The organism is Burkholderia sp. Ac-20365 (genome assembly GCF_017104715.1).
Lineage (GTDB): Bacteria > Pseudomonadota > Gammaproteobacteria > Burkholderiales > Burkholderiaceae > Paraburkholderia.
This window is the reverse complement of record NZ_JAAGPI010000008.1, coordinates 228,422-343,389: the sequence shown is the minus strand read 5'-3', so window position 1 is coordinate 343,389 and position 114,968 is coordinate 228,422. Positions and strand designations below refer to the sequence as shown.

Sequence of the window (114,968 nt, the reverse complement as noted above, 5' to 3'; positions counted from 1 at the left end):
GGCCGGCAACGGCGGCAACGCAACGGGTGGCGCAGGCGGTGCAGGTGGCGCAGGTGCAGCAGCAGCGGCGACGGCGGCAGCGGGCGGCGCAGGCACGGGTGGCGCAGGCGGTGCTGGCGGTGCTGGCGGAACGGTCACGATGACGACGGGCTCATTCGACATGTCGAACAACATGGCGAGCGCAGCTCAATCGGCAGCTGGCGTGATGGTTCTGAACCAGAACAGCGGCATGGCGTCGCTCGTGCAGCAGGCAGTCACTGTGCAGGCGAACCTGACTGTCGGTCACTAACCGTCCACCAGGACAGTTAGCGTCGACAAGTCGTTGTGTGATGTGCCGTGGGGCGTTCGCGCTCCACGGCTTCTGTTCCATCGTCATGGCGCACGGGGTTGCCGCGCCGGGCGAAGGTCGCACAAATCGTACTTCGCCGCACGCCGCTCTACGCGCTGCAAGGCGTCGTCGCGCGGTCAGGCGAAGCACCAGGAGACAACCATGCAGGCGTTCAAACGCATTGCGAAGGTGGTACTGCCTGTCGTCATCGGACTGCCGGGCTTCGCAGCCCATGTTTATGCCGGCGAACTGCGTTCTCCCGTGCAAGCGGATACGTCGGTCGCACCCATTGTTGCCACTGTTCCCGGCACCGCATCGCCCGCACCGGTGGTCCCGGCCGACGCGACCTTCGGTGTCGCGATGACGGCCGAGCAGCTCGATGCGCATCGCGGCGGCGAAGCGGTCTTCAACGACATGAACCTGCAAGGCACGGTCGCGAACAATACCGCGCGCGGCGTGGACACCGGCTCGAATGTGATTGCGGGCGGCTCGTTCTCGAATGCGAGCGGCTTGCCCACCGTGATACAGAACACGGGGGCGAACGTGCTGATCCAGAACGCGACGATCGTCAACGTGCGCTTTGGGGAATGAGCGATGAAACGCCAGGGAGCCATGTGGTTGCTAGCGTGCGCGCTGACGGCGGCAACGGCGGCGCGCGCCGATCCGATCACGATCTACGAGCCGTCGGGCGCGGGTTACGCGATGCACGTGACGAGCCTGAAAGAGGCCCGCTTCAAGCGCACCATCAAGCAGCAGTTCGACTTCAGTTGCGGGTCGGCAGCCGTGGCGACGCTGCTCACGTTTCAGTACAACTATCCGGTGAGCGAGCAGACCGCATTTCAGGAGATGTTCGAGAACGGCGATCAGGCGAAGATCCGCACGGAGGGGTTTTCGCTGCTCGACATCAAGCACTTTCTCGAACGGCGCGGCTTTATCGCGGATGGCTATGAGCTGCCGCTCGAAAAGCTCGTCGAAACGAATACGCCCGCGATCGTGCTGATCAGCGAAAGCGGCTATCACCACTTTGTCGTGGTGAAAGGGTTGAAGAACGACCGCGTGCTGATCGGCGATCCCGCGACGGGGACGCGGCCCGTGCCGCTGAAGAGTTTCAGGACGAAATGGGAAGACCAGGTCCTGTTCGTCATCCATAACAAACCTGGCGTCGGGATCTTCAACGATCCCGTCGACTGGCGAGTCGCACCGCCCGCGCCGCTCTATACGGGCGTCAATCGCGACGGCCTGTTCTTCACCGTGATGCCGAAGCACGGCGCGAGTGACTTCTGAGGGCCATCATGAGAACGGAGACCCGAAAACTCGCCAGTATTGCCACGATGTTATGTGGCTCGATGGTGACGTTCGGCGCGCATGCGTTCGAACAGGGTGCGCCGGCCGCGGCTTCGGCGGCGGCGCCGGATGTCATGGGTGGATCGATCGAACCGCTCGTGCTGCGCGATGCCGCGCCTTCGGCGGCGACGGATGCCATCACGCAAGCCGTCGTCGATGCGTTCCCGGCGCAAACGCCGCGCGCATTTTCCGCAGACAGCGAAGGCATTCGCGAGGCGCCCGTGTCGTATGCGGCGCCCATTGCTGTTGTCTTGCCACGCAGGGAGGCCGCTGAAGAAGCGGAGAACGAAGCGCAACAGGTTGCTGCCAGTAACGAAGCCAATAACGAAGCCATTCACGCGACGAACGAAGCCGTCGTCAACGAAGCGCAATACGCCGTCGATGCATCTGCGACGCCGTCTGTGTCTTCGTCCCCGTCTTCAAGCGAAAGCGATGTGCTCGCGCAGCGCGATGCAGTCGAACACCAGGACGCGCCTGACGCAACAGCAGCAGTGCCCGTTGACGCACAAGAGGCTCAAGCGCACGTAGAACCGCTTCCGGTGTCCTATGCGGCACCGATCGCGGTTCCCGCGCGTAAAGCCCAGCAAGTCGAAGCGCCACGCGAAAAAAACATGGAAGAACACGCGCAACCGCGCTCGATGCAACATGAGCAACTGACTCTCGATGCCACGCCGACACCGCCCCCCGTGTCGCCCGCGCATCCCGATCCGCTTGCGAATGTGCGCGAGAGCGTGAAGCCGCCCGTCTCTTATGCGCGGCCGGTTGCCGTGCCGGCGGCGCGTGCGGCAACGAGCGTGCAAAACGATGCGCGTGCTTCGACACATGCATTTGCACAAACGCCAGAACAGCCGCCAGCACAACAGATCAAGGCGCCCGTGTCGTATGCGGTGCCCATTGCCGTGCCGCAGGCTGCGCGCAACGACACGCCCCCCGCGCGCGTGCGCGAAGTCGATGCGCGAGTGGACACGGAAGATCCGAACTGGTCGTCGAAAACGATCGTCGCCATCAGCGAAGAAAAACTCGACTCGATGCGCGGCGGTTTCGATGTGGCAAACGGCCTGAAGGTCTCGTTCGGCCTGTCGAGGGTGGCTTACGTGAACGGCAATCTCGTCACGCAGACCAGCTTCAATATTCCGGACCTGAGCAACATGACGACGCAGCAGGCGCAGGCGCTCGCGGCGGCGAACATGGGATCGATCTTGCAGAATGGCGGCGGCAATATCGCGCAGCAAGGCTCCGTGCAGGGGCTGTCGGGCGCGGTTATCCAGAACACACTCAATAACCAGAATATTCAGGCACTGACGACAATCAACGCAACCGTCAATTCATTGGGCTTCTTCAAGAACATGAATCTGGGCGATACATTGAACAATGCATTGCTGAATTCGATCAGGCCACGATAAGCAATTCAATAAGTAAAAAGCTCGCGGCGCTTTTAAAGGCGTCGCGAGCTTTTGTTTCAATTAAAGTGAAAAGCGGAACTCAGAACTGGATCGGCATGCGGAACGTCAGTGTGAGATCCGGCGTGTCGCGCGTGAGGCCGGCACCGAGCGAGAAGTTGAGTGTCGTCTTCGGCGTGAGGCGATACGAATAACCGACCAGCAGCGTGCCGAGTATCACGCGCACCGAACCCGGAACGGTCGAGCCGTTCTGCTTGGTCGGCAGCACGATGCTCTGGTCGTAGCCGATACTGAACGAAGCCTTTTCGTTCAGCGCGAGACCCATGCCGATATTGAAACCCCAGATATCGCCCGGCTGGATATGGCCGACGGATTCGGTCTCGCCATCGAGAATGTGCAGGCTCAGATCGCTGCGGCCAAAACTGTGCAGGTAGCTGAAGTTGCCGAAGAACACCACCGGGTCGCTCGGGAACAGCCATGTGAGCCCCGGCTGGATCGCATAGAAACCGGTGCCTGTCGGCTGTTCGAGCGGCAGGCCCGTGCCCGTCGTGTTGCCGATGCAGCGCGTCACGCAATCGGTGACGACGTCGAACGGACTTTTACCCGTGGCCGTCTTGAAGCGCAGCCAGCCGATGTAATAGAACTTGTCCGGGCCGCCTTCATTCAACTGGTAGCGCATCGTCATTTCGACGTCGCCGATACCGTGGCCGTTGCTATTGAAGACGTTGTCCTGCGCAGTGCCCGTGAAGATTTCGCGGCTCACGGTGTCGTTAGTTGAATAGACATACGGCACGCGCACTTCGAATTCCATCCGGTTCGTAATGCCGTAGCGCGCGGCAATGCCTGCTGTCAGTACGTTCGACTTGATCTCGCGCACGTCGATCAGGCCGATCAGCAGCGCGGGGATGATCGTGTAGCCGACCAGCGCCACGCGGTCCGACGACGAATAGCCGAACTGGAACGATGGCTCGATCACGAACTTGTTGCGCGGCGTGAGCACGCCTGGTTGATCGAAGATCGGCGCGACAGCCGGCGGCGCGGTGTCGGGAATAGGCGCCTGGCCGACGGGTTGCGTCGGCTGTCCCTGATCGCCGCCTGAGTTTTGCGCCATGTTGATGACGGGTGCAGGTGCTGCGCCCGTTGCGGCGCCTGCCGTCGCACCGGCGGTTGCCGCTGCGCCACCCGTGGCATTGGGCGCGGCGCCTGCGTCGCTCTGCGCAATGCCCGCGGCGGTGCCCGAGCCGGAACCCGGCTGGCCCGTGCCGCGCGTCGCGTCGAGCATGCGTGAATCGAGTGCCTTGCTTAACTGCTGGAATTGCGCTTCTTCTTCGGCGAGTTTGCGCTTGAGTGCTTCTAGCTCCTTGATACGGTTATTCAGTTCCTGGCGAAGGGTTGCGATATTTTCCTGTGCGGTTTGATCTTGTAGCGATTGCGCATGGGCTTCAACATAGAAAAGAAGCATTGTCGCGTAACTGATCGTCCGCACATGTCGAAATGGCTCGCGCTTCATGGGTCTGTTCTCCATGTCAGGCTTGCAGGTTCTACCCCGGTACACCTCGACAACAGGCCAGCGGCATCGACACGTCCAGTCGTTGTGCTGGGCATGAAGCAACCCCTTCGTATAACCGCATTGCGCGACTCAAGAGTGTCTCCATGCTGGCGAATGGAATCGGTATTGAAACCGTAATTCGCTTTTGGTATCTATTTCGTACCTGTCTTCATGCATCCGCAATAAAGCCTTTAAAGATGATCGTCTGCGGCTTGATTGCGGACCTTAAAAGCCTAACGCATCAATGGTTCGTATGCTAATAAGAAGAACCCTGGCCTATGATGGTTAGCCAACAGAACGAAGCGTTTTCATGTTTTTTAAAAGGCCTTGTCATCGCTGTCGGTGGCTTCGCTGGACACGTTACTGTCACAGGCGCGCGCAAGCATCGTCGATGTGCGCGTGCACAATCCGTTTCTGCGCAACGGGTGCATAATGCGCTTCAGCCGATGCAGAAGATTGTCGCCCGCCGTGGAGGACGTCATGCAAGCGAAGAACGAAGAAGCCGTTGCCCATCTGCTCAACGATGTCGTCGAATTCGCACGAGGACGATTGCCCGAGCCCGCATTCGCAGCCGTCGAGCCATTCCTGCGTCACTACTACGACTTCGCCGATGCAGATGATCTGCATAGCCGGGGCATTGCCGATCTCTACGGCGCGGCCATGGCGCACTGGCAAACCGCACAGCGCTTCGTGCCTGGCAGCGAACGCTTGCGGGTCTACAACCCGATCCTCGAACAGCACGGCTGGCATTCCGATCACACCGTGATCGAGATCGTCAACGACGACATGCCGTTTCTGGTGGATTCGGTTTCAATGGCCGTCAACCGGCTCGGTCTTTCGCTGCACTCCGTGCTGCACCCGGTATTTCGCATCTGGCGCGGCAAGGACGGCGGCATCGAGCGCATCGCGCCGGGCGGCGCAGCAAGCGACGATGGCCAGTCGCAACTCGCGTCGTTCATTCATTTCGAAGTGGACCGCTGCGGCGATGCGGCGAAGCTCGATGCATTGCGCAACGAGATCGCGAAGGTGCTCGGCGACGTGCGCGCTGCGGTCGAAGACTGGCCGAAGATCGTCGAGATAGCACGCACGACGATCCGCGACATGGCCGCGCGCGAAACCAGCCCGGAAGGCGTGGAGGCGCGCGCGTTCCTCGAATGGATGGTCGCGGACCACTTTACGTTTCTCGGTCAGCGCGACTACGAACTCGTCGCGCATGACGGTCAGTATGGCCTGCGCGGCGTGGCGAGATCCGGCTTCGGCATCCTGCGCGAAACGTTGCGGCCGCAGGGCACGTCCGAAGTGACGCCATTGCCGGCCGCTGCCGCCGACATCATCGCGGGCGCGACGCCCATCTTTCTGACCAAGGCCAATTCGCGCGCGACCGTGCATCGCCCTGGTTATCTCGACTATGTCGGCGTGAAGCTGGTCGGGCCGGACGGCAAGATCAACGGGGAGCGGCGATTTATCGGGCTGTATACATCGACGGCTTATACGTCGTCGGCTACGGAGATTCCGATCGTGCGCCGCAAATGCGCGAACATCGTGCGGCGCGCGGGCTTTCTGCCCAAAGGGCATCTCGGCAAATCGCTGGTGACGGTACTGGAAACGTATCCACGCGACGAACTGTTCCAGGCGGACGAAAACGAACTCTACGATACGGCGCTCGGCGTGCTGCGTTTGCAGGAACATCAGCGCACGCGGATGTTCGTGCGGCGCGACCGTTTTGGCCGCTTCGTATCGTGCCTCGTGTTCGTGCCGCGCGAAAAGTACAACACCGATCTGCGCCGCCGCATCGCAAGGCTGCTGATGAGCGCGTTCAACGGTACGAACGTCGAGTTCACGCCGCTGCTTTCCGAGTCGACGCTCGCGCGCATTCATTTCGTCGTGCATGCCGAGCCGGGCGCGATGCCCGAGGTCGATACGCGCGAACTGGAAGCGCGGCTCATTCAGGTGTCGCGCCGCTGGCAGGACGATCTCGCGGATGCCTTGCTCGACGCGTTCGGCGAAGAGCAGGGCAACCGTCTGTTGCAGCACTACGCCGATTCGTTCCCGGCGGGCTATCGCGACGACTATCCGGCACGCACGGCGGTGCGCGATATCGAACTGATCGAACGCGTGCAGGGCACCGAGCACATTGCGATGAACCTGTACCGGCCGATCGAAGCGGGTCCGCGCGCGTTCCGCTTCAAGGTGTATCGCGCGGGCGACCCGATCGCGCTGTCGCGCAGCCTGCCGATGCTCGAGCATCTGGGCGTGCGCGTCGATGAAGAGCGGCCCTATCTGATCGAAGCACCGGGCGCCGCACCTGCATGGATTCACGATTTCGGGCTCGAACTGGCCGACGACGCCGAGTTCGACATCGAGCGCGTAAAAGGCCTGTTCGAAGATGCGTTCGAGCGCGTCTGGACGGGCGATATCGAAGACGACAATTTCAACCGGCTCGTGCTGCGTGCGCAACTGAGCGCGCGTGAAGTGATCATCTTGCGGGCTTACGCGAAGTATTTACGGCAGGTCGGCTCGACGTTCAGCGACGCGTATATCGAGCGCGCATTGACGGGCAATCCCGCTATCGCGCGCATGCTGGTCGAACTGTTCATCGCGCGATCCGATCCCGCGCCCGCCACGACGCGCGAAACGCGTGTCGAGCGGCTGCTGAAGACTATAGAAGGCGCGCTCGACGAAGTACCGAATCTCGACGAAGACCGCATCTTGCGGCAGTTCCTCGGCGTGATCAACGCGACGCAGCGCACCAATTACTATCGGCGCGATGAGAGCGGCAAGCCGAAACCGTATCTGTCGTTCAAGTTCGATCCGGCGAAAGTGCCGGGTCTGCCTGAACCGAAGCCGATGTTCGAAATCTGGGTATATTCGCCGCGCGTGGAAGGCGTGCATCTGCGTGGCGGGCGCGTTGCGCGCGGCGGCTTGCGCTGGTCCGATCGCCGCGAGGATTTCCGAACGGAAGTGCTCGGCCTCATGAAAGCGCAGATGGTGAAGAACGTCGTGATCGTGCCGGTGGGATCGAAGGGCGGCTTCGTCGTGAAGAATCCACCGCCGCCAACCGATCGCGAAACGTGGATGCGCGAGGGCATTGCGTGTTATCAGACCTTCCTGCGCGGTCTGCTCGACCTGACCGATAACCGGGTGGGTGGCGACATCGTGCCGCCACCCGATGTCGTGCGGCATGATCCTGACGATCCCTATCTCGTCGTCGCCGCCGATAAAGGCACGGCCACGTTCTCCGATTACGCGAACGCGATCTCGCAGGAATATGGTTTCTGGCTCGACGATGCATTCGCGTCGGGCGGATCGGTCGGCTACGACCACAAGAAAATGGGCATCACCGCGCGCGGCGCGTGGGAATCGGTGAAACGCCACTTCCGCGAAATGGGCGTCGATACGCAGACGATGGATTTCACCGTGGTCGGTGTCGGCGACATGTCTGGCGATGTGTTCGGCAACGGCATGCTGTTGTCGCAGCATATTCGCCTTTTCGCGGCGTTCGATCATCGGCATGTGTTTCTCGACCCGAACCCCGATCCCGCGACGAGTTTCGCCGAGCGTCAGCGGCTCTTCGGTCTCGATCGATCGAGCTGGGCCGACTACGATCCCGCGCTGATCTCGGCGGGCGGCGGCGTGTTCGCGCGCAGCGCGAAGACAATTCCACTTTCACAAGCTGTGCAGTCGATGCTAGGCATCACAGCCGCCGCGCTTGCGCCGAATGAACTGGTACGCGCGATTCTGCAGGCGCCTGTCGATCTGCTCTACAACGGCGGCATCGGCACGTACGTGAAAGCGAGTCACGAAACGCATGTGCAGGTCGGCGACAAGGCCAACGACGCCGTGCGCGTGAATGGCTGCGATCTGCGCTGCAAGGTCGTCGCGGAAGGCGGCAATCTCGGCCTCACGCAGCATGGGCGCATCGAGTTCGCGCAACGCGGTGGCCGCGTGAATACGGATGCCATCGACAATTCCGCGGGCGTCGATTGCTCGGACCATGAAGTGAACATCAAGATTCTGCTCGGCCTCGTGGTAGCCGATGGCGAGATGACGGAGAAGCAGCGCAATGCGTTGCTCGCAGAGATGACTGAGGAAGTCGGTCTGCTCGTGTTGCAGGACAACTACTACCAGACACAGGCATTGTCGATTGCAGGCCGCTATGCCGCCGAATTGTTCGACGCCGAAATGCGCCTGATGCGCTATCTCGAACGCGCGGGACGGTTGAATCGCGTGATCGAGTTTCTGCCGTCTGAAGACGAGATCAACGAACGCCTGGCCGCGAAGCAGGGTTTGACTTCACCGGAGCGCGCAGTGTTGCTCGCGTACAGCAAGATGTGGCTCTACGATGCATTGCTCGAAACCGACGTGCCGGAAGACTCGTTGGTGGCGGGCATGTTGACCGAGTACTTCCCGAAACCGTTGCGTCAGCGCTTCAGCGAGCCGATGCATCGTCATCCGCTGCGCCGTGAGATTCTTGCGACGCATTTGACGAATGCGCTGATCAATCGCGTCGGTTGTGCGTTCGTGCACCGGATGATGGAGGAGACCGACGGGAAGCCGGGAGACATCGTGCGCGCATGCATGATCGCGCGCGACGTGTTCGATCTGAACGACGTGTGGCGCAATATCGACGCGCTAGATAATCGTGTTGCCGACGATGTGCAGGCGCGCATGTTCGTCGAGATCACGAAGCTGCTGGAGCGCGCGGCGTTGTGGTTCCTGCGGCATCTGCAATCGGGCGAAGTGAAGGACGGCGGCGTGACGGAACTGATCGCGCGTTGCCGCGACGCGGCGCAACGGCTCGCGCCGCAATTGCCGATGCTGTTGCCTTCCGCGGAACTCGAAGCGTTGTCCGAGCGGCAGCGTGTGCTGGTCGATGCGGGCGTCGATAGCGAACTCGCGGTGCGAGTTGCGAGCGGCGACATTCCGGCTGCGCTGCTCGATATCGCGGAAGTGTCGGCGACCACGGAGCGTGGGCTCGAACTCGTGGCAGGCGTGTATTTCGCACTGGGCACACAGTTGAACTACGGCTGGATCGGGGAGCGCGCCGAGGCGTTGCCCACCGCGACGCATTGGGACGTGATGGCGCGCGCGGCCGCACTAGCCGAACTCGCGCGGCTCAAGCGCGTACTCACGACGAGTGCGTTGACGGAAGCGCCCGAGGCAACTACGGCAGAAGGTGTCGTCGAAGCATGGCGTGCAAAACGCGAGAGCGCACTCGCGCGTTATGCGCAACTGCTGACGGACTTGCGTGCGGCAGGTGGCGCGAGCCTGTCGATGCTGCTCGTGATCGTGCGGGAAATGGCGACGCTCGAGCGGCGCTAGTTGCCGGTCGACTGCTTTCTTCAAAACGCGTCATCGTCTCGAGGACGATGGCGCGTTTTTCTTTACGCGACCCGGCCCGACCCGACAGCGCGGCGGCGGATTGCCGGATAATAGTCGTTATCGATCATTTGACACTTCACCATCATGAGCGAACCCGCTGTCAGTTCAAACGTGCCGCGCCTCACGAGCCTTTCGCACGGCGGCGGCTGTGGCTGCAAGATCGCGCCCGGCGTGCTGTCCGATCTGCTGAAGCGCAACATGCCGATGCCGTCGTTTCCGGACCTGCTGGTCGGCACGGAAACCTCGGATGACGCCGCCGTGTATCGCCTGAACGACGAGCAGGCGATCATCGCGACCACTGACTTCTTCATGCCGATCGTCGACGATCCCTACGACTTCGGCCGCATCGCTGCGACCAACGCGCTTTCCGATGTGTACGCAATGGGCGGCAAGCCGATCCTCGCGCTTGCCCTGGTCGGCATGCCGATCAATGTGCTGCCGCACGACGTGATCGCGGCTGTGCTGCGCGGCGGAGAAGACGTGTGCATGCAGGCGGGCATTCCGGTCGCGGGCGGTCATTCGATCGATTCCGTCGAGCCGATCTATGGTCTCGCAGCGCTCGGTGTCGTGCATCCGAAACGCGTGAAGCGCAATGCGTCGGCGCAGGCAGGCGATGTGCTTGTGCTTGGCAAACCGCTTGGTGTCGGCGTGTTGTCGGCGGCGCTAAAAAAGAATCAGCTCGACGAAGCCGGCTATGCCGCAATGATCGCGGCGACGACGAAGCTCAATCGTCCGGGCGCCGACCTCGCTGCGCTCGATGGCGTGCACGCGATGACGGACGTCACGGGCTTTGGCCTGCTCGGCCACACGCTCGAACTCGCGCGCGGCGCGCAACTGACTGCACGCGTGCGCTACGCGGATTTGCCGTGGATTGCGGGCGTCGATGCGTTTGTTGCCGCGGGTGTGTTCACCGGCGCATCGGGCCGCAACTGGGCGTCGTACGGCGAGGACGTGCGCCTTGCGGATGCGTTGCCCGACACGGCACGCACATTGCTGACCGACCCGCAGACCTCAGGCGGCTTGCTCGTATCGTGCGCGCCCGAGGCCGTCGACGATGTACTGGCGATTTTCCGCGCGGACGGCTTCGATCATGCGGCGGTGATTGGCGAGTTGTACTCAGGCGCGTCGCGCGTCGAAGTGGTTTGACTTCCCTTTACTTCTCCGCATCAAGACAAATCAAATCGAAGAGCCTATGACAGAAGAATCACCGAAGGCCATTTTTTATGCGCTGGCAGCGAACCTCGGCATTGCAGTGTGCAAATTCGCTGCTGCGGCCTTTACGGGTTCCGGCGCGATGTTCGCCGAAGCCATTCACTCGACCGCCGATTGCGGCAATCAGGTTTTGCTGCTGTTCGGCCTGAAACAGGCGCGCCGTCCCGCTAGCGTCCTGCATCCACTCGGCGCGGGCAGGGCGATCTATTTCTATTCGTTGCTGGTTGCGCTTTTGTTGTTCTTCGTTGGCGGCGCGTTTTCGGTGTATGAAGGCGTGCATCGGTTGATGGCGCATGAGCCGTTGTCGCATGCTTATATTGCGCTTGCTGTGCTCGGGGTGTCGGTGGTGCTCGAGGCGTTTTCGCTGATGGGCGCAATCCGCGAGATCCGCAAGACGAACACGAATAAATCGATGTGGCGCTGGTTCCGCGAAACGCGCGAATCGGAGTTGCTTGTCGTCACGGGTGAAGACGTAGCGGCGTTGCTCGGTCTCGCGATTGCCTTCGTTGCCGTGCTGCTGACGATGATCACGGGCAATACGGCATTCGATGCGTGGGGTTCGATCGGTGTCGGTGTGTTGCTGATGGTGATTGCGTTTCTGGTGGCGCGCGAAGTGAAGTCGATGATGATCGGCGAATCCGCGAGCCCGGAAGTGCGGCGAGCGATTGAGGCGCATCTGCGTGCGCGTAGTGAGATTCGCAGCATTATCAATCTGATTACCTTGCAGTGGGGGCGGCATGTGGTTGTTGCCGTGCAGGCGGAGATGATCGATTACGATAGCGGTCGCGCTATGGTCGATGCGATTAATATCGTTGAAGCCGATTTGCAGGATGCGTTTCCGCAAGTGCGGTGGGTGTTTTTTGAGCCCGATGTTCCTCGGGTTCGGGATCGTGATTCGCGGGATTAGGGGTTGTTTGTTGTTGTTTGCTGTTGCTGCTGTTGTTGTTATTGCTGGCATCCGCGATTTGTTTTGCCTGCTTCACACGTTGCCCCTGTGCGGGGCGGCACCTACTTTTCTTTGCCGCGGCAAAGAAAAGTAGGCAAAAGAAAGCCGCTGAACACCGCCCGTTCTTGACGTTTGCCCACGGGCCCGCACCGGCCCCGTCCTGTCCCCGCCAGCGCTCTTCTTGATGCCCGCTGCCAACGCTTCGAATTGGCTCATCACCCGCTTCACACTCCCGCGTCTCGGCGAGCGCGATCAAATTGCCCACGTTCTATAGCGGCAAACTGTGTGTAGGCTATCGCGGCGTATGCGCTCCACTCCAGACTGGGAAACATGATCGGTGTCGTAGGTTCGCTGAGGTGTGGAGCACTACGACCTACACACAGTTTGCCACCTGGGCGGCCGTAATCGTTCGCTGCCGCTTGCTGCGCTAGGGGTGATTGAAGCGGGTGAGGCGTGTATTCGAGGCGCTGGCAACGGGCAGTGAAAGGCAGAGCGCCGTGTGAAGCGGAGGACCCGTCGGGGGCCCTCAGGCGGTGGTCAAGCACTTGCGGTGTTAGCCCGCTTTCTTTGCTTACTTTCTTTGCGGCGGCAAAGAAAGTAAGTGCCGCCCCGCACAGGGGCAACGCTTGAGGCACCAGTAACAAAACGCGGATGCCAGCAAAAACGAGAGCAAACCACACAAAGCGTCGCGAGACAATCAAAAGCAAACGCCACCAAAAAGCAAAGCAACAGCAAAAACCACAACCGCTTGCGCAGCAAAAAACAAACCCTTTTTATGCAATTCGACTATCCAAACACACAATCCAAATTCCTTAATGGAAAACAATTCAACCCCACCTATACTTAGCTCCGCCCTGTTCCGCGAGGGCACGCATTCCATTTCCAATCTTTTAACGAGCTCAAAGAAAGGACTTGTCATGGTAACTCGCACGGTAGGCGCATTGACCGCTTTGGCACTGGCCGCATGCACGGCAATATCGCCGCTGGCGAATGCGCAGGACGATAACTTCGCGCAAGGCAATGGCGAATCGCATGGACGCCAGGTCAAGGTGATGATCATTTCGATGTTCGGGCCGGAAGGGCAGGTGTGGCTCGACAAACTCGGACCGTGGCAAGACATTCCCGTCGCCGGTCTCTCCCCCGACTATCCAGACATTCATTGCAATAAACAGGACGTCTGCGTGATGACAACCGGCATGGGCCATACCAATGCCGCTGCGTCCACGATGGCGCTCGCGTTCTCTCCTCGATTCGATTTGCGGCACACGTACTTCATGGTCGCAGGCATTGCAGGCATCGATCCGATTCAGGGTACGGTCGGTTCAGCCGCGTGGGCCAAATACCTCGTCGACTTCGGTATTCAGTGGGAAATAGACGGGCGCGAAATTCCGCCGGGCTGGACAACCGGCTATCTCGGCATCAATACGAAAAGCCCGACGGAAAAGCCGCCGCTCGATTACCGCACGGAAGTGTTCCAGCTAAATACACGCCTCGCCAATACAGCTTTTGCACTGTCGCGTAACGTGGTCTTGTCTGACAACGCCGAGGCGCAAGCGGCGCGCGCCAAATACACCTATGCGCCCGCCAATCGGCCGCCTACCGTCATTCAGTGCGACACGCTAGCCGGCGATACGTGGTGGTCCGGCACCAAGCTCGGCGAACGCGCGCGCGACTGGACGAAGATTCTCACCGACGGCAAAGGCGTCTATTGCACGACGCAGCAGGAAGACAACTCGACGTATGAAGCGCTGAAACGCGCGGCGAGTGTGCATCGTGTGGATTTGAGTCGCGTGGCTGTATTGCGTGCGGGTTCGGATTTCGATCGTCCTTATGATGGACAGACGAGCGCCGATAATCTGCTCAATTACGCTGCGCAAGGCGGCTTTACCATCGCCCTTGAAAACCTGTATCGCGCGGGCAATCCGCTGGTTCAGGATATCGTTTCGCATTGGGGTGAATGGCGTAACGGCGTGCCGCAGCGCTAATCACTTGATCTGCACCCATGCGAAAGCGCTCAATCGCTTTCACGCGATTGAGCGCAGCACTACAACTTCACTATGTTTCCTCGCGCGCTCAGTGCGCACGATAGGGCGTCCAGACGGGAATGTCTGCTGCCCAGTCATCGAGTTCCGATGGGCTCATGTTCAGCTCCTTCGACTAATAACAGATTGGCACTTACTGGCCGCGAGCGACGCGCACGCTGCCATCGCTCTGCGCTTCGAGGCGCTCGGCTTGCGTGCGGCCAATCAGGCCCTGTTCCGGATACGAGGTCTTGTTCAGCGAAGGCAGCGTGCCGTCGCGATACGAATCGGCGACTTCAGCGCGAACTTCTGCGCGCGTTTTCGGCGCCGATGCGCTAGTCGAGTGTTGCCACCATTGATCGTTGTACGACCCCGCGCGGCCAATGCCACCGCCGCCGCCGGCAAATGCCGGTGCGCTGACTAGCAGCGAGAGAGCAAGACCTGCCAGCAGATTGCGTTTCATGATTCACTCCTGTCCATTCGATTCGATTGCTACGCCGTGGTAGTCCGGCGTTGCGACAGGGTGAAATGTAGGCTTTGACGCGCGGGCGATAAACCCGGCTTTCGTGAAATGAATTGTCGCAATTTCAGAACAATCGCGGCGCGATGCCGCGATCGTCCCTTGAATAAAGGCTCAGAAGCCTACGCGACCCATTCCGTCATTACCGGCGTCCTGAAGTCCGGTGCCGATTCTTTTTCCTCGAACGTGCGTTGCGTGCAGGTCTTGTCGAGGCTCGCGCGGCCGCTCAGCAACGGGCAGCGGTCGAAAATCTCCGCAATCCAGTCGACGAACACGCGCACTTTCGACGACAGATGCCGGCTATGCGGATACACCGCGGAGATTGGCATGGGCAGCGGTTTCAGGTCGGGCAGCACTTCGACGAGCTGGCCCGAACGCAGATGCGGCAGCACCATGAAGAGCGGCGGCTGGATCAGGCCGAAGCCTTCCAGGCCGCACGTCACGTAAGCGTCCGCATCATTGACGGACACCACGCTCTTCATTTTCACTTCGACTTCCTTGCCGTCTACGAGGAACGACCAGTCCATAACGCGGCCGGTGCGGCTCGAAAAGTAATTGACGGCCTTGTGCTGCTCGAGATCGTCGAGTGTCTGAGGAATACCCGCGCGCTCGACATACGCGGGCGCGCCGCACGTCACACCCTCGAATAACCCTATTCTGCGTGCGACCAATGACGAATCCTGCAGCGCGCCGACCCGCACCACGCAATCCACGCCTTCCTGCAGCAGATCGACCGGGCGGTCAGACAAGCCGAGTTGCAGATCGATATCCGGGTACTTGGTGTGGAATTCGCACAGCTGGGGAATCACGAGCAGACGTCCGATCGATCCCGGCATATCGATGCGCAGCTTGCCGCTCGGTTTCTTGTTGCCGCTCTGGAAACTCGCTTCCGTTTCTTCGACGTCCGCGAGAATGCGCACGCAACGCTCGTAATACGCGGCGCCATCGGGCGTCAGCGAAAGACGGCGTGTCGTGCGATGCAGGAGGCGTGTGCCGAGAAACGCTTCGAGATTCTGGATGATCGTCGTGACGGAAGCGCGGGGCAGATCGAGCGTTTCCGCAGCCCGGGTGAAGCTGTTGGTGTCGACGACCCGGGTGAACACTTGCATGGCCTGGAGCCGGTCCATTGCAAACCTCCGAAAGAGCCGGAGCACTGGTGAAGCAGTCGCATCAGCCATTTAACGTTTGGCTAACGCGCCGAATAAAGGCATTCGATTGTTCAGGTGCACCGAATTGTGTTGCCGGATTATAGGCATTTATTTGGAACTCTGCTGGTCCCACAATTCGCACCATTCGATAGTTTCGCGCATTGCGCTGTTCGACATGGATGCATTCAACCCGCGCCACACCTTTGTTCCGCCCGGCACCAGCCTCGGCGAAAACGCGTCATTGCTCGACGTCACCGACGTACGGGTAGAAGGGTACGCGCAGGACATCACATTGCGCCTTTACCGGCGAGCGGCCGCGAAAAGCGGTCTGCCGATCCTGCTCTATTTTCACGGCGGAGGTTTCGTGCGTGGCTCGATCGAGGAAGCCGATTACGCCGCGCGTTATTTCGCGCAGCACACGCCGGCACTCGTCGTGTCGGTTGGCTACTCGCTCGCGCCGCAGTTTCCGTTTCCGGCCGCGCCTGAAGACGCGCACCGCGCCGCGCTCTGGGTGCAGACGCGCGCACGGGCGTTCGGCGGCAACACGAAAAAGATTGGCGTAGCGGGCCACGATGCCGGTGGCTCGCTCGCGAATTGCCTGGCGTTCATCGGCCGCGATCGCGGGGATGTGCGGATCGATGCGCAGGCATTGTTCGGACCGATGCTCGATCCGAGTCTCACGCGCCTCGGCGACGAGAAGCGTTTGAGCTCGGACATTACGGCAAGCGAATGCGCGGCGTGCTACCGCGCGTATCTGCCGCAGGCATCGCAGCGCATGCACCCGTATGCGGCACCGCTCGAATCGGTGCGGCTCGCGGGCTTGCCCGCCACGCTGATTGCGACCGCGCAAAACGACGTGCTGCACGTCGAAGCGGAGAAGTACGCGAGCAATCTGATCGACGCGGGCGTGCAGACGCAGGTGGTCCGATATCCGAGCGTATCGCACGCGGCGCTGGCCAATCATCCGGCCGCGTTGCTCGAGGCGGTTCGATTCTTCCAGTGGCGCTTCGACGAGCGCGCACTCCGATAAACAAATCTCTCAACTAAATTCCGGAGTCTGTCATGTCTGTTTTTCCTCTCTCGCGTTCGAAGCTGGCGGTAGCAACGCTGGCGGTACTTGTTATTGCGGGGCTTGGCACGTTCGGCGCGATTCGCGTCGATGCACGCGCGCCTGCGCAAGCCGCGCCGACCATCGTGCCGGAAGTCGACGTCGCCACTGTCGTGCAGAAAACCATCACTGACTGGCAAACCTATTCGGGCCGTTTGCAGGCCGTCGAAAAGGTCGATGTTCGTCCGCTCGTGTCGGGCACTATCGTCTCCGTGAACTTCCAGGACGGCGCGTTGGTGAAGAAGGGCGACGTGCTGTTCGTCATCGATCCGCGTCCGTATCAGGCCGAAGTCGATCGCGCTGCCGCACAGCTTGCTGCTGCGCAATCGCGCGCGGGTTACGCGCAAAGCGACTGGGAGCGCGCGCAACGCCTGATCGGCGATAGCGCAATCGCGAAACGCGATTACGACGAGAAGCAGAACAATGCGCGCGAAGCGAGTGCCAACGTGAAGGCCGCGCAAGCCGCACTGGAAGCCGCGCAGATCAATCTCGGCTACACGAAGATCGTCGCGCCAGTAGCGGGCCGCGTGTCGCGTGCGGAAATCACGCTTGGGAACGTCGTGAACGCGGGTGCGAGCGCTGCGCCGCTGACCACGCTCGTGTCCGTCTCGCCGATCTACGCAGAGTTCGACGCCGACGAACAGACGTACCTGCAATACATCAGCCAGGTGAAGAACGACAGCAAGGTGCCCGTCGAACTCGGCCTCGCGAATGAAACGGGTTATTCGCGCAAGGGCACGATCCAGTCGGTCGATAACCGCCTCGATACGTCGTCGGGCACGATCCGCGTGCGCGCGCGTTTCGACAACGCTGACGGCTCGCTCGTCCCCGGTCTCTATGCACGCGTGAAAGTGGGCGGCAGCGAGCCGCATTCGGCGCTGCTGATCGACGACGCCGCAATCGGCACGGACCAGGACAAGAAGTTTGTGTTCGTCGTCGACAAGGACGACAAGATTGCCTATCGCGAGATCCAGCAGGGCGACCTGCAAGGCAATCTGCGCGTCGTGAAGGGCGGCTTGCACGCGGGCGACCGCATTGTCGTGAACGGCACGCAGCGCGTGCGGCCGGGCGCGCAGATTCGCGCGCATATGGTGCCGATGGGTGACGGCAATGCAAGCGGCGATGCGAACAGCGCGCCCGTTGCCGACGATGCACAGGCAGACAAGCAGGCACAGCTCGACGGCGCGAAGCAGAAGCACAGCGAACCGCAAACGCAGGCACAGGCGCAGCCGCGCACGAAGGCGCGCAAGGATTCGTAACCGCTTCACGCCCACACGCAATCCTTCGATGCATGCGCACAAGACGTAAGCGCTCCAACATCAAGAGCTTTACATGAACATATCCAAATTCTTTATCGATCGGCCGATCTTTGCTGGCGTGCTATCGGTCCTGATTCTGCTCGCAGGTCTGATCGCCGTATTCCAGCTGCCGATCTCCGAATATCCGGAAGTGGTGCCGCCTTCCGTGGTGGTGCACGCGCAGTATCCTGGCGCGAACCCGAAAGTGATCGCCGAGGCGGTTGCATCGCCGCTCGAAGAGCAGATCAACGGCGTCGAGAACATGCTGTACATGCAGTCGCAAGCGAATAGCGACGGCAATCTCACGCTCACCGTCACGTTCAAGCTCGGCACGAATCCCGACCTTGCGACGCAGCTCGTGCAGAACCGCGTGAATCAGGCGCTGCCGCGTCTGCCGGAAGACGTGCAACGTCTCGGCGTGACGACGATCAAGAGCTCGCCGACGCTGACGATGGTCGTGCATTTGATCTCGCCGAACGACCGCTACGACATGACGTATCTGCGCAACTACGCGCTGCTCAACGTGAAGGACCGCCTCGAGCGGATCAAGGGCGTCGGGCAGGTGCAGTTGTGGGGCGCGGGCGATTACGCGATGCGTGTGTGGCTCGACCCCGCCAAGGTCGCGCAACGCAATCTGACGGCGATGGAAGTCGTCAACGCGATTCGCGAGCAGAACATTCAGGTGGCGGCGGGTGTGATCGGTGCATCGCCTTCTGTGCCGGGCACGCCGCTGCAACTGTCGGTGAATGCGCGCGGCCGTCTGAAGACGGAAGCCGAGTTCGGCGACATCGTCGTGAAGACGGCGCCCGACGGTGCCGTGACATACCTGAAGGACATTGCGCGCGTCGAACTCGCGGCGTCGGAATATGGGCTGCGTTCGCTGCTCGACAACAAGCCTGCGGTCGCAATGGCGATCAACCAGTCGCCGGGTGCGAATTCGCTGGAGATTTCCAACGAAGTGCGCGCGACGATGAAGGAACTCGCCGCTGATTTCCCGGCTGGCGTCGAGTACAAGATCGTCTATGACCCGACGCAGTTCGTGCGTTCGAGTATCGAAGCCGTTGTGCACACGCTGCTCGAAGCGATTGCGCTCGTCGTGATCGTGGTGATCGTGTTCCTGCAAACGTGGCGTGCGTCGATCATTCCGTTGATTGCAGTGCCGGTGTCGATTGTCGGTACGTTCTCGCTGCTGCTGGCGTTTGGATTTTCGATCAACGCGCTGTCGCTGTTCGGGATGGTGCTGGCCATTGGTATCGTGGTCGACGATGCGATCGTGGTGGTGGAAAACGTCGAGCGGAACATCGAAAGCGGATTGAGCGCGAGAGATGCGACCTACAAGGCCATGCAGGAAGTGAGCGGGCCGATTATCGCTATCGCGCTGACGCTGGTTGCCGTGTTCGTGCCGCTCGCGTTCATGACGGGTCTGACGGGCCAGTTCTACAAGCAGTTCGCGATGACCATCGCGATCTCGACGGTGATCTCGGCATTCAACTCGCTGACGCTGTCGCCCGCGCTGTCTGCTCTGCTGCTGCGTGGTCACGGCGCGAAGGAAGACTGGCTGACGCGCGGCATGAACCGCGTGCTGGGACCGTTCTTCCGCGGCTTCAACAAGGTGTTCCATCGCGGCTCGGAAAGCTATGGCCGTGGTGTGAACGGCGTGCTCAAGCGCAAGGGCGCGATGCTTGTGGTGTATGCGGTGCTGCTGGGCCTGACGGTTCTCGTGTCGCGTATCGTGCCGGGCGGCTTCGTACCGGCGCAGGACAAGGAGTATCTGATCGCGTTCGCGCAGTTGCCGAATGGTGCTTCGCTCGACCGCACCGAGAAGGTGATCCGCGACATGGGCGCGATTGCGCTGAAGCAGCCGGGCGTGGAAAGCGCGGTGGCGTTCCCGGGTCTGTCGGTGAATGGCTTCACGAACAGTTCTAGTGCAGGCATCGTGTTCGTCACGCTCAAGCCGTTCCATGACCGCAAGGGCAAGGCGTTGTCGGCGGGTGCGATTGCGGGTGCGCTGAACCAGCAATATGGTGCGATCAAGGACTCGTTCGTCGCCGTGTTCCCGCCGCCGCCCGTGCTCGGTCTCGGTACGCTCGGCGGCTTCAAGATGCAGCTGGAAGATCACGGCGCGGTTGGTTACGCGGAACTGAACAAGGCAACGGAAGCGTTCATCAAGAAGGCTGCGACGACGCCTGAACTCGGCCCGACGTTCTCGAGCTATCAGATCAACGTGCCGCAGTTGAACGTCGATCTGGACCGTGTGAAGGCGAAGCAGTTGGGCGTGCCTGTCACAGACGTGTTCAACACGATGCAGGTGTATCTCGGCTCGCTGTATGTGAACGACTTCAACCGCTTCGGTCGCGTGTACCAGGTGCGTGTGCAGGCGGATGCGCCGTTCCGTCAACAGGCTGACGACATCCTGCAACTGAAGACGCGCAACGTGAATGGCGACATGGTGCCGTTGTCGTCGCTGGTGACGGTGACGCCGACTTACGGTCCGGAAATGGTCGTGCGCTACAACGGCTATACGGCAGCGGACATCAACGGTGGACCGGCGCCTGGCTATTCGTCGGGTGAGGCGCAGAGTGCAGCGGAACGCATCGCGGCGGAAGTGTTGCCGAAGGGTGTGAAGCTCGAATGGACCGACCTGACGTATCAGCAGATTCTCGCTGGCAATGCAGGGCTGTGGGTGTTCCCGATCAGCGTGCTGCTCGTGTTCCTCGTGCTCGCTGCGCTGTACGAGAGCCTGACGCTGCCCCTCGCGGTGATCCTGATCGTGCCGATGAGCGTGCTGTCCGCGCTGACGGGCGTGTGGCTCACGCAGGGCGACAACAACATCTTCACGCAGATCGGCTTGATGGTGCTGGTGGGGCTGGCGTCGAAGAACGCGATTCTGATCGTCGAGTTTGCGCGTGAACTGGAACACGATGGACGCACGCCGTTGCAGGCCGCAATCGAAGCGAGCCGCATGCGTCTGCGCCCGATTCTGATGACGTCGATCGCATTCATCATGGGTGTGGTGCCGCTGGTACTGTCGAGCGGCGCGGGTTCCGAAATGCGCCACGCGATGGGCATAGCTGTGTTCTTCGGGATGCTGGGTGTGACGCTGTTCGGCTTGATGCTGACCCCCGTGTTCTACGTGGTGCTGCGTACGCTGGCGGGCGGCAAGATTCACGTCGCGCAGAAAGACTCGCCGCATCTCGTTGCGCATACAACGGACGCCTGATGGAGAAAATGACAATGAAAAGCTTTGCACAGATGGGCGGCCTCGGGCGCGCGGCGGCGAGCACGCTGTTGATGTTGCTGCTCGCGGCGTGCTCGGTCGAGCCGACGTACAAGCGACCCGACGCGCCGACGCCCTCGGCATTCAAGGAAGCGCCCGTAACGGCTTCGACGACGGACGCGGCCAACGCGCCGCTTCCCGCCAGCGAGGCAGGTACGTGGAAGACGGCCGAGCCCGCGGAAGAAGCGCATCGTGGTGAATGGTGGACGGTGTTCGGCGATTCGACGTTGAACGACCTTGAAAAACAGGCCGCCGATGCAAACCAGAACCTGAAAGCCGCTGCTGCGCGCGTGCAGGAATCGCGCGCGTTGACGCAACAGGCCCGCGCCTCCTGGTTCCCGTCGTTCGACGCGGGCTTCGGCCCGACGCGCGAGCGTCTGTCACCGGCATCGCAATTCCTGCCGAACGACACGCACGTGCCGACGCAAACGCTGTGGCGTGCACAGGTGACCGCTTCGTATGAAGTCGATCTCTTCGGCCGCGTCAGCTCGAACGTGAATGCGGCGCGTGCGGACCAGGCGCAGAGCGAAGCGCTGTTCCGCTCGGTGCAGCTTGCGTTGCAGGCGGACGTCGCGCAGAACTACTTCCAGTTGCGTGAGTTCGATACACAGTTGAGCTTGTATCGTCAGACGGTGACCTTGCGTGAAGACGCGTTAAAGCTCGTCGAGCGCCGCTTCAAGGAAGGCGACATCAACGAACTGGATGTATCGCGTGCCCGCAATGAACTGGCGACGGCACGCGCCGATGCGGTTGGCGTGGCGCGTCAGCGTGCGGCGTCCGAGCATGGCCTTGCGATTCTGCTCGGCAAGGCGCCCGCGGACTTCTCGTTCCCCGAGACGCCGCTCGCGCCCGTGACGGTGCGCGTGCCTGCAGGATTGCCGTCTGCGCTGCTGGAGCGTCGCCCGGATATTTCGGCGGCAGAGCGCGCGATGGCGGGGGCGAATGCGCGGGTCGGTCTCGCCAAATCGGCGTTCTTCCCGAAGCTCGATATCACGGGTGCGTTTGGCTACGAGTCGACGACGCTTGGCGATCTGTTCCAGTGGTCGAGCCGTGCGTTCCTGCTCGGACCGTTTGCGGGCACGGCGCTGACGGTGCCGCTCTTCGACGGCGGACGACGCAAGGCGAATCTTGCCAATGCGCGCGCGAAGTATGACGAGGATGTGGCGCAGTATCGTCAGCAGGTGCTTGTGGCGTTTCGTGAGGTCGAGGACAACCTGTCGGATCTGCGTTTGTTGACCGATCAGACGCGTGAGCAGAATGATGCCGTCAATGCGTCGAAGCGCGCGGAGCATTTGTCGCAGACACAGTATCAGGAAGGGCAGGTTGCTTATCTTGATGTGATTGATGCGCAGCGGCAGACGTTGCAGTCGCAGTTGCAGTTGAGTCATCTTGCGGGGACGCAGGCTGTGGCGACGGTGAATCTGATTCGCGCGCTCGGCGGGGGGTGGGGTGAGGTGAAGACTGACGTTGGTAATGCTGATGGGGTGGCGCAGCAGGTCGCAAAGCAGTAAGGTTTTTTTGTCTGCGACGCTTGGGGTGGGTTGTTTTCGCTTTCGCGTTTTTGCTCTTGCTCTTGCTTTCGCTGGCATCCGCGATTTGTCTTGCCTGCTTCAAGCGTTGCCCCTGTGCGGGGCGGCACCTACTTTTCTTTGCCGCGGCAAAGAAAAGTAGGCAAAAGAAAGCCGCTGAACACCGCCAGCTCTTCTCTCTGCCCACGGGCCCCCAACGGCCCCGTCCTGTTCGCGGCATCGTTCTTCTTGATGCCCGCTGCCAACACTCTTATTGAGCGCCTCATCCGCTTCACACTCCCGCGTCGCCGCCTACGCGATCAATTTGCCCACGTTCTATAGCGGCAAACTGTGTGTCGGCTTTCGCGCCATATGCGCACCACTCCAGACTGGGAAACATGATCGGTGTCGTAGGTTCGCTGACGTGTGAAGCACTACGACCTACACACAGTTTGCCACCTGGGCGGCCGTAACCATTCGCTGCCGCTGGCTGCGCTACGGGTGATTGAAGCGGGTGAGGCGCCTGGCCGAAGCGCTGGCAGCGGGCGGTGACTGAGAAGTTACCGTGTGAAGTGTAAGAACTGTTGGGGGCCCTCAGGCGGTGGTCAAGAGCGGGCGGTGTTAGCCCGCTTTCTTTGCTTACTTTCTTTGCGGCGGCAAAGAAAGTAAGTGCCGCCCCGCACAGGGGCAACGCTTGCGCCGCGTAGGCGCTAACGCGGATGCCAGCGAAAGCACAAGCAAACCAAACCAGACCAAACCAGACCACGTCCCCAAATTTCTTTGTACACTTGACCCCATTCCGCGGCGCCAGCCATCGCCAACCAAAGCGCACTGCGAGTTAAATCACCTCGAGGGTTCCTGGCTTTGCCGTTCAAACTTCCCACCACAGCAACCGCGCCGTTCTGCCCATCCGAGGTGCAGGGCTCTGTCACCGTCACACAGTCCGCGCCTTTCTGGAAAAAGATCCTTCAGTTCGCAGGTCCGGGTCTCCTTGTGTCCATCGGTTACATGGACCCCGGCAACTGGGCCACCGATATCGAAGCGGGCTCGCGCTACGGCTATAGCCTGCTGTTCGTGGTCGTGCTGTCGAGTCTCGCGGCCATGGTGCTGCAATGCCTGAGCATGCGTCTTGGCATCGCGACGGGCCGCAACCTCGCCGAACTGTCGCGCACGCGTTACTCGCCAGGCGTCGCCCGCATTCAATGGCTGCTCGCCGAACTGTCGATCATCGCCTGCGATCTCGCGGAAGTGCTCGGCGGCGCGCTCGCGTTTCACCTGCTGTTCAAATGCTCGCTGACAGTGGGCGTGATTCTCACTGCGTTCGATACCCTCATCGTGCTCGGCCTGAAGGGCAAGAACTTCCGCGATCTCGAAGCCATCATGCTCGGGCTGATCGCGACCATCGGCGTCGGTTACATCATCGAACTCGCGCTCGTGCATCCACACTGGCCGTCCGTTGCCGCGGGGCTCGTGCCTTCGTGGCAAGCCGTCAGCGAACGCGAGCCGCTCTATCTCGCCATCGGTATTCTCGGCGCGACCGTGATGCCGCATAACCTGTATCTGCATTCGTCCGTCGTGCAGACGCGCGCCGTGACGCGCGACCACAAGGGCATCGCGGAAGCCATCTCGCTGTCGCGTATCGATACGATCGTCGCGCTGTTTCTCGCGCTGCTGATCAACGCGGCAATCCTGATTCTCGCGGGCGCCGCGTTTCATTCGACGGGACACACCGCAGTGACCGAAATCGAGGATGCGTACCGCCTGCTCGCGCCCATCGTCGGTACGGGCTTCGCGGCGGTGCTGTTCGCGATCACGCTGCTGGCGTCGGGGCAAAGCTCGACATTCACAGGCACCGTGGCCGGGCAGGTCATCATGGAAGGCTTTCTGCAACTGAAGATTCCCTGCTACCAGCGGCGCTTCATCACGCGCGCGCTCGCGCTCATTCCCGCGCTGGTCGGCGTGCAGATGCTCGGCAATGGTGCGGTCGGCCAGTTGCTCGTCGCGAGCCAGGTGGTGCTGAGCCTGCAATTGCCGTTCGCGCTGTATCCGCTGATCCGCATGACCGACGACCGCAAATTGATGGGCGAGTTCGCCAACCGGCTGCCGACACGGATCATCGCGTGGTCGTTGTTCGTCGTGATCAGCGCGGCGAATCTCTGGCTCGTGGTGCAGACCTTCGGCTTCGCAGGCTGATACCCGAAGCGCTCAAGATATACGCGCAAAAATCGCAGGCGAAAAAAAGCCGGTCTGAAAAGACCGGCTTCAAAATACTGCGTAGCTTCGGATGGACAGAGCGATGCGCGGCGCTAGGCCGCCAGCGCAGTTTCCTCGAGCATCTGTTCTTCGAGTACTTCGACTTCTTCCGCAACCTGCGGCACGGAAACGATTTCCTTCTCGGCATCGCGCTTCGCGGCGGCGGCCTTCTTCGTCTTGCCTGCGCGCGACGGCGGCTGGCACGCGCCGCACACGACGTTGTGCTGCAGGTCGTGCTTGTGCGCGACGAACTTGCCGCTGCAACGGCAGCAGGGCGTCAGTTGCAGGATGTCGGCGTCGAAGAAGCGCACCAGCGTCCATGCACGCGTCAGATCGAGCACCGGCTCGGTCTCGCTATGACGGCAATGTTCGAGATACAGACGATAACCCTTGGTCAGCGCGTCCAGATGCGAGCAGCGCGCTTCGTTCTTCAGGAACAGATACGTGTTGTAGAACAGCGAAGCGTGAATGTTCGCGAGCCACGTCATGTACCAGTCCGCCGAGAACGGCAGCATGCCCTTGGGCGGCGATACGCCCTTGACCTCGCGGTACAGGCGGATCATGCGGTCGCGCGACAGCGTCAGCTCGCTTTCGAGCACCTGCATGCGCGCGCCCAGTTCAATCAGCGCGATCGCGCGGAACACTTCCTGCGCGTCTTCGGTAAGGCTCTTTTTCAGCATGGCAGTCCTCTCCGGTTTTAAGCGAACTGCTCTGCGGGCTGTCCGGCCAGCAGGATCGCGGCATGCGTCGATGCCACTTCCGCGTGACGGGACGTGTGCGTCAACGCCGACAACATCGCGTGGTCGTTGAAGCGGAAAAAGCACAAAAGCTGATCGGAGCTGGCCAGCTTGACGATCTGCGCGAGCGACAGCCCGGCAAGAATATCAGCCAGCTCCGACGACAAGCCGAGACGGAACATGCCGATCGCCTTGTCCTCGCGCAACATACGTTGTGCGAGCATGATGTAAGACAAATTAATTTCGCGGATAGAATCCAGCGTCTCGCTGCTACGGTCCATTTTCTCTGTTTCCGAAGCCCCGAATTACTTATGTCGGCATTTTTTGCCGTTTTGGTCTTATGCCCCGCCGGACACTGTTGATTTCCGGCGTCAAGTTGGTGCACAGATACAACCAGCCAACCTTTGATACAAGCCGTTACATTTCGTAACAGCTTGGGCGGAATTGTATGAACACGATTTCCAGAAATCAATACCTTTCTCAAAAAAAAGATACGATAAAACAACACTGATTTCGGTAACTCTTTCATGGCGTCGTCATAATCGCCAGGCAGACGGAAAACGTTTGCAACGGGGTACCGGGAAACCCTTATAAAATAAGGGTTGACGCAATAGTTTCCGGTTTCCGCATGCGTGTTGGCTTATGCGAAAATCATATGAGTTCAGAAAGCCGGGAGAAAGAAAACAAAAAGCCGGCAGGTAAAAAATACGCCGCCGGTCAGGGAATCCGGGATAACCCGAGATGTAACGAAAAGGAGTTACAAACCGGTAGGGATTTGTAACTACTTCGGGCGAGGCTGTTACAGACCTGCCCGGAAGTTTGTAACGGGTCAGCGAACGATCTGGCGGATCGGTTCTACTTTCAGGCCGAAAAGGCGGCCGGCCGGGTGCCGGTTACATTTGCCGGCAAGCGCGGCCGCAAGCCACGTCCGGGCGTGCAGGCTGCCTGACACCATTCCGCTGAAATCCGCGCGGATGTTACAACCATAGGCCAGCCGGGCTCTGTAGCCGGGCGGCAGGCCGCCCACGACGGCGGTGACGAGCGGTCGCATGAGCATGCGTCGCGCGGGCGCGTAGCGGCCCGCAAGCGCGGCAGCAGCCATTGCGCCGCGGACGATGCCGGCCCCCATTACGCTCGTTACACCGCGTGTAACGGACGACGCGGGAGCGGCGGCGTTCGTGTGAGAACTCCAGTAAGGCCAACACGCGACGTCGATTCGACATGTCGGGCGGGCCCCGAAGGCGACTCACAAAATTGCGCAGGCTCACGGCTACGGAGGCTTGAATCTTCGGGCGATTGCGCAAGAGGTTGGCATCAAGGCCGGGAGCATTTATCACCATTTCCCGAGCAAGGCCGACCTTGCCGCCGCCGTCGCGAAGCGTTACTGGGAGGATGCGGCCGGGGCACTGGAGGAGATGTCGGCGAGGATTTCCGACCCGGTCGAGTGCCTGCGGAGATTCCCGGAAACGTTTCGTGTGGCGCTCGAGAATGACAACCGGATGTGTCTGGCGAGCTTCATGGCGGCCGAATACGACGATTTGCCCGAGGTCGTGAAGAACGAGGTTCAGGCATTTGCCGACGTCAACGTCGCGTGGCTTGGAAAGATGCTTGTGGCGGCAGGAGTCGTCAGTTCGAAGGACGCGAAGAAACGTGCACGCGCCATATTCGCGGCGGTGGCCGGTGCACAACTCATGGCGCGAAGCCGGTCGGACATCAAGCATCTTTGATGCGTTGATCGAGACGTATCGGACGGCCGGGCTGCTGCCCTCGTAGTCGTGTGAGCCACGGGCGAGCAGCGCGTCAGAAGCGCGTCAGAAGCGCGCCGCAAGGTAATCAAACCTACTTCGCGTCATGAAAGATCACGCCGAGCGTATGCCGATGCCCCGAACGCAGCCGGCTCACGCCGTGCCGCATGTTCACACGGTAGGCGCCGCGCGTCCCCTGCACGGGCCTGTGATGCACCGCGAACATCACGGCGTCGCCCTTGCGCAGCGGCACGACTTCCGCGCGCGATTGCATGCGCGGGCGCTGTTCTGTCAGCACGAACTCGCCGCCTGTGAAGTCCTTGCCGGGCTCGGAGAGCAGGATCGCGAGCTGGATCGGAAATACGTGTTCGCCGTACAGGTCCTGATGCAGACAGTTGAAATCGCCGGCTGCGTATTGAAGGATCAGCGGCGTCGGGCGCAATTGTCCCGCCTGATGACAGCGTCGCAGAAAATCAGCGTGTATCGGAGGAAAGCGCACGTCGATGCGCATCGTCTCGTTCCATGAGTTCGCGAGCGGCGCGAGATGCGGATAGACAGCCGTGCGCAACGCGCCGACCACATCGGGCAGCGGATAGTCGAAGTACTTGTACTCGCCGCGCCCGAAGCCATGCCGCGCCATCACGACGCGGCTGCGGTACAGATCGTCGCGCGGGTAGAGCGCGCTCAGCGCGTTGCATTCTTCGGCGTTCAGCAAGCCTGTCAGCAATGCGCAGCCGTGTGCGTCCAGTTCGGAGGCGGCGCGCGACCAGTCGATTGCATCGACACGTTCAGCGATGGCTTGCGGCGAGGCAATCACGGGCGTTGACTCGCGCCGGCCTTTGCGCGGGTTGTGCGGTTGTTCTTCCCTGTCGAACAGGCCAGCTTGCGTGTCGAGTGCGGAATCTTGCATGAGCGGCTCCGTAGCGGCGTTTGCGTTTTCGATGCAGCCCAGTCTACGCAGCCTCTGGCGCCCGCACACTCCGGGAGTTGCTCTTCAATTCGCCGAAGGCTCAGATAAACCGCACCATCAGATCGGCGCCGTGAAATACGCCGTCGATGCACATCGCATCCGGCTCCGTTCCATACACGCGAAACCCGAGCGATTCATACAACGCGCGAGCCGAGCCGTTCCCGTTCGTGACGAGCAACCCAACTTGCCGCAAGCCGTCGACTCGCGCAGCGTGCGCGAGCAACTCCGTCAGCAGCGCCCGTCCGACGCCGCGCCCGGCTGCCTCGTCGGCGACGTACATGCCGATCACATGGCCCTTGTGGCGTTCCTTGTGCCGCGTCTCGCGCATCAGCCCGACAGTGCCGACCAAAGCCCCATCCGTCGATGAAAATGCGCCGAGCAGGACGTTGCCAATTGCGGCATGCGTGCCGCTGAGCATCGCATCATGTTGCGACGGGCCGCGCTCGACGGCCTCTTCATAGCTTTGCCCGAACGCGGCGGGATGGGTTTTCAGGCCGCGCAAACGCAGCGCGAAAAACGCGTCGCGGTCGGCGAGTTCGAGTGTGCGGATCAGGATGTCTTCAGCCATGCGCGGCCCTCAGTTGTTCGCGCCGGCCGACGCCGCGCTTGTGTCCGCGAACTTGCGCAAGGCATCGGCGGTTTGCGGATCGGCGGGGAAGAACGCTTCGATCGCGAGTTCCGAGAGCGTCACGTCGATAGGCGTGCCGAACACGGTCGTCGTGCTGAAGAACGACAGCACGCCGAGTTCGGTGCGCAGGCGCAGCGGCACCGCGATCTGGTCGAGCGGCGACGCGTGGCTGTCGTCGGCGGGATCGGCGTCGGGCGGCGTCGGATACGCGGCGAGCTCGTCGTAGAGCGCGGCGAGCGTCGGGTCCGCGCTGACGTCGACCTGGCGCTGCAGGCGCGAGAGCAGATGCGCACGCCACGCATGCCAGTTGGCGATCTGCGACGCGATGCCGTCGGGGTGCATCGACAGCCGCAGCGCGTTGACGGGCGCTTCCAGTAACGCAGGCTTTGCTGCTTTCAGCAGCGGCGCCAGCGCGTTGTTCGCGGCGACGATCGTCCAGTGCCGGTCGATGGCGACGGCGGGATACGGTTCGTGGCCTTTGAGCACGAGATCGACGGCCGCGCGTGCCGCATCCAGTTGCGGATCGCTCAACTGACGCTCGCGATAAAGCGGCGCATAGCCCGCCGCGACGAGCAGCGCGTTGCGCGCCCGCAGCGGCACCTCGAGCCGTTCGGCCAGATGCATGACCATCTCGCGGCTCGGCAGCGCGCGGCCCGATTCGACGAAGCTCAGATGGCGCGTCGAAATCTCGGCTTCGGAGGCGAGCAGCAACTGGCTCATCCGGCGCCGCTGCCGCCATTCGCGCAGCATGTCGCCGACCGTGCGGCTCATCGAAGGGGCGCCCGAGGGCGCGGACAAGGTGGCAGTGAGCGTGTTCATGGCGTCGATGATAGCCAAACCTCGCCGCGATTCCATTACCTCGGAGGTAAAGCAACGCGCCACGGCCAAACGCGCTCATACTGAAGACCCTTGCGACCGTTCCGGAGGCGAACATGTGGGACAAGATCGAGCACAACGGCCAGGAAGTCTGGGTGCTTCCTGTCACGGCCTACGGGCCGCCCGTGCCGGAGACCTTGTGGCACTACATCGGCTACGTGTGCCATCACGGCGCCGACGCGCATATCGAAGGGAAAAGCCGCCGCTTCCAGCAACTTGTCGCGACGTTCCATAGCGAAGAGGAGGCGCGCGAAGCGGGCTATGACGAAGGCCGGCGCCTCGCCGATCAGATCAGCACCGCGAAGGCGTAGCACGCACTTCGCGAAGCGACTCCGCCTACCTTTTTCTCCGGCACGCGCGTTCGCTGAGCGCGCGCGTGCTGCCGGATCATTACCTCCCGCGTAATCGACCCGCAGACGTTCATCGACGAATCTTCAGTCCGAGGCCGCCGCAAACACGCAGTACGCGGCGGACATCTCGACCATCCACTCACTGAAGGAGTCCGCGATGAACGCGCATACCGCACTGATCGGCCGTTACTTCGACGCCTGGAACGAGACGGACGCCGGCCGCCGCCGCGAACTGATCTCGGCGACCTGGGCGAACGACGCTGCCTATCTCGATCCGCTTCTGTCCGGCAGCGGACATGACGGCATCGACGCGATGATCCGCGCCGTCCATGAACGCTTTCCGCATCACACGTTTCGCCGCACGACGGACGTCGACGGCTTCGCAAACCGCCTGCGCTTTTCGTGGGAACTGCTGACGCCGTCGGGCGCTGCGATCGTCAAGGGTTCCGACTTCGGCGTGATCGATACGCGCGGGCGGCTGCAATCCGTCACGGGCTTTCTCGACGAAGCGCCGGGCGCCGCCTGACGCATCGCCAGCGATCCCACATACGAGGATAAGGAGAACCATCATGCATGAGCCCGCCGTCGCGCTGAACGCTGCCGCGTACGCACGCGTGCAGGACGCAATCGATATGGCTTCGGGCGCTATCGCCGGATTCGCGCTGCTGGCAGGCGCCCGCGCGTTCACGTTCATCGCGCTCGTCGCGTGGCGTGAACCCGTGCTCGGCGGCGCGGGGCTCATGCTGCTCGCGCTGGTCGGCTGGATCAGGTGTTGTTTGTGTCCGAATGTGTCATCGAACAACCGTTGACGTGCGCGTTCGTCGTGACTAAAGTGCTGCGCAAAGCGTAATGCAGATGTCAGATTCGAATATCAACAAGACTTCGGGGAACGCAAACCATGCAGACGACGAACAACATCGGCACGATGGGCACGGGCAGCACGAATAGCGTGCCTGGTAGCAGCGCCGGCGCGCAGGCGGGCAACAAGCCGAGTTTCAAGGAACTGCTCGATCAGCTGACCGATTACACGAAAGGTTCGACGGGCGAGCGGATCGAGAAAATGATCCTCGCGAAACTCGGCATCACGGAAGAAGATCTGAAGAACATGCCGCCTGACGAGCGTGAAAAGGTCATACAGAAAGTCCGCGAAATGATCAGGAAGGAGCTCGACGCGCAGAAGCAGCTCGAGGAAATGCAGAAAGACCGCAAGATCCGCGTGTCAGTTTGATGACGCGGCGCGGGACGGCATGACAGTAGCGGAACGGAAACAGGGTGAGGGCTCGCGTACAATCGGTTCCTCCTTCTCCGGGCGCGACGCGGCGTTGCGCCGATCCGCTGCATCATGAATCACGATATCGCCCAAACCCTCGCTGACGCGCAGCAGAAGTTCACTGCCGGCCAATACGTCGACGCGGCCGTGTTGTTGCACGGCATCCTGTCGATCGATCCCAACCACAACGAAGCACTCGAAGCACTCGGCTACGTCGCGGCGAAGCAGGGCGATTACGCGCGCGCTGCCGACTATGCGATGCGCGCGGCGCAGCCCGCATCGACGAACCCGCAGCAGCTTCATTTCGCTGCGCACATCTGTCAGCTTGCAGCGCGTCATACGGATGCTGTCGCGCTGTACGAGCGTGTATTTGCCTCGTATCCCGATCATGCGGAATCGCTGCATGGCGTGGCGATGTCACTCGTTGCGACGGGCAATCACGAACGCGCGCTGCAATATCTCGCGCGGCTCGCACAGCGCTATCCGCAATCGGCCGAGGTTCATTACAACCGCGGCACGCTGCTCGGTCAGATGGAGCGCTATGACGAAGAACTCGCGGCGTACCGCCAGGCAATCGCGCTCAAGCCGAATTTCGTGCGTGCATACGTGAATCTGGGCGTTGCGTTGCGCGACCTGCATCGCTTCGACGCAGCGTTGCAGCAGTTCAAGAAGGCAATATCGATCGATGCGAACGACGCCGGCGCACGGACCAACCGCGCGCAGACCAACCTGCTGCTAGGCGAATTCGAGCATGGCTGGCGCGAGTACGAATGGCGCTGGCTGGACGGCACGATGAGTCACGGCTTGCCGGACGCGACGCTGTGGACGGGCAAGCAGACGCTTGCTGGCAAGACGGTACTCGTGCATGGCGAGCAGGGTTTCGGCGACACGGTGCAGTTCATTCGCTTTGTCGGACGTTTGAGCGCGATGGGTGCGCGCGTGGTCGTGCGGGTTCAGGATGCGTTGCTGCCGCTGCTGCGCGATTATCCCGGTGCGGCTGAAGTGATCGGCGACACTGCGCCGTTGCCTGCATTCGACTATCACATTCCAATGCTCAGTCTTGCGTTTGCGCTCAAGGTGCGCGAGGCGGACCTGCGTGTCGAAAGCCCTTATTTGCAGGTGGATTCGCAATGGCTTGCGCAATGGGCGGATGTGTTCGCGCAAGACGATACGCGGCCGCGTGTTGGCATTGTATGGTCGGGTAGCCGCACGCATCTGAACGACCACAATCGTTCGATACCGCTTGCGCAGTGCATGTCGTTGTTCGACGCGAATGTGCAGTTCGTGTCGCTGGTGAAAGATGTGCGCGAAGGCGATCGCGCGTTAGTCGATGAGCTGATGACGCGTGGTGTATTGCGTGATGTGTCCGGGCGATTGAACACGTTCGCCGAAACAGCCGCGCTGATCGCGCAACTCGATCTGGTCATTACCGTCGATACCGCCGTCGCGCACCTTGCCGGCGCGCTCGGCAAGCCGGTGTGGATCGCGCTGCCGTTCACGCCCGACTGGCGCTGGCAACTGAAGCGCGACGACAGTCCGTGGTATCAGTACATGCGTCTGTTCCGTCAGTCGAAGCGCAATGACTGGAGCGACGTCATAAAGAACTTGCGAAGCGCGCTGGATCAACTGAATTAGCGCGGACAAAAAAAGAGCACGCCGCAATCACGGGTGCTCTTTTTTCACATTGAACAAACGCTTAGCCGAGTTTCACTTCGACTCGCCGCGGCTGCGCCTGTTCGCGTCGCGGAATGACGAGCTTGAGCACGCCATCCTTCAGGTTCGCTTCGATCTTCGACGTATCGAAGTCGTCGCTGATCGTAAATCGTCGCGCAAAGAACGGTGCACGCACTTCGGCATGCGAGAACCGTACCGCAGATGGCGCGGGCAACGCCGATTCGCCTTCGATCGACAGGCTGCCGTCATGCACGCGAATGTCGAGTTTCTCTTTCGACACGCCGGGCAGATCCGCCCATAGCGTCACTGCCTTGCTGTCTTCGACGATATCGACGGGCGGCGTGAGGGTCACGCGGCGTTCCTGTTCGCGCGCGCTATTGCGGCTTGCTGCGCTGCTCGCTGTGCTGCTCGCTGTGCTGTCTCCGCGCTGGGTCACTTGAGTATTGTCGCTCATGATTTCACCTCGAATTATTGAACCGTGATTGCGCGCGGCTTCGACGCTTCGCGCTTGCCGACCGTGATCAGCAGAAGGCCGTCTACGTAGCGTGCCTGTACGTTGTCGGGATCGGCCTGTTGCGGCAGTTCGACGACGCGGCGGAACGGTCCGTTGAAACGCTCCTGCGCATAGGCGCGTGCGCCTTCGTCACGCGCTGGGCGAGCAGCGGCGCGCTCGCCGGCGATGGTCAGCAGACCTTTGTCGATCGATAGTTCAAGCTTCGCTGGATCGATGCCGGGTGCGAACGCGACGATTTCGATCGTGTTTTCGGTGCTGCCGATATTGAGGTTCGGGAACGCGCCCGAACGGCTCGAACGCAGGCTCGAAGGGAAGCCGCCGAACGCACCCGACACGTGCCGCTGCAAGCGGTCGAGTTCGCTGAACAGGTCGGTGCCGAAATAGAAGTCACTCATGGTCGCTCTCTCCTCTGAGCGGCGAAGCGCGCCGGCCTGAGTATGCCGATGTGCCCGTCGTGCCGCGACAAACGAAGTGGATATATGCAGAGCCGATAGGTTGGTGCGGCTGCTGCGCTGATGTGTCGATAGATAGGAAGCCTGTGGAAACTTTCAAGTGCCGATTTTGCAAAAAATGGGCTGTTGAAAAGGGGTTGCGGTGCCCGCAAATGGCGTTTTGGTTTTTGGTTTTTGGTTTTTTGTTTTGCTTGCGCTTGTGCGCTGGCATCCGCGTTTTGTCTTGCCCGCTTCACGCGTTGCCCCTGTGCGGGGCGGCACCTACTTTTCTTTGCCGCGGCAAAGAAAAGTAGGCAAAAGAAAGCCGCTCAACACCGCCAGTTCTTGTAGTTGCCCACGGGCCCCCAACGCCCCCGTCCTGTTCGCGGCATCGCTCTTCTCAACGCCCGCTGCCAACGCTTCGAATTGGCTCATCACCCGCTTCCCGCTCCCGCGTCGCCACATGCGCGATCAATTTGCCTACGTTCTATAGCGGCAAACTGTGTGTAGGCTGTCGCGGCGCACACGTATTCACTCCGGACTGAAAAGCAGGATCGGTGTCGTAGGAGCGCCTGGGTGTGAAGCACTACGACCTACACACAGTTTGCCACCTGGGCGGCCGTAACCATTCGCTGCCCCTAGCTACGCTACGGGTGATTCAAATGGGTGAGGCGCTTATTCCGGGCGCCGGCAGCGGGCGGTGACTGAGAAGTTACCGTGTGAAGTGGAGGAACTGTTGGGGGCCCTCAGGCGGAGGTCAAGAACGGGCGGTGTTAGCCCGCTTTCTTTGCTTACTTTCTTTGCGGCGGCAAAGAAAGTAAGTGCCGCCCCGCACAGGGGCAACGCCTGAAGCAGGCAAAACATCACGCGGATGCCAGCAAAAACACAAGCAAACCAAACCAGCGTCACGAGACAAATCAGAAGCACACCATCACACCCCTGGTGAAAACACCAATCCCTGCTGTCGGCACCGACAAAACCCTTACCTGGCAAGGCCTCAACCGGCATATTCAGGCGCAAGCGCAAGCGTGAAATCTGGAAACAATCATAACGACACTTGTTAGAATTCTATCAACCGATGTAGGATGGCTGCAAATAAACCATCAGCCGTTGTTGTGCATCGCACAAACCAGTGGACGTCTATGCCTGAAGCTCCTACGCAGTCTTCGTCGGTGGTCGCGCTGCGGCGCGCAGCCCACATTCATCCCGCCCGCAATCCGGGCGTGCCTTTCGATCTCGCATGGCTCGATGGCCTGCGTGTGAACCAGTCGGCTGTCGAAAGGCGCACCGCGACCATCGGCACGCGACGCACCGTCAAGAAGGATGCGCAGGCCGCGTGGCTGCTTAAAGCCGTCACCTGCATCGACCTGACGACGCTCAATGGCGACGACACGGAAGGCCGTGTGCGGCGTCTGTGTGCGAAAGCGCGTCAGCCGGTACGCGCCGACATCCTCGCCGCGCTCGGCGTGCCGCCGCATAGCATCACGACAGGCGCCGTGTGCGTGTATCACCGCTTCGTCGCGGCCGCCGTCGATGCACTCGCCGGCAGCGGCATTCCCGTTGCAGCGGTATCGACGGGTTTCCCGGCTGGCCTGATTCCGCATCCGCTGAAACTGAAGGAAATCGAAGCATCGGTGGCGGACGGCGCGCAGGAAATCGACATCGTCGTCACCCGTGAGCATGTCCTGACGGGCAACTGGCAGGCGCTCTACGACGAAGTGCGTGACTTCCGCGCAGCATGCGGCGAAGCGCATCTGAAAGCGATCCTCGCGACGGGCGATATTCAAACGCTGTCGAACGTTGCGCGCGCATCGATGATCTGCATGATGGCAGGCGCCGATTTCATCAAGACGTCGACGGGCAAGGAAGGCGTGAACGCGACGCTCGACGTGTCGCTCGTGATGGCGCGCATGATCCGCGAATACCACGCGCGCACGGGCATGCTGATCGGTTTCAAGCCGGCGGGCGGCGTGTCGAACGCAAAGACCGCGCTGTCGTTTCAGATCCTGATGAAAGAAGAACTGGGCCGCGCGTGGCTCGAACCCGAACTGTTCCGCTTCGGCGCGTCCAGTCTTCTCGCCGATATCGAACGCCAGCTCGAATACTATGCGACTGGCCGTTATTCCGCCTTCAACCGTCACCCTGTTGCCTGAGCAGACCGATCCCATGAGCGTAGCCGAGTATTTTTCATCGATGGAGTACGGTCCCGCACCCGAGGACGATCAACCCGCGCGTGCATGGCTCGCGCAGCATGACGCGACGTTCGGCCATTTCATCGACGGTGGATGGCGCGCGCCCGCAGCGGGCGAGCGTTTCGCATCGCATGAACCCGCGACGGGCGAACTGCTCGCGCACATTTCACAAGGCGATGCCGCTGACGTCGATGCCGCCGTCGCCGCAGCGCGCGCCGCGCAGCCGGGCTGGCTGGCATTGGGCGGCGCCGGGCGCGCACGTCATCTGTATGCGCTGTCGCGCATGGTGCAACGTCACAGCCGACTCTTTGCCGTGCTCGAAGCACTCGATAACGGCAAGCCCATCCGCGAAACGCGCGACATCGATATCCCCCTTGTAGCAAGGCACTTTCTGCATCACGCAGGCTGGGCGCAGCTGCAGGACAGCGAGTTCAAGGACTTCGCGCCGCTCGGTGTGATCGGCCAGATCGTGCCTTGGAATTTCCCATTGCTGATGCTCGCGTGGAAGATCGCGCCTGCTATCGCAACAGGTAACTGCGTCGTGCTGAAGCCGGCCGAATACACACCGCTCACGGCGCTGCTGTTCGCGGAACTGGCGCATCGCGCGGGCCTGCCCAAAGGCGTGCTGAACGTCGTCACGGGCGACGGGCGCACGGGCGCCGCGCTCGTCGAACATTGGGGCGTCGACAAGATCGCCTTCACCGGCTCGACGGAAGTGGGCCGCCAGATTCGCGCGGCGACGGCAGGCACGGGCAAATCGCTGACACTGGAACTGGGTGGCAAGTCACCGTTCATCGTGTTCGACGATGCCGACCTCGACGGTGCAGTCGAAGGCGTCGTCGACGCGATCTGGTTCAATCAGGGCCAGGTGTGCTGCGCAGGCTCGCGTCTGCTGGTGCAGGAAGGCGTCGCGGCGCGCTTCATCGACAAGCTCAAGCGTCGCATGGCGACGCTGCGCGTTGGCCCGTCGCTGGACAAGAGCATCGATATCGGCGCGATCGTCGACAAGGTGCAGCTGGAGCGCATCGAATCGCTCGTCGAAGCGGGGCGCCTCGAAGGTTGCGAGATTTATCAGTCGACGCAAACGACGGTGCCCGCCGACGGCTGCTTCTATCCGCCGACGCTCGTCACAGGCGTAGCGCCCGCGTCGACGCTTGCGCAGGAAGAAATTTTCGGCCCCGTGCTCGTAACGATGACGTTCCGCACGCCCGACGAAGCCGTTGCGCTCGCTAACAACACGCGTTATGGCCTTGCCGCGAGCATCTGGAGTGAGACGATCGGCCGCGCGCTCGATATCGCGCCGCGCCTTGCAAGCGGCGTGGTGTGGGTCAACGCGACGAATCTGTTCGATGCCGCAGTCGGTTTCGGCGGCTATCGCGAGTCGGGTTATGGACGCGAAGGCGGCCGCGAAGGCATCTACGAATACGTGAAGCCGAAGGCATGGCTCGAACTCGAAGAGCGCCGCCCGGTGCATCGTGTGACGGATGCGTCGACGCAGACACAAGACGCGCCGCAAGGTGCCGATGTATTTGCAATCGACCGCACCGCGAAGCTCTTTATCGGCGGCAAGCAGGCGCGGCCGGATAGCGGCTACACGCTGCCCGTTTATGGCGCCGATGGCACCGTCGTCGGCGAAGTGGGCGAGGGCAATCGCAAGGACATCCGCAATGCCGTCGCGGCGGCGCGCGGCGCGCAGAAGTGGTCGCAGGCTACTACGCACAACCGTGCGCAGGTGATCTATTACCTCGCTGAAAATCTCGCGGTGCGCGCGCATGAATTCGCGCATCAACTGGTTCGACGCACGGGCGTCAGCGAGACGCAAGCGCGCCGCGAAGTGGATGCATCGGTGACGCGTCTCTTCACGTACGCTGCATGGGCCGACAAGTTCGACGGCGCGGTGCATACGCCGCCGCTGCGCGGCGTCGCGCTCGCGATGAACGAGCCGCTCGGCGTGATCGGCATTGCGTGCCCCGACGAAGCGCCGCTCCTGTCTTTCATTTCGCTGATTGCCCCTGCACTGGCGATGGGCAATCGTGTTGTAGTGTTGCCGAGTTCGTCGAGTCCGCTTACAGTGACCGACTTCTATCAGGTGGTCGAGACGTCGGATGTGCCCGCGGGCGTGCTCAACATCGTCACGGGCGAACGCGGTGCATTGCTGCCCGCGCTCGCGAAGCACGACGATGTCGATGCGCTCTGGTGCTTCGGCTCCGCGAAGGATTCGGCGCTGGCCGAACGCGAGTCGGTGGGCAATCTGAAGCGCACCTTCGTCGACCATGGCCGCGCATTCGACTGGTTCGACCCGTCGAGCGAAGGCCCGGCGTTCCTGCGCCAGGCAACACAAGTCAAGAACATCTGGATACCGTACGGCGACTGATCGCTTTCTGATCGCCTGACAGGGCATGACAGAACGATAGCGCGCCAACCGAATAACGGAGGAGACAACGTGCTGAAGAATCTGGACCCGCTGTTGAACGCCGATGTGCTGCACGCGCTGCGTGCGATGGGCCACGGCGACGAAGTGGTGATTTGCGATGCGAACTTCCCGGGCGACTCGGTCGCGCGGGAAACCGTGACGGGCAAGCTCTTGCGGCTCGACGGCGTCGACGGACCGCGCGCGGTTCGCGCGGTGCTGTCGGTATTGCCGCTCGATACTTTCGTCGACGATCCTGCATCGCGCATGGAAGTGGTCGGCGAGCCGGATACGCTGCCTGCCGTGCAGCGCGAAGCGCAAGCCGAAGTGAATGACGCCGAAGGGCGCAACGTGCCGTTCGCCGGTATCGAGCGCTTTGCGTTCTATGCGCGTGCGAAAAAGGCGTACTGCGTGATCGCCACGGGCGAAACGCGCGGCTACGGCTGCTTCATCTTCAAGAAGGGCGTGCTGCTCGCGCCCGACGCACCGAAGGACTGACGCCATGGCTACGCAACAGAAAGAAGGGCGTGTCGTCATTCTCGGCATCTTCGTAACGGATCTGACGTTTCGCGCGGACCGCATGCCGCTGATCGGCGAAACGATCGCGGGCAATGCGTTCAAGATGGGGCCGGGCGGTAAGGGCTCGAATCAGGCGGTCGCTGCTGCGCGCGCGGGTGCTGACGTCGTGTTCTGCACGCGTCTGGGCAACGACGCGTTCGGCCAGATTGCGCGTGCCACGTGGGAAGCAGAAGGGATCACGGCGCGTGCGTCGACGATCGACGGCGCATCGACGGGCGCAGCGCATATCTTCGTCGACGACACGACGGGCAAGAATGCGATCATCGTCGCCTCCGGTGCGGCCGCTACGATGAATGCAGGCGACGTCGACGCTATCGAAGCAGACATCGCATCGGCACGCGTATTCGTGACGCAACTCGAACAGCCGGTTGCGGCTGCAAAACGCGGCCTCGAAGTCGCGCGCAAACATGGCGTGACGACGGTGTTCAATCCGGCACCCGCATTGCCGCTCGACGACAGCATCTTCCCGTTGTGCGACTACATCACGCCGAACGAAACGGAGACGGCCGCGCTGACGGGCATCGAAGTCAGCAATGTCGACGATGCACGCCGCGCCGCTGATGTGCTGCTGAAAAAGGGCGTGCGCAACGTGATCGTGACGCTCGGCGAAGCGGGCGCGTTGCTGCATTCGGCGGAACAGTCGGTGTTCGTGCCGGCATTCCAGTGCGGTCGCGTAGTGGAAACAGCGGGCGCAGGCGATGGCTTCACAGGCGGCTTTGCGGCAGCGCTTGCGCGCGGCGCGGATGCCGTCGAAGCAACACGCTTCGGTTGCGCGCTTGCTGGCATTTCTGTCACGCGTCCCGGCACCGCGCCGTCGATGCCGACACTCGCTGAAGTCAACGACGTGCTCGCACAGGCCGGTCATCCGCTTTCAACGCATTGAGCGCGTGCGCCGCGCGATGCGGCGCACAGCATGAAGGAGTTCGTTCCGACATGAAGTCCTCGCTTTCCGCTGGCCTCTTTCGCGACCGGCAACTGAATTTTCTGCTGGCAGTGAACGTGCTCGTCGTGCTCGCCGCGACGTGGATCTCGCATGGCCAGTTCGTTTCGCTCGACAACCTGCAATCGATGGGCGGCCAGTTGCCCGAACTCGGGCTACTCGCGCTCGGCATCATGCTGTCGATGGTGTCGGGTAATGGCGGCATCGACCTGTCGGGTGTGGGCCTCGCGAACCTGTCGGGCATGGTCGCCGCGCTGATTGTTCCGAAGTTCATCAGCGGTGACGATTCGCCGATGCTCTATACGAGCGTCTTTTGCGCGATCGTCGTTGTGATGGGCGCAATCGGCGGGCTGTTGAATGGTGTCGTGATCGCGCGTCTGCGCCTCACGCCGATTCTCTGCACGCTCGGCACGCAGTTGCTGTTCACGGGTTGTGCGGTCGTGTTGAGCAACGGCGCGTCGGTGCACGTCGACTATGTCGAGCCGTTGTCGGATATCGGCAACGGCACGTGGTTTCAGGTGCCCGTTTCGTTCGTGATCTTTATCGCGGCTGTCGTCGTGCTCGGCTGGCTGCTGCGCCGCAGCCCGTTCGGCCTGCGTCTGTATCTGATGGGCACGAATCCGAAAGCTGCGTTTTATACGGGCATTCCGCGTGCGCGCATGCTGATTCTCACGTACATGATGTGCGGCATTCTCGCGTCGCTCGCGGGTTTGATCAGCGTGACGCATACGTCGAGCGCGAAATGGGACTACGGTAATTCGTATCTGCTGATCGCAATCCTGATAGCCGTGATGGGCGGCGTGAATCCTGCCGGTGGTTATGGCCGCATCATCTGCGTGTTTTTCGCGGCGACGGTGCTGCAATTCCTTTCGAGCTTCTTCAATCTGCTTGGCGTGTCGCAGTTCTTTGGCGACTGCGCGTGGGGTTTCCTGTTGCTGGCATCGCTTGCATTTGCGGGTGGCGAACGCGTGCGCGCGATCTTCGGTTTCGCGCAGCCGAACCAGCGGCGTTAGCACTGCAAGAGTTTTAGCGGACATCGGTGCCCTGGATTTCCGCTGACATGCACATGAAGGGGCGACATTGAACCAAACGACTAAAGACATAGGAGACACACGCATGAAACTGACCCGACTGAGCGCCGCCATCGCAACCGGCGCACTCGCGCTTGGCGTGATCGCCGCTGCGCAGGCCGCGACCAACGAAACGATCGTCACGGTCGTCAAGGTGACGGGCATCAACTGGTTCAACCGGATGGACGAAGGCGTCAAGGAGTTCGCGAAGGACAACCCCGGCGTGCAGGCGTATCAGACGGGCCCGGGCCGCGCCGATGCCGCGCAGCAACTGAAGATCATCGAAGACCTGATCGCGAAGAAAGTGACGGCCATCGCCGTCGTTCCGTACGATCCGCCGACGCTCGAACCCGCGCTGAAGAAGGCGATGGATCGCGGCATCAAGGTCGTCACGCATGAAGCGGACAACGCGAAGAACACGATGGTCGACATCGAAGCCTTCGATAACAGCGCATACGGTGCGGGCCTGAACGAGCGCCTCGCCTCGTGCATGCACGACGACGGCAAGTGGGCCGTGCTGGTCGGCTCGCTGGGCAGCCGCTCGCAGGTGCAATGGGCCGACGGCGGCATCAACAATGCCAAGGCCAAGTACCCGAAGATGAACCTCGTCGAGCCGAAGCTCGAAACGAACAACGACGGCGAGAAGGCGTATGAAGTCGCGAAGGAAGTGCTGCGCAAGCATCCCGATCTGAAGGGCTTCCAGGGCTCGTCTTCGCTGGATGTGATCGGCATTGGCCGCGCGGTTGAAGAGGCTGGCATGCAAGGCAAGATCTGCGTGTACGGCACGGGTCTGCCGACGGAAGCCGGCAAGTTCCTCGAAAGCGGCGCAGTAAACGGCATCGCGTTCTGGGATCCGAAGCTGGCAGGTCTGGCGATGAACAAGGTCGCGCAGATGCTGGTCGACGGCAAGACCGTGCAGAACGGTGCTGACCTCGGCATTCCGGGCTACACGAAGGTGACGGTCGAGAAGGGTCCGGGCAAGGGCATCATCGTGCGCGGCCAGGGCTGGGTGAACGTCGACAAGACGAACTACAAGCAATACAACTTCTGATCGTGGCATCACCGCGTGCGGGTTTTCATGTCGTCGATGTGATGATCCGCACGCTCTGACATTCATCTGGAGCACGGCTTTTCAGCATGAATCAAAACGTTTCCTCCACGCCGTTCCTGCAAGTGGTCGGCGTACACAAACGATTCACGGGCGTGCATGCATTGCGCGGCGTGAGCCTGTCGTTCGAACGCGGGCAGATTTATCACCTGCTCGGCGAAAACGGCTGCGGCAAGAGCACGCTCATCAAGATCATCTCCGGCGCGCAGCCGCCCGATGAAGGCGAACTCGTGATCGAAGGCGTTTCGCACGCGCGGCTGTCTGCGCTCGAATCGCTGGCAGCGGGTATCGAGACGGTCTATCAGGACCTGTCGCTGCTGCCGAATATGAGCGTTGCAGAGAACGTTGCGCTCACATCCGAACTGGCGGAACACAACGGGCGCCTCACGCGCACGTTCGACCGCAAGGCGCTCGCGCGCACGGCAGCGAAAGCGCTCGAAGCCGTTGGCTTGCCCGGCGATGCAGAATTTCAATCGACGCTGATCGAACAGTTGCCGCTGGCAACACGGCAACTGGTCGCGATTGCGCGTGCGATTGCAAGCGAAGCGAAGTTCGTCATCATGGACGAGCCGACCACGTCGCTCACGCAGAAAGAAGTGGACAACCTGATCGCGGTGCTCGGCAATCTGCGAGCACAGGGCGTGACGGTGCTGTTCGTGAGTCACAAGCTCGACGAATGCTATGCAATCGGCGGCGAAGTAATCGTGCTGCGCGATGGGCAGAAGATGGCACAAGGCCCGATCGTCGATTACACGAAAGCGCAGATCAGCGAGCTGATGACGGGCCGTCATCTGTCGAGCGAACGCTATCGCGAAGGTGAAGTCGGCAAGGAAGTCGTGCTCGATGTGAAAGGCTACACGCGTGGTACGCAGTTCCGCGACGTGTCGTTCGCACTGCATCGCGGCGAAATTCTCGGCGTGACGGGGTTGCTCGATTCGGGGCGCAACGAACTGGCGCGTGCGCTGGCGGGCGTGGCGCCGGCGGAGAGTGGCACAGTGACGCTCGAAGGCAAGCATGTCGTGTTGCGCACACCGTCGGATGCGAAGGATCATCGGATCGGCTATGTGCCCGAAGACCGCCTGAACGAAGGGTTATTCCTCGACAAGCCGATTCGCGACAACGTGATCACCGCAATGATCTCGAGCCTGCGCGACCGCTTCGGCCAGATCGACCGTACGCGTGCGACGCAGCTTGCCGAGCAGACGGTGAAGGATCTGCAGATCGCGACGCCGGGTGTCGACAAGCCGGTGCAGTCGCTATCGGGCGGCAACCAGCAGCGCGTGCTGATCGGCCGCTGGCTTGCTATCGATCCGCGCGTGTTGATCCTGCATGGACCGACGGTCGGTGTGGATGTAGGCTCGAAGGACATCATCTATCGGATCATGCAGAAGCTGTCGCAGCGCGGCATCGGCATCATTCTGATCAGCGATGACCTGCCCGAGCTGTTACAGAACTGCGATCGCATTCTGATGATGAAGAAGGGCCGCGTGGCAAGCCAGTACCGCGCGGATCAGTTGAACGAAGCGGAGCTGTATCACGCTCTGCTGTCAGAGGCAGCATGAGATGTCGTCAATCATGAACCGGACCGTGACTACACCCAACGTCGTCGAAATCGCGCCCGAGGTGAAACCGCCTACGTGGCGCGCGAAACTCTCGCGCAACCCGGAGTGGTTCACTGGGGCGTTGATCGTGGTGACCTGTGTGATTGTCGGTGCGATCAATCCGCGCTTCTTCCAGTTTGCGACGCTGTTCGATCTGTTGCATTCGGCGACGACGATGTCGTTGTTTGCGCTGGGTACGCTCGTGGTGCTCGCGTCGGGTGGGATCGATGTGTCGTTCACGGCGATCGGCGCGTTGACGATGTATGCGATTACCAAGGCCGTGTTTGCCTGGTGGCCGGATGCGCCGTTTGCGCTGATTCTTGTTGTGGGTGCCGTGGGCGGCATTGTGCTCGGGGTGATCAATGGCGTGCTGGTGCATCGGCTGAAAGCGCCTTCGCTGATCGTGACAATTGGCACGCAGTATCTGTATCGCGGGATCTTGCTGACGTTTGTCGGCACGACGTTCTTTATGAATATCCCGCATAGCATGGATCATTTCGGGCGTATTCCGCTGTTTTTCTATCACACTGCCGACGGACTGCGGGCCGTCTTGCCTGTCTCTGTTGTGGCTTTGGTGCTTGCAGCGGTGGTGACCTGGTGGCTGCTGAATCGCACGATGATGGGGCGTGGTGTGTATGCCATGGGTGGCAGTCTCGCTATTGCCGAGCGGCTTGGGTATAACCTGCGGGCGATTCATCTTTTTGTGTTCGGGTATACCGGGATGCTTGCCGGGATTGCCGGCATTCTGCATGTGTCGAATAACCGGCTTGCCAATCCCTTCGATCTTGTTGGGACTGAGCTTGATGTGATTGCTGCTGTTATTCTGGGCGGGGCCCGGATTACCGGCGGGACCGGGACTGTTGCGGGCACCTTGCTCGGAGTTGTGCTCGTTACCCTCATTAATAGCGTTCTTATTCTTGTTGGGGTGCCTAGTACCTGGCAGAAAGTTATTATCGGGGCGTTTATTTTGATTGCTGGGACGTTGTTTGCTCTTCAGCGGAAAACGTAACGGGATTTGTCTTCGCGACGCTTTGTTTGGTTTGCTCGTGTTAGCGCTGGCATCCGCGTCATGCTTTCGTGTTTCATGCGTCGCCCCTGTGCGGGGCGGCACTTACTTTCTTTGCCGCGGCAAAGAAAGTAAGCAAAGAAAGCCGCTCACACCGCAAGCTTTTGCCACTTACCCACGGGCCCTCAGCGGCCCCGTGCCGTTCACGGCAGCGTTCCTATCATTGCCCGCTGCCAACGCTTCGAATTAGCGCCTCACCCGCTTCACCCTCCCGCGTCGCCACACGTGCGATTAAATTGCATCGGTTCTATAGCGGCAAACTGTGTGTAGGGTATCGCGGCGTATGCGTACCACTCCAGACGGGAATACTGGCGCAGCTGGAACGCATGATCGGTGTCGTAGGAGCGCCGCGGTGTGAAGCACTACGGCCTACACACAGTTTGCCACCTAGGCGGCGCAAAGCGGTCGCTGCCGCTGGCTGCGTTGCGGGCGAGTGAAGTGGGTGAGGCGCACATTAAGAGTGCTGGCAACGGGCATTGAGCGTAGGGGTTGCCGTGTGAAGGAGAGGAACCTGTGGGGGCCCTCAGGCAAGAACTAGAATTTGCGGTGTTGGCCGCTTTCTTTGCTTACTTTCTTTGCGGCGGCAAAGAAAGTAAGTGCCGCCCCGCACAGGGGCAACGCATGAAACAGGCAAAACACATCGCGGATGCCAGCGCAAACACAAGCAAACCATACCAGCCGTCGCACGACAAAAAAATCACTTCCGCTTACTCTGCCCTTTCTCAGTGATAACAGAACTAAACTCTTCAATCATTGAAAACCGAACAGCCTTAACAACACCAAACTTACTGCTATCCACAACGAGATGACTCTCAACAGCCGCCGCCATGGCAGCCTGCTTCAATGCCACTTCGTGAAAATTCCAGCAAGTCACACCGCGCGCATCATCCACGCCACCAGCTGAAATAAACGCCTTATTGATCCCCATACGCCGGAGCACTTCAATACTCTCTTCACCAGAAAAAGAATCCGAAGAAGGCACATATACGCCGCCCAGCAAGATCATCCGCACATTCGGCTTGCGCCGCAAAATCTCCGCGACGTTCAGCGAGTAGCAAACCACGGTGACATGCATGTCGTTAGGAATCAGCCGCGCCAGCGTGGTCAGCGTCGTCCCGCAGTCGATGAACAGCGTCTCGTTGTTGCCGATCAGCTTCGCCGCGACAGCAGAGGCCTCCGCCTTGGCCTGCGCGAAATGGTCCTTTTCCTGCTCCAGCGAATAGCCCGCCGTGTTCGGCACATCCGTCGCACTGACGATATAGCCGCCCAGATACGTGAAATGCCCAGGGCTCGCAGCAATGTCGCGGCGTACCGTCATTTCCGACACGCCCAGGAGTGTCGCCGCATCGCGCAGGCGCATCACGCTCTGTTTGGCCAGAGCATCGGCGAGCATGCGCAGACGTTCAGTTTTCAACATGGGGATGGTCTCTTTAACGCGATAGTGAGCAGCGATGTTGTACGGAAACGGTGCGTTAGATTTTGTTCGATTTCCTGAGAAGATTATAACAAACCTGTGCATGCATCGGCCGATGAATTTGCTTAATGTGCAGGCATTGGCGTCGATATGCATGATCGACCGAGGAAAACCCGCAGCGGCGCGTCGGGTTGGGCTTGCGTCGATCGCCTTGGAAAAGCGGTGCGTTCCACTTATGCTGATTTCAGCGCCCGGGAACTGATGACGTGCGGCCCGGTCTTCTGCTTAATTCAAATCAGGAGCCACATCCATGACGCGTCCCGTCGATTCCGGCGTAATTCTTCTTGCCCGCCTCGCGCTTGCCGTACTGTTTCTTTGGGGCGGCGTGATGAAGCTGCTCGGCTATGCGGGTTTCGTCGGGTATCTGCAATCGAAGGGCGTGCCGCTCGTGCAGATCGCCGCGCCGATTGCGACGGCTGTCGAGGTACTCGGCGGCATCTTCCTCGTGGTCGGTTTCAGGATTCGCGCGCTGGGTCTGTTCATGGCCGTGTACACGATCGCGACGGCCGTCCTCGGACACGACTTCTGGAATATCACCGACGCCGCCTTGCAGCGCGACATGATCATCCATTTCTGGAAAAACGTCGGTATTGCCGGCGGTTTCCTGCTGCTGTTCGTGACGGGCGCGGGCCGCTTCAGCATCGATGGCGCGCGGGCGCCGCGCGGCGGGCTTGGCAGCAGCCTTTGATCGTTGTGCGCGCAGCGGCATGACATGCGCCCTGCGTTGCGCGGCTGCCGAAAGAGCGGGCATCATTCGTGCAGCATTCCGGATGCAACACGTCATGCAACCGCTGGGCAAGCCAGTTCGACCATAAGGAGCACGCGATGATTCAAGCTTTTGACCAAACGATCAACGGCACGGTCATGCAGTTTTGCGCCAGCCTCGGCGAGGGGCCGACGCCGCATCGCGTGATCATCAGCCGGGCCGACTCGGCCGAAACGCTGGTGATCCTCGACGCAGCCGGATTGATCAGCTCGATCAAGGCGGAAATCGAACAGCCGGAAAAGCTCGTCGCCGACGCGATTCGCAAAGTGCAGAACGAAGGTCTGATCGAAAAGGCGCTCGATACGGGCGCAATTCAGGAAACCTCGCTGTAACGTCTGCTTCCCGTTTGAACAAACGACAACACCCACGACGCCGCGTGCGTCGTGGGTGTTGTGCTTTTTGTGGCGCTTTTTTGTAGCGCTTTTTGTTGCGTCACGCAGGCGTCATTTGCTCGCGTTCGCGGGCCGGGCGCCGTTGCGCTCTTCGCACGGGCGATTGTTCGGTTGATTGCGCGCGTGCGCGTCGGGATGCACGAGACACGCGAGTCCGAGCGCGCACAGCAGCACGCACGATGAAATCAGCGTCGCCAATTGCAGGCCAGCCACCACGTGCGCTGCGCCTGTTGAATCCGACGCGCTCGCAAGCGCGCCGAACGCCGCTACGCCGATAGCGCCACCAGCCTGACGCGCCGTATTCAGCACCGCCGACGCCGTGCCCGCGCGCGGTCCGTCGACGGAAGCGAGCACGGCCGTGGTCATCGCCGGAACGGCGAGGCCCATGCCGGACGGAATCAGCAGGAACGGCGCGAGCAGCATCCAGAGCGGCGAGGCGGCTTGCGCGAAGTGCAACAGCCCATAGCCGAGCGCGGCCGTGATCGCGCCCGCGATCATCGGCACGCGCGCGCCGAATCGTCCGACGACCCAGCCGCTCGCGACGTTCGAGACGAGAAATCCGCCCGTCAGCGGCAGGAAGGCGAGACCCGCCTGGAGCGGCGTCTCGCCGCGCGCGTGCTGCAGGTACAGGCTCAGCACGAATACCACGCCGTAGTAAGTCAGATTCACGCAGATGCCGAACAGCACGGCCGCGCTGAACGTGCGGTTGGCGAAGAACGCGAGCGGCAGCATCGGCGAATCGACGCGCCGTTCGGTGACGACGAATGCAACCGCGGCGATCAGCGCCAGCACGAAGCCGCCGCCAACCAGCGGATGCATCAGCCCGAGCGGACGCCATTCGATCACGGCGCCCGTGAAGGCCGTCAGCGCGACGATCGCGAGCAACTGGCCGGCGGGATCGATGCCGCGCACGCCTGAAGTCGCGGAAGGCGGATGCGATGCGGCAGCGTCGCGCGGCTGAGGCACCCACGCGAAGGTCGCGGCCAGTCCCAGCACACAGATCGGCAGATTCACCAGAAAGATCGCGCGCCAGCCGAACCCGGCAATCAGCAATCCGCCGATCACCGGCCCAGCCGCAATCGCAATCGCGCCTGCCGCCGTCCACAGGCCCACGGCGCGGGCGCGCAGCTTCGGGTCGTGGCGGCACGCCTCGTTGAGCAGCGCAAGCGAATTGGGCAGCATGGCCGCCGCGCCCATGCCTTGCACGGCGCGCGCGGCGACCAGCATGGTGGCGTCGGTTGCCAGCCCGCACACGAGCGACGCCGCCGCGAACAGCGCGATGCCGCACGCGAACATCCGCCGTGCGCCGAAGCGGTCGCCGAGCACACCCGCCGACAGCATCAGCACGGCGAACGCGAGCGTGTACGCATCGACGATCCATTGCAGGCCGGTGACGTTCGCGCGCAGATCCGCGCCGATCTTCGCGAGCGCGATATTGACGATGGTCACGTCGAGTTGGGTGACGACGAAGCCGACGCTCACCGTCGCGAGGACGCGCGCGAGCGCCGGCGTGAAGCGGGGTGCGGGAGAGGTATTCATGCGTCGATGATAGGGCGGCCCTGCCCTGCGACGTTTCGGACCGGCTTGAAGTGTCGATGCGACGGCCGGTCCAGAACGGCAAGTGGCGTGCCCTCGCACGCCACTGCAACTGCGTTATTGCGCGGCGTCCTTCTTCACGCAGCACGCCGTTAGTGCGCCGATCACACACAGCGCGCCGACGTAGAACGCGGGCGCCATCGGATTCGACTTCAGCATCAGCGACACGACGATCGGCGTAAGACCGCCGAACACCGCGTACGCGACGTTGTACGAGAACGAGATGCCCGAGAAGCGCACCACAGGCGGAAACGCGTTGACCATCACGAACGGCACCGCGCCGATCACGCCGACGAACAGGCCCGCAATCGCGTAAAGCGGCACGAGCATCGCGCTATCGACGGCGAGTTGCTGGAACAGCACGTAGTACGAGATGCCAAGGCCCACGCAGCCGACGAAAATCGTGCGGCCTGCGCCGAAGCGGCCCGCGAGCGAACCGGCCAGCACGCAGCCGATCGTCAGACACAGCGTCGCGACGCTATTGGCGAAAAGCGCCTGCGCGGGCGCGATGTGAAACTGCTTTTGCAGGAGCGTCGGCGTCATCAGGATCACGACGACGATTGCCGCCGACAGCATCCACGTGAGCAGCATCGACACGATCACGGCGCGGCCATGATCGCGCAGCACGGCCTTCAGCGGGATTTCGGCAGCCAGCGACTTGCGCTGCTTCATTTCGGCGAACACGGGGGTTTCGTGCAGCCATCGGCGCAGATACACCGAAAAGAGGCCGAATACGCCGCCGAGCAGGAACGGAATGCGCCACGCGAAATCGGCGATTTCAGCGGCTGCGAAATGGCGGTTTACCGCCGACGCAACCAGCGAGCCGAGCAGAATGCCGGCGGTCAGACCCGCCGTCAGCGTGCCGCACGCATAGCCGACGTGCCGCTGCGGCACGTGCTCGGAGACGAACACCCACGCGCCCGGCACTTCGCCGCCGACAGCCGCGCCCTGCATCACGCGGAACAGGAGCAGCAGCACGGGCGCCATGATGCCGATGCTGGCGTAGGTGGGCAGCATGCCCATCATCAGCGTGGGCAGGGACATCAGCAGCACGCTCAGCGTGAACATGCGCTTGCGGCCGAGCAGGTCGCCGAAGTGCGCCATGATGATGCCGCCCAGCGGCCGCGCCAGGTAACCCGCGGCGAAGATGCCGAAAGTCTGCAGCTGGCGCAGCCAGTCGGGAATCGACTGCGGAAAGAACAGTTGTCCGATCGCCGGAGCGAAGAACACGAAGATGATGAAGTCGTAGAACTCGAGCGCGCCGCCGAGCGCGGCGAGGCTGAGCGTCTTGTAGTCGTTACCGGTGAGGGGACGCGCGTGCGCGCCGTCCCGGGCGTGTGGTCTACCCAGTTCTGTTGCTTGCATTGCCTGTCGTTGTATGAATAGAAGAGCCGCGCGTTGCGCGCGGAGCACGGCGTTCGTCAGGCAGGAGTGCGGCAGTGCGGGGTAGCGCACGGGACACGGCACGCCGGTCCGGATAGGGCGGCGTGATGACGATTCTGGCCAACCCGTGATTTTACAGGATCGAAAGTGTCGCAGAATCTTTGCAAATTCGGACAAGTCTGATGGGCTTAACAGGGCTGCCTGAACAGAATCGCGATCCTGGACCAATTGTCGGGAAACCATTTATGCGTATCGCCATTCTTCAGCGTGACCTCGTGCAGGGGAAATTGCTCGAAAAAATCATCGTTCAGGCCGGTCACAGTTGCGCTCTTTACGAAGACGGCCTGACGCTTTCCAAGGTGCTCGCCCGCTCGACGGTCGATCTGCTGATCCTCGACTGGCACGCGCTGCGTCTGTCGGGCACCGACGTGCTGAAGGCGGTGCGCTCAGTCGGCGGCGAGCGGATGCCCGTGATGTTCGTGTCGACGGATGGTTCGGAGGAGAGCGTCGTGCGCGCCTTCGTGCTGGGCGCGGACGATTACGCGACGTTGCCCGTGCGGCATGCGGAATTCCGCGAGCGCCTGCTCGCGCTGCTGCGCCGCGCTTATCCGGAACGCTACGGCAAAGATAGCTTCGACGTCGGCCCGTATCATTTCGACACCCGCCGTCAACTCGTTACGCTGCGCGGCGCGCCGGTGCAACTGTCGGGCACGCAGTATCGGCTGGCGTCGCTGTTCTTCTCGAATATCGGCCGCGTGCTGTCGCGAGACCATATCTTCGCGATGGTGTGGGGCCGCGAGTTCCGCGAAGTCACGCGCACGATCGACAGCCACGTGTCGCGTCTTCGTCTGTTGCTGCAGATCGAGCCGCATAACGAATTCCGTCTGCAGCCCGTGTACAAGAGTGGCTATCGGCTGCTGCATTTGCGATCGAACGAGGATACCGTTGTGGCGCATGCTGAAGCGGCTTAAGCAGATGGTCTACGCTCACGCAACGCGTGAACGTCTCAATGGCGGCTCCCAGACGAAGGGAGCCGCCGTTTTTTTGCGTACTTAAAGCTTCGGCAGCGCCGGACGCGTTTCGATCGACCGGCGGATCAATGCTTCGACGGCCTTGCGTTCGTCACCGGCCAGCGGCAGACGCGGCGGGCGCACCGGCTCCGTGCCGAGCCCAACGATCGCTTCCGCCAGCTTGATGTTCTGCACCAGCTTGGCCGACACATCGAGCGCGAGCAGCGGCGCAAACCACCGGTAAATCGCGCGCGCTTCCTCCAGCCGTCCCGCCTTCAGCAACTTGTAGATTGCAACCGTCTCGTGCGGAAACGCGCACACGAGGCCCGCGACCCAGCCGTGCGCGCCCATCAGGATCGCTTCCATCGCCAGATTGTCGACGCCGCACAGGATCGCGTAGCGGTCGCCGACTTCGTTGATCAGATCCGTCACGCGCCGCACGTCGCCGCACGATTCCTTGATCGCGACGATCTTCTTCTCGTCGGCGATCTCGACGAACATCTCCGGCGTCATGTCGACGCCATACGCGAGCGGGTTGTTGTAGATCATCAGCGGCAGCGGGCTGGCGTTCGCGACCATGCGGAAGTGGTTCAGCGTCTCGCGGCGATCCGACAGATAACGCAGGCCCGGCAGCACCATATAGCCAGCGGCACCGTGCTTTGCGCCCGCTTCCGCCTGGCGGCAGCCGTCGAGCGTGCTGTTTTCGGCGATTGTCAGCAGCACGGGCACGCGGCCACGCGACGCCTCGACGGCCACGTCGAGCACCTGCAGCTTTTCATCGAGGGAAAGCGTGGACGCCTCGCCGAGCGACCCGCACACGATGATGCCGTCGACGCCCGCTTCGATCTGCGCCTCGATGTTCTTTCCCGTCGCCGCGCGGTCTATGCTGAAATCCGCGTTGAACTTGGTGGTGACTGCGGGCAATACGCCTTCCCAGATATGCGCCACGACTGCTCTCCTGAAAGTGATGAGTCGAGTGCAGTGTAAGCAGGGAATAATCGGGTGTCTTGCGTGAATCGCGCGTTTCGCGTGACGATTTCGGCATAGCGTCTGTGCGAGGGGAATCCATTATTTGCGATGCTTTCAATGTTTGTTGGCCGTTTTGGGCGGCGTATCGCTGTCGAGCGCGGCTGAATTGATTCGACCTTCGCTCAGATCGCACGCGAGCACGGCACGTCGAGGCGGGCAGTCCGGTGGCTGGCCCGGAGCGAGCCGGTCCCACTTGTTGTGAGCTATGCCGAAATCGTCATAATCCACGCGCAGCCGCTTCAAGACTGCGCGCGGCCGCGTTTCTACCATGGGCGACATGAAAACCTTGAACGTGATCGATTCGCACACGGGCGGTGAGCCGACCCGCCTCGTGGTGTCCGGTGGCCCCGAACTGGGCGACGGCACGCTCGCGCAACGTCTGGACGCGTTTCGCGCGCGCTACGACGACTGGCGCGCGGGCATCGTCACCGAGCCGCGCGGCTCCGATGTGGTCGTCGGCGCACTGTTGTGCGAGCCGGATCACAAAGAATGCGCGGCGGGCGTCATCTTCTTCAACAACGTCGGCTACCTGGGCATGTGCGGGCACGGCACGATCGGCCTCGTCGTGTCGCTCGCGCATATGGGACGCATCGGGCCGGGCCGGCATCTGATCGACACGCCCGTCGGGATCGTCGAGGCGACGCTCAATGACGATCTCAGCGTGTCGGTGCGCAATGTGCCCGCGTACCGGTATCGCAAGGACGTGAGTGTCGACGTGCCTGGTTTCGGTACATTGACGGGCGATATCGCGTGGGGCGGCAACTGGTTTTTTCTTGTCGCGGACCATGGGCGTTCACTGGACGCGTCGAACATTGCCGAACTCACGCACTTCAGCTCGGCGATCCGCGACGCGCTGATCGCTGCGGATATCACGGGTGCGAACGGTGCGTTGATCGACCACATCGAACTGTTCGGGCCGGGCTCGCGCGATGACCTCGACAGCCGCAGCTTCGTGCTGTGCCCCGGCAACGCGTATGACCGCTCGCCGTGCGGCACGGGCACGAGCGCGAAGGTCGCGTGCCTCGCCGCCGACGGCAAGCTCGCCGCCGGCAAGGTGTGGCGGCAGGAGAGCGTCATCGGCAGCGTGTTCGAAGCGAGTTATGCGCAAGGCGGCACGCAGGACGGCATCGCAACTGTGATCCCGACCATCACCGGCCACGCGCACATCATGGCCGAGAGCCGGCTGTGCTTCGACGAGCGCGATCCGTTCGCATGGGGCATCCGCACGGTATGACGGCGGATGTCGTGGTCGTCGGCGCGGGCATCGTCGGTGCGGCGTGCGCGGCGGAGCTGGCTGTGCGCGGACTCCGCGTGACTGTGCTGGACACGCACGGTATCGGCGGCGGCGCGACGGCGGCGGGCATGGGGCATATCGTCGTGATGAACGACTCGCCCGCGGAGTTCGCGCTGTGCCGTTATTCGCGCGACCTGTGGCTCGCGCTTGCGTCGCAGTTGCGCACGCGCGACGCCTTCGCGCGCTGCGGCACGCTCTGGGTTGCGGAGGATGCCGAAGAACTCGATGCCGCACGCGCGATGCAGCTAGCGTTCGCCGCGCAAGACGTCGCAGCGCACATGCTGGACGAGCACGCGCTCTACGATTGCGAGCCGTCGCTCGCGCCGGGCATGGCGGGCGGTCTGCTAATAGAAGACGACAGCATCGTGTATGCGCCGACCGCCGCGCAATGGCTGCTCACGCAGTCGCCGGGCGCGGCGCGGATCGATCTTCGTCTGAACGCGCAAGCGGTAGCCGTCGACAAACATCAGGTCACGCTGTCGAATGGCGAGCGCATTGGCGGCGCGCATGTGGTCGTCGCGAACGGATTGCAGGCGCGCGAACTCGTGCTCGGCCTGCCATTGCAGCCCAAAAAAGGCCACTTGCTGATCACCGACCGCTATCCTGGTTTCATCCGCCATCAACTGCTCGAACTCGGCTATATCAAGAGCGCTCATCACGCGACGGGAACCTCGGTCGCTTTCAATGCGCAGCCGCGCCCGACAGGGCAGCTGCTGATCGGCTCGTCGCGCCAGTTCGACACGACCGATCCCGCCGTCGAACTGCCCGTGCTCGCGCAGATGCTGCAACGCGCGGCGCGCTATCTGCCCGAATTGCCGACGCTCAATGGCATTCGCGCGTGGACGGGGTTTCGCGCGGCATCGCCGGATGGCTTGCCGTTGATCGGTCCCGCGAGCGGCGCGGCGTCCGGCGTGTGGCTCGCCGTCGGTCATGAGGGACTGGGCGTGACGACATCGCTCGCCACCGCGAAACTGCTTGCCGCACAGATCACGCAGACCTCGGCTGAGATTGCTGTCGATCCATTCCTGCCCGCGCGTTTCGAAGTCGGAGCCTGTCATGTCTGAAGCGGCGCTTTCCCGGGTTCGCATCACGATCGACGGTGTTTCCGTCGAAGTCGAGCAAGGCGCGACGCTTGCCGCTGCGCTTGCCGCTGCGCTCGCCGTCTGCGGCGCGAGCGCATATGGCGCACGCCTGTCCGTCACCGGCGAACGACGCGCGCCGTTGTGTGGAATGGGTGTGTGTCAGGAATGCCGCGTGAGCGTCGATGGACGCATGCATGTGCTCGCATGCCAGACGTTGTGTCGCGACGGCCAGATCGTGCAAACGACGAGGCCGCGATGAACGGCCAGCATTTCGATATCGTCATCGTGGGCGCGGGGCCGGCGGGTCTTGCTGCGGCGCGCGAGGCGGCAGCCGCGGGCGCGCGCATTGCCGTGCTCGACGACAACCCGCGCGCGGGCGGCCAGGTGTGGCGTAACGGTCCCGCGCATCCAACGCCCGGTGCGCTGGCCGCGCTTCTGCATGGAATCGATGCGAGCGGCAACGTAACGCTCGCGACGGGGACGCGGATCATTGCGCCGCTCGATGGCAAACGTCTGCTGCTCGAATCGGCGGAACAGGGCGGAGCGCGCATCGGCTACGACCGCCTGATCCTCGTCACGGGCGCGCGCGAGCGACTGCTGCCCTTTGCCGGCTGGACGTTGCCGGGCGTGACGGGCGCGGGCGGTTTGCAGGCGCTCATCAAGGGCGGCGTGCCTGTGCGCGGCGAGCGCATCGTCATCGCGGGCAGCGGTCCGTTGTTGCTGGCGTCGCTGGCGACCGCCCGCGCGGCGGGCGCGCGGGTCGTGGCCGTGGTCGAACAGACATCGTTCGCGTTGGTGGCGCGTTTTGGTGTGTCGCTCGCCGCCACGCCCGCAAAGCTCGTGCAGGCCGCGCAACTCACGCGCGGTTTCGCGGGGCTTCGCTATCTGACATCGAGCGTCGTGCGCGCGGCGCAGGGTAGCGGGCACGTCGAGCGAGCGCTCGTCGAACACGCGGATGGGCGCACGCAGACCTTCGATTGCGACCGCATCGCGTGCGGCTACGGCCTCGTGCCGAACTCGACGCTGGCGCGCGCGATGGGCTGTGCGACACGCGCCGACGACGCGATCGTTGTCGACGACGCGCAGCGCACATCCGTCGATAACATCTTCGCGGCGGGCGAATGCGCGGGCGTCGGCGGAATGGAACTGGCACGCGTGGAAGGGCGGATTGCGGGACTGGCGGCTGTTGGCATCGAGCGCGGCGAGACGATTGAACGACTGACGCGCGAACGGGCGCGCTGGCAGCGTTTCGCAGCACGCGTGGATTCGGCATTCGCGTTGAGCGATCGCGCACGCCAGTTACCCGCCGACGACACCTTGCTATGCCGTTGCGAAGACGTATCGGTCGGTGAGGTCCGCGCGCATGCGAGCTGGCGCGACGCGAAGCTGCATACGCGCTGCGGAATGGGCGCGTGTCAGGGGCGCGTCTGCGGCGGTGCGGCGCAGGCGTTGCTCGGCTGGGACGTGACCCAGGTTCGCCCGCCCAATCATCCGGCGCAGATCGGCACGCTGATGCTCGCCGGCGACGCCGATACCGATCCGCCCGGGCATTGATCCCATCAGTCGCATCAGTCGCCCGGAAACGGCCGGACGCGAATCCGATCACGCGTGATTTTTTCGGCGACTCCGCGCCGCCCTATAATCGATCAGCCCCGCGGACGCACGCCGGGGCCAACTCCACGCCCCTCGCAGCCCATGCACGGAACCCGCACGATGAACACGCTCGCACCTACGCTCGACGCGCTCGATTCGGGCGAGGCGTCGCTGGCCGGAATGCTCTCGCATTTCGCGCTGCTCGAACCCGTCTTCGACGCGATGCCCGATATCGTGTTCTTCGTGAAGGACGCGCAGGCGCGCTATGCGCTCGTCAATCGCACGCTGGTATCGCGCTGCGGTTTCAAGGAGAAGGAGAAGCTGCTCGGCAAGACGGCGGAGGACGTGTTTCCGAGCCGCTTCGGCCGTATCTACACGGCGCAGGACAAGGCCGTGATCCACGTCGGCAACCAGATGGTCGATCAGCTCGAACTGCATCTGTATCCCGGCCGGCAGCCCGGCTGGTGTCTGACCTGCAAGCAGCCGTTGCGCGACTCAGACGGGCGTGTGGTCGGGCTGGCGGGCATCTCGCGCGATCTGCGCGCGGATGAAAGCAGTCATCCCGCGTATAGCCGGCTCGCGACGGTGGTGCAGTATCTGCAAGAGAACTACGTGCAGCCGCTGAACCTGAAACAGCTCGCCGCGATGGCCGACATGTCGGTGGCGCAGCTCGAACGGTATTTTCACAAGGTGTTTCACCTGACGCCGCGTCAGGTGCTGCTGAAGACGCGCCTCGACGCAGCGACGGCTTTGCTCGTATCGCACGACAAGGTCACGGATGTCGCCGCGCTGTGCGGCTACACCGACCACAGCGCGTTCACGCGGCAATTCAAGGCGACCGTCGGCGTCACGCCGACCGAGTACCGGATGCTGTTGCACGGCACCTCGCGCAACTAACCGTCAACCTCCGCCAGCGGGCGCAACGAAAAGCAAATGCAGCGGTCAGCCACGGTTGGCGGACGCAAGCCAGTCAAAGATCAGCAGAAAACAATGCCTATCCGTCGTGCAAAGCTCCGCTACTACGTTTACGTGGTTGCGCTCGACGATACCGTCTGGAACGAGGCGCGCTTTCGCCGCGCGAATCCCGATTACCGGTTCGAACGGCCGTGCGTGTATGTGGGTATGACGGGCCTGGACCCGGATTTGCGCTTTGACCGGCACAAGGCGGGCATCCAGTCGAATCGCTATGTGCGCGACTATGGCTTGCGGCTGGTGCCGGAACTATACGAGGTCTACAACCCGATGCCATACGAAGGCGCGCGCGACATGGAAGTCGAACTGGCGATCGGCTTGCGTGAAGCGGGATATGCCGTGTGGCAGGCGTAGGTGTGCAGCGCGGGACGGCGCTGTAAGCGGGTGAGACGCGCGAAATGCGCGGTCCGGGCGACGGATGCCTTACTTGATGCCGAGACCGCGCAGGATCGCGTTGCCTTCCGGCGTCAGGCGAATGTGCGATTCGCCGGCATCCGTGGCAATGCTTTCGACGAGTCCTGCCTCCTGGAGCGTCGGGATCTCCGGCTTGGCGAACGCAGCCATCGGCGCGTGCAGCAACAGCAGCAGCGTTGCGATTTCGTGCGGGCTCAGGAGCCGGCGGAGAATGGTCGTCATTTTTGCGGGCGCGGCTTTCGCGGCGGCGGCTTGCGCGGGTGCGGCCGGGGTGTCGGCAGCGATGCGCGTTGTCAGGTCGTTGCGGTCTTTGTAGTAATCCATCTTTGGCACCTTGGGCGAATGCAGGTCAGTGTCAAAGACGAATCGTGACGGCGAAGACTTAAACGATTCTTAAACCAGCCGCCGACAACCTTTCCGGTTACCGCAAAAGTTGTTACATGTGGTTACGCCGATGCCCGCAGGTGGCGTCAGGGCGCGCATTCCTTGCTCGCGCCTTCGATCCACAGGTTCGACGTGCTGCGCTTGCCTGCGTAGTAGCGGAACGTCGTGCCGCCGTTGTCGGCGCGGATCTTGACGATATTGGAATCGCCGAAATCGAGCATCTGGCCTTGCGGGATGGGCGTCGTCTTGACAGGCGAATCGTGTTTTGCCGCTGCTTGCGTCATGCACTGGATGACGTCGTTGACGGGGCGACTCGTCATGTTGTCCTTCATCGGGTCGCCGGCATCCGGGTTGTGGGACGCCTGATATTGCGCGCACGCGGCGAGAAACACCGGGATGGACAGGGTGACGGCTAGCTTCCTCATAAGTCTCCTTCTGGTTGGCGGCGGGGCGCGAGACGGCGCGAAACCGCAAAACATTCGGAAATTATATCGGTGCAAGCGATATGCCCGGGTTTTGGCCGGCATGCGCCGGGGTGATCCGGTGTCGGTTGAACGATTTTTTTATGCTGCGTGGGGTTCAGATTTTTGGGTTTGATGTGCCGCCTCGTTAGCTTGTTTGCTCGATGGATAGCTATGTATTTTTTAATAAAACTAACTAGTTCGTACAAATTTAGTGAAAACCCCAAAAGACGCATGCCGGCATGACGGGCACACTTCGGCTTTCGTTGCATGACGTGCATTGACGTGTGTTTTTCTTTGCGCGGCGCGCAGTCACTATTGTGGGGTATTTGTTCATGAGTTCTGCGTCGGTGCTGGTCCTGAATGGGCCGAATCTCAATCTGCTCGGCACGCGGGAGCCGACTATCTATGGAGCGGAAACGCTCGACGACGTTGCGCGTCGCTGCCGCGAGGCAGGTGAGCGGCTTGATCTTGCGATCGATTTTCGCCAGTCGAATGCGGAACATCAACTGATCGACTGGATTCATGAAGCGCGCACGACGCAGCAGGGGATTGTTTTTAATCCTGCGGCTTATACGCATACGTCAGTGGCAATTGCAGATGCATTGTCTGCTATCGATAAGCCTGTGATTGAGGTGCATATCTCGAATGTTCATAAACGTGAGGCGTTCAGGCATCACTCTTATGTTTCCGCTGTCGCTGAGGCTGTTATTTGTGGGTGCGGGACGCAAGGGTATGTGCTCGCGATTGAGAGGATGGCGGAGGTTTTGAAGTCCAGGCGGTGAGTTTTGGTTTTGGTTTTGGTTTTGGTTTTGCTTTCGCTTTCGCTTTCGCTTTCGCTGGCATCCGCGATTTGTTACTGGTTCTTCACGCGTCGCCCCTGTGCGGGGCGGCACCTACTTTTCTTTGCCGCGGCAAAGAAAAGTAGGCAAAAGAAAGCCGCTGAACACCGCCAGTTCTTGAACTCCGCCTGAGGGCCCCCAACAGTTCCTCCGCTTCACACGGCAATCTGCCTTTCAATGCCCGTTGCCATCTCTCTTGGCAGACGCCTCACCCGCGTCACACTCCCGCGTCGCCACACACGCGATCAAATCGCCCACGTCCTATTGCGGCAAACTGTGTGTCGGCTTTCGCGCCATACACGCTTCACTCCGGACTGAAAAGCACGATCGGTGTCGTAGGAGCGGTGAGGTGTGAAGCACTACGACCTACACACAGTTTGCCACCTGGGCGGCATCAACCATTCGCTGCCGCTGGCTGCGCTACGGGTGATTGGAGTGGGTGAGGCGTCTGTGCGAAGCATTGGCAACGAGCAGCGACTGAGAAGTTGCCGTTTGAAGGAGAGGAACTGTTGGGGGCCATCAGGCGGTGGTCAAGAACGGGCGGTGTTAGCCCGCTTTCTTTGCTTACTTTCTTTGCGGCGGCAAAGAAAGTAAGTGCCGCCCCGCACAGGGGCGACGCATGAATAAGGCAAAACATCACGCGGATGCCAGCGACAACACAAGCAAACCAAACAAAGCGTCGCAGACAAAAAAACCTACTTCTTAACAAACCTCAGAGTAGCATCAACAATCATAGCCCGATGCCGTGCACGCAACCTTGCGTGCGAAGGATCGCGCCCAAACGCAGTCCCAAACGTATGCCGATTCGCGACCCGATGAAAACACAACGAGCTAATCAGCAAATGCAGATCAATCGCATCGATATCATCGCGGAACTCACCTGACGCGATCCCACGTGCAAGCAGATCTTCAATCGTGTGAATCACCGTCGCATTGCGATTCTTGAAGGTCTTCACCTGCTCGATGTACTTCGCGCCGTGAATGTTTTCGATCGTCACGAGCCGCACGAAATCACGATGCTTGTCGTGATAGTCAAACGTAAACTCGACGAGACTACGCAGCCCTTCGACAGGACTCATGTCGCTGACTTTCAGATCCTGTTCAAGTGCGCGAATATCGCCATAAACCTTCTCGAGCACGGCCTCGTACAACCCTTCCTTGCTGCCGAAGTAGTAGTACAGCATGCGCTTCGTGGTGTTGGTGCGCTCCGCAATCGCATCGACGCGCGCGCCCGTGAGTCCCATCGACGAAAACTCCTGCGTTGCCACCTCGAGGATGTTGCGCTTCGTCTCTTCGGGATCGTATTTGCGCCGTGGTTCGGAGGTTTCGTTCGGGGTGTCTTTATGCTCGGGCGCGATAGCTCGGCTTCCCTTTTTCATTGTGTATTCCGGCGGCGATGACGTTTTATTCTAGCATGCCGAAAAGCCCACCCGGCGCGGCTCGGCGGCATGCCCGGCCACGCTGCGCGGCGCTCGCGCGCAAGCGTCTTTGTTGCGCTCAGCCCGCACGCCGCGAGCGATCCGCAAGCGCGTCGCGCGTTTGCATTGCGGTGTACGTCAGCTGCGCGGCGGCAAGACCCAACGCCCCGAACGTATGCGTGAGGCCGAACGACGCGAACGCTTCCGGCACAGGCCTTTCGCCGGAGATTGCCGCCGCCAGCAACTCACCCGACACCGTGGTCGGCGCCATCCCGTGTCCGCCGAAACCGACCGCATACCAGACGCCGTCCGTGCTCTGGCCAATCTGCGGCATCTTGTGCCGCGCGTAGCTCATCAGGCCGCCCCACGCGTGATCGATGCGCACGTCGCGCAACTGCGGATACACCTTCAGCAGATCGCGGCGCAGCAGTCGCGCGATTGCTTCGGGTTCGCGTTCGAGAATGGAAATGCGCCCGCCCCAGAGGATGCGCGTATCGGGTAGCGGCCGGTAGTAGTCGAACGCAAAGCGTGTGTCGTAGACGGCCGAGCGACAGTCGATCGCGTCGGCGAGCCGTGCGCCGAGCGGTTCGGTCGCCATCACATAAGTTGCGATCGGCAGCACCGCACGCTCGACGCGGCGGTATACGTTGCGTGCGTAACCGCCGCCCGCCATCACGACGTGCTGGGCCTCCACGGAACCTTGCGCTGTCCCGACGACAAAGCCTTCACCTTGCCGGCGAAGCGAAACGACCGGCGACTTTTCGACAATGCGCACGCCGGCCGCTTCCGCGGCACGCGCGATACCGAGCACGTACTTCAGCGGATGAAAGTGAAACGCATTGCGCTCGAACAACCCGCCGCAATAGCGCGTGGTTTTCAGGCGGGTGGCGAGTTGGGCGGCGCTGAGCGGCTCCCATTCGACGCCAAACGATGCCTTCATCAATCGGCGCTGACCATCCAGCCGCGACGGATCGTCGAACCAGTTGGCGAGAATCACGCCCGCGTCCGTGGCGTCACAGGCGATCGCGTAGCGCTGGATGCGCGTGCGCATGAGATCGACGGCGTCGACGGTCAACGCGTACAGCTCGCGCGCCCGCACCGGACCGAGGATCTTCAGCAGGTCCGCGCAATCGAGACTGTAGCCGCCGAACACGAAGCCGCCGTTGCGCCCCGACGCGCCGTACCCAACCTGGTTCGCTTCGACGACGACCACGTCGCGCACGCCGCGCTCGGCGAGTCCAAGCGCCGTCGACAGGCCGGCCAGCCCGCCGCCGACGATGCAGACGTTGGCGCTCAGTTTTCCCTCCAGCGCTGGGCGCGTGGTCCGTTCGACAGTCGCTTCGTAGTAGCTTTGCATAAGTTCCATCAGGTCAGGCGGCGCGCCGCTGCCGGTTTCTACCAGCGCAGTGGCGTGTGATGTTTGAAACGCGCGGCTATGTTACTCAAGTTCGCGCGCGTGTCGTATTCGGTATTCCAGGGTGGCGGCGCGGGCGGGAAGGGCGCGGCGGCGGTTGCGTCGGCATCGAAGGGCGGCCATCCTTGCCCGCGCAGACCCGGAAAACGCCACGGGAAGCGGCAAAAGGTGCCGCCTTGCTGCTTCGATCCAACAGCTGTGTTGCGCGCCGTACTCAGCTACTCAAGTCCTTACGTTTCTGACCCTCGCAAGCTGGCTTTACGCGTTAGACTGACATCAGTCGAGGTTAATGTGGTTAGGCATCTGCAAGGAGACGCCGCCATGAATCGGCCACTACGGTTTCCGCTACGCGCAATCGGCACCACGTCCGCCTGGAAGTGGTTCAAGTGGCTCTTTTTCGCCGCGTTTCTCGTGGCCGTCGCCCTTGGCGTGCGTTTCATCCAGATCGAAATGGATACGTCGCGCTTGCAGGCGCGCTACCTGTCCGAACTTACGCGCGACGTCGGGTTTACCGTTTCCGAAGGCCCGAGCGACAGCATCCGTTTCCCCACCGACGGTCCCTACGACATCCGCCTCGGCTACGCGCTGCTGCCTGCGTTCGAACGGCGTTTGAAAGAGCGCGGCTTCTCGGTCGCATCGCAGGCGCGCGATTCGGAACGCATGGCGTCGCTGGCCGACGACGGCCTCTTCATTCCCTACGAAGAAAAGGACCAGGCAGGGCTGATGCTGTACGACTCGACGGGCACGCGCCTGTTCGGCTCGGTATTTCCCGCGCGCGTGTATGACGATTTCGAGTCGGTGCCGCCGCTCATCGTGTCGGCGCTGCTGTTCATCGAAGACCGGCATCTGCTCGACGCCGATCAACCCAACCGCAATCCCGCCATCGACTGGGGACGTTTTAGCCGCGCGCTGATGGATCAGGGCCTGCGTGTCTTCAACCACGGTCAGGCGCAGCCGGGCGGCAGTACGCTTGCCACGCAGATCGAGAAGTTCCGCCATTCGCCCGGCGGGCGGACCGCGACGCCGAAGGAAAAGCTGCGGCAGATCGGCTCGGCGTCGGTGCGCGCGTATCTCGACGGACCGCGCACGATGCCCGCGCGCGAGCAGATCGTCGTACGTTATCTGAACTCGGTGCCGCTGGCCGCGCAGCCGGGTATCGGCGAAATCAGCGGGATTGGCGACGGTCTCGCAGCGTGGTACGGCCGCGATTTCGCCGAAGTGAACCGCGTGCTGAAAGCGCCGCCCACACCCGAGAATCTGCCCGAACAGGGCCTCGCGTTCCGCCAGGTACTGTCGCTGATGATCGCGCAGCGCGGGCCGTCACACTTCCTGCTGCGCAAGAACGACGATCTCAATGCTCTGACGGAAAGCTATCTGCGGCTCTTCGCGGCGAACGGTGTGATCACGCCGCAACTGCGCGACGCCGCGCTTTCGCAGCAACTCGTGCTGACGCGCGCGAAGCTCGTGCCGCCCGAAGGCTCGTATATCGAGCGCAAGGCGGTGACGTCGCTGCGCACGCATCTGCTGTCGTCGCTCGGCGTGTCGACGCTATATGACCTCGACCGGCTCGATTTGCGCGTCACGTCGACGATGAACAACAAGGTCCAGCAGGACATCAGCGACCGGCTCGCCGCCGCGACGACGAAAGACGGCGCGCAGGCGGCCGGCCTCTATGGCTTCAACATGCTGCAGCCGAAAGACGATCCGTCGAAGATCGCGTTCAGCTTCACGCTGTTCGAAAAGCGCGACGGCGCGAACCTGTTGCGCGTGCAAACGGACAGCGTGAACCGTCCGTTCGATATCAACTCCGGCGCGCGTCTGAATCTCGGATCGACTGCCAAGCTGCGCACGATCATCACGTATCTGCAGATCATGCAGGAGCTGCATGCGCGCTATGGACAGATGAGCGTCGACGAACTGCACGCCGTGAAGCCTGAACGTGAAGACGCACTGACGCGCTGGGCCGTCGATTACTTCATGCACACGAACGACCGCTCGCTGGGCGCGATGCTCAATGCCGCGGTGGAGCGCAAATACTCGGCCAATGCAGGCGAAACGTTCTACACAGGCGGCGGCGCGCAGACCTTCACGAACTTCGAAGCCGACGAGAACTCGCGCATCCTCACTGTGCATCAGGCCTTCCAGCATTCGGTGAACCTCGTGTTCGTGCGGATGATGCGCGACATCGTTCACTATGAAACGATCAAGACGTCCGGTCCGTCGTCGCAATGGCTCGACGATCCTGCGACACGCAACATGTATCTGACGCGCTTCGCCGATCAGGAAAGCCGCGTGTATATGAACCGCTTCTACACGAAGTATCACGGCAAGTCGCAGGACGAGATGCTCGCGATCCTGTTGCGCACCGTGCGCAAGTCGCCGCCGAAAATCGCGACCGTGTTGCGCAGCGTGCGGCCCGACGCTCCGCAGGCGTGGTTCAACGACCAGATGCGCGCCGCGTTGAAGAACACACCGAAAGCCAATCCGCCCGATGATGCGCTCGCGAGCCTCTACGAAAAGTACGGCATCGATAAATTCAATCTGAACGACCGCGCGTACATTTCGAGTGTGCATCCGCTGGAATTGTGGCTCGTCAATTATCTGCGCGAGCATCCCGACGCGAGTGCGAACGACGTAATGGACGCAAGCCGCGACGTGCGCGCCGATTCATACAAGTGGCTCTTCAAGACGCGCTATCACGCGACCCAGGACCGGCGCATTCGCCGCATGGTCGAGCAGCATGCGTACGATGCGATCGGCCGTTCGTGGCAGGCGCTCGGCTATCCGTTCGCGCATCTGACGCCTTCGTATGCGGCTGCTATTGGCGCATCGGGTGACCGTCCGGCGGCGCTTGCGCAACTGATCGGCGTGATCGTGAACAAGGGCAATCAGGCGCCGACGCAAAGCTTGTCGGAACTGGAGTTCGCGAAAGGCACGCCGTACGAAACGCGCTTCGTGCGCGCGACGCCGCAACCGACGGAAGCCGTTTCGCCCGAGATTTCGCGCGTCGTGCAGTCGATGTTGCGCGACGTCGTCGCGGGTGGCACGGCAAAGCGTCTCGCTGGCGGCATGACGTTCCCGAACGGCAAGACGCTGGAGGTCTACGGCAAGACGGGGACGGGCGATCAGCGTCTTAACATCTACGCGAAGGGTCGCAGGCTGATCGAGTCGCGCAAGGTCAATCGCACGGCGACCTTCGTGTTCGCTATCGGCGACCGTTTCTTCGGCACGCTGACGGCGGTTGTGCACGAGCCGTATGCAAAGCGCTATGACTTTACGAGCGCGCTCGCCGTGCAGTTGCTGAAGTCGATGGCGCCCGAGTTGCAGCCATTGCTCGATGAGCCTGCTACCAAAGACACGCCGAAAGTAGCAGCGAATACGACGCCGAAGGTTCAATAACCGACTTCAGTCGCGGGCTTCAGGAAGAGTTCGTGCATCGGCGCGAAGTGCGCGTAGAGCGGCAGGATTGCGCCGCCCATCGCGCGCGCGTCTGAGCCGATCGTGCCTTCCAGCAGTTGCGGCCGCACGATACCTTCCCATTCGAACTTGTCCAGCACGCGCTCCGTGCGCCGGATGATTTCGCGCACCAGTTGGCGGTCCACTTCACCATCTATCACTACCGCTTCGAGATCGAGCAGCGCCGCTGCGTTCGTCAATGCGCCTGCAATGGCGGGGCAAGCGGTGTCGAGCCATTGTTCGGTAAGCCGCCACAAATCCGCCGACAACGCGCGATGATCGTGCGCGGCAGTTGCCGGCGCGCCCGCATCGACGAACATTTTTTCGAGCACGAAGCCCGACGCCGCGTGCAGTAGTTGCCGCGCGGGCTGACGCGCATTGCCGCCCATGATCGGGATCGAGCCGACCGCGCCCGCGTTGTCGTGCGGCCCGCCGTGCAGCCGTCCGTCGATCACCAGCCCGCCGCCGATGAACGTACCGACGAACAGATACAGGAAGTTGTGGATGCCGCGCCCCTGACCCATCACGAGTTCGGCGGCACAGGCGGCCGTGGTGTCCTTCGCGAACTCGACGGGCAGGCCCGTCATCCCGCCGATACGCGCCCGGATGTCGATGTCATTCCAGGCATCGAGCGCATCACCAGGCGCGCCGAGAAAATCGCGCCAGCCGCCAAGCCACAACGGAGCCGCCACGCCGACACCGACCACTTTCTCGCGCCGCGCGCCGAGCGCTTCGTTGATACGCGCAAGCTTACTTTCAAGTGAAGTGAACAGCGTGCGAGGATCGGGATACGCATACTCCTGCACTTCGCGACAACACACGCGGCCGAGAAAATCCATCGCGAGCACGTCGAGGCTGCGTCGCCCGACCTTCACGCCGATCGTATAAGCGCCTTCCGCGCGCAACGCGATGGGCACGGAAGGCTGCCCGATGCGTCCACGTACGCGCGCCTGCTTTTCGAGCAGACCATCGTCGATCAGCCGTTCGACGATCATCGACACAGTCTGCATCGACAGACGTGTGAGCCGTCCCACGTCGGCCTTCGGCAGGGGTCCATGCAAACGGATCGCTTGCAACACGATGCGTTCGTTGAACTGCCGCATGCCGACCTGGTTCGAGCCGACCGTGCGTTTGAGCGGTGAGCGTGTGCCCGTATCCATCGGCGGTTTCCGGTTACGCGTTGTTGTCGTTCGTCACGCGATGGCGCGCACGTCGGCCTGTTTCGCGCCCGTCATGATCGCGACGGCATCCGACATATGGATGTCGTTCTTGTTGACGAGCGCCGCACGCCGTCCGAGCCGCTGGATGTGGATGCGATCCGCGATCTCGAACACATGTGGCATGTTGTGACTGATCAGGATCACGGGCAAGCCGCGGTCGCGCACGCGCCGGATCAGTTCCAGCACCATGTTGCCTTCCTTCACGCCGAGCGCCGCTGTCGGTTCATCGAGAATCACGACGTGCCGCGCGAATGCCGCACTGCGTGCCACCGCGACGCCCTGGCGCTGACCGCCCGAGAGTGTTTCGACTGCCTGGCGCATCGAACGGATGCCTATTTGCAGGTCCTTCATCGCGTTGGTCGCTTCTTCGAGCATGCGGCGCTTGTCGATCATCTTGAAGATCTTGCCGCGCCAGCCGGGCTTCACGAGTTCGCGTGCGAGAAAGAGGTTCTCGGCGATGCTCATCGCCGGGGCGACAGCGAGATCCTGATAGACCGTTTCGATGCCTTGTTGCCGCGCGTCGATCGGGCTGCGGAATTTGACGGACTTGCCGTCGAGCAGCAGATCGCCTTCATCGGGCACGAGCGCGCCTGAGAGCGCCTTGATCAGCGACGACTTGCCTGCGCCGTTATCGCCGATCACGGCCATGATTTCACCCGGCATCACTTCGAAATCGCAGCCGTCGAGTGCGGTGACCTGGCCATAACGCTTGATGAGACCGCGGGCTTGCAGAACGGGCGTCGTGCCGTTGGCGGAAGAGGGGATGGTCGACATGACAGTCTCCTTCAAATACGGGTCAACGAGCGGGTCAACGAGCGCCACGGCGCGACATTTTGTCGGCGGCGACAGCGAGAATCACGAGAATGCCGGTAATCAGCACCTGGTACACCGACGACACACCCATCAGCGTCAAGCCATTGCGGAACACGCCGACGATCAGTGCGCCCAGCAGCGTGCCCGTAATCGAGCCGCGTCCGCCGAACAGACTCGTGCCGCCGAGTACAACCGCAGTAATGCTGTCGAGGTTTTCGGTCTGACCTGCTTGCGGATCGCCAACACCCGTACGCGACACGGCGAGCAGCGCGGCGACGCCGTAAATCGCGCCCGACAGCGTATAGACGGTGACGAGAATGCGTTGTGCAGAAAGACCCATCAGACGTGCAGCTTCCGGGTTGTTGCCGAGCGCGTAGAGATGGCGGCCGGGGACGGTGTCGCGCAACACGAACCATGTCGCGAGATACATCAGCAGCGTGAGCACGGTGCCGTAGGTGACGGTGGCCGGTCCGAGATTGAACGTGTTGCCGAAGAACATGATCGCGTCGGGCAGATTCGACACGCTCTCCGCGTTTGAGTAGAGCTGCGTGACGGCGAACGCGATATTCAGCGTGCCCAACGTGACGATGAACGCGGGCAGCTTGATGCGCGTGATCAGCACACCATTGAGCAGGCCGAACAGCGCACTTGCGCCGACGCCGCAGATGATCGCAATCACAGGCGGCACACCCATCACGACGGCGAACTTCGTCATCACGATGGAGCCGAGCGCCATCACCATCCCGCAGGACAGGTCGATGCCGCCCGTCAGCACGATCAGCGTCTGGCCGATCGCGATGACGGCGACGACCATCGTCTGCTGCAGGATCAGCGAGAGATTCTGGAACGACAGAAAACGGTTGCTTTGCGAAATGAAGAAGATGCACGCAATCACGAGTGCGATCAGCGGACCCGCTTCGGCGAGCGTCGGCAGATGTTCGGTGAACCGGCGGTGGCTGTGGGCGGGAGCGGTGGGAGTCGACATGATGTGTTTCCTCGAAGCATTGCGTGATCGGCACGCGGCGGGCAATGACGCCCGCCGGGCTCACGCTGGAGAACCTGGGAGACGCGCGGGTGCGCGTCTCCTGTGCTGCCTTCCGTTAATACATGCGTTGCGCGCTTACTTGTTGCCCCAACAGTTGTCGAGGCCGAACTTCGTATCCTTGCTGTCGACGCCGCCTTGCGGCTTGTCGGTGATCAGCGTGACGCCCGTGTCGTGATAGCCGGAGACCTTCTTGCCCGTCTTCGCGTAGTCGACGCCGGCCTGCACGCCAAGCTCGGCCATCTTCAACGGATACTGCTGCGAAGTCGCGGCGATGGCACCTGCCTTCACGTTGCGCACGCCTTCACAGCCACCGTCGATCGAAACGATCATCACGCTCTTGTCCTTGCCCGCGTTCTTCAGCGCGCGATAGGCGCCCGCTGCAGCAGGTTCGTTGATCGTGTAGACGACGTTGATGTCGGGTGACTTCTGCAGGCAGTTTTCCATCGCCGTCTGACCCTTCGCCTGATCGCCGCGCGTGTCCTGGCTGCACACTACCGACGGATCGCCTTCCTTCACGCCGAAGCCTTGCAGAAAGCCGTTATGGCGCAGCACGCCGACGGAGACGCCGGGAGCGAGATCGAGCGTCGCGATCTTCGCGGGCTTGCCGCCGAGCGCAGCCTTTGCGTACTGGCCGATCAGCACGCCGGCTTTGAAGTTGTCGGTGGCGAAGAGGGCGTCGGTCGCGTCCTGCGGGTCGGTCGGCGTGTCGAGCGCGATCACCAGTGCGCCTGCCGCGCGTGCTTTCTTGATGCTCGGCACGATCGCCTTGGTGTCGCTCGGCGTGATGAGAATGGCCTTCGCGCCCGCCGTGATCATGTTCTCGATTGCCGTGACTTGCGCCGCGTTGTCGCCGTCGAACTTGCCGGCCGCGGAGATCAGCTTCGCGCCGTCTTTCTGCGCGGCGGATTCCGCGCCTTGCTTCATCTTGACGAAGAACGGGTTGGTGTCTGTCTTCGTGATCAGGCCGACGACGGGCTGGTCGGCGGCGAGACTCGCGCCGGCGCACCATAGCGTCGACGCGGCGACGCAAGCTGCGGCGACGCCCTTGATGATGGGTTGCGTGCGGGACGTGCGGCGCAGTTGCCTGCGGGAAATCGGGTTCATGGGACGCTCCTCCAGATGATTAACAACGACGTTGTGATCAGCAGTCGATTCAGCGGCTGGGTGTGCGCTGATCGCGCCTTCTTTCTGCGCTCGCCGGACAGTCGATATCCGGCGACGCGGGCCTTACTAAATCAAGTTGTTTTAGTTAGTACAGCAGCGAGCCTCTCAAAAATCAAGGCCGGGTTTTGCTGCGGTGCGACCGGGCGCGGTTGAACGATGGGAGTGAAGTCCTTTCTGGATAAGGCTTTGAGCGAAGATGAAAAGATACTGTAAGCCGTTCGAATTGGGGTAAATCAGGAGTGCGCCGCCCGGTCGATTAAGTTCTTTTGTTCGCTTAATGGGCAAATGCTCGGATGCGCACGCGGGTTATCCATATCAGGACCGTCGTTTGCTCAATCGATTCCGGGAGCCGGGCGCCATGATTGACGCGAGCGGAGGTTCGACGTGGACAGGACGCACAACCGCGCATTGCAATTCGTCGCGATGCATCCTGCGCGCTTCGCGCTGCAGGTCGTCAAGGCGTTTCGCAAGAACCAGGGGCTGCTGCTCGCGGGCGCGATTGCGTACTACGCGTTGCTGTCCATCGTGCCGCTGCTGATTCTCGTTGCGATTGCGTTCAGCCACTTCGTCGGCGAAAAGCTGTTGCTCGATACGCTCGCGCGTCTGCTCGAATGGCTGACGCCGGGGCAGTCGCGTGCGATCGTCAGGGAACTGTCCAACTTTCTTGCGCATCGCTCGGTGATCGGCTGGTTTCTCGTCATCACGATGATCTTCTTCAGTTCGCTCGCCTTTACGGTGCTTGAGAACGCGCTGTCGATCATCTTCGTGCATCGCGTCGCGATACGGCGCAGGCATTTTCTGTTCTCGGCGATCCTGCCTTATCTGTTCAGTCTTTCATTGGGCATCGGCGTATTGCTGGTGACGCTCGTATCGAGCGGTCTTCAGGCAGTTGCCAGCGACAGCATCGTGTTGTTCGGCCACGCGATATCGCTGACGGGCGCGACGCGCATCGTGCTTTATCTGTTCGGTCTTGCTGGCGAGATCTTCGTGCTGACAGCCATCTATCTCGTGATACCGGCCGGGCGCACGACGCTCTGGCATGCGCTATTCGGCGCGGTCGCCGCCGCTGTGTTGTGGGAGATCACGCGGCGCGTGCTGGTGTGGTACTTCGCGACGCTGTCGCAGGTCAGTGTCGTGTATGGCTCGCTGACGACGGCCATCGTCGTGTTGTTCAGCCTCGAAGCGCTGGCCACGCTGATGCTGTTCGGCGCGCAATTGATAGCAGAATACGAGCGTCTCAATTCAGCTGCGAAAGAGCCTGCCGCACAGCCATTTGTCACAGGTTAGGCGTGAAACTGAAGAACATGTTGCGAATGCATCGAAAATAAGGCGATGAAGTTAACGGCAGCGAATTTGCAAACTTTAGCCCTGTTTGCATACATGTTCTATTTCGCCTTCCAATCCGCAGAAGAATACGTGGCGGTCACAGCTTCGTCATGACCCGCCGACGATAATCCCGTCGCCCGTCAAATCGACAATTCAGAACGGGCAGCACTGCCGCTGTGCAGTGACAGACCACGGGGAATACCACATGACCATTCGTCACCGCATCACTCTACTCGTGGTGTTGATGCTGGTCGCCTTATCGGCGATCGGCGGATACGCCGTCTATCAGACTCGCGGCAGCGCCGCCGACGTCCGGCAAGTGACGCAGGGCGTCGTGCCGAGCGCGCTCGCTTCCGCCGATCTCGTGTCGCAGGTCAAGGACGTGCAACTCGCGACCATGACGCTCGTCTATTCGCCCGATGCAAACATGGTCGAGCAGGCGCAAAAAGAACTCGCAGCGAAAGAGAAGTCACTGCGCGAGGCACTCGACGTGCAGGCGAAAGCAGCCGCGAGTCACGCGCAGGAAGGCCTCGTCACGCAGGCGCGCGACAGCCTTGCGAATTATTTCTCGGCCATTAACGACACCGCGAAAATGAAGGCCGAGGGCAAGAACGATCTTGCCCAGGCCTATCTGTTTGCGAACGTCGCGCAGTACCGCGACGAACTGGAAGGCATCGTCGAAACGCTGCGTATCGAAAAGAACCGCCAGAAAGACGAAGCCATCGAAGCCCTCAACGCTGGCCTCGCGACCACGACGACGGCGATCGGCAGTGCGTCGGGTGCAGCGATTCTCGTGCTGATCGCCATTGGCCTGCTGCTGTATCGCCAGATCACGCGGCCGCTGTCGCATATGCAGGAAATGATGAGTGAGATCGCGTCGAGCCAGGACTTTACTCGCCGCGTGCCGGTAGGTCGCATGGATGAGATCGGCCATTCGATCGTCGCGTTCAACGGCATGATCGAGAAAATCCAGCAAAGCTCTGCGCAACTGAAGCAGAAGACGGCCGACATTCAGGCGATGTTGCAGAACATGCAGCAGGGCATTCTGACCGTGGTCGACGGCGCGATGATTCACTCGGAGTACTCGGCCTATCTGGAAGAGATCTTCGAAACGAAGGATATCGCCGGGCGTGCATTGATGGACCTCGTGTTCAGTGACAGCGAACTGGGCTCAGATGCCGTATCGCAAGTCGAAGCAGCCGTATTCGCATGTATTGGCGAAGACAGCATCAATTTCGAGTTCAACCAGCATCTGCTCGTCAACGAACTGACGCGCAACATGCCGGATGGCCGCGCGAAAACGCTCGATCTGAGCTGGTCCGCAATCACCGATGAAACCGATACGGTCATGCGTCTGATGCTGTGCGTGCGCGACGTCACCGAGTTGCGACAGCTTGCCGCCGAAGCGGGCGAGCAGAAGCGCCGCCTTGAAATGATCGGCGAAATTCTCGCGGTGAGTGAAGAGAAGTTCCATCATTTCGTTGAGAGCGCCACGGGCTTTATCAACGAAAACGAACGCATCATCCGCAAGCATGAACAGGCGGACGGCTCGGCTGTGGCGGAGCTGTTCCGCAACATGCACACGATCAAGGGCAATGCGCGTACGTACAGTCTCCAGCATCTGACCAGCGTCGTGCACGAAACCGAGCAGCGTTACGATGCATTGCGTCAGCCTGAATCGGCGCACGAGTGGGATCAGGAGCAACTGATGGCCGAACTCGCGCGCGTGAAGGAAGCGCTGCAGCACTACGCGACGATCAACGAAGTGAGCCTTGGCCGCCGCAAGGCGGGCCGTGTCGGCAGCGCCGAGCGCTATCTGATGGTCGATCGCGAGCATATTCAGGAAAGCCTGCGTCTGCTCGACACGGCCAATCCCGATGACATGCGCGATCTGCTGATGGCACGTGATTCGGTGCGCAGAACCTTGCGCCTGCTCGGTACAGAGAAAGTCGAAGATGCGCTTGCGGGTGTGCTGCATTCGTTGCCGTCGCTGGCGGCCGAACTTGGTAAGGCCACGCCCGTCGTGCGCATCGACGACAACGGCTATCGCGTTCGCACCCAGGCGGGCACGACGCTGAAGAATGTGTTCATGCACCTGCTGCGCAATTCCGTCGATCACGGCATCGAGTCTTCAGCCCAGCGTGCGGCGCTCGGCAAGCCGGAAGCAGGCGTGATCGATATCGAAGTGGGTGTGGCGGAAGGTGCCCTGCAGATCACGTTGAGCGACGACGGACGTGGTCTTGCGCTGTCGCGCATTCGCGGCATCGCCGCCGAGCGCGGCTGGCTGCTGCCCGATTCGCAATTGAGCGACGAAGCGGTGGCAGAGTTCATCTTCCGTCCAGGCTTCTCGACTGCGCAGAACGTGACGGAAGTATCGGGACGTGGCGTGGGCATGGATGCCGTGCGCGATTTCATCCATCGCGAAGGCGGCCGCATCGAATTGCGCTTCACCGACGATCACGCAGGCACAGACTTCCGCCAGTTCCAGACGATCGTCTATCTGCCGGAGAACTGCGCGGTCGATAGCGTCGGCACGTCGATGCACGACGCCGCGAAGACAGTGAGTTCGATTCAGGCGAACGCACATTTCGAATAGCACGACGGGGGCAGGTTGTGGTCGATCAGTATGTAATTGCGGCAGCATTGGCAGGTGTCGCGTGGGGCGCGCTGGCGGCGGTGTTCGCGCAGCGTTGGTGGTACAAACAACGGGCGGCGGCACGCCAGCAAACGGCGTTCGAATCTCACAGTACTTTGCTTGCTCAGGCCGAAGAGCGTCACGCCGCGGAAATACGCCAGCACGAACAGCAGGCGCGTGAGTTGCATGCACTCGTCGACACGTTGCGCGACGATCTCGCGAAGCAGTCGCTGTCGGCGGAAGAGGCGCGCGCGGCGCTGAGCGCGCTGCAGGCGCAGAAGGGCGAATGGCTGCAGCAGGCGACGCGTCTTTCGACAGAAGCGGGCCGTCTGCGGCATCTGTCGGCCACCTTCGAGCGCTGGCACGAGCAGATGATCTCGCTAATGGCGCAGAACCACGACATGCATAACAAGAACAATGAGCTGTCGTCGATCGTGCGGCATGTGCTGATCGTGTCGCTGAACGCGTCGATCGAAGCTGCGCGTGCGGGTACGGCGGGACGCGGTTTTTCGATTGTCGCCAGCGAAGTGCGTGCGCTCGCAGCGCGTTCGCAGGAACTGTCGAAGAGCTATCACGACAGTCTGAACCGCAACGACCTCATTACGACGGCCACGTTTCAGGACATTCAGGCGGGCGGCAAGATGATTGCGGCGTCGCTGGCGAGCGTCGAGGCGCTTGCCGGTCAGATTCAATCCCGGTTAGAGCAGGCGACGACGTGATCAGTCAGCAAGCGAAAGAAAGTATCGAGCGGATCTTTTTTCATTCCGCGTGCACGCGTTTGCCCATCGATTCCGGCGACGCGTGCGAAATCACTGCGCTCGACGCGCAGCAGGCACATTGCGCACTGGCGAGCCATATCGTCGTTCTGACCATTTCGTCGATTACATTCCGCTTTTTGCTCGTACTGCATTTCGACGACGACAAGGCGACGCGCGACTACTATTTGCGCGACTCGGAAGAGCGTTCATTGTCGGAAGCATTAATGGAAGTCGGCAATCTGTGCTGTGGTGCGATCAATCAGAAGATGGTCGAGTTCTTTCCTGATCTTGGCATGTCGACGCCTTATCAGTTGAGCGGCGCATGCGTGCCGCACCTGACGGAATTGAAGCCTGACTATCTCGCGGCTTTTCGCCTGAGCGTCGGCGCAAACGTACAACTGGGCGCGACGCTGTGCGTGTGTGCAAGCGCGCCCGTCGATTTTGTCGCGCACGTGAACGAAGCTGAGGAAAGCTCGGGCGAACTCGAACTTTTCTGAGTTCGGGCGTAAGCAGCGCGGAAAGAATATTTTCAATCAATGCGCCACGTAATAGGCGCTACGGGGTAAGCAATGGCAAAAGTACTGGTAGTGGACGACTCGAGCACGGTGCGCGATGAAGTCGCGGGCTTTCTGAGGAAGAACGGCCTCGACGTCGATACGGCTGTGGATGGCAAGGATGGGCTCGCGAAACTGAAGGCGTCGCCCGGCATTCGCCTCGTGGTCAGCGACGTGAACATGCCGAACATGGACGGTCTCACGATGGCGGAAAAGATTCGCGGGGAACTCGCCAATGCAAGCGTAAACATCATCATGCTGACCACGGAAAGCAGCCCGGCGATGAAGGAACGCGGCAAGGCGGCGGGCGTGAAGGGCTGGATCGTGAAGCCGTTCAAGGGCGACGCAGTGCTGGAAACGTTCCGCAAGCTGGCCAGCTGAAGGCTGTTTTGCGCCAAAGACGGGCCGACGCGTCGGGGGGCGCGCCGGCCCGTATTTTTTCGCGGATTGTAGCGATTCCCTGAAAGATCTATTCGAGGCTCACGTATTTATCCGTGGCGGGCGCGACTCTACACTCTGTTCAACGGTTGCAGAACACAGGTTCTCGAGCAGCCCAATAGACAGATCCGGAGGTAGTCGCCATGAAATCGCTCGGTCAATTCCTTATCGTTGCAGCAGTCGTCAGCGCACCCCTCGCCGCGTTCGCGCAAAACAATCAGCCCGTGACGCGCGCGCAGGTCCGCGAGGAACTCGTGCAGCTGCATAACGCCGGGTATAGCCCGCTCGACGATCGCAATAGCTATCCCACACATATTCAGGCTGCTGAAGCGCGTCTTGCCGCGCAACAGAGCGGCGCCTCATCGAATGAAACCGGGTATGGCGGCGCGGCGAATGGCGTCTCGCAGGCTGGCGTGCGCGCCGATGCGAACGGCATTGCGTTCAAACATCACTAAACGTTTGCGTCGAATGCCGATGGGTGGGTTTTGCCCACCCACCATTCGAATCAATTCGGTTTAAAGCACAAGGCCGGAACCTGTTCATGCACAGGTTCCGGCCTTTTTTTCATTGGCTGTCCAATGATAGTCGTGATGCGGTATGGGTCGACCGATTGCCTCCGCGAATGGATTGGCGCGTGTGAGTACAGGCAATCTGTAAAAAGAAGTATAAAAAGTGAATTTATTTCCTGTTCTTTCGGATGTGTTTTCAAGCAAACGAAGAGATGCACAAAGGGCGATCCGTTCAATGGAAATCACCTACGTGGTTTCCGATTAGCGTGTCAGTGCATTCAGACGACGGATTTAAAGTCTTATGGATAGCGTGAGTAATTGAGCGTTCAACATCGATGCAAGCTATTTGACATCCACGGTACTCCAGAGGAATCCTGGCAATTGGGGCGTCTATCGCAGACTCAGGCAGTGCAATGAGTCTCGTCTGTCTTTTCATGTAATAGATGAACTCTAGCCATATATGACTGGTCCATGGCATAGTGCCGGTATCTTCAATCAGGAGTTTCAATATGGCTACACTCGAAGCACTCCAGGCAAAGATAAAAAAGCTTCAGGCGCAAGCGGAAGCCATTGTGAGCAAGAAGTCGGCATCGGCGCTCGAAAGTATTCGTGCATTGATGGCAAAGCACAATCTGACCACGGCCGATATCGACGCGCATTCCGGCCGCAGAAAGCGTGGCCGTCCTTCGTTGAAGTCGGCAGGTGTGCAGACGAAAGGCGTAGCCAGGTATCAGAATCCTAAAACGGGCGCGACGTGGACGGGGCATGGCCGTGCGCCCGCATGGATCGCGAGCGTCAAAGACCGTTCGAAGTTCCTCGTGGCAGGCGCCTCGGCAAGCGTTGCCACGCATGTGGCTGTCAAGCACGGCACGGGCACTGGCCAGCCGAAGGGACCGCAACCGGCAAAGTACCGTCACCCTGATACGGGCGCTACGTGGAGCGGTCGTGGCCCTGCACCCGCATGGCTGGCTGGCGAAAAAGACCGCAGCAAGTTCCTGATTGCAGGCGCCAAAGCGTCCGGCATGAATGGCGCGGCGAAACCGAAGACTGCCGCCAAAAAGGCGGGAAGAAAGGCACGCGCATAACAGCGGTGGAAACGTCCGGCAGAGGCGGGCGATATTCTCGCCTCTGTTTCGACAATTAATTCGCCGAATGAGAATGTTGCGTGGTGGTGATGCCGGAGGCGCTTGCTGAAGCTCGCCGCAATCGCCGGATGCTGAGTTCGACTGAATACGGTCGGCGGCCAAGGCATTTTATGCGCCGATCATTCCAGTTCAATTGCTCCTGATGGGCAATCCTGTTGCCCCAGGCACTGCACACGCCGTCCTTGCCATTCGGCGCACGCAGTGCCTGGCTCATCGCCTAGTGAAAGTCGAGCGTCTCCAGTTCGACCGACTGCCCGCCATTGCGTTGCAGCACACGGCGCGCTGCATCCTCGATTGTCTTGCGATTACCCTCGAACGCCGCGATCAGATCGTGCGACGACGTGCCCGTATTACCGAAGTGGTTGTTCAGGGCGTCGATTGATACGCTGCACCATACCTCTTTTCCTTCGACGGTCGCTTCGAATGCGACTCGCGATGCGGCCACGACGTGCCGGCGGCTGGTGAATTCGATGGTCATTTGATTTCTCCGTGAGTGCCAGATGAGATTCACGAACGCTCGCTGGCGCTGGCCTTCCGGGCGATAGATTCGCGTTTGCGGGCCTGGCAGCCCGGCGTGGGGCGTTCGCTTCGGTGCTGTGCAGCAAGGACCGATCCAGTCCGATCGCGGCGCAACGTCGGAGGGCCGCGAGAGACGGAGTCGTTCTCCAATGATAGGACGCGTGCGGCGTAAAAGCCCGGGAAACTACTGATCCGGCGCCCCGGTGATCTGCGCGATCAGCTTCTTCGTTGCGGGCGAATGCTCGTATTTGCGGAACACGGCCGCGACTTCCGATGCGACCGGCTCGCCCGCCAGCGTCTTGAAGACGACATTGGGCAGATTGACCACGCGCGTCAGCACGTTCGGCACGATGGCGACGCCGACCCCGACGGAAACCTCGGTCAGTACGGCGATCAGCCCGCCCGGCGCGCTGACGATGCGCGGTGTAAACCGCCCGCGCCGCGCCACTTCCCGCGTGCCCAGTTCCTGCTCCGGCACGACGAAGCTTTCGCCCGCCAGCGAACGCGCCTTGATGGGTCCCGCCGCAGCCGCGAGGGGATGCTCAGCGGGTAGCGCCGCGCAGAATGCGTCGCGCACCAGCACGTGTGCGCGCAGCGACGTGGGTAATTCCACGGGCATGCGCACGAAAGCGACATCGACACGGCCTTCTTCCACCAGCGCAGGAAGCTGGCTCATTGGGTGCTCGCTGACCTGCACCAGCACGTGAGGCCGTGCCTTGCGAAACGTTCGCAACTGTTTCTGCAAAATGCCCGAAAAAGCCGCCGACCCGACATACCCGATATGAATACGTCCCAGCTCGCCACGCCCGGCGCGCTGGCCGACGTTGAGCGCCCGTTCGAACTGTGCGACGGTTTCACGCGCTTCCGCGAGAAAGGCTTCGCCGGCTGGCGTCAGCGCGACGGAGCGCCGCGTGCGTCGAAAGAGTTGCGCCTGCAACGCGCGCTCCATCTCCTGAATCTGCACGGTGAGCGTGGGCGGGGCGATACCGAGCGCTTCCGCGGCCTGTCCGAAATGCAGGCGTTCGGCGACGGCAATGAAATAGCGCAGATGCCTCAGCTCCATATAAGTGCGGATTCCGTGTATTAGTTTCAGCCTAATTATATTTAACAAACCGGGCAATGAACGGAATAGCGAAAGCTGGTGAAATGCAGGCTTTCTTCCTGCAAGCATCCTCGCCAGGTAAGCACGATGAGTTCGATTACCGCTTCCCGCTCTGCCTCTCGCGGTACGCCGCTGCTGCTCATTGCATCGATGGGCTGCGCGATGACGGTGCTCGACACCAACGTCGTCGGCATCGTGCTGCCGACTATCGCGCGCGATCTGAAGGCGTCGTTTGCCGATATCGAATGGGTGATCAGCGCCTACGTGCTGTGCTTTGCCGCGCTGCTATTGCCCGCGGGCTCGCTGGCCGACCGTTATGGGCGCAAGCGCGTGTTTCTGTCGGGCATTGCGGTGTTCGCGGCGGCCTCGCTTGCCTGTGGGGTCGCACCGAGCGCCGCGCTTCTGTACGTCGCGCGCGCCGCGCAAGGCGTGGGCGCCGCGTTTCTGCTCGCGCCAGCGCTGGCGATCATCGGGCACGCGTTCCATGACGAACGCGAGCGCGCGCGAGCCTGGGCTGTGTGGGGCGGCATCATGGGGCTGACCATGGTGCTCTCGCCGCTGATCGGTGGCGTGATCAGCGCGTGGCTGGGCTGGCGCTGGGCCTTCGAGATCAACGTGCCGATCTGCGCGCTGCTGGCGACGGGCGTCGTGCGTATCGTCGACGAATCGCGCGACCCGACGCCGCGCTCGCTCGATCTGCCCGGCATAGGACTCTTCGCTGCGGCGATGTTCTCGCTGACGTGGGCGCTGATTCTCGGCCCTGACCAAGGATGGTTGAGCGCAGCGGCGCTGTCGCGTACATGCGCCGGCGTGATCCTGTTCGCCTTGTTCACGTGGGTGGAAAGCCGGCGCGCGCATCCGATGCTCGACCTCGCATTGTTCCGCTCGCTGCCGTTCGTTGGCGCGATCGTGGCGATGTTTGCGTATGCATCGTCGGCGCAGGTGATGGCTTCGCTGTTGCCGCTGTTCCTGCAAAACGCGCGCGGCGAGACTGCGCTCGTTGCGGGCGCGGGCATGCTGCCGTTTGCGCTCGCCATGCTGATCCTGCCGCAACTGGGCCGCAAGCTCGCCGCGTATCTGGATTCCCGGCAGATTCTCACGCTCGGTCTCGCGGTGGTAGCGTGCGGCAATCTCGCGATGATGTACGCCGCGCGGAGCAGCGTTCACGCGTGGCTGATCGTCGCGATGGCATTGCTCGGCAGCGGTGGCGGCCTGTTGAATGGCGAGACGCAGAAGGCAATCATGGGCACCGTGCCGCGCGATCGCGCGGGCATGGCGTCCGGCATCAGCACCACATCGCGCTTCACTGGCATCCTGCTCGGCTTCTCGGGACTCGGCGCGGTATTGGCTGAAGGCGTGCGTTCCGCGCTGACGGCACAGATGAATCAAACGCACTTGCCATTCATGCAAGGTTTTGCGGAGCGCGTGATGGCGGGCGATTTCGCGCGTGCTTTTGCGCTGTATCCGCCGGATTCGATGGACATGCTGGTTCATATCGCACGGTCGAGTTACGGCGAAGGCTTTGCGCGCGCATTTGCCGGCGCGTCTATGGTCGCGGCTGTATCCGCCGTGATCGTGTGTGTGTCTATGAAGCGCAAGAAGCGTTGATCGCGGTTGCTCGCGCGGGCGTGTACCGATTAGTATAAAAAGCTCTGTGTCATGAGCGCCCCGCGACGCGCCATTTTCGATGAACCGATATGAAGTACTCGCCAATACGATGGCGGCCGAAATACGCTCCGGCAGTCTGGCTGTCGGGGCGCGCATGCCTTCGTTGCGGCAGGTCATTGCACAACATGGCGTCAGTCAGTCGACGGCGTTTCGTGCTTACTATCTGCTCGAAGAGTGGGGCCTCATTCGCGCTCAGGAGCGCTCCGGCTATTACGTCGCGCCCGGTGCCGCGGTGCGCGACACACGCGAAGCAACGGCAAAGCGCGCATTAACCGAGTCCGCGAAAGTCGATATCAGCGAACTTGTGTTCAGCGTGCTCGAGGCCGCGAAACATACGGGCGTGGTGCCGTTGGGCTCGGCTTTTCCTTCGCCGCTGCTATTCCCACTGCCGCGCCTCGCCAAATCGCTCGCGCAAACGTCGCGGACCATGAACCCGTGGAGTACGGTTGTGGATTTGCCGCCCGGCAACGAGGCACTGCGTCAGCAGATTGCGCTGCGTTATCTGGGCATGGGCCTGTCGCAACCGCTCGATGAGATCGTCGTCACCAATGGCGCGCTCGAAGCACTCAATCTTTGCCTGATGGCCGTCACACGTCCCGGCGATGTCGTGGCCGTCGAGTCGCCAGGTTTCTATGCGGCTTTGCAGGCTATCGAAAGACTCGATTTGCGCGCGATTGAAATACCTGTCGATCCACAAACCGGTCTCGATCTGGACGCGCTTGCGCAAGCGCTGGACAAGCATCCCATTCGCGCGTGCTGGTTTATGACGAATTACCAGAACCCGACAGGCGCAACGATGCCGGTGGAAAAGAAGAAAGCACTCGTCGAATTGCTCGCGCGGCACGAAGTGCCATTGATCGAAGACGACGTGTACGGCGAACTGCATTTCCAGGCGGATTATCCATTGCCCGCAATTGCCTTCGATCGCAAAGGGCTGGTCATGCATTGCAGTTCTTTCTCGAAGACGCTTGCGCCGGGATACCGGATCGGTTGGGCGGCGGCCGGGAAGTTTGCAGAGAAAGTTCAGCGCGCAAAACTGATGACGACGCTGTCGGCGAGTATTCCCGTGCAGGCGGGTATTGCCGATTATTTGCAGCATGGCGGCTATGACCGGCATCTGCGCAAGCTGCGCGCTGCACTACGCGCGCAGCTTGAAGCGATGAATCTCGCGCTACGCCGCTCGATGCCGAAGGGCGTCAGATGGACTTGTCCTTCGGGCGGCTATTTCGTGTGGCTCGAATTGCCCGGGCATGTCGATGCGCTGGCGCTGCACCGGCAGGCGATCGAGCAGGGCGTGAGCGTCGCGCCCGGGCCGATCTTCTCGGCGTCGCGTAATTTCCGACATTGCGTGCGGCTGAACTTCGGGCATCCGTGGAATGCGGATATCGAGCGCGCCGTGCGCGTACTCGGCGATCTGATCGCGCAGGCGGCTTAACCGCGAAGCGCGTGTCAATGTGCGACGGTGACGGCAATTCTGGCGAATGCAAACAGCACACCGCCGAAGCACAGCGCGAGGATGACGGCCATGACGGGCAGCAGCGGCAGCTTGACTGTCGCGAGATCGGCCTCGTGTCCGGCGCCGCGCCGCACGCCGAAGAAACTCCACAACACCATGCGCATCATGTTCAGCAAAGCCATTTTCGTTCTCCTGCCACTCGCGTCAGTTACGCGTTTTCATGTGGCTATCGTAGGCGGGTGCGGGTTTGAGCGTAAGAAGCAGTTGCGCGCGTTTTCGGGGTAGCAGGCGTGTGGCCGGCTGTCGCACCCGCAATTGCGCATGCGGGAAAAATGACTTACGTCCTTCTCGATAAGTAATAAGTACGTCGCCGGTATGTTATCGGCCCATGCGGGAACGCCCATTGCGCACTTTCAATCGCTCACTTTCATAGGAGGTGAACCATGGGCTCAATCAATCCGCAAACGCGCAGGACAGGTGGGGCTGACATCGTCGGCGGCGGCGTCGGCGAAGGTCCGGGGCCGGAAGTGATGGCGGCCGCGACGCTCAACGGCACGAAGGTGTATTCGTCAGATGCAGAACATGTCGGCAAGATCTCCGACATCATGCTCGACGTGCGCAGCGGGCGCATTGCCTACGCGGTGTTGTCGGAGGGCGGCTTTCTCGGCATGGGCGCGAATCTGCACGCCATTCCGTGGAGCGCACTCACGCTCGATACCAACCAGAAATGCTTCCACGTCGATATCACTGCGCAGCAGCTAAAGGACGAACCGGGCTTCGACAAGGATCACTGGCCGAGCATGGCCGATTCAAGATGGGGCGAATCGCTGCACACCTATTACAACCGCGATCCGTACTGGGTCTCGCGCAGCGACTACGTCGATCCCGACGTTCCGCCGACTGCACACTGACCTGACGCGTCAAACGCGTTAAAGCAAGCTTGCGAAGCCGCGCATCGTCGATGCGCGGCTTCGTTTCGCTTCGTTTCGTTCCGGTTAACGCTGCTCAGACCTTGTTAGCGGAAGCGTCGTAAATCTCGTCGATCGCTTCACCCAGCTTCGCGTCGAATTCGCTGTCGCTCATCGGTTTCTTCAGATCGTTGATGAGCGCGCGCGAAAAGCTCGCGATCATGCCGTGATTCTTCGCGAGCAGCTTGCAGGCTTCCGTGCGCGTATAGCCGCCCGACAGCGCCACCACGCGCAACACGCGCGGATGATCGATCAGCGGCTTGTAGAAATCGGCGACGTCGGGAATGGTCAGCTTGAGCATGACCTGCTTGTCGGCGGGCAGCGCGTCGAGGCCTTTGATGATCTCGTCGCGCAGCGTTTTCTCTGCGCCGGCCTTGTCCGGTGTCTTGATCGACACTTCGGGTTCGAGAATCGGCATCAGGCCGCCGCGGTCGATCTGCGCGCCGTATTCGAACTGCTGCTTGACGACGGCAGCAATGCCCGCAGCCGAGTTCTGATCGATGACCGAGCGCATTTTCGTGCCGAAGATGCCGAGCTTACCGGCGCGTTCCAGCAAGGCGTCGAGCCCGGGAATCGGCTTCATCAGGCGCACGCCGTCGCTTTCAGCTTCGAGCCCCTTGTCGACCTTCAGGAACGGCACGACGCCGCGGTCTTCCCAGAGAAACGAAGGCACGGGCTTGCCTTGCGCCTGTCCGTCCATCGTGGCTTCGAACAGGATTGCCGCGATGACCTTGTCGCCCGTAAATGCAGGGGCGGTGATGATGCGCACGCGCATGTCGTGGATCAGCTTGAACATGTCGGCGTCGCCGCTATAGGCGTCGTCGGGTATGCCGTACTGCCGCAATGCGCCAGGCGTGGAGCCGCCGCTCTGGTCGAGCGCGGCGATGAAACCCGCCTTGTCAGACATCTGCGCCAACATTTTTTCATTTGCCACGGACGTTTCCCTCCTTGAACAACTGATTGATGAGCATGCCAATTTCCGACCCGACAAGTGTAAGGCATTGCGGCGCATGCTCCTACCGCGCGCGGACTGTGGCCAGTCACACAGACAAGCGAAGAGCGTTCCAGCCTGTTTGCGAACATGCGTTCGCATAAGGGTCTACAGGTCGCGTGGCCGCTCGCGGATGAACAGTTCCATGAATCCTGTCTGCGCATCGGGCTCGCGCGAGAACGCGTGATCGGGTAGCAATGCGAGCAGGATTTCAACGGTCGTTCGCACGATGCACCCGCGCGCCACATGTCCGCCGAACACGCGGCCCGCGGCGTCGGATACCGACATGTGAAGGTGCGCGCCGTCGGGCGCAAGCGAGCCCGCGAGCGTCAGGATCTCCAGATCGCCGCGCAGTTCGGTGGGCTGGTCGATGCCCGCAAAGCGCAACTGCGCCACGCTCAGGCTGCCGATGCCCTGAACGACGAACGCCGCCGTCGCGCCGAGCTGGCGCACGGTGCCTTCGAGTGCGTCGCGCAGATCCTGGCCGGGCTGAAGTCGAAGAGGGTGGGCTTGCATCGGTCGGGTTCCGTCAGACGTGACGACATGGTGTGAAAGCGCGCCGTGATCCTCATTGGCGCGATGCCATTGCTAACATACAGTACCAGTGAGGACGACCCGCCAGCCGCAGTTGCGTGTGTGCAAGCGAACGAATATCCCCTACGTCAGATGGACGCGCGCGGACACCGCGCTCATGAAAATGAAAACGCTACTGCGGGCAATCGTCATCGTGGCATGCGTCGCGGCGGTCATCGGCGTGTTATTCATCCCGCTGCCGCGTGCATTCGATCTGTCGACGCGCATCGTCTCCGTCGTGCCGATCGCACGCGAGAACGCGGCTGTGTTCGACTACGTGACGACGCCCGCGCATTGGCCCGCGTGGCATCCGTCGTCGTTATCGGTTGCGGGCGCGACCGATCATTCGCTCGAAATGGGCGAGCAGACGACGGAAGAATTTCGCGTCGCCGGTCGGCGCGGGCAGGTGGTCTGGACGGTTGTCGAAAGAAAACGCCCTGAAAAATGGACCATCGACGGCGCGATCGATGGCCGTCCCGCCGGCACGGTCAGCTATGCGCTGACGCCCGACGCGCAGGGCACGCGGTTCGAGCGCACCTTCACGTACCGTTCTCCGACGCTCTGGTTCGCCCTGCTCAACGCCGTGCTGCTGCGCGCGAAGATTCAGGCCGAGTCCGATGAAGCCGTCGCGCGGCTCAAGGCTGTGCTCGAGAAGCCTTAGTTAAAGCTTTAGTTGAAGCCTTAGTTCACTTTGCTTCTGTCTGCGGCGCCTTGCGCCGCAACGCCAGCGCGACGCCGCTCAGCGTGAGCGCCATCGCCACCGCTTCTTTCCAGCCGAGCGGCTCGCCGAGCGCGAGCGCCGCCGCGACGATGCCCATGATCGGCACGAGCAGCATGCCGATCGACGCGATCTGCGGCGGCAGATGGCGCAAGGTGGCGAACCACGCCAGATAGCACACGCCCATCGGCACGAGCGTCATGTAGATCAGCACGGCCCAGCCGTCCGCGTGCAGCGACGCGAGCGTCGGATGTTCGATCAGCAGGCCCGCAATGATCATCGGCACACAGCCAAGCCCCACCTGCCACGCAACGAGGCTGACCGGCGCGACGGGAATCGGCGTGCGCGCGATCACCGTGCCGAGCGCAAACAGCACGGCCGCCAGCAGTGCGAACGTGATGCCGGCGATCTTGCCGGCGTCGAACGCGACGCCGCGCCCGCCGAGCAGCACGACCACGCCCGCCAGTCCGAGCAGCAGCGCGAGAAATTCCATCGCGGAGGGGCGGCGCGACAGGACGGGCCACGCCAGCAGCATCGCCCAGATCGGCATGGTGTAGACGAGCAGCGCGCCTTCGCTCACGCTCAGCCATTTCATGGACAGCGTGGAGAAGCCCATCCACGCGAATACGTTGGTGCAGGCCGCGAGCAGCAGACGCGGCACGTACTGGCGCGGCACGCGCACCTGTTCGCCGGCACAAACGGCAACCACGCCGAGCAGTAACGACGCCGTCACGCCCGCGACGCCGCGCGAAAAGAGCGGCGGCCATTCGCGCAGCAGTATTTTCATGGCGGGCCAGTTGAGCGCCCACCCCGTTGCCGTGATCAGCAGATAGATGAGTCCCGTCCAGCGCGGATGCTTCATCGGCGATTCGTATGAGTTCTTCGGAGAGGCTCGATCATACGGGGTTCTGCCGTTGCATGGATTTCTCCTTTACATGCAATGTGACATATGGCGCAAACGATTGCGTTGTATGCTTGGCAACGCGGGTTGGTCGTCGCTATGTCGCGCGTCTCCTTGAGCCCCGTTCGTTCGTGCGCAAAGTTTCTTCAGACGGAAACGCCGCGACGCACGTCGTGCCGTTGCACGCGAAACTGTCCGCGAAAGCGCATGTCTTAAGGCGATAGGTCGGCTGCACGTGGACCTTCAAAATGAGAACATGTCACACGTTTTCTTCGTTGCGTGTTAGCGATGACACGCACGCGGGCGCACCAAACGTTTGCATTGGGATGCTTCGAGGGTTCGCCCGAACTGATCGATGCCGAACGGAATGCGATAGTTTGAGTGCGGAAAATCGATGCATGGTTCATGAAAGCAACACGAAACACAGGTAGATCGCAGTTCACGAGAGGCTGAAAATGGAACAGTCCGTACGCAACTTAGCCCTTTCGACCAACGGCCAGTCCGTCACTTTCGACATCGTCGTGCAGAAGCGTGCTATCGGGTGCGCGATTACGCGCGACGCGCTCGAGCGGCATTTCTGGCTGGAACGCGGGGCAGACGACTCGCATCTCACGAAGGCGTTCGGCAACGGCGAACGTCGCATCGCGGCTGTCGCGGAGCGCAAGGCGCTCGCGAAGGGCGCAACGCACGTGCTGATTACGGCAGACGATTTCGATTACCGCTAAAGCCCCCGGGTCACATTGCCCGCGCCAATGCGCGTGAGCCTCTGACCATGTAGAATCGCGTGCGCTGCGCGAGAGCCGCGCACATTACGCGGTTCGGCTCGGGCACGTTGCCACGAGCCTCCTGTTTTTCCATCCCGTTCATTCTTGCGCCCAGCCGCCTGCCGCATGGCTCGCGGACCGGCCGGCACACGGCATCGGCGTACATCGTGCCGTCATGCCCAATCCGGGTGCATCGCACGCTACGCGTTCATTTGCGCGTGCGTATGCGTGCCGCCCGGCTTTGCGTCCATCGCGTTCAAACAACAAACATGCAAGACCGTCGCTCCAACCTTTCCCGCTTTGCTTCGCTGCGTGGCGATGTACTCGCCGGCCTCACGTCGTCGTTTGCACTCGTACCCGAATGCATCGCGTTCGCGCTCGTCGCGCACCTCAATCCGCTGATGGGCCTGTACGGCGCCTTTTTCATCTGCACGATCACGGCGCTGTTCGGCGGCCGTCCCGGCATGATTTCCGGGGCGGCAGGGTCGATGGCCGTGGTGATCGTCGCGCTCGTCGTGCAGCACGGTCCGCAGTATCTGTTCGCGACCGTCGTGCTGGGCGGTCTGCTGATGATGCTGTTCGGCGCGCTGCGTCTCGGCAAGCTGATCCGGATGGTCCCGCATCCCGTGATGCTCGGCTTCGTCAACGGGCTTGCCATCATCATCGCGATGGCGCAGTTCGAACACTTCAAAGAGGCGTCGCCGCAAGGCAGTGTCTGGCTGCACGGTCCCTCGCTGTGGTTGATGTGCGGGCTCGTCGCGCTGACGATGGCAATCGTGTACGGCTTGCCGCGCATCACGAAAGCCGTGCCGCCCGCGCTCGCGGCGATTCTCGGCGTCGGCGTGCTGAGCCAGTTGCTGCATCTGCCGACGCGTACGCTCGGCGACATGGCGCACATTGCGGGCGGCCTGCCCGCGTTCAGCATTCCGGACGTGCCGTTCGATCTCGAGACTTTGCGCATCGTGTTTCCGTATGCCGCGCTGATGTCGATGGTCGGTCTGCTCGAAACGCTGCTCACGCTCAATCTCACCGACGAACTCACGTCGTCGCGCGGACAGCCGGATCGCGAGTGCGTTGCGCTCGGCGCCGCGAATATCGTGTCGGGCCTGTTCGGCGCGATGGGCGGCTGCGCGATGATCGGCCAGACGGTGATCAACCTGGGCTCGGGCGGACGCTCGCGTGTGTCGGGCGTGACGAGCGGCGTGATGATCCTGCTCTTCATCCTGTTCCTGTCGCCGCTGATCGAGCGCATTCCACTCGCGGCGCTGGTCGGCGTGATGTTCGTCGTCGCGCAACAGACGTTTTCCTGGGGCTCGCTGCGCGCGTTGAAAAAGGTGCCGCGCAGCGACGCACTAGTGATCGTCGCCGTCACCGTGATTACCGTATTCACCGATCTCGCGACGGCCGTGCTGTGCGGCATCGTCATTTCGGCGCTGAGTTTCGCGTGGCAGCACGCGGGCGAAATTCGCAGCGAAACGATCGAAGACGGATCGGGCGAAACCACGCATGCGCCGCGCGGCACGCTGTTTTTTGCATCGACCGCGCATTTTCAGGCGCTGTTCGAGCCGCACAACGACCCGGCGCACGTGGCGATCGATTGCCGCGATCTGCATTTCGCGGATCATTCCGCGATCGCGGCACTGGAAGCATTGCACGCACGCTACGCGAAGCTTGGCAAGCGTCTGCGGCTCATCAATCTCTCGGCACGCAACCGTCGCCTGTTGCAACGCGCCGACGCCAGCGTCGTGCTGCAGGACCATTGACGCCCGCAAGCCGAGGCACGGCTACAATGCGTGCCTTGGCTTGCATTCGAAGTCGCGGCAAGCCTTCGACACAGGAGACAGAACAATGACACCGCAAGACCAGGCGGGCATCCCGCGGCCTGGGACCACGCAGCACAGCACATCGGCAGCCTCGCCGTCCGCCATCGACGCCGGCGCGATCAGCGCGCGTCTCGACCGTTTGCCCGCGACGCGCTCCGTCTGGAAGCTCGTCGTGATGCTGAGCCTCGGCTTTTTCTTCGAGCTTTACGATCTGCTGTACACGGGCTACATCGCCCCCGGCATCGTGAAGAGCGGCATCCTGACGTCGACCACGCATGGCCTGTTCGGCACGACAGGGATCGCGAGCTTCATCGCGACGCTGTTTCTCGGCCTGTTCATCGGTACGATTGCGTGCGGCTTTCTCGCGGACCGTTTCGGACGTCGCGCGATTTTCACGTACTCGCTGCTGTGGTACACGGTCGCGAACGTCATCATGGCCTTCCAGGAGACGGCGACGGGCCTGAACTTCTGGCGCTTCATGGCGGGGCTCGGTATCGGCGTCGAACTGGTGACGATCGGCACATACATTTCCGAACTGGTCCCGAAGCACATTCGCGGCCGCGCCTTCGCATGCGAGCAGGCGGTGGGCTTCACGGCGGTGCCCGTCGTCGCGTTTCTGGCGTGGCTGCTGGTGCCGCGCGCACCGCTAGGGCTCGACGGCTGGCGCTGGGTCGTGCTGATCGGCGCGCATGGCGCGCTGTTCGTCTGGTGGATCCGGCGCAATCTGCCCGAAAGCCCGCGCTGGCTCGCACAACAGGGACGCGTCGATGAAGCGGACCGCGTGATGCGCGCGCTCGAAGCGAAGGTCGAAGCCGAGTATGGCAAGCCGCTGCCTTCGCCTGCGCCGTCTGTGCCCGTGCCGCCAAGCGGACGTTTCAGCGATATGTGGGTGCCGCCGTATCGCAGCCGCACCTTGATGCTGACCATCTTCAACATCTTCCAGACGGTGGGCTTTTACGGCTTTGCAAACTGGGTGCCGACGCTGCTGATCAAACAGGGCATTACCGTGACGACGAGCCTTGCCTATTCGAGCATCATCGCGCTTGCCGCACCCGTTGGTCCCATCATTGGGCTCTTTATCGCGGACAAGTACGAACGCAAGAGCGTGATCGTTGCGATGGCGGCGCTGATCATCGTATGCGGGCTGTGGTTCAGCCAGACGACGGCGGCCGTGCTGCTCATCTGTCTCGGCGTGGGCCTGACGTTGGGCAGCAACATCATGTCGTACAGTTTTCACGCCTATCAGGCAGAATTGTTCCCGACCAGCATCCGGGCGCGTGCGGTGGGTTTCGTCTATTCATGGAGCCGTTTCTCCGCAATCTTCACGGCGTTCTTTATTGCATCCGTGTTGAAGTACTTCGGATCGACGGGCGTGTTCGTGTTTATCGCGGGCGCGATGGCAATCGTGATGCTGGTAATCGGCGGCATGGGGCCACGCACGCGAGGCGTTGCGCTCGAAGAAATCTCGCGCTAACGGACTCGATAAAAAAATGGCCAGTGTCTTTGCGGACACTGGCCATTTGCATTACGCCGGACGTTTCTCGCGGTCTTTACGCTTCGAGTGCGAGCGTCGCGAAGGTGGCGAGCCAATGCTCGCCCATGTAGTCGCCTGCGACGTGCTGCAGCGCGCTTTCCAGATGAACGTCCGCTGCTTCGAAGAGTCTGGAGCGGCGCGGATCGTCACTGGAGAGCGCACGCGCCAGCGAGCGCTGACACCATGCGCGGCTCAGGTTCAGCCCGTCGAGATGGGCGATCTTGCCGTCGCTGCGGTCCGTGACCGTCGCGGGGACGAACAGCGTTGCGGGTTGACGTTGCGCGAGATCGGGCAGGAAGCGCGTGAACCATCCGTCGAATTCCGAAGGCGGCAGCACGCGGCGCATCAATTCCGCTTCCATCAGCGCAGGCGACAGAAACTCGTCGCCCGACGGTTCCCACGCCTGACATCCTGCGTCGTTCAGATACCAGCGCTTCGACGTATCGACGATCAGGCGCGCGAGCGAATCGCGTTGCGTGCGATGCGCAAAGTCGAGCGTGAGCGCCAGCGCGAATGCCGTGTTGAAATGCGTGCCGACGCGCAGCGGATAGGTCGCTTTCGGCAGAAACTCTTCGAAACGTTCGACGAACGCGTCCGTCAGCGGCGCGATCGTTTTCGTCCAGCGCTCGGCTTGCGGCAGCTTGAGAGACGCGACCTGACCCGACAGCGCCAGCAGCCACGCCCAACCATAAGGACGCTCGAATCCGCGGTTATGCGGCAGATCGAGATACGCGCGTTCGCCCGCTACGTTCTTTTCGGTGAAATGCTCGTCGACAACGGCAACGATTTGCGGTGCTTCCGGCAATTCGGGGAAGCGTTCGATCAGATGCAATAGCAACCAGTAGCCGTGCACGCACGAGTGCCAGTCATAGCTGCCATAGAAGATAGGGTGAAGCTCGCGCGGACCTTGCACGTCCTGCGGCCCGGCGAGCGCATGTGTGAGTTTGTTCGGGTACTCGCGCGTGAGGTGGGCAAGCGCGAGACTCGCGAATTTCGATGCGATTTCAGAAGTGAGTACGGCAGTCATCGACGCCTCGTCGTAACGGGTAGTGGGTTACGGTAAGCCTTCAATGCGTCTGGTGTGGTGCATTGAGGGTGAGGTGCACATTCTGCCTTTAGTGGGCCCGTTCTGTCATGTACGAGCCGTGTTGCAGCGCGGCTCAGAATAGCTCGCGAATGCGGTGATAAAGCATCCCCAGTTCGAGCGCTGGCCCGCGCAGCGCCGGGCCGCCGGGAAAGCGTGCGTGTTTGATACGCGCAAACAGATCCAGCGTGGCCGTATCGCCTGCAATGGCCTTCGCAATGACGCGCCCCGCAATGCCCGTCAACGCGACGCCGTGACCCGAGAAGCCTTGCACATAGAAATAGTTCGGATCGATTGCGCCGAAATCGGGCGCGCGATTGCGCGTGATATCGACGAAACCGCCCCATGCGTACTCGATCTTCGTATCCGCCAGTTGCGGGAAAACAGTGAGCATCCGTTGGCGAATCGCGTCGGTGAGTTGCGTTGGCGACGCGCCCGTCGAACTCGCACGGCCGCCGAACAGCACGCGGTGATCGGCCGACACGCGGAAGTAATCGAGGAAAAAATTGTTGTCGCAGATAGCGGGACGCTCTTTGATCAACGCGTCGGCGCGTGCCTTGCCGAGCGATTCCGTTGCGACGATATACGACGCAATGGGCGCGATGCGCGCTGCTATCGCAGCGGGCAGCACATTCCCGAGTGTCGCGTTGCCGCACGCGGCGACGAAGCGGCAGCGCACTTCACCCGTTGCGGTGCGCACAACAGGGCGTGCGCCACGCACGACTTCGAGCACGGGCGAATGCGCAAAGAGTTGCGCGCCTTCGCGGCGTGCCGCTTCGGCGAGACCGAGACAGTACTTGAGTGGATGCAGATGCCCGGACAGTGCATCGTAGACGCCGGCCAGATAACGCTCCGACGCAATACGTTCACGTATTTCCGCCGTGTCGACCCACGACAGATGCGGATAACCCCAGCGATTCGTTGCCGCTTCCATCCACGCGCGCAGATCGGGGACACGCTTTGCTTTGGTCGCAACCGTCATGAAGCCCGGCGTGAAATCGCAATCGATTCCGTAGCGCTGAATCCGCTCGCGCACCAGCTTCACTGCATCGACGGAGAGCGCCCACGCTGCGCGCGCACCTTCGAGCCCGAGTTGTTTCTCGATGATTTCGTCTTTCGCAAAACCGGCGAGCATCTGTCCGCCATTGCGGCCCGATGCGCCCCAGCCGGGACGATGCGCGTCGAGCACGACGACGGACAGCCCACGCGCGCGGCATTCGAGCGCGACTGACAAACCGGAGAAGCCCGCGCCGATCACGCAGACGTCGGCATCGATCGAGCCTTCGAGCATCGGGTCATCCGCGAGCGGACGCGAAACGGTGGCTTCGTAGTATGAGTTGCGGATGAGCGCATCCGCGCGGCGGTCGAGTGTTTCCATCAGAGCCAGTCCTTCATTCGATACCAGGCCATTGCAAGCACGAGTGCGGGCGTGCGCATCATGGCGCCGCCGGGAAAGTCGCGATGGCGGATTTTACCGAACAGATCGAAGCGCGACGCCTGACCGTCGATGGCCTCGGCGATCAGTTTGCCCGCGAGTCCCGTCGTGTTGACGCCATGCCCCGAGAAGCCTTGCGCGAAATAGATGGTTGGCGCAATGCGGCCGAAATGCGGAGCACGGTTCATGGTGATATCGACGAAGCCGCCCCATGCGTAGTCGACTTTGACATCGGCGAGTTGCGGGAAGGTCTTCAGCATATCGCGGCGCATGGCTTCGCCGAGATTGTGTGGCGTGAAGGTCGAGTAACTGACCTTGCCGCCCCATAGCAGACGGTTATCGGGCGCAGGGCGGAAGTAGTCGAGCACGAAGCGGCTATCGCACACGGCGGCGCGCGCGGGCATCAGCGCGGCGGCGCGGGCGGGGGAGAGCGGCTCGGTGGCGATCACGTAGGTGCCGACGGGCATGATCTTGCGGGCCACTTGCGGCGCGAGGCCGCCGAGCCATGTATTGCACGCGAGCACCACGAATTTTGCGCGCACGGTTCCTCGCGCTGTTTCGACGATATGGGTGCCGTTTTCGGTGCGCAGTGCGGTGACGCAGCTGTCTTCGTAGATCCGCGCGCCATTCTGTACTGCTGCGCGTGCGAGGCCCAATGTGTAGTTCAGCGGGTGCAGGTGTCCGCTATCGGGGTCGAACAGTCCGCCGAGATAGCGCGACGATTGCACGTACTGGTCCATGTGTGCACGTTCGACGTAGCGGAAACGGTCGTAGTTGAAGCGTTTTTTTGCGTCGTCGCGCCAGGTGCGCAGGGCGTCTGCGTGCCCCGGCTTGTTGGCGGCTGTCAGATAGCCTAGCGTGAGATCGCAGTCGATTTGGTGTTTCGCGACGCGGTCTTTTACGATGTCGAGCGTTTCGAGGCCCATTTGCCAGATGCGCTGGACATCGGGTTCGGGCATGTACTTCGCAAATGTGTCTATGTCGCAGGCGAAGCCGCCTATCAACTGGCCGCCATTTCGGCCGCTTGCTGCCCAGCCGGTTTTTGATGCTTCCAGTACGGCTACGTTGTGGCCGCGTTCGGCCAGGTTCAGGGCGGTTGAGATGCCCGTCAGGCCGGCGCCTATCACGCAGACATCTACCGTTGTGTTTTCATCCAGGGGTGGATGGGTGGTTTGGTCGTTGGCTGTTGCTGCGTACCAGGAGTTGATGTGTGGTTGGTTTGAGAGTTTTTCTGGCATAGGAAAAAGGTTTGGTTTTGCTTTGGTTTTGGTTTGCTTTTGGCTTTCGCTGGCATCCGCGATTTGTCTTGCCCGCTTCAAGCGTCGCCCCTGTGCGGGGCGGCACCTACTTTTCTTTGCCGCGGCAAAGAAAAGTAGGCAAAAGAAAGCCGCTGAACACCGCCCGTTCTTGTTCCCGCCTGAGGGCCCCCAACAGTTCCTCCGCTTCAAACGGCAACCTGCTTTTCATTACCCGTTACCAACTCTCTTATTGAGCGCATCACCCGCTTCACGCTCTCACGTCGCCCCATGCGCGATCGCATTGCCCGCGTTCTATAGCGGCAAACTGTGTGTAGGCTGTCGCGGCGTACACACTTCACTCCGGACTGAAAAGCATGATCGGTGTCGTAAGAGCGCCGACGCGCGAGGCACTACGACCTACACACAGTTTGCCACCTGGGCGGCCGTAACCATTTGCTGCCGTTTGCTACGTTACGGGTACTTGAAGCGGGTGAGGCACGCGTTTGGAGCGCTGGCAACGGACGGCGACTGAGAAGTTGCCGTTTGAAGCGGAAGACCCGTTGGGGGCCCTAATGCGGTGGTCAAGAGCGGGCGGTGTTAGCCCGCTTTCTTTGCTTACTTTCTTTGCGGCGGCAAAGAAAGTAAGTGCCGCCCCGCACAGGGGCAACGCGTGAACCAGGCAAAACACCACGCGGATGCCAGCAAAACCCCCAAGCAAACCAAACCTGCAACGCACGAAGCACCAGTAACAAAACGAGAATACGAGCGACGCCCCGAACAACCAGAGCGTCGCAGACAACCAAAAAACCAAAAAACCAAAAAAACCAAAAACCTCAGAATGAGTAAATAAACTGCGTTGCCAGCAAATCATTCGACTTGCTATACGACCCATCATTCCTCAGGAACACATTCTGATTCGCCCAGTCATGGCGATATTCCACCTTGACAGTAATCTGCTGGGTCGGGAAGAACAACAGATCAAGCGCAACATCCTGCCGATTCGCGCCCTTGCACTCAAACCCAAGGCCACCATTGGCCAACGAGTTAGCACGGCAATCAGCGCCAATGCCAAAGCCGTTATTCACGTCCATACCATTGGAATTGAGCGCAATCCCACCGCCGCCGCCGCCATTCTTGCTATTGACGAGCAGGTCATACCGAACAGTCGCACCCATGCGCCCCACAACAGGCATGTTGAACTTGCGGTGCGCCAGCAGCGACAGGCCATACCATTGCGCCTGGCCGCCGTTATACGCGGCGTTCTGCTGCTGGCCGTAGTCGAACTCGGCGTTGTACTGGATGTCCGCAAGCGTGTAAGTCGCGTCGACTTCGCCGAAGAAGAACGTGCCACCTGAACTCGGCGACTGACCGCCGATGCCATAGGTGACATTACCCGTCGCAGGATCGACCGCGCTCGGCAGCGTCTGGCGGCCAATATTGAACGAGCCGCCAATATCGAGTGCGCTAGACCAGGTGTAGTCGGCACGTGCCGTGAACGTCGGAATCTTGTTGCTCGTCGTGATCGGATCGCCCAATGCATTCGTGCCCGTCTGCGTGACGGCGCCATACGTGCGGTACTGTTCGTTGCCGAGGAAGAACTTCCACGCCCAGTTGCCCGCCGTATAGTTCGCGCCGACACCGACATAGCTGCCCGGATCGGAGAAGTCATACAGCAGGTTGTGCGTAAGCGTCAGCATCTGGTTCGACTGCTGCACTTCATAGCCGCCGAAGCTCGGAATCAAACCGGCAACGAACGTCGTCGATCCCGTCAACGGCACATTGATCACCGCCGTGTTCAGAATGTTGTTGCCGATATCGCCGTGCGAGTTCTGCAGCAGCGTAATGCCGTTGCCGCGGTTCGGCATCAAGGTGATTTCCGCCGACGGCGCCATCGGGCCGACACCGAACGTCTTCTTGATGTCGAGGTAGAGATCGCCAAATGTGCTGTTGTAGTAGTTGTACGCGCTCTCGTGGTTCGCGAACAGGAACGACGACGAGCTCTGCGCACGGTTATAGATGTAGGTCGGGTCGATATAACCCGTCACCGAAAGACCCGCGATCGGACCTGTCTGCGCCGCATCCTCGAGCGAATCCACCTTCAACTGCTGGTTCGCGATCTGTTGCTTGATCGTGGTCAGGTCGTCGTTGGAAATACTCGCGGGTGCCTTGCCGTAATCGGGCGAAGTGATATCGACAGGCGCGGCGGCCAGTGCAGGCGCAGCCGCTGTGCCCGCAACAGCCGTACCCGATTTTGCCGTCGGCGCGGAAGCCACCTGCGCGCGCAGTTCCTTCACTTCCTTTTGCAGCGCATTGAGTTGTTGTTGAAGCGCCTTGATCTGTGCGCTGGTCGAGTCCGCAAACGCGGCACCCGGCAGAGCCCCCGCTACCAGCAGACAGATGAGTTTCTTTCTCATGCAATTTTCTCCTTGTTTGTCGTATTGCGAAGAACTTCTTATGCGTTGGCCGTATCGAGTGTGTTTGTCGCCACGGCAGGGCGTGTGGTTTTAGAGGCGGATTCGGCTGCATCGGCGATTGCCAGTGCCATCTGCATGTCACGCGTGCGCTTGCGGTCACGCATCAACATCCATTGATTGACGACGATCACACCGATCGTCACTGCCGTGATGAAAAGCGTCGCGAGCGCATTCATTTCCGGGTTCAGGCCGAGGCGAACGCGCGAGAACACGACGAGCGGCAGCGTCGTCGAGCCGGGACCGGACAGGAACGCGGAGAGCACGAGATCGTCGATCGACAGCGTGAACGACAGCAGCCAGCCGGACAGCAGGGCCTGCGAGATCAGCGGCAGCGTGATGACGAAGAACACCTTGAACGGCGTTGCACCGAGGTCGAGTGCCGCTTCTTCGAGAGACTTGTTCAGTTCCTTCACGCGCGATTGCACGATGATCGCGACATACGACACGCACAGCATCACGTGGCCGATCCACATCGTCAGCACACCGCGCCCTTTGGGCCAGCCGATCATCTGCTCCAGTGCGACGAAGAGCAGCAGCAGTGAAATGCCCTGGATCACTTCGGGAATCACGAGCGGCGCGTTGATCATGCCCGCGAAGAACGTGAAGCCGCGAAAGCGTCCGAAGCGCGCGAGCACGAAGCCCGCCCACGTGCCGATCACGACAGAGGCACACGCCGTCATCAGACCGATCTTCAGCGACAGCCATGCGGCCGTGAGCAGTTCGTCGTCGTGCAACAGTGCGCCATACCATTTCAGCGAGAAGCCCGACCAGACAGTCACGAGCTTCGACTCGTTGAACGAGAACACAATGAGGCTGATGATGGGGATGTACAGAAAGAGAAAACCGAGCGTCAGTACCGACGCCGATATAGGCTTGTTCGGCTTGATCATTTCGCGCCCTCCAGTTCCTTGACCTGGTAGTATTGGAATACGGCCATTGGTACGAGCAACAGCAGCACCATGGCCACCGTCACCGCGGATGCCATCGGCCAGTCCATATCGTTGAAGAACTCATCCCACATCACGCGGCCGATCATCAGCGTGTCTGCGCCGCCAAGCAGTTCGGGAATCACGTACTCGCCGACAGCCGGAATGAACACCAGCAGAGAACCCGCAATGATTCCGTTCTTCGACAGCGGCAACGTGATGCGCGTGAAGGCCGTCCAAGGTTTCGCGCCGAGATCGTATGCGGCTTCGAGCAGCGTCAGATCCATCTTCACGAGATGCGCGTATAGCGGCATCACCATGAACGGCAGATACGAGTAGACCATGCCGATATAAACGCCAATATCCGTGTGATAGAGACGGAAAGGCGAATGGATCACACCGAGTGCAATCAGCGTGTGATTGAGCAGGCCGTCGTCCTTCAGAATTCCGATCCACGCGTACACGCGGATCAGGAACGACGTCCAGAACGGCAGCATCACGCCCATCATCAGCAGGTTGCGCGTGGCGGGCGCCGAACGTGCGATGTAATACGCAATCGGATAGCCGATCAACAGGCAGCAGATGGTCGAGATCGCCGCCATCTTCAGCGAGCTGAGATACGTCGCCACGTACAGGCTGTCCTGCAGCAGGAAAGCGTAGTGGCTAAGTTGCAGCGCGAAATGTACGACGCCGTCCTTGATGCTGACGAGTTCCGTATAAGGCGGAATGCCAAGCCGCAGATCGGCGAAACTGATCTTCAGCACCAGTACGAATGGCAGCGCGAAGAACACCGTGAGCCAGATGAATGGAATGCCGATCACGGTGCTGCGGCCCGAAGGCAGCAGCTTCGCGAGGCTCTGTTTGATCGACGCGAGAGCAGGGCTCGCATTCGACGCGGCGCCGATCTGCGCCGCGGAGGGTTGGGCGGGATTTCTCATTGCGTCAGCACCACGCCGCTCGAGGGCGACCAGGAGACGAACACGTCGTCGTTATAGACGGGCGCACCTTCGCTCATCAGGTGCGAGCTGGAGAGATTCGATACGACGGTTTTGCCGCTCGGCAGGCGCACGTGGTACAGCGAATAGCTGCCCATGTACGCGACATCCGTGACGACGCCGCGCGCCCAGTTGTTCGATGCGCCCGGTTTCTCGCGCGACACGCGCACGCGTTCGGGCCGCACCGAAATGCCCACAGGCATGCCGAGCGGTCCTGTCACGCCGTGGCTCACGTACATCCGCGCTTCGAGGTCTTCGCTCTCGACGAAGATATGATCCGGCTCGTCTTCGACGACGACGCCTTCGAACAGATTGGTCGAGCCGATGAATTCAGCGGAGAAGCGGCTATTCGGGAACTCGTACACCTGCGAGGGCGAGCCGATCTGCACGATGCGGCCTTCGCTCATGACAGCGAGTCGGCTCGCCATCGTCATCGCTTCTTCCTGATCGTGCGTGACCATCACACAGGTGACATCGACTTTCTCGATAATGTTCACGAGTTCGAGTTGTGTCTTCTGGCGGATCTTCTTGTCGAGGGCGGACATCGGCTCATCGAGCAGCAAGAGTTTCGGGCGTTTGACGAGCGAGCGTGCAAGCGCGACGCGCTGCTGCTGGCCACCCGAAAGCTGGTGCGGCTTGCGCTTTGCGTACTTGCTCATCTGCACGAGGTTCAACGCATCGGCGACACGCTCCCTGATCTCGTTCTTCGGCGTGCCTTCCTGCTTGAGACCGAACGCGACATTCGATTCGACCGACATATGCGGAAAGAGCGCATACGACTGGAACATCATGTTCACGGGGCGTTTGTACGGCGGCATCTGCGCGAGGTCTTCGCCGTCGACATAGATCTTGCCGGACGTGGCCGTCTCCAGGCCCGCCAGCATGCGCAACAGCGTGGACTTGCCGCATCCCGAGCTGCCGAGCAGCGCGAACAGCTCGTTCTTCGCGATGCTCAGGTTGACGTTGTCGACAGCTGTGCTGTCGCCGAACTTCTTCACGACGTTTTCGATGCGAACGAACTCGTCCGTTTTCGCTTTCGTCGTCGAGGGCTGCGTAGCCGCTTTCGCTGTTTGCGTGGTGTGCATCGTATTCATGTGTGACCGTTCTTTGCGGATCGCAGGCACGAACGGGCCCTGGCGAGGCGCGCGAAGCGCTCGCAGGCGTCATGCTGCAATCGGGGAAACATGGGGCTGCGCGCAAGGCGCAGGCTGACTGCGCTACTGCTCCACGGCGAGGGATCGAGCGATCCCTCTGCCGTCTCGTTCAGTTCCCTTTATGTCCCTGAAAACCGGCGTTACATCACAGTGTCAATGACCGGTTTTCAGTTGAGCCCACAGGCGGTTTTCGAGCCGCAGAATATCCGTCGGCATCGGTTTCATCAGCGTCATCTTCGAGAGTACGTCGTCGGCCGGGTAGACCGTCGTATCCTGCGCGACAGCCGGGGTGACGAACTGGCGCGCGGCGCGGTTGGCGGTGGGATAGAAAACTTCGTTGGTAATTTCAGCGTTGTTCTTCGCATCCGAAATGAAGTTGATCCACTTCATGGCAGCTTCGGGATGTGGCGCGTCCTTCGGCACGACCATCACGTCGAACCACAACAGGCCGCCTTCCTTCACGTTCGAGAACTTGACTTCGTATGAACGCTTCGCTTCCTGCGTGCGGCGGCGTGCAATACCGACGTCGCCCGACCAGCCGACCACCACGCAGACGTCATTGTTCGCGAGATCGTTGATGTACCCCGACGAGTTGAACTGCGTGATGTACGGGCGCACCTTCTTCAACACTTCGAAGGCGGCCTGATAATCAGCGGGGTTCGTGCTGTTCGGGTCCTTGTGCATGTACTGCAGCGTTGCCGCAAAGACATCGACAGCCTGATCGAGGAACGACACGCCGCAGCTCTTCAGCTTCGAAAGATTGGCGGGGTCGAACACGAGCGCCCAGCTATCGACAGGTGCATTCGCGCCGAGCGCTTTCTGCACGGCCTGCACGTTGTAGCCGATACCGTCCGTGCCGTATGCCCAGGGCACGCCGTACTGGTTGCCCGGGTCGGCGTCGGCAATCATCTTCATCAGCGTGGGATCGAGGTTCTTCAGATTTGGCATCTGTGACTTGTCGAGCTTCTGGTAGACGCCGGCCTGAATCTGCTTGGCCATGTAGTTCGACGTCGGCACGACGATGTCGTAGCCCGAGCTGCCGGCGAGCAGCTTGGCCTGCAACGTGTCGTCACTGTCGTAGTTGTCGTACTTGACCTTGATGCCCGTCTGTTTCTCGAAGTTCGGAATAGTGTCCTTCGCGATGTAGTCCGACCAGTTATAGACGTTCAGTTCGGTATCGGCCGCCTGCGCTGCCGTTCCCGACAGTGCGGCAATGCCCGTCACGGCTACCAGTGCGGCCCCCGCGACCGCATGACGAAGATGACAAACGCTCATGTTGATTTCCCTTGAAGGTAAAAGTCCGGCATGAGCGTGTGTCGCGTTGTCGATGCGTCACGGCGCCCGCGCCGGTGGTCTGACTGCCGTTACGAAATGCCGAGTTGTTGTGCGGTTGCGTCGATGGCCTTTTTGGCCTTCGTGACGATCTCGTCGATCTCGCTCTTCGTGACAACGAGAGGCGGCGAGAGCAGCATGCGGTCGCCGGTGGCGCGCATGATCAGGTTGCCGTTGAAACAGAAGTCGCGGCAGATCGTGCCGACATCGCCGCCGTTGGCGAAGCGCTTGCGCGTCTTCGGGTTCTGCGCGAGTTGAATGCCCGCAACCAGACCCGCGCCCGCGATCTCGCCGACGATGGGATGATTCGCGAACGTTTCGCGCAACGACTTCTGGAAATACGGGCCCGTTTCGTTTTTCACGCGCTCGATGATCTTCTCGTCGCGCAACAGCTTCAGGTTTGCGACGGCGACAGCAGCCGCAACCGGATGGCCCGAATACGTGAGGCCGTGATTGAACTCACCGTTCTCGATGATCGCTTTGGCGATGCGGTCATGCAGGCCGACTGCGCCCATCGGGATATAGCCGCTCGTCAGGCCCTTCGCCATCGTGATGAGATCGGGCTCGAAGCCGAAGTGCTGATGCGCGAACCATTCGCCCGTGCGGCCAAATCCGCCGATCACTTCATCCGCAACGAGCAGCACGTCGTACTTTTGGCAGATGCGCTGGATTTCCGGCCAATACGTGGAAGGCGGGAAAATCACGCCGCCCGCTCCCTGGAAAGGCTCACCAATGAACGCAGCAACGTTCTCCGGACCGAGTTCGAGAATTTCCGTTTCGAGCTGGCGTGCACGAGCGAGACCGAATTCTTCCGGCGTCATGTCGCCGCCTTCGCCGAACCAGTACGGCTGATCGATATGCACGATGTGCTCGACCTGTGAAGGCATCTGTTCGTGCATATAACCCATGCCGCCGAGCGTGCCGCCCGCGATCGTCGAACCGTGATAGCCGTTCTTGCGCGAAATGACGAACTTCTTCAGCTTCTTGCCTTGCGTCGCCCAATACTGGTGAACGATACGCAGCACCGTGTCGTTGCCTTCCGAGCCGCTATTGCAATAGAAGAAGTGGTTGAACGGCGCGGGCGTCAGTTCGGCGAGCAGCGCCGACAGTTCGATGACAGGCGGATGCGTCGTCTTGAAGAACGTGTTGTAGAAGGGCAGTTCCTGCAATTGCCTGTACGCGGCGTCCGCGAGTTCTTTGCGTCCGTAGCCAACGTTCACGCACCACAAGCCCGCCATGCCGTCGATGATCTTGTTGCCATCCGAATCCCACAGATAGACACCTTCTGCCTTGACGATCACGCGGCTGCCAGCGCGGTTGAGCGCGGCCGTATCCGAGAACGGATGAATGTGGTGCGCGGCATCGAGCGCGCGGTATTCCGCCGTGCTGCGCTGTTGTTGCGATGCTTTCGCGGCCGGTTGCGCAGGCTGCACGTACGCGATTTCTTCTGCTCTGAAACTCATGTTGCCTCCAATTATTTTGCGGATGACGCCAGGCTTTAGACGTGCAGCAGCAAATGCTTGCGTTCCCACGAACTGATCACGCGGAAAAACGCTTCGTATTCGGTTTCCTTCAGCGCGAGATACGCCTTGATGAACTTTTCACCCATGATCTCGGCGAGCGGCTCACATCCGCCCATCAACGTGAGCCCTTCTTCGAGGTTGCGTGGCAACTGATACGGCAGTTCATAGCCATCGCTGGTGAGCGGTTCTGTCGGCGTGAGCCGTTGCGTCATGCCGAGATAACCCGCTGCGAGCGTGCCCGCGATCGCCAGATACGGATTGCAATCGACACCCGGAATGCGGTTCTCGATGCGACGTGCCTGCGGGCCCGAATGCGGAATACGGAAGCCAACCGTGCGGTTGTCGTAACCCCATTGCACATTGATCGGAGCGGCCATGAAACGCGACAGGCGGCGATAGGAGTTGATGTACGGCGCGAAGATCGGCATCAACGCGGGCGTGTACTTTTGCAGGCCGGCGAGATAGCCGTCGAAGAGTTGCGTCGGCTTGCCGTCGCTGCCCGTGAACAGGTTCTGTCCCGTCTCTTCATCGACGAGGCTTTGATGCACGTGCATTGCCGAGCCTGGTTCGTTCTCCATCGGCTTCGCCATGAACGTCGCGTACATGTGATGACGCAATGCCGCTTCACGCACCGTGCGCTTGAAGAGGAACACCTGATCGGCGAGCTTCAACGGATCGCCATGCAGGAAGTTGATTTCCATCTGCGCGGCGCCGACTTCGTGAATCAGCGTGTCGACTTCCAGTTCCTGAATGTCGCAGTACTCGTAGATATCTTCGAAGAGCGGATCGAATTCATTCACCGCTTCGATCGAATACGCCTGGCGTCCCGTTTCGGGCCGGCCCGTACGTCCGACAGGCGGCTGCAAGGGCAGATCCGGGTCCTTGTTCATATCGACCAGATAGAACTCGAGTTCGGGCGCAATGACAGGTTTCCAGCCTTTGGCCTTGTACAGATCGAGCACCTGGCGCAGCACGCGGCGCGGCGAGATCGCAACGGGCGTGCCGTCGAAATGCACGCAGTCGTGAATGACCTGTGCGGTGGGATCGACGGCCCACGGAATGATGCGAATCGTCGATGGGTCGGGCACGCAGACCATGTCGGGATCGGTGACGCCCGTGAGCGAACCGTCTTCGGGATACTCGCCTGTCACCGTCTGGATCATCACGGCTTGCGGCAGGCGCATCGATTCGCCCGATTCGAACTTGCTGCGCGGAATGATCTTGCCGCGCGCGATGCCCGCCATATCGGGGATGATCGCTTCGATTTCGGTGATGTGGTGCTTCTTCAGAAATTCATCAATGTCTTGCATGATCGTTCTCTCTGTTTTTTGCGCAGACGGGGATCAGGCATGTGCGCTTGCAGCCGCTGCCGAACCCGTCCTGATGCGCATTCGATCGCGGCAAGCTGCGCCGAATGCACGGAAGATCGCCGTCGATAGCGCGTCGCTCGCATGCTTCCATTCCGGGTGCCATTGCACACCCAGTGCGAAGGCACGCGCATGCGTTGCGCTGATTGCTTCGATCAATCCGTCTGGCGCGCGGGCTTCGACCGTGAGGCCGTCGCCGAGCCGCTGGACGCCCTGTCCGTGCAGTGAGTTCACGCGCACTTCGCTCGCGCCGCCAGCGAGCTTCTGCAACAGCCCGCCTTGCACGAGATGCAGCGCATGCGAAGGTGCGTACTGCACGTCGAGGTCGTCTTCCTTGTTCTCGCGGTGGTCGTCGTAACCGTCCACCGTTTGAACGCTTTGATGCAGCGTTCCACCGAACACGACGTTCATTTCCTGAAAGCCACGGCAAATCGCGAGAACGGGTACGCCCGCGTCGATGGCGGCGCGCATCAGCGGCAGCGTCGTCGCGTCGCGCGCGGCGTCGTGCAAGGTGCCGGGCGCACTCGCGTGACCGCCGTATCGATGCGGCTCGACATTCGAATAGCTGCCTGTAAACAGGAGCCCGTCGATATGTGCGAACAGTTCTTCCGGCACCTGTTTGTCGCCCAGTGCGGGCAGCACCATCGCCAGCGTCTGCGCGCCGTCGGCCACGGCCGCGATGTACTTTTCGCCGACCACGTGCGACGCATGCGCACCCATCATCGTTCTGTCGGCTGTGATGCCGACCAAAGGTTTCGTTTGCATGACTAACTGGTATTCGTCGTTGACTGCGGGAACGCGGCAAATATCGCTATGTGTATGCGCGGCACGATTCCGCAGCATGCGCAAATGCGCAAAGCTACTGGAAGGGTGCTTGCGTGGCAGCGTCGTCAGCGGATCGCGCCGCGCGTCGCAAACATATAGGCGGTCCGGTTCGCTCCGCTGCGCGCAATCGCAGGCGTACAACGGCGCGTGTCCGGCGTAGGGACGAGCGCAACCGTAGACGCGGCGCGATAACGCACGCGAAGCACTGACCCGCAAGCGGGCCGGACTGCAGCAGGAGGAGAGGCGCTAGGGCAACAGCGAGGCGACTTCGTCGGTATGCACCGCGATGAAGGCACGCGCTGAAATGGAGTTATGACGTCGAACGGAACGGCGCGACAGGATCGTGAAGACGGACAGAAAGCGGCGAAACGCAAGCCTGCCGTTGCTGCCGTCGGCGATGGCGTGGTCAGCGCGAAGACACCTCGCGAACTGACTACGATCCCACCTAACCAAAGGGCCTCGGACTCTCACGATTACACTCGACTGGCACGTTGAAAGTATTGAACGCTTCGCTCTGGAAAACGCATCGTGCGTTTAAAGAAACGAGACGACAGATTGTTATTCGATCTGCATTCTTTACCCGTTGCACGGCGATGAATCGTGCTGTTGCACCGGGTAATCGAATCAGGAAACATCAACCTGTAGATCAGCATATACGAGTCAAAAAGGCCGTCAAAGTCTTTTTACGAATCTTTGATGAGGGCTTTCCCTGAGCTATCTACAGGCATTCCAGTCCACTTTGAAGCCGGTAGATGCGTAATAATTTCGTTTCGCTTTCAGGGTTTTCCCCAGCGGCGTTTAATTTAAAGTGATTAGAATATTCAACACACGCGCGTGCTATTCGAACGGCGCTCTCTTTATGACGTTCTTACCGCTCCCATGAGTGCATCGATGTCTATAGAAGTTGCAACCCGCCTGCAGTACATCCGCAAAAAGCACGGTCTTTCGCAGCGCGAGCTGGCGAAACGGGCGGGCGTGACGAACGGCACGATTTCGCTGATCGAACAGAACCGCGTGAGTCCTTCCGTCGGCTCGTTGAAGAAACTGCTCGAATGTATTCCGATGAGCCTCGCCGAATTCTTCACATTTGAAATCGAGGCCGACCGCAACGTGGTGTCGCGCCGCGCGGAGATGCCCAATCTCGGCAACGAGCAGATCGAGTTCTATCTGGCGGGCGCGAGCGTGAAGGATCGCAATATGGGCATCATGCGCGAGGTGTATCAGCCTCTCGCGGATACGGGCCCGGAAATGCTGCAGCACGCAGGGCACGAGGGCGGCGTCGTCGTCAGCGGTCAGCTCGAATTGACTGTCGATGGCACGACGTGGCTGCTCGACCCCGGCGACAGCTATTACTTCGAAAGCCGCTTACCACATCGTTTTCGCAATCCCAGCGCGCAGCAGGTGTGCGAAGTCGTGTCGGCCAATTCGCCGCCCACGTTCTGATTCTTTTGCACGCCGCTTCGCGTCAACGCGTTTAACGCAGCACTGCATCGCGCATGCCGGATGCACTGCGATCAACGCATAACATTGAGGCATCCTGATGGACAAGACGACATTGGCTTACTGGAAGGAAAAGGCAGCGACGCTCGCAATCGAAGGGCGCGCGTTTATCGACGGCGAGTACCGCTCGGCAGAAAGTGGGCGCACGTTCGATTGTGTGAGTCCCATAGACGGAAAGGTACTCGTTAAAGTCGCCGATTGCGGCGAGGCGGACGTGAATGCGGCCGTGCGTGCCGCACGGCATGCGTTCGACAAAGGCGTGTGGTCCGGTCTCAATCCGCGTCAGCGCAAGGCGAAGCTGCTCAGGTGGGCCGCGCTGATGCGCGAGCATCTCGACGAACTCTCTCTGCTGGAAACACTCGACGCAGGCAAGCCGATCGGCGACACGACCACAGTCGATGTGCCGGGCGCGGCGTATTGCGTCGAATGGTTCGCGGAAGCGATCGACAAAATAGGCGGTGAAGTGGCGCCTGCCGATCACCATCTCGTCGGTCTCGTGACGCGCGAGGCGATCGGTGTCGTGGCAGCCGTGGTGCCGTGGAATTTTCCGATCCTGATGGCATCGTGGAAGTTCGGGCCTGCGCTTGCAGCGGGTAACAGCGTCGTGCTCAAGCCTTCCGAGAAATCGCCGTTGACTGCCATTCGCGTCGCACAACTCGCGCACGAAGCTGGCATTCCTGCGGGCGTTTTCAACGTCGTGCCGGGCGGTGGCGAGCCGGGCAAACTGCTCGCGCTGCATCACGACGTGGATTGCCTCGCGTTCACGGGGTCGACGAATGTCGGCAAGCTGATCATGCAATACGCGGGACAGTCGAATCTGAAGCGCGTATGGCTGGAACTGGGCGGCAAGTCGCCGAATATCGTGTTGCCCGATTGTCCCGATCTCGATCGCGCAGCAAAAACAGCAGCGGGTGCGATCTTCTACAACATGGGCGAGATGTGCACGGCGGGTTCGCGCCTGCTCGTGCATCGCGACATCAAGGAGGTGTTTCTCGACAAGCTCGTCGCTGCCGCGCGCAGCTATACGCCGGGCAATCCGCTGGATCCGAAGACGTCGATGGGCGCGATCGTCGATCAGGTGCAAATGGACCGCGTGCTCGGCTACATAGAAGCGGGCCGCGCAGAAGCGAAACTGTTGCATGGGGGCGCGCGCGTGCAGCAGGAAAGCGGCGGCTTCTACATCGAGCCGACTGTGTTCGATGTGCCGAAGCCCGACGCGAAGATCGCGCGTGAAGAGATCTTCGGGCCGGTTCTATCGGTGATTACATTCGACACGATCGACGAAGCCGTGCAGATCGCCAATGACAGCGATTACGGCCTCGCGGCCGCTGTCTGGACCGGCAATCTGACCACGGCGCACGAAGTATCGCGGCGTTTGCGCGCGGGCACTGTCTGGGTCAATTGCTATGACGAAGGCGGCGACATGAACTTCCCGTTCGGCGGCTACAAGCAGTCGGGTAACGGTCGCGACAAGTCACTGCATGCGCTCGAGAAGTACACGGAGTTGAAGTCGACGCTGGTGCGTTTGCGCTAGCCGTCAAGCGGCGCGTGATTACGATGAAGAGGCCGCAGGCGCGCGCTGTCGCGCCTGCCGATGCCCTTCGCGCATGCCGAGCGTGTAGATCATCAGCGCGCCGCTCATGATCGCGAGTTGCCATATCAACAGGTCGTTGCCGAGTGCTTTCATCGCGGTCCCTGCAAAGAGCGGTCCTGCAATCGAGCACGCGGTGAATGCGAGCGACAGCAGGCGCATGTTGCGCGTGATCGCCTGCTTGTCGCTGCATGCGGCTGCATACATACCGAGCGTGATGTAAGCGCTATTCATGCCGCCTAGCAGCAGCGCGGCCGCGATATACGCAATGGAAGCCGGTGCCGCAACAGAAAATCCGACGATAGCCGCCGTGCTGGCCAACGCGCAGACGATCACGGTTGCCGCGAGTCCGAAGCGATCCGCGAGCCATCCAACGGGAAATTGCAGCACCATGCCGCCGATGCCGAAGCACGCGAGGACGGTTGCGGTCTGTGCAGTGGTGAGGCCGCGTCCGTCGGCGAAAAGCGGAAACAGCCCGTAGAGCGCGCCGTCGCCGATGCCGCCGACTGCGATCGTGACAAGCCCAAGACAGACGATCGGCCCGAGTTCGAAGCGCTTGCCTCGAGCGTTATCGCGAGCCGATACGGACGGGCGCGCAGGCGCACGCGTAAGCCACAGGGGAATGGCGGCAGCAAGCGTCAGTACCGATCCCGACACGAATACGAGTGTTCCGCTCACGCCGCCATACACCGCAAGCGCCGGCGCCAGCACGCCCGCCGACGCGATCAGCGTTTCGTGCACGCCGACCACTTTGCCGCTCTTGTCCGCTGGCACGAGGCTGTAGAGCCAGGTTTCGTTTGCGATCCAGCGCAAGCCGATACCGAGTCCCGTCAGCATGCCCGGCAACATCCACGCAGGCCACGACAACAGACCAAACGACGCATACGCAATCAGCGACGCGGCGAGCCCCAACGTAACCGTCAGCTTCGATCCGATGCCTTCCATCAGACGCGGCGCGAACAGCAGTCCGATGAACATGCCAGCCCATTGCGCGGCGGCAAACAGCCCGGCACGCGGCGCGTCGAGTCCCTGATGCGCGAGCCAGACCGGCAACACCATGAAGCCGATGCCGAACTGGCCGATCTGTGCGAGCGTCGACACGGCGGTGAGCGCGGCCACTGCGCGCCAGCGAACGGGTGGATCGACGGTCGTGCTCGCGACGGTATCCTGCGTGCTCATGATGCGCTCCGCTCAGGCATCGGCAGACCCTGTTCGCGGCACTCGACGGGGCAGCCTGCTTTCAGGCACGGCTTGTCGTCGCAGAAGCGGCAAAGCTGCATCGCGTGCGGCGAATCGCGCGTTTCGTTCCAGAGAATCTTGATGAGCAGGCTTTCGAATACGTCGCGCTCGTTGTCGTCGAGTCGTGCGACGATTCTTTCCAGCATGCGCCCGCGCGCGGTGCGCAAGCGGTTCGCTTCGCGGCGTCCTGCGGTTGTGAGCGCGAGAGCCACCGAGCGCTTGTCGCTGCCCGCTTTCTTTTCGACGAGGCCCGCATCGACGAGTCCTGCGACCGCTCGCACGGCAGCGGGATGCGACAGGTCGACGGCATCGCGCAGCAGTTCGATAGAGGAATCGGGATATTGGCCGATCGCGTTGAGCATCGCGCGTGCCGTCGGTCCGGCCAGCGCGGCAATGCTGGGTTGTGCGTTCAGTTCGTCGGTCACCAGAAGGGCGAGCACGCCGAGCAGGTTTTCCGTGCGCTGGGTCATTGCGGCACCTCGATATGTGCACCGTGCATATGTGCATAGTGCACATATCAGGCTGCGATTTCAAGGTGAATCCCGCTGGCCCTTTTTAATGGTTTTCAACGTTTTGCGTAGTCGCATGGCTTATGCTTCGCGCAGAAATATCCAGTAACGCATTCGTAACTCAAGCCTAAGTCTGTTGGACTATTGTTTCTGTATTGGACATTGGCATTTTTCATTGGCAGGTCGACGAACATGAACAAGACTCAGGTCGCAAAAAAAGTCGCAACGCCGGCGCTCGCCGTCGGGGTATTGCTCGCGTTGGGCGGTTGTGCGGTCGTGCCGCCCAGCGGGCCGAGCATCGTGGCGTTGCCGCGCTCGGGCGAGCCGCTCCAGCAGTTCCAGCAGGAAGACTATCAGTGCCGCGACTACGCCTATCGCAGCACGGACGCGAATGGTGCGTCGCAAGCGGCGACTAACAACGCGGTGGGCAGCGCAGCCGTCGGAACCCTGGGCGGCGCGGCTGTCGGCGCGCTGATCGGTGCGGCAGCGGGTAATCCTGGCGCGGGCGCAGCAATTGGAGCGGGCAGCGGCCTGCTGGTCGGCGGTGCGGCGGGCGCGAACGGCGCGTCGTATTCGGCGTATGGCCTTCAGGGCCGCTATGACGCTGCATACGCGCAGTGCATGACTGCCAAGGGCAACACCATTCAGCAGCCGCCCGCACCCGTGTACGCGACGCCGCCTGCATACTATGCGCCTGCACCCGTGTACTACGCGCCGCGTCCGCGTCCTTACTATTACGGCCCGCCGCCCGCGGTCTACGCACCGTATCCTTACTATTGATCTGCACGCCTCGAAAAGTGTGAGCGCGATATCCGCGCTCACGCTTTTTTGTATCAGTCTGTGCATTGCGCGCATGTCGTCACGGGCGCTTCTTCGAGCTTCGAGCGGTTGAGTTTTGTCGTTACGCCGAATGTCATGAAGCTCGCAATTGCGAGCAGCCACACGCCGATCCCGCCATACAGCATCACCCAGCCAAAGCCATGCACGAGGGCGTCGTGCGCGATCTTCGCGTCGAGCGTCACGGCGTGGCCGGCTGCAATCGCAGCGCCTGTTGCGTGAAGCTGCGCCACATCCGGCATCGCGTGCGACAACGACGATTCCACGCCTGCCATCAGCACGAACCCCATCAACGCGATGTTGATCGCGAGCGAAATCATCCGCGCGCTCATGTCGATGCCTGACGCCATTCCGGCACGCGCGGTCGATACGGCGCCCGTCGTCGTGTTTGTCACGGTCGTATTGGTGAGGCCCAGTCCCACGCCGGCGATGATGCAACCCGGCAGCATCGTGAGCCAGCTCGCGTGCTCCGCGCCGCTGCCGATGCGCATCAGCATGAATCCCAGCCCGATGGTGAAGAGGCCGCCGGGGATCACGAAGCCCGGCTGATAGCGATGCGCAAGCCGTTCCGCGACGGGCGGCACGGCGAGCGTCGGCAGCGTGTAGGCGAGCAACGCGAAACCCGCGTGCAGATCGTCGTAACCGAGCGCGTTATGGAAGTACACCGGCAGATAGATCATGAAAGGCCAGAAGCTGAAATTCATCGCCGCCGATCCGATCAGCGCACCCGAGAACTTGCGGATGCGAAACACGGAGAAGTCGAACATCGGGTGCGCGTTCCTGTTCTCGGCGACGAAGAATGCGATCAGGCAGAGCGCGCTCGCCGCGACGATGCAAAGCGCAGGCAAACTCGTGAAGCCCAGATCCGCGCCTTGTGTGATGTAAAACGCTACCCCGAACACGGCCAGCGACAAACTCACCACGCCCCACACGTCGAGCTTGCGCGCGTGCGGATCGCGCGATTCGCTCACGCCGCTGACGGCGAGCGCGATGGTCGCGAGCGCGAGCGGCGCGTGAACGAGAAATACCCATTGCCAGCCCGTCAGCGCCACCGTCGCGCTGCCGATGATCGGACCGAACCCGAGTCCAATCCCGAAGATGATGCCCCACGCGGCGAACGCCTTGACGCGCGCCTGCCCCTGCTGGAACTGATGCGACAGCACGGCCACCTGGCAGATCAGCATGGCGCCGCCGCTCGCGCCTTGCAGAAAGCGCCCGGCGATCAGCACGGCCATGTTCGATGCGAGCCCGCACAGCAGCGACGTAATGCCGAACAGCGCAATGCTGACGATGAACACGCGCTTGCGGCCGAAGCGGTCCGCGAGCGTGCCCGTCGCCATCAACACGGTCGTGCAGGCGATCGTGTAGGCGTTCATCACCCATTGCAGATCATTGAAGTCGCCATGTAGCAGTTGTTCGAGCGTTGGCAGGATCGCGGGCACGCTGGATATCTCCAGGCCGAACATCAACGACGAAAGGCAGGCGGCAAGCAGCGCGAGTGTGTTCTTGCGCGGGCGAAGCACGGGCATGGCATGACCCCGGAAAATGAATGTGCAGCTAATATATCGGGAACGATAGTCCCGATTGTCGAACTGAATTCCAATGAATGATTCCATGAAGGAACCAATGAGGCGCACCCATGACTGACCGGCTGGAAGGCGTGGCGACCTTCGTGCAGGTCGTCGAAGCGGGCAGTTTTGCGCTCGCGGCCGAGCGGCTGAATCTGACGCGCTCGGCTGTCGGCAAGGTGATCGCGCGGCTGGAGACGCGGCTCGGCGTGCGCCTGATCCATCGCACGACGCGCAGCCAGAGCCTCACGGAAGACGGCCAGGCGTACTACGAGCGCTGCGTGCGCGCGCTCGCCGAACTGGAAGCGGCCGAGGCCGAACTCGAAGGCGGGCGGCGCGCGCCGCGCGGACGGTTGCGCGTGAGTCTGCCGCTCGCGTTCGGCCAGTTGTGCGTCGCGCCCGTGCTGATGAATCTCGCGCGCAGGCATCCGAAGCTGCAGATCGACATGTCGTTCACCGACCGCTTCGTCGATCTCGTCGAGGAAGGTTTCGATCTTGCCGTGCGGATTGGTGAATTGCGCGACAGTACGAGTCTCGCTGCGCGGCGGCTTGGCGTGCAGTACACGAGCATCGGCGCGGCGCCGTCGTATCTCGCGCAACACGGCATGCCGGTTTCGCTCGACGATATGAATGGCCGCGACGGCATCGTGTATGCGCGTGGCGGTGCACTCGCGCCGTGGGATCTGCATGACGACGCAGGGCAGGTGAAGCGCGTGAAGATCAACCCGCAGCTGAGCATGGACGATGTGCAGGCGATCGCGTCGGCGGCAATTGCCGGCTTCGGTCTTGCGCGCATTCCGTCGTGGCTGCTCGCGCGGTATGTGAAGACGGGCGAACTCGTGCTGGTGAAGGGGCGCTGCAGCCTGCCGCCACAGGAGATCAATGTCGTGTGGACGCAGACGCGTTACATGGCGTCGAAGGTGCGTTGCGCAATCGATGCGTTAGTCGCCGAGATTCCCGCGCTGATCGAAGAATGAAAAAAAGCCGCTTCATATGCGTGAAGCGGCTTTTTACCTGAACGGCTTTGCAAGTCGCCGCTCAATCCGGCGCGTATTTGAACTCCGGCAACGCTTCGAGCGACGACTTGGTCGCATCGGGCATCGTCACCTGTTTGGCCGTGATCTGCAGATCGCTGAACGGCACGGCAACGTAGTGCTTGCCCATGCCGAGAAAGCCGCCTACGGACAGAATCGCGAAGGCCGTGTGATCGGACGGCGAGACGACCAGATCGTCGATGGTGCCGATTTTGTCCTTGTCGCGGTTATAGACGTTCGCGCCCGACAGTTTCGACGCGCGAAAACCGCTGCCCGTCTGCATGACTTCCGTGTGACGCTCGGTGATGGATTGCGGCGCGCCTTGCGCGAGCGCTGTTGTCGAAACAAGCGCCGCTAACAGACCTGCAATGAGCCCCGCAATGCCCATCCGGTATGTTCTGTTAAATGCTTGCTGCACGATGATCCTCCCTCCCTGTTATTGGATGCTTTCGACGGACGGCGCCTGTCCTACGGTTTGTCGTCCTCGTAATCGGGATTGACGTCGGGATCGAGCGGTGGCGCGTCCGGGTCCTGCGATGGACCGACATCGGGCAGATCGGTCTGCACGACATCGGACTGATCGGGGCGGATCGGGTTTTCGCCTTCGTTTGGCATGGTCGACATGGCCGGTCCTCCTTGGGTTTCGTTGCTGGCAACAAGATCGTCAGCAAGTTGCGCACCCGGCCGGCGCGCGTGATTTACTGCGTCGCTTCAGGCGTCGTCGCCGGTATCGATGCGAGCGGGCGCGGCGTGCTTGTGCGCCGCTTCCGCTTCGGCAAGACGGCGCGTGGCCTCGCTTACTTCCTGGCGGAACTGCACGAGCGCGCTGAGCGACGCGTCGGGCGGCTGCAACGCGGACCACAGCACATCGATCAGACGGTCGGCGGTGGCGTCGATATCGGTGCGGCGATTGCCGAGCGTCGCGTCCCACAGCACGTGTTCCATCGGCCCGAACACCAGCGAGCGCAGCAGGCGCAGCGGCATGTCCGAGCGGATCTGGCCCGTCTGTTGCCCCTGCGACAGCACGCGCATCAGCGGCGCGGTGTAGCGCCGTTGCAGGGCGGTGAGTTCCTCACTGAGTTCGTGCTGACGTGTACGGCCTTCGGACAGCACCAGCGCGCACAAGCCCGTGCCATTGACCAGCATCAGCCGCAGATGCGTGCGCACGATGAACGCGAACTGCTGGCGGATGCTGCCGTCGCGCGGCAGGCCCGATTCGATCGCCTCGATGATCTCGTCGTACCAGTCGCCGATCACGCGCGCACACAGTTCGCGCTT

General features: G+C 61.5%; 102 protein-coding genes and 3 pseudogenes (1 of these 105 cut by a window edge). 56 read left to right on the top strand and 49 right to left on the bottom strand.

The window, feature by feature from the left end:
- The 4 genes and pseudogenes from G3O01_RS17640 to G3O01_RS17625 form a co-directional block, all read left to right on the top strand.
- Positions 1-289 (top strand): annotated as a pseudogene (locus G3O01_RS17640) (hypothetical protein); the annotation flags it as partial.
- Between the two features lie 201 nt (positions 290-490).
- Positions 491-919 (top strand): hypothetical protein, encoded by a 429-nt coding sequence (locus tag G3O01_RS17635; RefSeq protein WP_205806408.1) that lies wholly within the window; start codon positions 491-493, stop codon positions 917-919.
- 3 nt (positions 920-922) lie between these two features.
- Positions 923-1,612, top strand: a complete 690-nt coding sequence (locus G3O01_RS17630; RefSeq protein WP_241024028.1) for a C39 family peptidase — start codon at positions 923-925, stop codon at positions 1,610-1,612.
- An 8-nt stretch (positions 1,613-1,620) separates the two neighbouring features.
- Positions 1,621-3,075: a hypothetical protein gene (locus G3O01_RS17625; RefSeq protein WP_205806407.1), complete on the top strand. Its 1,455-nt coding sequence runs from the start codon at positions 1,621-1,623 to the stop codon at positions 3,073-3,075.
- Positions 3,076-3,154: 79 nt separating this feature from the next.
- Here G3O01_RS17625 and G3O01_RS17620 read toward each other — a convergent pair whose 3' ends face one another.
- A complete protein-coding gene (locus tag G3O01_RS17620) occupies positions 3,155-4,582 on the bottom strand; it encodes an acetate kinase (protein WP_205806406.1) in 1,428 nt (475 codons plus the stop codon).
- Between the two features lie 519 nt (positions 4,583-5,101).
- Here G3O01_RS17620 and G3O01_RS17615 point away from each other — a divergent pair.
- The 3 genes from G3O01_RS17615 to G3O01_RS17605 all read left to right on the top strand — a co-directional run bounded on the left by G3O01_RS17615 (position 5,102) and on the right by G3O01_RS17605 (position 12,122).
- Entirely contained in the window at positions 5,102-9,943 is a 4,842-nt protein-coding gene (locus G3O01_RS17615; protein WP_205806405.1) for an NAD-glutamate dehydrogenase, read from the top strand.
- Positions 9,944-10,087: 144 nt separating this feature from the next.
- Positions 10,088-11,149 (top strand): selenide, water dikinase SelD, encoded by a 1,062-nt coding sequence (gene selD, locus G3O01_RS17610; protein ID WP_205806404.1) that lies wholly within the window; start codon positions 10,088-10,090, stop codon positions 11,147-11,149.
- 46 nt (positions 11,150-11,195) lie between these two features.
- The gene (locus G3O01_RS17605; RefSeq protein ID WP_205806403.1) at positions 11,196-12,122 is read left to right on the top strand and encodes a cation diffusion facilitator family transporter; all 927 of its coding nucleotides are present in this window, start codon (positions 11,196-11,198) and stop codon (positions 12,120-12,122) included.
- A 736-nt stretch (positions 12,123-12,858) separates the two neighbouring features.
- Here the strand turns inward: G3O01_RS17605 and G3O01_RS17600 are convergent.
- Entirely contained in the window at positions 12,859-13,080 is a 222-nt protein-coding gene (locus tag G3O01_RS17600; RefSeq protein WP_205806402.1) for a hypothetical protein, read from the bottom strand.
- Between G3O01_RS17600 and G3O01_RS17595 the strand changes: the two genes are divergently transcribed.
- A complete protein-coding gene (locus G3O01_RS17595) occupies positions 13,079-14,146 on the top strand; it encodes a purine nucleoside permease (protein WP_205806401.1) in 1,068 nt (355 codons plus the stop codon). The genes G3O01_RS17600 and G3O01_RS17595 overlap by 2 nt on opposite strands.
- A gap of 190 nt (positions 14,147-14,336) precedes the next feature.
- Here the strand turns inward: G3O01_RS17595 and G3O01_RS17590 are convergent, their stop codons facing one another.
- Both G3O01_RS17590 and G3O01_RS17585 read right to left on the bottom strand, forming a co-directional pair.
- Positions 14,337-14,645: a DUF4148 domain-containing protein gene (locus G3O01_RS17590; protein ID WP_205806400.1), complete on the bottom strand. Its 309-nt coding sequence runs from the start codon at positions 14,643-14,645 to the stop codon at positions 14,337-14,339.
- A gap of 179 nt (positions 14,646-14,824) precedes the next feature.
- Positions 14,825-15,829, bottom strand: coding sequence for a LysR family transcriptional regulator (locus G3O01_RS17585; RefSeq protein ID WP_205806399.1), 1,005 nt, complete (start codon positions 15,827-15,829; stop codon positions 14,825-14,827).
- Positions 15,830-16,025: 196 nt separating this feature from the next.
- Here G3O01_RS17585 and G3O01_RS17580 point away from each other — a divergent pair, with 196 nt between their 5' ends.
- From G3O01_RS17580 to G3O01_RS17560, 5 genes are all read left to right on the top strand, one after another.
- Positions 16,026-16,880: an alpha/beta hydrolase gene (locus G3O01_RS17580; protein WP_205806398.1), complete on the top strand. Its 855-nt coding sequence runs from the start codon at positions 16,026-16,028 to the stop codon at positions 16,878-16,880.
- Between the two features lie 32 nt (positions 16,881-16,912).
- On the top strand, positions 16,913-18,217 hold the full coding sequence (locus G3O01_RS17575) for an efflux RND transporter periplasmic adaptor subunit (RefSeq protein WP_205806397.1): 1,305 nt from the start codon (positions 16,913-16,915) through the stop codon (positions 18,215-18,217).
- 73 nt (positions 18,218-18,290) lie between these two features.
- Positions 18,291-21,476, top strand: a complete 3,186-nt coding sequence (locus G3O01_RS17570) for an efflux RND transporter permease subunit (protein ID WP_205806396.1) — start codon at positions 18,291-18,293, stop codon at positions 21,474-21,476.
- 14 nt (positions 21,477-21,490) lie between these two features.
- The gene (locus G3O01_RS17565; protein WP_205806395.1) at positions 21,491-23,044 is read left to right on the top strand and encodes an efflux transporter outer membrane subunit; all 1,554 of its coding nucleotides are present in this window, start codon (positions 21,491-21,493) and stop codon (positions 23,042-23,044) included.
- An 861-nt stretch (positions 23,045-23,905) separates the two neighbouring features.
- The gene (locus tag G3O01_RS17560; RefSeq protein ID WP_205806394.1) at positions 23,906-25,234 is read left to right on the top strand and encodes an Nramp family divalent metal transporter; all 1,329 of its coding nucleotides are present in this window, start codon (positions 23,906-23,908) and stop codon (positions 25,232-25,234) included.
- Positions 25,235-25,347: 113 nt separating this feature from the next.
- Here G3O01_RS17560 and flhC read toward each other — a convergent pair whose 3' ends face one another.
- The 3 genes and pseudogenes from flhC to G3O01_RS17545 all read right to left on the bottom strand — a co-directional run.
- On the bottom strand, positions 25,348-25,974 hold the full coding sequence (flhC, locus tag G3O01_RS17555) for a flagellar transcriptional regulator FlhC (RefSeq protein WP_109484009.1): 627 nt from the start codon (positions 25,972-25,974) through the stop codon (positions 25,348-25,350).
- 17 nt (positions 25,975-25,991) lie between these two features.
- Positions 25,992-26,312 carry a flagellar transcriptional regulator FlhD gene (gene flhD, locus G3O01_RS17550; protein ID WP_205806393.1) on the bottom strand — a complete coding sequence of 107 codons (321 nt, stop codon included), beginning with the start codon at positions 26,310-26,312 and terminating at the stop codon, positions 25,992-25,994.
- A gap of 548 nt (positions 26,313-26,860) precedes the next feature.
- Positions 26,861-27,247 (bottom strand): annotated as a pseudogene (locus tag G3O01_RS17545) (YeeE/YedE thiosulfate transporter family protein); the annotation flags it as partial.
- On the opposite strand from G3O01_RS17545, the pseudogene G3O01_RS17540 reads away from it, so the two are divergent.
- Positions 27,246-27,804, top strand: a pseudogene (locus G3O01_RS17540) (TetR/AcrR family transcriptional regulator). The pseudogenes G3O01_RS17545 and G3O01_RS17540 overlap by 2 nt on opposite strands.
- Positions 27,805-27,870: 66 nt before the next feature.
- Here the strand turns inward: G3O01_RS17540 and G3O01_RS17535 are convergent.
- From G3O01_RS17535 to G3O01_RS17525, 3 genes are all read right to left on the bottom strand, one after another.
- Complete coding sequence (locus G3O01_RS17535) at positions 27,871-28,686, bottom strand: 2OG-Fe(II) oxygenase (RefSeq protein ID WP_205806391.1); 816 nt, start codon at positions 28,684-28,686, stop codon at positions 27,871-27,873.
- Positions 28,687-28,786: 100 nt separating this feature from the next.
- Positions 28,787-29,314 (bottom strand): GNAT family protein, encoded by a 528-nt coding sequence (locus G3O01_RS17530; RefSeq protein ID WP_205806390.1) that lies wholly within the window; start codon positions 29,312-29,314, stop codon positions 28,787-28,789.
- A 9-nt stretch (positions 29,315-29,323) separates the two neighbouring features.
- Positions 29,324-30,229, bottom strand: coding sequence for a helix-turn-helix transcriptional regulator (locus G3O01_RS17525; protein ID WP_205806389.1), 906 nt, complete (start codon positions 30,227-30,229; stop codon positions 29,324-29,326).
- Between the two features lie 77 nt (positions 30,230-30,306).
- On the opposite strand from G3O01_RS17525, the gene G3O01_RS17520 reads away from it, so the two are divergent.
- From G3O01_RS17520 to G3O01_RS17500, 5 genes are all read left to right on the top strand, one after another.
- Positions 30,307-30,561: a hypothetical protein gene (locus G3O01_RS17520; RefSeq protein ID WP_205806388.1), complete on the top strand. Its 255-nt coding sequence runs from the start codon at positions 30,307-30,309 to the stop codon at positions 30,559-30,561.
- 196 nt (positions 30,562-30,757) lie between these two features.
- Positions 30,758-31,126 (top strand): nuclear transport factor 2 family protein, encoded by a 369-nt coding sequence (locus G3O01_RS17515; protein WP_205806387.1) that lies wholly within the window; start codon positions 30,758-30,760, stop codon positions 31,124-31,126.
- 43 nt (positions 31,127-31,169) lie between these two features.
- Positions 31,170-31,409 (top strand): hypothetical protein, encoded by a 240-nt coding sequence (locus tag G3O01_RS17510; RefSeq protein ID WP_205806386.1) that lies wholly within the window; start codon positions 31,170-31,172, stop codon positions 31,407-31,409.
- An 89-nt stretch (positions 31,410-31,498) separates the two neighbouring features.
- Positions 31,499-31,828, top strand: coding sequence for a hypothetical protein (locus G3O01_RS17505; RefSeq protein WP_241024026.1), 330 nt, complete (start codon positions 31,499-31,501; stop codon positions 31,826-31,828).
- A 114-nt stretch (positions 31,829-31,942) separates the two neighbouring features.
- Positions 31,943-33,505 carry a tetratricopeptide repeat-containing glycosyltransferase family protein gene (locus G3O01_RS17500; RefSeq protein WP_205806385.1) on the top strand — a complete coding sequence of 521 codons (1,563 nt, stop codon included), beginning with the start codon at positions 31,943-31,945 and terminating at the stop codon, positions 33,503-33,505.
- Positions 33,506-33,566: 61 nt separating this feature from the next.
- On the opposite strand, the gene G3O01_RS17495 is transcribed toward G3O01_RS17500, so the two are convergent.
- The 3 genes from G3O01_RS17495 to G3O01_RS17485 form a co-directional block, all read right to left on the bottom strand.
- Positions 33,567-33,998, bottom strand: coding sequence for an Hsp20/alpha crystallin family protein (locus G3O01_RS17495; RefSeq protein ID WP_205806384.1), 432 nt, complete (start codon positions 33,996-33,998; stop codon positions 33,567-33,569).
- A gap of 14 nt (positions 33,999-34,012) precedes the next feature.
- Positions 34,013-34,453, bottom strand: coding sequence for an Hsp20/alpha crystallin family protein (locus G3O01_RS17490; protein ID WP_205806383.1), 441 nt, complete (start codon positions 34,451-34,453; stop codon positions 34,013-34,015).
- 318 nt (positions 34,454-34,771) lie between these two features.
- Positions 34,772-34,924, bottom strand: coding sequence for a hypothetical protein (locus tag G3O01_RS17485; protein WP_205806382.1), 153 nt, complete (start codon positions 34,922-34,924; stop codon positions 34,772-34,774).
- A 707-nt stretch (positions 34,925-35,631) separates the two neighbouring features.
- Here G3O01_RS17485 and deoC point away from each other — a divergent pair.
- The 8 genes from deoC (at position 35,632) to G3O01_RS17445 (ending at position 45,398) form a co-directional block, all read left to right on the top strand.
- Entirely contained in the window at positions 35,632-36,642 is a 1,011-nt protein-coding gene (deoC, locus tag G3O01_RS17480; RefSeq protein ID WP_205806381.1) for a deoxyribose-phosphate aldolase, read from the top strand.
- Between the two features lie 13 nt (positions 36,643-36,655).
- A complete protein-coding gene (locus tag G3O01_RS17475) occupies positions 36,656-39,055 on the top strand; it encodes an aldehyde dehydrogenase family protein (RefSeq protein ID WP_205806380.1) in 2,400 nt (799 codons plus the stop codon).
- Positions 39,056-39,124: 69 nt separating this feature from the next.
- Positions 39,125-39,589: an RbsD/FucU family protein gene (locus tag G3O01_RS17470; RefSeq protein ID WP_205806379.1), complete on the top strand. Its 465-nt coding sequence runs from the start codon at positions 39,125-39,127 to the stop codon at positions 39,587-39,589.
- 4 nt (positions 39,590-39,593) lie between these two features.
- Complete coding sequence (rbsK, locus tag G3O01_RS17465) at positions 39,594-40,553, top strand: ribokinase (RefSeq protein WP_205806378.1); 960 nt, start codon at positions 39,594-39,596, stop codon at positions 40,551-40,553.
- A gap of 50 nt (positions 40,554-40,603) precedes the next feature.
- The gene (locus tag G3O01_RS17460) at positions 40,604-41,623 is read left to right on the top strand and encodes an ABC transporter permease (RefSeq protein WP_205806377.1); all 1,020 of its coding nucleotides are present in this window, start codon (positions 40,604-40,606) and stop codon (positions 41,621-41,623) included.
- A gap of 103 nt (positions 41,624-41,726) precedes the next feature.
- Positions 41,727-42,731 (top strand): autoinducer 2 ABC transporter substrate-binding protein, encoded by a 1,005-nt coding sequence (locus tag G3O01_RS17455; RefSeq protein ID WP_205806376.1) that lies wholly within the window; start codon positions 41,727-41,729, stop codon positions 42,729-42,731.
- 86 nt (positions 42,732-42,817) lie between these two features.
- Entirely contained in the window at positions 42,818-44,350 is a 1,533-nt protein-coding gene (locus G3O01_RS17450; RefSeq protein WP_205806375.1) for a sugar ABC transporter ATP-binding protein, read from the top strand.
- A gap of 1 nt (position 44,351) precedes the next feature.
- Positions 44,352-45,398 (top strand): ABC transporter permease, encoded by a 1,047-nt coding sequence (locus G3O01_RS17445; RefSeq protein WP_205806374.1) that lies wholly within the window; start codon positions 44,352-44,354, stop codon positions 45,396-45,398.
- 754 nt (positions 45,399-46,152) lie between these two features.
- On the opposite strand, the gene G3O01_RS17440 is transcribed toward G3O01_RS17445, so the two are convergent.
- Complete coding sequence (locus G3O01_RS17440; RefSeq protein WP_205806436.1) at positions 46,153-46,872, bottom strand: DeoR/GlpR family DNA-binding transcription regulator; 720 nt, start codon at positions 46,870-46,872, stop codon at positions 46,153-46,155.
- A 307-nt stretch (positions 46,873-47,179) separates the two neighbouring features.
- Here G3O01_RS17440 and G3O01_RS17435 point away from each other — a divergent pair, with 307 nt between their 5' ends.
- Both G3O01_RS17435 and G3O01_RS17430 read left to right on the top strand, forming a co-directional pair.
- Positions 47,180-47,617, top strand: coding sequence for a DoxX family protein (locus tag G3O01_RS17435; protein ID WP_205806373.1), 438 nt, complete (start codon positions 47,180-47,182; stop codon positions 47,615-47,617).
- A gap of 137 nt (positions 47,618-47,754) precedes the next feature.
- Positions 47,755-48,027, top strand: a complete 273-nt coding sequence (locus G3O01_RS17430; protein WP_205806372.1) for a hypothetical protein — start codon at positions 47,755-47,757, stop codon at positions 48,025-48,027.
- A gap of 111 nt (positions 48,028-48,138) precedes the next feature.
- Here G3O01_RS17430 and G3O01_RS17425 read toward each other — a convergent pair whose 3' ends face one another.
- Complete coding sequence (locus G3O01_RS17425) at positions 48,139-49,626, bottom strand: MFS transporter (RefSeq protein WP_205806371.1); 1,488 nt, start codon at positions 49,624-49,626, stop codon at positions 48,139-48,141.
- 114 nt (positions 49,627-49,740) lie between these two features.
- A complete protein-coding gene (locus G3O01_RS17420) occupies positions 49,741-51,048 on the bottom strand; it encodes an MFS transporter (RefSeq protein ID WP_205806370.1) in 1,308 nt (435 codons plus the stop codon).
- Between the two features lie 263 nt (positions 51,049-51,311).
- On the opposite strand from G3O01_RS17420, the gene G3O01_RS17415 reads away from it, so the two are divergent.
- Positions 51,312-52,037: a response regulator transcription factor gene (locus G3O01_RS17415; protein WP_205806369.1), complete on the top strand. Its 726-nt coding sequence runs from the start codon at positions 51,312-51,314 to the stop codon at positions 52,035-52,037.
- Positions 52,038-52,118: 81 nt separating this feature from the next.
- Here the strand turns inward: G3O01_RS17415 and G3O01_RS17410 are convergent, their stop codons facing one another.
- A complete protein-coding gene (locus G3O01_RS17410; RefSeq protein ID WP_205806368.1) occupies positions 52,119-53,024 on the bottom strand; it encodes a dihydrodipicolinate synthase family protein in 906 nt (301 codons plus the stop codon).
- A 349-nt stretch (positions 53,025-53,373) separates the two neighbouring features.
- On the opposite strand from G3O01_RS17410, the gene G3O01_RS17405 reads away from it, so the two are divergent.
- The 6 genes from G3O01_RS17405 to G3O01_RS17380 all read left to right on the top strand — a co-directional run bounded on the left by G3O01_RS17405 (position 53,374) and on the right by G3O01_RS17380 (position 58,400).
- On the top strand, positions 53,374-54,339 hold the full coding sequence (locus G3O01_RS17405; protein ID WP_205806367.1) for a 4-hydroxyproline epimerase: 966 nt from the start codon (positions 53,374-53,376) through the stop codon (positions 54,337-54,339).
- Positions 54,336-55,463 (top strand): FAD-binding oxidoreductase, encoded by a 1,128-nt coding sequence (locus tag G3O01_RS17400; protein ID WP_205806435.1) that lies wholly within the window; start codon positions 54,336-54,338, stop codon positions 55,461-55,463. The genes G3O01_RS17405 and G3O01_RS17400 overlap by 4 nt, the downstream gene beginning before the upstream one ends.
- Entirely contained in the window at positions 55,456-55,740 is a 285-nt protein-coding gene (locus tag G3O01_RS17395; protein WP_205806366.1) for a 2Fe-2S iron-sulfur cluster-binding protein, read from the top strand. The genes G3O01_RS17400 and G3O01_RS17395 overlap by 8 nt, the downstream gene beginning before the upstream one ends.
- A complete protein-coding gene (locus tag G3O01_RS17390) occupies positions 55,737-57,035 on the top strand; it encodes an FAD-dependent oxidoreductase (protein ID WP_205806365.1) in 1,299 nt (432 codons plus the stop codon). Before G3O01_RS17395 ends, G3O01_RS17390 begins: the two co-directional genes overlap by 4 nt.
- 159 nt (positions 57,036-57,194) lie before the next feature.
- Positions 57,195-57,971 carry an AraC family transcriptional regulator gene (locus G3O01_RS17385; protein WP_205806364.1) on the top strand — a complete coding sequence of 259 codons (777 nt, stop codon included), beginning with the start codon at positions 57,195-57,197 and terminating at the stop codon, positions 57,969-57,971.
- A gap of 93 nt (positions 57,972-58,064) precedes the next feature.
- The gene (locus G3O01_RS17380; RefSeq protein ID WP_205806363.1) at positions 58,065-58,400 is read left to right on the top strand and encodes a hypothetical protein; all 336 of its coding nucleotides are present in this window, start codon (positions 58,065-58,067) and stop codon (positions 58,398-58,400) included.
- A gap of 69 nt (positions 58,401-58,469) precedes the next feature.
- Here G3O01_RS17380 and G3O01_RS17375 read toward each other — a convergent pair whose 3' ends face one another.
- The gene (locus G3O01_RS17375; protein WP_205806434.1) at positions 58,470-58,682 is read right to left on the bottom strand and encodes a hypothetical protein; all 213 of its coding nucleotides are present in this window, start codon (positions 58,680-58,682) and stop codon (positions 58,470-58,472) included.
- 248 nt (positions 58,683-58,930) lie between these two features.
- Positions 58,931-59,269 (bottom strand): hypothetical protein, encoded by a 339-nt coding sequence (locus G3O01_RS17370; RefSeq protein WP_205806362.1) that lies wholly within the window; start codon positions 59,267-59,269, stop codon positions 58,931-58,933.
- A 371-nt stretch (positions 59,270-59,640) separates the two neighbouring features.
- On the opposite strand from G3O01_RS17370, the gene aroQ reads away from it, so the two are divergent.
- The gene (gene aroQ / locus G3O01_RS17365; RefSeq protein ID WP_205806361.1) at positions 59,641-60,090 is read left to right on the top strand and encodes a type II 3-dehydroquinate dehydratase; all 450 of its coding nucleotides are present in this window, start codon (positions 59,641-59,643) and stop codon (positions 60,088-60,090) included.
- A gap of 752 nt (positions 60,091-60,842) precedes the next feature.
- On the opposite strand, the gene G3O01_RS17360 is transcribed toward aroQ, so the two are convergent.
- Both G3O01_RS17360 and G3O01_RS17355 read right to left on the bottom strand, forming a co-directional pair.
- Positions 60,843-61,526, bottom strand: coding sequence for a TetR family transcriptional regulator (locus tag G3O01_RS17360; RefSeq protein WP_205806360.1), 684 nt, complete (start codon positions 61,524-61,526; stop codon positions 60,843-60,845).
- A 118-nt stretch (positions 61,527-61,644) separates the two neighbouring features.
- Entirely contained in the window at positions 61,645-62,922 is a 1,278-nt protein-coding gene (locus G3O01_RS17355) for an FAD-binding oxidoreductase (protein WP_205806359.1), read from the bottom strand.
- Between the two features lie 378 nt (positions 62,923-63,300).
- Between G3O01_RS17355 and G3O01_RS17350 the strand changes: the two genes are divergently transcribed.
- On the top strand, positions 63,301-66,378 hold the full coding sequence (locus G3O01_RS17350; protein WP_205806358.1) for a transglycosylase domain-containing protein: 3,078 nt from the start codon (positions 63,301-63,303) through the stop codon (positions 66,376-66,378).
- Here G3O01_RS17350 and G3O01_RS17345 read toward each other — a convergent pair.
- The 4 genes from G3O01_RS17345 to G3O01_RS17330 all read right to left on the bottom strand — a co-directional run bounded on the left by G3O01_RS17345 (position 66,372) and on the right by G3O01_RS17330 (position 70,617).
- Complete coding sequence (locus tag G3O01_RS17345) at positions 66,372-67,595, bottom strand: ROK family transcriptional regulator (protein ID WP_205806357.1); 1,224 nt, start codon at positions 67,593-67,595, stop codon at positions 66,372-66,374. The two genes, G3O01_RS17350 and G3O01_RS17345, sit on opposite strands and share 7 nt — an antisense overlap.
- 33 nt (positions 67,596-67,628) lie before the next feature.
- Positions 67,629-68,429: an ATP-binding cassette domain-containing protein gene (locus tag G3O01_RS17340; RefSeq protein ID WP_205806356.1), complete on the bottom strand. Its 801-nt coding sequence runs from the start codon at positions 68,427-68,429 to the stop codon at positions 67,629-67,631.
- Positions 68,430-68,463: 34 nt separating this feature from the next.
- The gene (locus G3O01_RS17335) at positions 68,464-69,453 is read right to left on the bottom strand and encodes an ABC transporter permease (protein ID WP_205806355.1); all 990 of its coding nucleotides are present in this window, start codon (positions 69,451-69,453) and stop codon (positions 68,464-68,466) included.
- 135 nt (positions 69,454-69,588) lie between these two features.
- Positions 69,589-70,617 carry a sugar ABC transporter substrate-binding protein gene (locus G3O01_RS17330; protein WP_241024025.1) on the bottom strand — a complete coding sequence of 343 codons (1,029 nt, stop codon included), beginning with the start codon at positions 70,615-70,617 and terminating at the stop codon, positions 69,589-69,591.
- 444 nt (positions 70,618-71,061) lie between these two features.
- Between G3O01_RS17330 and G3O01_RS17325 the strand changes: the two genes are divergently transcribed.
- The 7 genes from G3O01_RS17325 (at position 71,062) to G3O01_RS45570 (ending at position 77,982) form a co-directional block, all read left to right on the top strand.
- Positions 71,062-71,964 (top strand): YihY/virulence factor BrkB family protein, encoded by a 903-nt coding sequence (locus G3O01_RS17325; protein WP_346779200.1) that lies wholly within the window; start codon positions 71,062-71,064, stop codon positions 71,962-71,964.
- A gap of 244 nt (positions 71,965-72,208) precedes the next feature.
- On the top strand, positions 72,209-74,599 hold the full coding sequence (locus tag G3O01_RS17320) for an MCP four helix bundle domain-containing protein (protein ID WP_205806354.1): 2,391 nt from the start codon (positions 72,209-72,211) through the stop codon (positions 74,597-74,599).
- Positions 74,600-74,616: 17 nt separating this feature from the next.
- A complete protein-coding gene (locus tag G3O01_RS17315) occupies positions 74,617-75,357 on the top strand; it encodes a methyl-accepting chemotaxis protein (protein ID WP_205806353.1) in 741 nt (246 codons plus the stop codon).
- Positions 75,354-75,893 (top strand): hypothetical protein, encoded by a 540-nt coding sequence (locus G3O01_RS17310; RefSeq protein ID WP_205806352.1) that lies wholly within the window; start codon positions 75,354-75,356, stop codon positions 75,891-75,893. The genes G3O01_RS17315 and G3O01_RS17310 overlap by 4 nt, the downstream gene beginning before the upstream one ends.
- A 72-nt stretch (positions 75,894-75,965) precedes the next feature.
- Positions 75,966-76,331, top strand: a complete 366-nt coding sequence (locus tag G3O01_RS17305) for a response regulator (protein WP_007731984.1) — start codon at positions 75,966-75,968, stop codon at positions 76,329-76,331.
- Between the two features lie 200 nt (positions 76,332-76,531).
- Entirely contained in the window at positions 76,532-76,843 is a 312-nt protein-coding gene (locus G3O01_RS17300) for a DUF4148 domain-containing protein (protein WP_205806351.1), read from the top strand.
- A gap of 563 nt (positions 76,844-77,406) precedes the next feature.
- Entirely contained in the window at positions 77,407-77,982 is a 576-nt protein-coding gene (locus tag G3O01_RS45570; protein WP_205806350.1) for an H-NS family nucleoid-associated regulatory protein, read from the top strand.
- Positions 77,983-78,259: 277 nt separating this feature from the next.
- Here the strand turns inward: G3O01_RS45570 and G3O01_RS17290 are convergent, their stop codons facing one another.
- Together G3O01_RS17290 and G3O01_RS17285 are read right to left on the bottom strand one after the other, a co-directional pair.
- Positions 78,260-78,520: a DUF1488 domain-containing protein gene (locus G3O01_RS17290; RefSeq protein ID WP_205806349.1), complete on the bottom strand. Its 261-nt coding sequence runs from the start codon at positions 78,518-78,520 to the stop codon at positions 78,260-78,262.
- A 225-nt stretch (positions 78,521-78,745) separates the two neighbouring features.
- Positions 78,746-79,624: a LysR substrate-binding domain-containing protein gene (locus G3O01_RS17285; protein WP_205806348.1), complete on the bottom strand. Its 879-nt coding sequence runs from the start codon at positions 79,622-79,624 to the stop codon at positions 78,746-78,748.
- Between the two features lie 126 nt (positions 79,625-79,750).
- Here G3O01_RS17285 and G3O01_RS17280 point away from each other — a divergent pair, with 126 nt between their 5' ends.
- Together G3O01_RS17280 and G3O01_RS17275 are read left to right on the top strand one after the other, a co-directional pair.
- Positions 79,751-81,271 carry an MFS transporter gene (locus G3O01_RS17280; RefSeq protein ID WP_205806347.1) on the top strand — a complete coding sequence of 507 codons (1,521 nt, stop codon included), beginning with the start codon at positions 79,751-79,753 and terminating at the stop codon, positions 81,269-81,271.
- 79 nt (positions 81,272-81,350) lie between these two features.
- Positions 81,351-82,766, top strand: a complete 1,416-nt coding sequence (locus G3O01_RS17275; protein ID WP_205806346.1) for a PLP-dependent aminotransferase family protein — start codon at positions 81,351-81,353, stop codon at positions 82,764-82,766.
- Positions 82,767-82,780: 14 nt separating this feature from the next.
- On the opposite strand, the gene G3O01_RS17270 is transcribed toward G3O01_RS17275, so the two are convergent.
- Positions 82,781-82,969, bottom strand: a complete 189-nt coding sequence (locus G3O01_RS17270; RefSeq protein WP_205806345.1) for a DUF2970 domain-containing protein — start codon at positions 82,967-82,969, stop codon at positions 82,781-82,783.
- 261 nt (positions 82,970-83,230) lie between these two features.
- On the opposite strand from G3O01_RS17270, the gene G3O01_RS17265 reads away from it, so the two are divergent.
- Entirely contained in the window at positions 83,231-83,698 is a 468-nt protein-coding gene (locus G3O01_RS17265) for a PRC-barrel domain-containing protein (protein ID WP_205806344.1), read from the top strand.
- Positions 83,699-83,792: 94 nt separating this feature from the next.
- Here the strand turns inward: G3O01_RS17265 and G3O01_RS17260 are convergent, their stop codons facing one another.
- Both G3O01_RS17260 and G3O01_RS17255 read right to left on the bottom strand, forming a co-directional pair.
- On the bottom strand, positions 83,793-84,674 hold the full coding sequence (locus G3O01_RS17260) for a fructose bisphosphate aldolase (RefSeq protein ID WP_241024046.1): 882 nt from the start codon (positions 84,672-84,674) through the stop codon (positions 83,793-83,795).
- A 180-nt stretch (positions 84,675-84,854) separates the two neighbouring features.
- Positions 84,855-85,262, bottom strand: a complete 408-nt coding sequence (locus G3O01_RS17255) for a PPC domain-containing DNA-binding protein (RefSeq protein ID WP_205806342.1) — start codon at positions 85,260-85,262, stop codon at positions 84,855-84,857.
- Positions 85,263-85,443: 181 nt separating this feature from the next.
- Here G3O01_RS17255 and G3O01_RS17250 point away from each other — a divergent pair, with 181 nt between their 5' ends.
- Positions 85,444-85,980 carry an SRPBCC family protein gene (locus G3O01_RS17250; protein WP_205806431.1) on the top strand — a complete coding sequence of 179 codons (537 nt, stop codon included), beginning with the start codon at positions 85,444-85,446 and terminating at the stop codon, positions 85,978-85,980.
- Between the two features lie 25 nt (positions 85,981-86,005).
- On the opposite strand, the gene G3O01_RS17245 is transcribed toward G3O01_RS17250, so the two are convergent.
- Positions 86,006-86,899 carry a DMT family transporter gene (locus tag G3O01_RS17245; RefSeq protein ID WP_205806341.1) on the bottom strand — a complete coding sequence of 298 codons (894 nt, stop codon included), beginning with the start codon at positions 86,897-86,899 and terminating at the stop codon, positions 86,006-86,008.
- A gap of 494 nt (positions 86,900-87,393) precedes the next feature.
- On the opposite strand from G3O01_RS17245, the gene G3O01_RS17240 reads away from it, so the two are divergent.
- The 3 genes from G3O01_RS17240 to G3O01_RS17230 all read left to right on the top strand — a co-directional run bounded on the left by G3O01_RS17240 (position 87,394) and on the right by G3O01_RS17230 (position 90,999).
- On the top strand, positions 87,394-87,663 hold the full coding sequence (locus G3O01_RS17240) for a DUF1488 family protein (RefSeq protein ID WP_205806340.1): 270 nt from the start codon (positions 87,394-87,396) through the stop codon (positions 87,661-87,663).
- Positions 87,664-87,971: 308 nt separating this feature from the next.
- On the top strand, positions 87,972-89,465 hold the full coding sequence (locus G3O01_RS17235) for a SulP family inorganic anion transporter (protein WP_205806339.1): 1,494 nt from the start codon (positions 87,972-87,974) through the stop codon (positions 89,463-89,465).
- Between the two features lie 85 nt (positions 89,466-89,550).
- Positions 89,551-90,999, top strand: coding sequence for an MFS transporter (locus G3O01_RS17230; RefSeq protein ID WP_241024024.1), 1,449 nt, complete (start codon positions 89,551-89,553; stop codon positions 90,997-90,999).
- A gap of 76 nt (positions 91,000-91,075) precedes the next feature.
- On the opposite strand, the gene G3O01_RS17225 is transcribed toward G3O01_RS17230, so the two are convergent.
- The 12 genes from G3O01_RS17225 to G3O01_RS45335 all read right to left on the bottom strand — a co-directional run bounded on the left by G3O01_RS17225 (position 91,076) and on the right by G3O01_RS45335 (position 105,865).
- On the bottom strand, positions 91,076-92,086 hold the full coding sequence (locus tag G3O01_RS17225) for a DUF2891 domain-containing protein (protein WP_205806338.1): 1,011 nt from the start codon (positions 92,084-92,086) through the stop codon (positions 91,076-91,078).
- Between the two features lie 133 nt (positions 92,087-92,219).
- Positions 92,220-93,524: an FAD-binding oxidoreductase gene (locus G3O01_RS17220; RefSeq protein WP_205806428.1), complete on the bottom strand. Its 1,305-nt coding sequence runs from the start codon at positions 93,522-93,524 to the stop codon at positions 92,220-92,222.
- A complete protein-coding gene (locus tag G3O01_RS17215) occupies positions 93,521-94,816 on the bottom strand; it encodes an FAD-binding oxidoreductase (RefSeq protein ID WP_205806429.1) in 1,296 nt (431 codons plus the stop codon). The genes G3O01_RS17220 and G3O01_RS17215 overlap by 4 nt, the downstream gene beginning before the upstream one ends.
- 833 nt (positions 94,817-95,649) lie before the next feature.
- Positions 95,650-97,230, bottom strand: a complete 1,581-nt coding sequence (locus G3O01_RS17210) for a DUF3138 family protein (RefSeq protein WP_205806337.1) — start codon at positions 97,228-97,230, stop codon at positions 95,650-95,652.
- Positions 97,231-97,268: 38 nt separating this feature from the next.
- Positions 97,269-98,180 carry an ABC transporter permease subunit gene (locus G3O01_RS17205; RefSeq protein ID WP_205806336.1) on the bottom strand — a complete coding sequence of 304 codons (912 nt, stop codon included), beginning with the start codon at positions 98,178-98,180 and terminating at the stop codon, positions 97,269-97,271.
- Entirely contained in the window at positions 98,177-99,154 is a 978-nt protein-coding gene (locus G3O01_RS17200) for an ABC transporter permease subunit (RefSeq protein ID WP_205806335.1), read from the bottom strand. Before G3O01_RS17200 ends, G3O01_RS17205 begins: the two co-directional genes overlap by 4 nt.
- The gene (gene potA, locus G3O01_RS17195) at positions 99,151-100,296 is read right to left on the bottom strand and encodes a polyamine ABC transporter ATP-binding protein (RefSeq protein ID WP_205806427.1); all 1,146 of its coding nucleotides are present in this window, start codon (positions 100,294-100,296) and stop codon (positions 99,151-99,153) included. The genes G3O01_RS17200 and potA overlap by 4 nt, the downstream gene beginning before the upstream one ends.
- Positions 100,297-100,518: 222 nt before the next feature.
- On the bottom strand, positions 100,519-101,640 hold the full coding sequence (locus tag G3O01_RS17190; protein ID WP_205806334.1) for a polyamine ABC transporter substrate-binding protein: 1,122 nt from the start codon (positions 101,638-101,640) through the stop codon (positions 100,519-100,521).
- Between the two features lie 89 nt (positions 101,641-101,729).
- On the bottom strand, positions 101,730-103,160 hold the full coding sequence (locus G3O01_RS17185; RefSeq protein ID WP_205806333.1) for an aspartate aminotransferase family protein: 1,431 nt from the start codon (positions 103,158-103,160) through the stop codon (positions 101,730-101,732).
- Between the two features lie 35 nt (positions 103,161-103,195).
- Positions 103,196-104,530 (bottom strand): glutamine synthetase family protein, encoded by a 1,335-nt coding sequence (locus G3O01_RS17180; protein ID WP_205806332.1) that lies wholly within the window; start codon positions 104,528-104,530, stop codon positions 103,196-103,198.
- Positions 104,531-104,563: 33 nt separating this feature from the next.
- Complete coding sequence (locus G3O01_RS17175; RefSeq protein WP_205806331.1) at positions 104,564-105,352, bottom strand: gamma-glutamyl-gamma-aminobutyrate hydrolase family protein; 789 nt, start codon at positions 105,350-105,352, stop codon at positions 104,564-104,566.
- Between the two features lie 306 nt (positions 105,353-105,658).
- On the bottom strand, positions 105,659-105,865 hold the full coding sequence (locus tag G3O01_RS45335) for a hypothetical protein (protein WP_241024045.1): 207 nt from the start codon (positions 105,863-105,865) through the stop codon (positions 105,659-105,661).
- A 438-nt stretch (positions 105,866-106,303) separates the two neighbouring features.
- On the opposite strand from G3O01_RS45335, the gene G3O01_RS17170 reads away from it, so the two are divergent.
- Both G3O01_RS17170 and G3O01_RS17165 read left to right on the top strand, forming a co-directional pair.
- Positions 106,304-106,855, top strand: coding sequence for a cupin domain-containing protein (locus G3O01_RS17170; RefSeq protein WP_109481479.1), 552 nt, complete (start codon positions 106,304-106,306; stop codon positions 106,853-106,855).
- Positions 106,856-106,952: 97 nt separating this feature from the next.
- Positions 106,953-108,446 (top strand): aldehyde dehydrogenase, encoded by a 1,494-nt coding sequence (locus tag G3O01_RS17165; protein WP_205806330.1) that lies wholly within the window; start codon positions 106,953-106,955, stop codon positions 108,444-108,446.
- A gap of 18 nt (positions 108,447-108,464) precedes the next feature.
- Here the strand turns inward: G3O01_RS17165 and G3O01_RS17160 are convergent, their stop codons facing one another.
- On the bottom strand, positions 108,465-109,682 hold the full coding sequence (locus tag G3O01_RS17160; protein ID WP_205806329.1) for an MFS transporter: 1,218 nt from the start codon (positions 109,680-109,682) through the stop codon (positions 108,465-108,467).
- Positions 109,679-110,212 (bottom strand): MarR family transcriptional regulator, encoded by a 534-nt coding sequence (locus G3O01_RS17155; protein WP_205806328.1) that lies wholly within the window; start codon positions 110,210-110,212, stop codon positions 109,679-109,681. Before G3O01_RS17155 ends, G3O01_RS17160 begins: the two co-directional genes overlap by 4 nt.
- A gap of 231 nt (positions 110,213-110,443) precedes the next feature.
- Here G3O01_RS17155 and G3O01_RS17150 point away from each other — a divergent pair, with 231 nt between their 5' ends.
- A complete protein-coding gene (locus tag G3O01_RS17150; protein ID WP_205806327.1) occupies positions 110,444-111,031 on the top strand; it encodes a YMGG-like glycine zipper-containing protein in 588 nt (195 codons plus the stop codon).
- A gap of 53 nt (positions 111,032-111,084) precedes the next feature.
- Here the strand turns inward: G3O01_RS17150 and G3O01_RS17145 are convergent, their stop codons facing one another.
- Entirely contained in the window at positions 111,085-112,617 is a 1,533-nt protein-coding gene (locus tag G3O01_RS17145) for an MFS transporter (protein ID WP_205806326.1), read from the bottom strand.
- Between the two features lie 110 nt (positions 112,618-112,727).
- On the opposite strand from G3O01_RS17145, the gene G3O01_RS17140 reads away from it, so the two are divergent.
- On the top strand, positions 112,728-113,633 hold the full coding sequence (locus G3O01_RS17140) for a LysR family transcriptional regulator (RefSeq protein WP_205806325.1): 906 nt from the start codon (positions 112,728-112,730) through the stop codon (positions 113,631-113,633).
- 61 nt (positions 113,634-113,694) lie between these two features.
- Here the strand turns inward: G3O01_RS17140 and G3O01_RS17135 are convergent, their stop codons facing one another.
- From G3O01_RS17135 to G3O01_RS17125, 3 genes are all read right to left on the bottom strand, one after another.
- Complete coding sequence (locus tag G3O01_RS17135) at positions 113,695-114,078, bottom strand: PRC-barrel domain-containing protein (RefSeq protein WP_205806426.1); 384 nt, start codon at positions 114,076-114,078, stop codon at positions 113,695-113,697.
- A gap of 80 nt (positions 114,079-114,158) precedes the next feature.
- Complete coding sequence (locus G3O01_RS17130; RefSeq protein ID WP_205806324.1) at positions 114,159-114,314, bottom strand: hypothetical protein; 156 nt, start codon at positions 114,312-114,314, stop codon at positions 114,159-114,161.
- Between the two features lie 87 nt (positions 114,315-114,401).
- Positions 114,402-114,968 carry the 3' portion of a TetR/AcrR family transcriptional regulator gene (locus G3O01_RS17125; protein WP_205806323.1) on the bottom strand. 198 nt of this gene lie beyond the right edge of the window, so only the last 567 of its 765 coding nucleotides appear in the window; its start codon lies off the right edge, out of view; the stop codon is at positions 114,402-114,404.

Bases quoted from the DNA above. Each gene is read 5' to 3' on its own strand.
- G3O01_RS17230 (WP_241024024.1), top strand. From the start codon at position 89,551: ATGACACCGCAAGACCAGGCGGGCATCCCGCGGCCTGGGACCACGCAG.
- G3O01_RS17260 (WP_241024046.1), bottom strand. From the start codon at position 84,674: ATGTTGGCGCAGATGTCTGACAAGGCGGGTTTCATCGCCGCGCTCGAC.
- G3O01_RS17505 (WP_241024026.1), top strand. From the start codon at position 31,499: ATGCAGACGACGAACAACATCGGCACGATGGGCACGGGCAGCACGAAT.
- G3O01_RS17425 (WP_205806371.1), bottom strand. From the start codon at position 49,626: ATGAATACCTCTCCCGCACCCCGCTTCACGCCGGCGCTCGCGCGCGTC.
- G3O01_RS17565 (WP_205806395.1), top strand. From the start codon at position 21,491: ATGAAAAGCTTTGCACAGATGGGCGGCCTCGGGCGCGCGGCGGCGAGC.
- flhC (WP_109484009.1), bottom strand. From the start codon at position 25,974: ATGCTGAAAAAGAGCCTTACCGAAGACGCGCAGGAAGTGTTCCGCGCG.
- G3O01_RS17460 (WP_205806377.1), top strand. From the start codon at position 40,604: ATGAAGTCCTCGCTTTCCGCTGGCCTCTTTCGCGACCGGCAACTGAAT.
- aroQ (WP_205806361.1), top strand. From the start codon at position 59,641: ATGAGTTCTGCGTCGGTGCTGGTCCTGAATGGGCCGAATCTCAATCTG.
- G3O01_RS17490 (WP_205806383.1), bottom strand. From the start codon at position 34,453: ATGAGTGACTTCTATTTCGGCACCGACCTGTTCAGCGAACTCGACCGC.
- G3O01_RS17630 (WP_241024028.1), top strand. From the start codon at position 923: ATGAAACGCCAGGGAGCCATGTGGTTGCTAGCGTGCGCGCTGACGGCG.
- G3O01_RS17380 (WP_205806363.1), top strand. From the start codon at position 58,065: ATGCCTATCCGTCGTGCAAAGCTCCGCTACTACGTTTACGTGGTTGCG.
- G3O01_RS17240 (WP_205806340.1), top strand. From the start codon at position 87,394: ATGGAACAGTCCGTACGCAACTTAGCCCTTTCGACCAACGGCCAGTCC.
- G3O01_RS17400 (WP_205806435.1), top strand. From the start codon at position 54,336: ATGACGGCGGATGTCGTGGTCGTCGGCGCGGGCATCGTCGGTGCGGCG.
- G3O01_RS17200 (WP_205806335.1), bottom strand. From the start codon at position 99,154: ATGAGAAATCCCGCCCAACCCTCCGCGGCGCAGATCGGCGCCGCGTCG.
- G3O01_RS17180 (WP_205806332.1), bottom strand. From the start codon at position 104,530: ATGCAAGACATTGATGAATTTCTGAAGAAGCACCACATCACCGAAATC.
- G3O01_RS17145 (WP_205806326.1), bottom strand. From the start codon at position 112,617: ATGCCCGTGCTTCGCCCGCGCAAGAACACACTCGCGCTGCTTGCCGCC.
- G3O01_RS17600 (WP_205806402.1), bottom strand. From the start codon at position 13,080: ATGACAAGTCCTTTCTTTGAGCTCGTTAAAAGATTGGAAATGGAATGC.
- G3O01_RS45570 (WP_205806350.1), top strand. From the start codon at position 77,407: ATGGCTACACTCGAAGCACTCCAGGCAAAGATAAAAAAGCTTCAGGCG.
- G3O01_RS17265 (WP_205806344.1), top strand. From the start codon at position 83,231: ATGGGCTCAATCAATCCGCAAACGCGCAGGACAGGTGGGGCTGACATC.
- G3O01_RS17330 (WP_241024025.1), bottom strand. From the start codon at position 70,617: ATGAACCCGATTTCCCGCAGGCAACTGCGCCGCACGTCCCGCACGCAA.
- G3O01_RS17340 (WP_205806356.1), bottom strand. From the start codon at position 68,429: ATGTCGACCATCCCCTCTTCCGCCAACGGCACGACGCCCGTTCTGCAA.
- rbsK (WP_205806378.1), top strand. From the start codon at position 39,594: ATGGCTACGCAACAGAAAGAAGGGCGTGTCGTCATTCTCGGCATCTTC.
- G3O01_RS17475 (WP_205806380.1), top strand. From the start codon at position 36,656: ATGAGCGTAGCCGAGTATTTTTCATCGATGGAGTACGGTCCCGCACCC.
- G3O01_RS17435 (WP_205806373.1), top strand. From the start codon at position 47,180: ATGACGCGTCCCGTCGATTCCGGCGTAATTCTTCTTGCCCGCCTCGCG.
- G3O01_RS17515 (WP_205806387.1), top strand. From the start codon at position 30,758: ATGAACGCGCATACCGCACTGATCGGCCGTTACTTCGACGCCTGGAAC.
- G3O01_RS17440 (WP_205806436.1), bottom strand. From the start codon at position 46,872: ATGTTGAAAACTGAACGTCTGCGCATGCTCGCCGATGCTCTGGCCAAA.
- G3O01_RS17320 (WP_205806354.1), top strand. From the start codon at position 72,209: ATGACCATTCGTCACCGCATCACTCTACTCGTGGTGTTGATGCTGGTC.
- G3O01_RS17445 (WP_205806374.1), top strand. From the start codon at position 44,352: ATGTCGTCAATCATGAACCGGACCGTGACTACACCCAACGTCGTCGAA.
- G3O01_RS17430 (WP_205806372.1), top strand. From the start codon at position 47,755: ATGATTCAAGCTTTTGACCAAACGATCAACGGCACGGTCATGCAGTTT.
- G3O01_RS17360 (WP_205806360.1), bottom strand. From the start codon at position 61,526: ATGAAAAAGGGAAGCCGAGCTATCGCGCCCGAGCATAAAGACACCCCG.
- G3O01_RS17335 (WP_205806355.1), bottom strand. From the start codon at position 69,453: ATGTCGACTCCCACCGCTCCCGCCCACAGCCACCGCCGGTTCACCGAA.
- G3O01_RS17370 (WP_205806362.1), bottom strand. From the start codon at position 59,269: ATGAGGAAGCTAGCCGTCACCCTGTCCATCCCGGTGTTTCTCGCCGCG.
- G3O01_RS17280 (WP_205806347.1), top strand. From the start codon at position 79,751: ATGAGTTCGATTACCGCTTCCCGCTCTGCCTCTCGCGGTACGCCGCTG.
- G3O01_RS17485 (WP_205806382.1), bottom strand. From the start codon at position 34,924: ATGAGCCAATTCGAAGCGTTGGCAGCGGGCGTTGAGAAGAGCGATGCC.
- G3O01_RS17130 (WP_205806324.1), bottom strand. From the start codon at position 114,314: ATGTCGACCATGCCAAACGAAGGCGAAAACCCGATCCGCCCCGATCAG.
- G3O01_RS17415 (WP_205806369.1), top strand. From the start codon at position 51,312: ATGCGTATCGCCATTCTTCAGCGTGACCTCGTGCAGGGGAAATTGCTC.
- G3O01_RS17605 (WP_205806403.1), top strand. From the start codon at position 11,196: ATGACAGAAGAATCACCGAAGGCCATTTTTTATGCGCTGGCAGCGAAC.
- G3O01_RS17455 (WP_205806376.1), top strand. From the start codon at position 41,727: ATGAAACTGACCCGACTGAGCGCCGCCATCGCAACCGGCGCACTCGCG.
- G3O01_RS17510 (WP_205806386.1), top strand. From the start codon at position 31,170: ATGCATGAGCCCGCCGTCGCGCTGAACGCTGCCGCGTACGCACGCGTG.
- G3O01_RS17635 (WP_205806408.1), top strand. From the start codon at position 491: ATGCAGGCGTTCAAACGCATTGCGAAGGTGGTACTGCCTGTCGTCATC.
- G3O01_RS17215 (WP_205806429.1), bottom strand. From the start codon at position 94,816: ATGCCAGAAAAACTCTCAAACCAACCACACATCAACTCCTGGTACGCA.
- G3O01_RS17580 (WP_205806398.1), top strand. From the start codon at position 16,026: ATGGATGCATTCAACCCGCGCCACACCTTTGTTCCGCCCGGCACCAGC.
- selD (WP_205806404.1), top strand. From the start codon at position 10,088: ATGAGCGAACCCGCTGTCAGTTCAAACGTGCCGCGCCTCACGAGCCTT.
- G3O01_RS17275 (WP_205806346.1), top strand. From the start codon at position 81,351: ATGAACCGATATGAAGTACTCGCCAATACGATGGCGGCCGAAATACGC.
- G3O01_RS17160 (WP_205806329.1), bottom strand. From the start codon at position 109,682: ATGAGCACGCAGGATACCGTCGCGAGCACGACCGTCGATCCACCCGTT.
- G3O01_RS17150 (WP_205806327.1), top strand. From the start codon at position 110,444: ATGAACAAGACTCAGGTCGCAAAAAAAGTCGCAACGCCGGCGCTCGCC.
- G3O01_RS17250 (WP_205806431.1), top strand. From the start codon at position 85,444: ATGAAAACGCTACTGCGGGCAATCGTCATCGTGGCATGCGTCGCGGCG.
- flhD (WP_205806393.1), bottom strand. From the start codon at position 26,312: ATGGACCGTAGCAGCGAGACGCTGGATTCTATCCGCGAAATTAATTTG.
- G3O01_RS17245 (WP_205806341.1), bottom strand. From the start codon at position 86,899: ATGAAGCATCCGCGCTGGACGGGACTCATCTATCTGCTGATCACGGCA.
- G3O01_RS17500 (WP_205806385.1), top strand. From the start codon at position 31,943: ATGAATCACGATATCGCCCAAACCCTCGCTGACGCGCAGCAGAAGTTC.
- G3O01_RS17210 (WP_205806337.1), bottom strand. From the start codon at position 97,230: ATGAGAAAGAAACTCATCTGTCTGCTGGTAGCGGGGGCTCTGCCGGGT.
- G3O01_RS17535 (WP_205806391.1), bottom strand. From the start codon at position 28,686: ATGCAAGATTCCGCACTCGACACGCAAGCTGGCCTGTTCGACAGGGAA.
- G3O01_RS17405 (WP_205806367.1), top strand. From the start codon at position 53,374: ATGGGCGACATGAAAACCTTGAACGTGATCGATTCGCACACGGGCGGT.
- G3O01_RS17185 (WP_205806333.1), bottom strand. From the start codon at position 103,160: ATGAGTTTCAGAGCAGAAGAAATCGCGTACGTGCAGCCTGCGCAACCG.
- G3O01_RS17255 (WP_205806342.1), bottom strand. From the start codon at position 85,262: ATGCAAGCCCACCCTCTTCGACTTCAGCCCGGCCAGGATCTGCGCGAC.
- G3O01_RS17300 (WP_205806351.1), top strand. From the start codon at position 76,532: ATGAAATCGCTCGGTCAATTCCTTATCGTTGCAGCAGTCGTCAGCGCA.
- G3O01_RS17225 (WP_205806338.1), bottom strand. From the start codon at position 92,086: ATGACTGCCGTACTCACTTCTGAAATCGCATCGAAATTCGCGAGTCTC.
- G3O01_RS17590 (WP_205806400.1), bottom strand. From the start codon at position 14,645: ATGAAACGCAATCTGCTGGCAGGTCTTGCTCTCTCGCTGCTAGTCAGC.
- G3O01_RS17615 (WP_205806405.1), top strand. From the start codon at position 5,102: ATGCAAGCGAAGAACGAAGAAGCCGTTGCCCATCTGCTCAACGATGTC.
- G3O01_RS17530 (WP_205806390.1), bottom strand. From the start codon at position 29,314: ATGGCTGAAGACATCCTGATCCGCACACTCGAACTCGCCGACCGCGAC.
- G3O01_RS17395 (WP_205806366.1), top strand. From the start codon at position 55,456: ATGTCTGAAGCGGCGCTTTCCCGGGTTCGCATCACGATCGACGGTGTT.
- potA (WP_205806427.1), bottom strand. From the start codon at position 100,296: ATGCACACCACGCAAACAGCGAAAGCGGCTACGCAGCCCTCGACGACG.
- G3O01_RS17585 (WP_205806399.1), bottom strand. From the start codon at position 15,829: ATGGACCGGCTCCAGGCCATGCAAGTGTTCACCCGGGTCGTCGACACC.
- G3O01_RS17450 (WP_205806375.1), top strand. From the start codon at position 42,818: ATGAATCAAAACGTTTCCTCCACGCCGTTCCTGCAAGTGGTCGGCGTA.
- G3O01_RS17205 (WP_205806336.1), bottom strand. From the start codon at position 98,180: ATGATCAAGCCGAACAAGCCTATATCGGCGTCGGTACTGACGCTCGGT.
- G3O01_RS17390 (WP_205806365.1), top strand. From the start codon at position 55,737: ATGAACGGCCAGCATTTCGATATCGTCATCGTGGGCGCGGGGCCGGCG.
- G3O01_RS17285 (WP_205806348.1), bottom strand. From the start codon at position 79,624: ATGGAGCTGAGGCATCTGCGCTATTTCATTGCCGTCGCCGAACGCCTG.
- G3O01_RS17175 (WP_205806331.1), bottom strand. From the start codon at position 105,352: ATGCAAACGAAACCTTTGGTCGGCATCACAGCCGACAGAACGATGATG.
- G3O01_RS17595 (WP_205806401.1), top strand. From the start codon at position 13,079: ATGGTAACTCGCACGGTAGGCGCATTGACCGCTTTGGCACTGGCCGCA.
- G3O01_RS17290 (WP_205806349.1), bottom strand. From the start codon at position 78,520: ATGACCATCGAATTCACCAGCCGCCGGCACGTCGTGGCCGCATCGCGA.
- G3O01_RS17235 (WP_205806339.1), top strand. From the start codon at position 87,972: ATGCAAGACCGTCGCTCCAACCTTTCCCGCTTTGCTTCGCTGCGTGGC.
- G3O01_RS17345 (WP_205806357.1), bottom strand. From the start codon at position 67,595: ATGGATACGGGCACACGCTCACCGCTCAAACGCACGGTCGGCTCGAAC.
- G3O01_RS17420 (WP_205806370.1), bottom strand. From the start codon at position 51,048: ATGCAAGCAACAGAACTGGGTAGACCACACGCCCGGGACGGCGCGCAC.
- G3O01_RS17170 (WP_109481479.1), top strand. From the start codon at position 106,304: ATGTCTATAGAAGTTGCAACCCGCCTGCAGTACATCCGCAAAAAGCAC.
- G3O01_RS17140 (WP_205806325.1), top strand. From the start codon at position 112,728: ATGACTGACCGGCTGGAAGGCGTGGCGACCTTCGTGCAGGTCGTCGAA.
- G3O01_RS17165 (WP_205806330.1), top strand. From the start codon at position 106,953: ATGGACAAGACGACATTGGCTTACTGGAAGGAAAAGGCAGCGACGCTC.
- G3O01_RS17375 (WP_205806434.1), bottom strand. From the start codon at position 58,682: ATGACGACCATTCTCCGCCGGCTCCTGAGCCCGCACGAAATCGCAACG.
- G3O01_RS17575 (WP_205806397.1), top strand. From the start codon at position 16,913: ATGTCTGTTTTTCCTCTCTCGCGTTCGAAGCTGGCGGTAGCAACGCTG.
- G3O01_RS17620 (WP_205806406.1), bottom strand. From the start codon at position 4,582: ATGAAGCGCGAGCCATTTCGACATGTGCGGACGATCAGTTACGCGACA.
- G3O01_RS17570 (WP_205806396.1), top strand. From the start codon at position 18,291: ATGAACATATCCAAATTCTTTATCGATCGGCCGATCTTTGCTGGCGTG.
- G3O01_RS17385 (WP_205806364.1), top strand. From the start codon at position 57,195: ATGAACACGCTCGCACCTACGCTCGACGCGCTCGATTCGGGCGAGGCG.
- G3O01_RS17525 (WP_205806389.1), bottom strand. From the start codon at position 30,229: ATGGAATCGCGGCGAGGTTTGGCTATCATCGACGCCATGAACACGCTC.
- deoC (WP_205806381.1), top strand. From the start codon at position 35,632: ATGCCTGAAGCTCCTACGCAGTCTTCGTCGGTGGTCGCGCTGCGGCGC.
- G3O01_RS17270 (WP_205806345.1), bottom strand. From the start codon at position 82,969: ATGGCTTTGCTGAACATGATGCGCATGGTGTTGTGGAGTTTCTTCGGC.
- G3O01_RS17155 (WP_205806328.1), bottom strand. From the start codon at position 110,212: ATGACCCAGCGCACGGAAAACCTGCTCGGCGTGCTCGCCCTTCTGGTG.
- G3O01_RS17355 (WP_205806359.1), bottom strand. From the start codon at position 62,922: ATGCAAAGCTACTACGAAGCGACTGTCGAACGGACCACGCGCCCAGCG.
- G3O01_RS17305 (WP_007731984.1), top strand. From the start codon at position 75,966: ATGGCAAAAGTACTGGTAGTGGACGACTCGAGCACGGTGCGCGATGAA.
- G3O01_RS17625 (WP_205806407.1), top strand. From the start codon at position 1,621: ATGAGAACGGAGACCCGAAAACTCGCCAGTATTGCCACGATGTTATGT.
- G3O01_RS17350 (WP_205806358.1), top strand. From the start codon at position 63,301: ATGAATCGGCCACTACGGTTTCCGCTACGCGCAATCGGCACCACGTCC.
- G3O01_RS17135 (WP_205806426.1), bottom strand. From the start codon at position 114,078: ATGGGCATTGCGGGGCTCATTGCAGGTCTGTTAGCGGCGCTTGTTTCG.
- G3O01_RS17520 (WP_205806388.1), top strand. From the start codon at position 30,307: ATGTGGGACAAGATCGAGCACAACGGCCAGGAAGTCTGGGTGCTTCCT.
- G3O01_RS17190 (WP_205806334.1), bottom strand. From the start codon at position 101,640: ATGAGCGTTTGTCATCTTCGTCATGCGGTCGCGGGGGCCGCACTGGTA.
- G3O01_RS17495 (WP_205806384.1), bottom strand. From the start codon at position 33,998: ATGAGCGACAATACTCAAGTGACCCAGCGCGGAGACAGCACAGCGAGC.